Origin of the sequence: Comamonas sp. NLF-1-9 (genome assembly GCF_019195435.1) — a bacterium.
GTDB lineage: Bacteria > Pseudomonadota > Gammaproteobacteria > Burkholderiales > Burkholderiaceae_C > Comamonas_C.
In genome coordinates, this window is record NZ_CP078069.1 from 1,782,564 (window position 1) to 1,893,925 (window position 111,362).

Genomic DNA, 111,362 nt, shown 5'->3' on the forward strand with positions numbered 1-111,362 from the left:
CGCAGATGACGCCGCCGCCGAATGAAGCCGGCGGGCTGGCCAATGCCATCGCGGGCTCGGCGCTGATGGTAGGCCTGGCCACGGCCATCGGCGCGCCGGTGGGCGTGATGGCAGGGGTCTATCTGGCCGAATACGGCGGCAAGGGCTGGCTGGCGCGCACGGTGCGCTTCGTCAACGACATCCTGCTGTCTGCGCCCTCCATCGTGATCGGCCTGTTCGTCTATGCGGTGGTGGTCGCGCGCTTCAAGAGCTTCTCGGGCTGGGCCGGGGTGATGGCGCTGGCGCTGATCGTGATTCCCGTGGTCATCCGCACGACGGAAAACATGCTCGCCCTGGTGCCCGCCGCGCTGCGCGAAGCGGCCTACGCCCTGGGCGCGCCGAAGTGGCAGGTGATTGGCCGCATCACGCTGCGCGCGGCCGCCAGCGGCGTGGTCACCGGCGTGCTGCTGGCGCTGGCGCGCATCGCGGGCGAGACCGCGCCGCTGCTGTTCACCTCGCTGAACAACCAGTTCTGGAGCACCGACTTGTCGCGCCCCACGGCGAGCCTGACGGTGACGATCTTCAAGTTCGCGATGAGCCCTTACGAAAACTGGCAACAGCTCGCCTGGGCGGCGGTGCTCCTGATCACCCTGGCCGTGCTGGCGCTCAACATCCTCGCCCGCGTGCTGACACGCAAGAAATGATTTCCATGCCCGACCTCTCCGCCTCGCCCGCGAAGCCGCCCCACAACGTCAAGCTGGCGGTGCGCAAGCTGCGCTTTCACTACGGCCAATTCGAGGCCCTCAAGGGCATCCACCTGGACGTACCGGAAAAGCAGGTCACCGCCTTCATCGGTCCCTCGGGCTGCGGCAAATCCACGCTCTTGCGCACCTTCAACCGCATGTTCGAGCTCTACCCCGAGCAGCGCGCCAGCGGCCAGGTGCTGCTCGACGGCGAAGACCTGCTCACCAGCCGGCAAGACGTGGCGCTGCTGCGCGCCCGGATCGGCATGGTGTTCCAGAAGCCGACACCGTTTCCCATGTCGATCCACGACAACATCGCCTTCGGCGTGCGGCTGTTCGAGCGGCTGAACGCCGCCGACATGGACGAGCGCGTGGAGTGGGCGCTGCGCAAGGCGGCCCTGTGGGACGAGGTCAAGGACAAGCTCGGCCAGAGCGGCGCGGGTCTGTCGGGCGGGCAGCAGCAACGCCTGTGCATCGCGCGCGCCATCGCAGCGCAACCCGAGGTGCTGCTGCTCGACGAGCCCTGCTCGGCGCTCGACCCGATATCGACGGCCAAGATCGAGGAGCTGATCGCCGAGCTCAAGAACGACTACACCGTGGTCATCGTCACGCACAACATGCAGCAGGCCGCGCGCGTGAGCGACTACACCGCCTACATGTACCTGGGCGAGCTGGTGGAATTCGGCGCCACCGAGCAGATGTTCTTCAAGCCCGAACGCAAGGAAACCGAGGACTACATCACCGGGAGATTCGGATGACCGACAAACACCTTTCCACCCAATTCGACAGCGAACTCAACCAGGTCTCGGCCCGCGTGATGGAGCTCGGCGGCCTGGTGGAGGAGCAGATCCGCCAGGCCATCGTCGCGCTGTCGCAGTTCAGCCTGGAAGCGGCCGGGCAGGTGCAGGCGATCGAGCAACGCGTCAACGCGATGGAAGTGCAGATCGACCACGAGCTGATCACCATCATCGCGCGGCGCCAGCCCACGGCGCGCGACCTGCGCCTGTTGATGGCGTTTTCCAAGGCCATCGCCAACCTCGAGCGCATGGGCGACGAGGCCGAGCGCATGGCGCGCATGGTGCGCTCCATCATCGAAGCCGGTTCGGCGCGCGCGCTGCCCACCAGCGACCTGCGCGTGGCCGCCGATCTGGCCTCGGGGCTGCTGCGCAAGGCGCTGGACGCCTTCGCGCGGCTGGACACGCAGGCGGCGCTGGCGATCCTGAAGGAGGACGACCTGATCGACCGCGAGTTCGATGGTTTCGTGCGCAAGCTCATCACCTACATGATGGAAGACCCGCGCACGATCTCGGCCAGCCTGGACCTGCTCTTTCTCGCCAAGGCGATCGAGCGCATCGGCGACCACTCCAAGAACATTGCCGAGCTGATCATCTACCTGGTGCAGGGCAAGGACGTGCGCCACACCACCTTGCAAGACATCGAGTCGGTGCTGCAATGAAGCCCGCCACGCGCGTCCTGGTGGTCGAAGATGAGCCGGCCATCGCCGAGCTCATCGCCGTGCATCTGCGCCACCACGGCTTCGCGCCCGTGATCGCCGCCGACGGGCTGGCGGCGCGCCGCGCGGTGGACGCGGCCCTGCCCGACGTGATCGTGCTCGACTGGATGCTGCCGGCCGAAGACGGCGCGCAGCTCACGCGCCGCTGGCGCCAGGACGCGCGCACCCGGCTCGTGCCCATCCTGATGCTGACCGCGCGCGGCGACGAGGCCGACCGCATCGCCGGGCTGGAAGCAGGCGCCGACGACTACATCGTCAAGCCCTTCTCCCCCGGCGAGCTGCTGGCGCGCATCCGCGCGGTGCTGCGCCGGCGCGCGCCCGGGCACGCGGGCGAGCCCCTCGTCGTCGGCGCCTTGCATCTGGACGCCAGCACGCACCAGGCAAGCCTGTCGGGCGCGCCGCTCAAGCTTGGCCCGACCGAATTTCGGCTGCTGCAGTACCTGATGGGTCGTCCCGAGCGCGTGCACAGCCGCGCGCAGTTGCTCGACGGCGTATGGGGCGACCACGTGTTCATCGAAGAGCGCACGGTGGACGTGCACGTCAAGCGCCTGCGCGAGGCCCTGGGCGAGGCGGCCGGCATGCTGCAAACCGTGCGCGGCAGCGGCTACCGGCTGACGACAGCATGACCGGGCGCTTTCTGCCTTTCCCCGCACTGCTGGCGCTGGGCGCGCTGCTCGGCGCCTGGCTCGGCGGCCCGTGGGCAGCGCTCATCGCCGTCATGGCGCTGGCCTGTGCCTGGTTTGCGCGCGACGCCTGGCGCGCCGCCCGGGCGCTGGCGTGGCTGCGCCGGGGCGAAGGCGCGCCCGGCATGCAGCCCGGCGGCGCATGGGGCGAAGCGCTCGATCGCGTGCGCCGCCTGCTGCGCGAGAAAGCGCGCGAGCACGCCGCCAGCGAGCAGCGCCTCCAAACCTTCCTCGCCGCGCTGCAAGCCTCGCCCAACGGCGTGCTGCTGCTCGACGCCGGCGGGCACATAGAGTGGTGCAACCAGATGGCGGCGCAGCACTTCGGCCTCGACGCGCAGCGTGACCGGATGCAGTCGATCGCGAACCTGCTGCGCGAGCCGGCCTTCGGCGCCTACCTTGCCGCCGGCGATTTCACGCATGACGTGCTCCTGGACGGGCGCCAGAGCACGCCCGCGCACCCGGTGCGCCTGTCGGTGCGCCTGCACCCCTACGGCGACGGCCAGCGGCTGATGCTCTCGCGCGACATCACCGCACTGGAGCAGGCCGAGGCCATGCGCCGGGACTTCGTCGCCAACGTCTCGCACGAAATCCGCACCCCGCTCACGGTGCTCGCCGGCTTCGTCGAAACCCTGCAAACCCTGCCGCTGCAAGCGGCCGAACGCGATCGATACCTGACCTTGATGGGGCAACAGGCCAGCCGCATGCGCGACCTGGTGCAAGACCTGCTCACGCTCTCGCGCCTGGAGGCGGACACGCCGCCCCCGCCGGACCACTGGACACCCGTGGGGGAGCTGCTGGCGCGCTGCGAGCAGGAAGCGCGCGCCTTGTCGCGCCAACTGCTGCCCGCAGACCAGGCACCGCACCGCTGGCGCTTTCCCGCGCCGGAACAACTGGCCGGCGCCGGCGCCATCGCGGGTGCGCCCAGCGAGCTGCACAGCGCCCTGTCCAATCTCCTGGCCAATGCGGTGCGCCACACGCCGGCGGGCGGCTGTATCGCGATGCGCTGGGAAAGACAGGACGACGGCAGTGCACGCTTGACGGTAAGCGACGACGGCCCGGGCATCGCGCCCGAGCACCTGCAGCGCCTGACCGAGCGCTTCTACCGCGTCGATCGCGAACGCTCGCGCAGCCAAGGCGGCACGGGCCTGGGCCTGGCCATCGTCAAGCACGTGGCGCAGCGCCATGGCGCGCGCCTGGAAATCAGCAGCGTGCCCGGCCGCGGTTCGGAATTCGCGCTGGTGTTTCCCTCGGTTCGCCTGTCCCCCGGAGCGGGCGCGGGATCGTGACCGGCCCCGGGGCACGGGGCCACGTCTGAGACAATCGCGCCCCGTGAGCGCCGACACCATCCAGACCATCCTCATCTACGCCCTGCCCGTGCTGCTGTCCATCACGGTGCACGAGGCGGCCCACGGCTATGCCGCACGCCACTTTGGCGACCACACGGCCGAGAGGATGGGGCGCATCACGCTCAATCCGCTCAAGCACATCGACCCCATCGGCACCATCGTGATGCCGCTGCTCCTGTACTTCGCCACGGCGGGCAGCTTTCTCTTTGGCTACGCCAAGCCGGTGCCGGTCAACTTCGGCGCGCTCAGGAACCCCAAGCGCGACATGGTCTGGGTGGCGCTGGCCGGCCCGGCGTCCAACCTGGCGCAGGCCATTGGCTGGGCACTGCTGCTGGTGCTCTACGCGGCGCTGGGCGTGACCGAGATCTTCTTCGTCAAGATGGCCCAGGGCGGCATCCTGGCCAACCTGGTGATGTGGGCCTTCAACCTGTTTCCGCTGCCTCCGCTCGATGGCGGGCGCGTGCTCGTGGGGCTGCTGCCCTGGCGCCAGGCGCAGACGATGGCGCGCCTGGAGCCCTACGGTTTTTTCATCGTCATGGCGCTGGTCCTGGTCGGCGTGGTCGGCACCTGGTGGCTGACGCCGCTGATGAATTTCGGCTACGCGCTCATCCAGTGGATGATCACGCCGCTGCTTGCGCTCTTGCACTGATTTCCTCTCATGTCCATCACCCGTTTTCTCACCGGCATCACGCCCTCGGGCACGCCGCACCTGGGCAATTTCGTCGGCTCCATCCGGCCCTCGGTCGCGGCCAGCCGCAATCCCGAGGTGCAGAGCTTTTACTTCCTGGCCGACTACCACGCGCTGATCAAGTGCCAGGAGCCCGAGCGCGTGAACCGCTCGACGCTGGAGATCGCCGCGAGCTGGCTCGCCTGCGGGCTCGACCCCGACAAGGTCACCTTCTACCGCCAGAGCGACATCCCCGAAATCCCCGAGCTGCACTGGCTGCTCACCTGCGTGGCCGGCAAGGGTCTGCTCAACCGCGCGCACGCCTACAAGGCCGCGCAGGACAAGAACCGCGAGGCCGGGCGCGACCTCGACGACGGCGTCTCCGCCGGCCTGTTCATGTACCCGGTGCTGATGGCCGCAGACATCCTGATGTTCAACGCGCACAAGGTGCCCGTGGGGCGCGACCAGGTGCAGCACATCGAGATGGCGCGCGACATGGCGGCGAGCTTCAACCATCTCTACGGCGAGCACTTCACGCTTCCCGAGGCGGCGATCGAGGAGAGCGTCGCAACGCTCGCCGGCCTGGACGGGCGCAAGATGAGCAAGAGCTACGACAACACCATCCCGCTGTTTGCCAGGCGCGGCGAACTCAAGAAGCTGGTGATGTCCATCGTCACCGACTCGCGCGCGCCGGGCGAGCCCAAGCAGGTCGAGGGCTCGGCGCTGTTCCAGATCTACCAGGCCTTTGCCACGCCCGCAGAGGCCGCTGGCATGCGCCGCGCCTACGAAGACGGCATCGCCTGGGGCGAAGCCAAGCAACTGCTGTTTGAGCGCGTGGACCGGGAGCTCGCCCCTTTGCGCGCGCGCTACGAAGACCTCATGGCCCACCCCGATCAGGTAGAAGCGGTGCTGCGCGCCGGCGGCGAACGCGCGCGCGCGCTTTCGCACCCCTTTCTGCTGCGCCTGCGCAGCGCCGTCGGCCTGCGCCCGCTGCAAGCGGCCGCCCCGCATGCGGCAAAAGCAAAGCCCAAGGCGGCGGCCGAGTTGCCGCAGTTCAAGCAATACCGCGAGACGGATGGCAAGTTCTATTTCAAGCTGGTTGCGCCCGATGGCGCGCTGCTGCTGCAAAGCGAGGGTTTCGCCGCGCCGCGCGACGCTGCGCGCCTGATCACCCAGCTGCGCCAGACCGCGGGCGGGCTCACCGCCCTGCCCGCAGGGGCAGTGGCGCCCCCGGGCGTGGCGCTTGCTACCATCGCAGCTGCCCTTGAAGCGCTGGCGGCGGCTTGAACCCTCGGGGTCGCTCTGTATTTGGTAGCTGCTTGCGCAGACTGGACAAGCGTCAGGGGCATAAAATACTCTGATCAGGAGATGCCAACATGCGCATTGCTGCGGTGGACGACGACCCGCTACAGCTCGAGTTCTATGCCAAGGCGCTGGGCGCGCAAAACCACGGCTTTCACGGTTTTGCCAATGCCGAGGCGCTGCGCCGCCATCTGCGCCGCGAGACCTTTGACCTGCTCATCGTCGACTGGCAGCTGCCCGATGCCGACGGCCCCGATCTGGTGCGCGAAATCCGCACCCACTACGGCGCCGACATGCCCATCCTCTTCGTCACCCTGCGCGACAGTGAAGCCGACCTGGTGCGCGGCCTGGCCAGCGGCGGCGACGACTACATGAGCAAGCCGGTGCGCCTGGCCGAATTCAACGCCCGCCTGAACGCGCTGCTGCGCCGCGCCTGGCCCAGCAGCCAGGAATCGACGCTGGATTTTGGCCGCTACCGCTTTCACACCGACCGGCGCAGCCTGGAGATGGACGGCCAGCCCCTGGCCCTGAGCGAGCGCGAATACGACATCGCGCTGCTGCTGTTCAGCAACATGGGCCGCCTGCTCTCGCGCGACCATCTGCGCGAGGCCGTCTGGGGTTACAGCGCCGGGGTGATCTCGCGCTCGCTCGATACCCACATCTCGCGCCTGCGCGCGCTGCTGGACCTGCAGCCGGCCAGCGGGCTGGTGATCACCGCCGTCTATGGCATAGGCTATCGGCTCGAGCGCCTGCCGGAGCCCGAGCCCGCGCACGCCGCCCAAGCCTAGCCGGCCCCGGCGCCCCACCACGGAGAGAACATGAGCACCAGGACGCGAGCTGCACGCAAGACGCTGGCCGCCTGGCCCGCGCTGGCGGCGCTGGCCTGGGCCCTGCCCCAGACCAGCGCGGCGCAGACGCCGGCCAGCGCGCAGGACATCACCCACCATGTGGTGCGCGGCGACACCCTGCATGCGCTGGCCGCACGCTATCTGGACGACGCCGCCCAGTGGCCCGCGCTGGCTCAGGCCAATCACATTCGCAACCCGCGGCGCCTGCAGCCCGGCAGCGTGCTGCACATACCGCAGGCCCTGCAACCCTGGGCCAGCGCGACGGTGCAGTACGTGCGCGGCGGCGCCCAGGCCGCGCTCCCCGGCAAGGAGGCCGCCAGCCCCGTCGCGGCGGGCGCCGAACTGCCCGAAGGCACGCGCGTGCAACTGGAGCAGGACGCCTACCTGAGCATACGGCTGAGCGACGGCAGCGTCGTGCGCGTGCACGGCGGCTCCGACCTGCAGTTGCAGCGCCTGCGCAAGCGCGCCCGCCCGGGCAGCGCGCGTTCGGTGCTGGAGTTGCAACGCGGCACGCTCGAACCCAGCGCCACGCCCGATCCGGCCGGGCAAGCACCGCTGGACATCCACACGCCCCATGCCAGCGCCAGCGTGCGCGGCACGCGGTTTTCCGTCGAGGCCGATGCAAGCGGGCGCACACTCACCGCGGTCACCGAGGGCGTGGTCGCGCTGCAAGGCAGCGAGCGGGCGGGCGGCCAGGCGCTGCTGCAGCACGGCTGGGGCGCAGTGGTCGACGCGGACGGCCGGGCCGCGCCGCCCGTGGCCTTGCTTGCAGCGCCCGATGCGCGCGCCCTGCCCACGCTGGCCCAGGACGCCGACTTCCTGCGCCTGAAGCTGCCCCGGGTGCCAGGCGCGCAGGCCTACCAGGTGCAATTGGCGCGCGACGCCGAGCTCACCGAGGTGCTGCGCGCCGCCACCGCGCCCGATCCCGAATTCAGCCTGCCGGCGGTGCAGGACGGCCGCTACCAGCTTGCGGTACGCGCCATCGACGCCCACGGACTGCCCGGCCAGAGGGCGCAAACCCTGCTCACCGTCAAGGCGCACCCCATCGCGCCGCTCTACCAGAGCCCGCAGCAGGACGCGCAAGTCGCCGGCCCCGCCGTGCAGCTGCAATGCACGCGCGTGGCCGAGGCGGCGCGCTACCGCATCCAGTTGGCCCGCGACGCCAGTTTCGACCCAGCCCTGCTCGACGCCACCAGCGACGGCGACTGCCAGGCGCTCACGCCGGCGCTGGCGCCGGGGCGCTATCTGTGGCGCATCGCCAGCCTGCGCCGGCTGGACGACGGCCGCTGGGACCAGGGCCCCTACGCCCAGGCCCAAGGCTTCACGCTGCTGCCCGAGGCACCCTCTGCCGACGCGCTGCACAGCAGGCAGTCGGCCGACGCGGCCACCGTGCTCAGTTGGCCGGCCCAGACCGGTCAGCGCTACCGGCTGCAATTGGCGCGCGAGCCCGACTTCGCGCGGCTGCTGGCCGATGAGACGCTGGAACAGGCCACCTGGTCCGCCGCCGACCTTCCCGCCGGGCGTTATTTCGTGCGCCTGCGCAGCATCGACGCCTCGGGCCTGGAGAGCGCGTTCTCCGCGCCCCATGTGCTGAGCGTGGTCGCGCCGCTGCGCAGCTCCACCGGCCAGGCCATCACCAGCGGCGATGGCAGCCCGGTTCAGCGCCCCTGAGGCGCGCGCCAGCGCACGCGCATGAGCAGGGCGCTGCCACGCCGTCTGGCCTACCTGCGCGAATGGCTGCTGCTGGCCGCCCTGCTGCTCGGGCTGACCGCGCTCGTGAGCGGCCGCGCCAGCCTGCCGCGGCTGGACTATCTGGTGCAAGACCTCGGCACCCGGCTGCTGGCGCCGGCGGCGCGCACCGACATCGTGCTCGTGGCCATCGACGACCGCAGCATCGCCGCCATAGGCCGCTGGCCCTGGCGGCGCGCGCTGCATGCGGAGCTGATCGGCCGCATCTCGGCGCAGCAGCCGCGCGCCATCGGCCTGGACGTGTTACTCGGCGAGGAAGACCTCGAATACCCGCAGGACGACTTGCTGCTGGCGCGCGCGATCGCACGCAGCGCCCGCGTGGTGCTGCCGGTTGCGCGCCGTGCCCAGGCAGACCTGGCCGCGCCCGACCTGCCGCTGCCGGCGTTTGCCGCGGCGGCGGCCGAGCTCGGGCATGTGCAGGTGCAGGTCGGCAGCGACGGTGTCGCCCGCGGCATCTACCAGCTTGAAGGCCCGGCCGACGCCCCCTGGCCGCATCTGAGCAGGGCACTGCGCTGCGCCGCCGGCGAGCCAGACCCCGCCTGCCGCGGCCATGTAGAGGCCGGCGTCGGCCCCTGGGTGCGGCTGCAGCCGCGCCAGCTCGCCTTCGCCCGGGGCGAGCCGGCGTTTGCCAGCCATTCCTACATCGACGTGCTGACCGGCCGCGTTGCGCCCGATGCCTTTGCCGGCAAATACGTGCTCATTGGCGCAACCGCTACCGGCCTGGGCGACCACTACGCCATTCCGCCCGGCGCGGGGGCCAGCCGCATCGCCGGGGTGCAGCTGCTCGCCCATGCGCTCAATACCGAACTCTCCGGGCGGGGCAGCATCAGCGCCGGCACCGCGGCCACGCTGGCGCTCAACCTGGCCGCCGTCACCGCGGCGCTGGTCGGGCTCTGGCTGTTCGGCCCGCTGGGCAGCCTGCTTGCCTGCATTGCGCTGGCCGGGCTCACGCTGACGCTGGCCTTGCTCGCCCCCGCGCTCTGGGGGCTGCAGTGGAGCCCCTCGGGCGCGCTGGTCGGCATCGCAGCCGCCTACCCGCTGTGGAGCTGGCGGCGGCTGAGTTTTGCCGCGCGCTTCCTGCAGCGTGAACTGGCCGCCCTGCACCGCGAAGGCCTGGCGCTGCATGCCGAGGACACGGCGCACCGCCTGGGCGCCGACCGGCTGGGCCAGCGCATCCATGCCGTGGAAGCGGCAACACGCCAGCTGCGCAGCCTGCACCACTACATCGCCGACAGCCTGAAGCACCTGCCCTCCCCGACCTTCGTCTGCGACGCAGCCGGGCGCATCACCCTGGCCACGCAGGCCGCCGACGTCTTTGCCAGCGACGCCCGGCCGCTGCTGCGCGAGGCGCTCACGCAGGTGCTGGCAAACCTGGTGCACCCGCTCAGCGGCGCGCCGCTGCTGGCCAGCTGGCCGCCGCATGCAGAGCACTTGCACAAGCCCCAGGAAGGCCGCGACGCCCGTGGCCGGCGCTGGCTGATGCTGACCAGCACCTTTGCGCAGGCCGAGCAGCAGCATTGGCTGATCACGCTGGTAGACCTGACCGAGATGCGCCAGGCGCAGGAGCAGCGCGACCAGGCCCTGCGCTTCATATCGCACGACCTGCGCAGCCCCGCCAGTGCCATCCTGACGCTGCTGGAGATGCAGCGCAGCCTGCCCGAGCCACTGGCCGAAGCGCAGTTGCAGGCGCGCATTGCGCGCCACGCCCGCGCGCTGCTCACCATGGCCGAGGATTTCACCGAACTGGCCAGCGCGCAGACGCAGAAACTGCGCCGCGAGACGCTGGACCTGGTGGCGCTGCTGCACGACGCGGTGCAGCAAAGCTGGGCGCAGGCGCAGGCGCGCGGGGTGCAGGTGCGCATTGTCCGAGCCCCGGCGCAGGCTCCGTGCGAGGGCGACCGTCACATGCTGACGCGCGCCATCGCCAATTTGCTGAACAACGCCATCAAGTACACCGCTGCGCACACCGAGGTCGAATGCGCGATCACCGAGCTGCAGGGCTGCTGGCAGATTGGCGTGCGCGACCACGGCCCGGGCATCGCGCCCGAGCAGCATCAGCGCATCTTCAAGGCCTTCGAACGGCTGCACGCGCCCGGGGCCAGCCCGGGCGAGGGCTTCGGCCTGGGCCTGGCCTTCGTGCAGGAAGCCATGCGCCGGCACGCCGGCGCGGCCCGGGTGCGCAGCGACGGCCAAAATGGCAGCGAATTCCTGCTCCTGCTGCCCATGGCGCCCGCCGCGGGCGCGCCGGCGATCAGCGATTGAGCCCGTGGTACTCGAGGTTGGGCATCATGCTCACGCCGGTGGACATGCGGTTGGTCATGTTGTAGAAGCCCGTGGCCGTCACGATGTCCCAGATGTCGCGGTCGGAAAAACCCGCATCGCGCAGCGCCTGGCGGTCCTCCTCCTGCACCTTGGCCGGGGTCTCGGTGAGTCGGGTCGCAAAGCCCAGCATCGCGCGCTCGCGCGGCGAGAGTTTGGCGCTGCGCCAGTTCATCACCAGCAGCTCGCCGAGCACCGGGTCGCCCGAGAGCTTGCGCACCGCCTGGCCGTGGGAGACCAGGCAGTAATAGCAGTGGTTGATGGACGAGACCACGACCGCGATCATCTCGCGCTCCAGACGCGACAGGCCCGACTCGCCGAGCATCACCTCGTTGTAGAAATTGGCGAAGTTGCGCAGCTTGTCCTGATTGAAGGACAGCGCGCGCAGCACGTTGGGCACCATGCCGAGCTTTTCCTCGCACACTTCGAAGTAGCGGCGCATGTCCTCGTCGAGCTCGGAGGTCGCCGGCACGGGAAGGTCGAGCGCGGTGAGATAAGTGGGCTGGTGCATGGGGCTTCTCCTGACGATGGGGTGGGGCGAGGCTCAAGTATCGAACCTTATGGCAACGCTGAACAAGCCCCTCGCGCGTCGCGCATCCCAGCCTGGGGCCGTCTGCGGCGTTGCAAATCCTCGCAATAGCGTCGGCTATTGCTGCGGTTTGCGCCTTGCAGCCCATCCCCATGCCGGGCGCGCGCCATCGCGGGGACTTGCTCAGCGTTGCCTTAGCCAGGCAGCTTGCGCGAGACTGTCGCCCGCCAGACATTTCCCGGGGTTTACACCCACACACCCGCGCGGCAATTGACGCTAACGTAAGCGTTCACGGACATTGCTGCGCCCCATTTCCTGCGGTGCGCTCAGTCAACGGAGACAGATTTGGGCCATCCAGCACCTACGCCATCGCCGGGTCAGCCGGTTTTGCGCTGCGAGAACATCAGCCGCTGGTTCGGCGGCGTGCGCGCCCTCACCGACGTGTCGCTGGCGGTCGATCAGGGCGAAATTTTCGGCCTCGTAGGCCCCAACGGCTCGGGCAAGACCACGCTGGTCAATTCCATCACCGGCTTTTACCCGCCGCAGCAGGGCAGCATCCATTTTGAAGGCCGGCAGATCAACGGTGTGCGCCCGCACCGTATCGCGTCGCTCGGCATTGCGCGCACCTTCCAGAACGTGGCGCTGTTCAAGGGCATGAGCGTGCTGGACAACATCCTCATGGGGCGCCACGCCTTCATGCACCCGAGCGCCCTGGCTTCGCTGTTCTACTGGTGGTGGGCCGAAAAGGAAGAGATCCGCAACCGCGACAAGGTCGAGGAGATCATCGACCTGCTGCAGCTCGAAAGCGTGCGCGACGAGCCGGTGGAGGTGATACCGCTGGGCATGCAAAAGCGCGTGGAACTGGCGCGCGCGCTGGCGGCCGAGCCGCGCATGCTGATCCTGGACGAACCCATGGCCGGCATGAACCAGGAAGAGAAGGAATACATCGTGCGCTTCATCCTGGACGCCAAGGAGGCGCTGAACCTGACCATCCTCATCATCGAACACCACATGGACGTGATCACCGCCATCTGCAACCGCGCGCTGGTGCTCAACAACGGCAGCATGATCGCCCAGGGGCCGGTGCGCGAAGCGGTGAACCATCCGGCGGTGATTGCGGCCTACATCGGGGGGGTGAGCGATGCAGCATGAGCAGCCGTCAAACCCCGCGCAGGTGCCTCTGGGCGAGCAGGGCGACCATCTGATCGCCATCCTTGCGGCCAATGCCAAGGCGCACGGCAGCGAAGCGGCCATGCGCGAGCGCGACCGCGGCATCTGGCAAGAGACCACCTGGCAGGACTATCTGCAGCAGGTGCTCGAAGCCGCCGCCGGGCTGGAGCAACTGGGCGTGGCCGAGCACGAGAAGGTGCTGGTAGTGGGCGACAACCGCCCGGCGCTGTACTTCGGCATGCTCGGCGCCATCGCGCTGCGCGCGATTCCCTCGCCCGCCTACCCCGACTTCACGCCCGAGCAGCTGCTGGGGCAGCTCGCGCGCGAAGGCGTGCGCTTTGCCATTGCCGAAGACCAGGAGCAGGTGGACAAGCTCGTCGCGCTGCGCCAGCAGCATGCGCAGCTCGAATGGATCATCTACGACGACCCGCGCGGCCTGGTCGGCCACGAGCCCGAAGGCGTGATGGCCTTCACCGAGCTGCTGCGCCGCGGCCGAGAGCGCCTGGCGGCCGAGCCGACGCTGGCCAACGCGCTGCAAAACCGCCCGCGCGCCGACGACGTGGCCATCTTGCTGCATTCCTCGGGCACCACCGGCGCGCCCAAGGGCATACCGCTCAAGCACCGCCACGTGCTCTTTGCCGTGCGCAGCGCCGCCCAGGCCGGCTACTTCGACCGCGGCGAAACCCACATGGCCTACATGCCGATCGCCTGGGTCGGCGACTTCATCTTCACCGTCGCGGCGGCGCTGGCGCTGCAGTTCTCAGTCAACATCCCGGAAAAGCAGGAAACCGTGCAGCGCGACCTGCGCGAGATCGCGCCCACGGTCTACTTCACCTCGCCGCGCGCCTGGTCCACCATGCTCACGCGCGTGCAGGTGGGCATCGCCGAATCCACGCCCTTCAAGCGCTGGCTGTATGCGCGCTTCATGCCGCTGGCCATCGAGATCGAGCGCGCGCGCCTCAAGGGGCGCGAGCCCAGCACCGGCCAGCGCCTGATGCGCGCCCTGGGCGAGCTGCTGGTCTACGGGCCGATCAAGGACCAGCTCGGCCTTGCGCGCGCGCACCACGCCTACACCGCGGGCGAGGCGATCGGCGAGGAGATCTTCCTGTTCTTTCGGGCGCTCGGCCTGCCGCTGCGCCAGTTCTACGGCCAGACCGAGAACTCCGCGCTGTGCGCCGCGCAAGCCCTGGACACGGTCAAGCTGCACACCGTGGGCAAGCCCTTTCCGGGCATGGAACTCAAGATCAGCGACAGCGGCGAGATCCTGGTGCGCGGCGGCAACGTGTTCGACGGCTACTTCGACGACGCTGCCGCCACCGCCGAATCACTGAAGGACGGCTGGCTGCACACCGGCGACGCCGGCTACCTGGAAGACGACGGCCAACTCGTGGTGCTGGGGCGCGTGTCCGAGGTGGTCTACACCAAGGCGCGCGATCGCTTCATCCCTACCTTCATCGAGAACCAGCTCAAGTTCAGCCCCTACATCAAGGACGTGTGCGTGCTGGGCGACGGGCGCGACTACCTTGCGGCCCTGGTGGCCATCGACTGGGAGGCCGTGGGCCACTGGGCCCAGGAGCACGGCGTGGCCTATACCTCGTTTGCCGACCTGTCGCAGCAAAGCGGCGTCTACGACCTGCTGGCCCGGCTCATGGCTTCGGTCAATGCCAAGCTGCCCGAGGGCACGCGCATCCGCCGCTTCGTCAACCTGCACAAGGAGTTCGATCCGGACGACGGTGAGGTCACGCGCACGCGCAAGCTGCGCCGGGGCGTGATCGCCGAGCACTATGCCGACATCATCGAGGCCATTTACGCCGGCCACGTCAGCATCGAATCCATGGCAACCATCACATACGAGACGGGCGAATCCGGCGTCATCAAGCGCCAACTGGCGATCCGTGACGTGCCGGCCGCCAGCGAGGTGAACGCATGAGCTACTTTCTCGAACTGCTGGTCAACGGCGCGCTCACCGGGCTGATGTACAGCATGGTGGCGCTGGGCATCGTGCTGATCTACAAGTCCTCGGGCGTGCTCAATTTCTCCCAGGGCGCGCTCGTCATGATGGGCGGCTATGCGGTGTGGCAGCTCACCGAATGGGGGCTGCCGATCTGGCTTGCCGCCGCCGCCGCGCTGGTGGTGATGTTCCTCTTCGGCCTGGTGATAGAGCGGGTGCTGCTGCGCACCATGGTCGGGCAGCCGATCATCATGATCGTCATGCTGACCCTGGGGCTGGACGTGTTCCTGCGCGGCTTCGGCCCCGGCCTGCTCGGGACCGAACCCAAGCAGCTTGACATCGGCGTGGGCCTGGCACCGCTCATCATGGGCGACATTCTGGCCAACCGCACCTATGCGGTGGGCGCGCTGATCGCGCTGGCGCTGGTCGTGCTGGCGCTGCTGTTCTTTCGTACCCGCCTGGGCACCAAGCTGCGCGCCGTCTCGGACGACCACGTCTCGAGCTGGTCGGTAGGCATTTCGGTGGAGCGCGCGGTGGCCATCTCCTGGGGCCTGGCCGGCCTGTGCGCCGTGGCGGGCGGCACCCTGTGGGGCGCGGCCCAGGGCGTGGACTGGTCGCTCACCGCCCTGCTCTTTCCGGCGGTGGCGGTGGTCATTCTGGGCGGCATAGACAGCATCGTCGGCGCGCTGCTCGGCGGCCTGATCATCGGCATCCTGGGCAGCGTGATTCCGGGTTATGTGGACTCCATGGTGGGCGGCAGCACGCGCGACGTGGTGACCTCGCTGGTGATCCTGCTGACCATCCTGATCCGGCCCTACGGCATGTTCGGCCGCGAAGACATCGAACGCATCTGACCGAGACTCCGCCATGTTCTATCGCCTCTCCGGTGTCCACCACACGCGCTACAGCCAGACGCGCCAGCTCTGGCCGATTCCGGCCGACCGCTGGCAGATCGGCATCCTGCTGGTGCTGGCGCTGGCCGCGCCGCTGTACATGTCGCAGCTCTACCTGTCGAGCTACATGCTGCCCTGGCTGATCTTCAGCACCGCCACGCTCTCGCTCACGCTGCTCATGGGCATGGCAGGGCAGTTGCACTTCGGCTTTGCCGCGGTGATGGCCATCGGCGCCTACACCAGCATCCATCTCACGCGCTTTGGCGTGCCGCTGGAGCTGGCGCTGCTGTGCGCCGGCCTGATGTCCGCCGTCATCGGCTGCCTGTTCGGCGCGGCGGCGCTGCGCGTCAAGGGCTTGTATCTGGTGATGGCGACGCTGGCCATGCAATTCCTCGTGGACTGGGTCATCGTCAACGTCACCGCCATCTCGGGCGGCGCGGTGGCCACGCTGCAAACGCCCAAGGTGAGTTTTCTGTTCATCCCGCTCGAGAGCCTGGCCGCGCGCTACTACCTGGCGCTGGCCTGGACGGTGCTGGTCACGCTCCTGATCCTGAACATCAAGCGCACCAGCCTGGGCCGCGCCCTGGTGGCGGTGCGCGACAAGGACTTTGCCGCCGCGGTGATCGGCGTGAACATCTTCCGCTACAAGCTGCTCGCCTTCTTCGTCAGCAGCTTTCTTGGCGGCGTCACCGGCGCCATCCTGGCCTTTTGCTTCTACAAGGCGGTCACGCCCTCGCAGTTCAACTTCGACGTGACTATCCAGCTCGTGGCCATGGCGCTGGTCGGCGGGCTGGGCAGCGTCATCGGGGGCTTTCTCGGCGCGGGTTTCGTGCTGCTCGTGCCCATCGTGCTGCTCAACCTGATCGCCTGGCTCGCGGGCACCGGCTGGCTGAGCATTTCCACTTCGATGATGGCGCACATTCCGCTGATGCTCTACGGCGCCATGATCATCGGCTTTCTGCTGTTCGAGCCGCTGGGCCTTGCCAAGATTTACGACAACGCGCGCAAATACCTGCTGGTCTGGCCCTTCCGCCACACGCAAAGCTGAGGCGCGGCGCCTTGCCCCTTGTTTCGAGTTCATTCACGCCAACCACCCTAAGGAGACATACGCGATGAAACACACCGACCTGGCGCTTCGCCGCCGCACCGTGCTCGGGGCCGCTGCCGCAGCGGGCCTGGGCGCCGCCCTGCCCGTCTGGGCCCAGGGCAAGGACCCGATCCAGTTCGCCACGCTGCTGGACTTCACCCGCGTCTACACCTTCCTGACCGACGAATACAGCCAGGGCCAGCAGGACTACATCAAGCTGGTGAACCTGGAAGGCGGCGTGGACGGCCACCCGATCAAGCTCATCATCAAGGACCACGCCAGCTACCCCGAGCGCGGCATCGCCCAGTACAACGAGGCCAAGGCCGCGGGCGCGGTGTTCTTCGACTTCCTGAGCTCGCCCGTGGCCAACGCGCTGATGCCGCGTGCCGATGAAGACCACCTGCCGATGATCGCCTTCGCCCACGGCCGCGCCGACGCCGCCGACGGCCAGGCCTTCCCCTACGTATTCCCCTCTGCGGCCATCTACCGCTCGCAGGCGGCGCTGCTGCTCAAGTACATCGACGAGCAGGAAGGGGGCCTGAAGGGCAAGAAGATCGCCTTCGTGCACATCGACTCGGCCTTCGGCAAGGAGCCGATCGAGCTGCTCGAGCGCGTGGCCAAGACCAAGGGCTTCGAGCTCAAGCTCTACCCCTACCCCGTGCCCGGCACCGAGCAGGCCGCGACCTGGAGCGAGGTGCGCAAGAACCGTCCGGACAAGATCATCATCTGGGGCGCCGGCCCGGGCCAGGCGGTCTCCATCCGCGGCGCGGTGACCAACGGCATTTCGCCCAAGGACATCCACTCCGTGCTCTGGCTGTCCGAGAGCGACATGTCCGCCTTCAAGGGCAACGAAGTCGTCGGCGTCAAGCGCGTGACGCTGGTGAACACCGGCAGCGACAACCCCATCCTCAAGCGCATCGTCGAGAAGGTGATCAACCCCGGCAACGGCAGCGGCGACAAGAAGCGCGTGGGCTGGAGCGGCTACAACATCGGCGTGGCCAGCATGGCGATCGCGGTGGAGGCGGCCACGCTCGCGCTGAAGAACGGCGGCGGGCCGCTCACGGGCGAGAAGCTCAAGGCCGGCTTCGAGATGATCAAGGGCTATACCGCCGACGGCCTGATGCCGCCGCTGACCATCACCGCGCAAGACCATCAGGGCGGCGGCCAGGGGCTGATCTCCGAATGGGACGGCAAGCGCTGGGCACCCAAGTCCGACTGGGGCAGCGCCTACCAGGACGTGGTCTGGGATCTGATCAAGGAAGACCAGGCCAAGGCCAAGGAAAAGAAATGAGCCTGCTCTCCCTGAACAACGTCGAGGTCGCCTACGACCGGGTGTTTCTCGCCATCAAGGGCGTCTCGCTCGAAGTTCAGGAGGGCTCGATGGTGGCCTTGCTCGGCGCCAATGGTGCCGGCAAGTCCACCACGCTCAAGACCGTGAGCGGTCTGCTTGCGCCCGAGCGCGGCGAAGTGCGCCGCGGCGAGGTGCAGTTCATGGGCCAGGATATCCTGCACCTGTCACCGCCCGAGCGCGTGCGCATGGGCCTGGTGCACGTGATGGAAGGCCGGCGCATCTTCGAGCACCTCACGCCCGACGAGAACCTGCTGGCCGCTTACCGTGGCCACGGCGCGAAGAAGAGCTTCGACGAGCTGCGCGAGCAGGCTTACCGCTATTTCCCGCGGCTCAAGGAGCGCATCCGCAGCAAGGCCGGCTACCTCTCGGGCGGCGAGCAGCAGATGCTGGCGATCGCGCGCGCGCTGGTGACCGAGCCCAGGCTCATCATGCTCGACGAGCCCTCGCTGGGCCTGGCGCCCGTGCTGGTCAAGGAGATCTTCGCGATCATCCGCGAGATCAACCAGAACCAGGGCGTGAGCGTGCTGCTGGTCGAGCAGAACGCCACCGCCGCGCTGAACGTGGCCGACCACGCCTACCTGATAGAGAACGGCAACATCGTGATGAGCGGCGAGGCGGCCGTGCTCAAGCAGAATCCCGACATCCAGGAGTTCTACCTGGGCGGCGGCGAGCGCGTGGACTACCACAATGTCAAGCACTACCGCCGGCGCAAGCGCTGGCTGGCCTGAAGCGGCAAAGGGCCCCTGGGCCCTTTTTCGTGGCTGGGCGGGCCACTCAATTCATCACGATGCAGTCGCGCAGGCCCGCGCCGCTGGCCAGGTGGTCGAAGCCTTCGTTCACCTGGTCGAGCGTGAACGCTTCACCCAGCAGTTTGTCGACCGGCAGGCGCCCGGCGCGGTACAGGTCGATGTAGCGCGGGATGTCCACCGCCGGCACGCCCGAGCCCAGATAGCTGCCGCGGATTTCGCGCTCCTCGCCGACCAGTTGCGAGATCGGCAACGCGAAGGTGGTCTGCGGATGGGGCAGGCCCGAAGTGATGGTCATGCCGCCCCGGCGCGTGAGCGCATGCGCAGATTCAAAGGCGGCGAGTACGCCAGCGGTGTCGTAGCCGACGTCCACCGGACCCTCGGCAGCCTCCAGCAGCTGCGCCTTGTCCTTGACGGCGCGCGGATCGATTGCGCGGGTGGCGCCCAAAGACAGCGCCAGCGCACGCTTGCCCTCGTCCGGCTCGACGGCGACGACGCGCCGCGCTCCCGCCACCACCGCCGCCAGCAGCGCGCTCAGGCCCACGCCGCCCAGCCCGACGATGGCAATGCTCTGGCCGGCCTTCAGGCGCGCCCGGTTGATCACCGCGCCGGCGCCGGTCAGCACCGCGCAGCCGAACAGCGCCGCCTCACGGTGGCTCAGGCCCTCTGCCACCTTGACGCAGGAGCGGCTGGAAACCACGGCGTATTCGGCAAAGCAGGACACGCCCAGATGGTGGTGGAGCTGCCCGCCTTCGGCATGCAGGCGCCGCTCGCCGCCCAGCAACAGCCCCTGGGTGTTGGCCTGCGCGCCCGGCTCGCACAGGGCCGGGCGCCCGGACATGCAAGGCGCGCAGCCGCCGCAACTGGGCACGAAGACGGTGACCACGTGATCGCCCACGCGCAAGTCCTTCACGCCCGCTCCGACAGCGACCACCTCGCCGGAAGACTCGTGCCCCAGCGCCAGCGGCATGACGCGCGGCCGGTCGCCGTTGATGACCGAGAGGTCGGAGTGGCACAGCCCGGCCACCCGGATCTTGAGCAGCACCTCGCCGGCGCCAGGCGCGTCCAGCCGCACTTCTTCGATCTGCACCGGGCGGCTCTGTGCATAGGGTGCGGGCAGGCCCATTTGCCGCAATACCGCAGCACGCATCTTCATCTTCGGTCTCCTTTTCCTGGCAATGGCGTCGGGGCCAAGCGCGCGGGCTGCTGCGCGAACATCTTCAAGGCACTACAGTTGCCGACGAGTATGCGCGCTCGCGTGCGCATGCGGCAGACACCGACAGGACACTTCACGTACGTGCAGGAGACGCAAACATGGACACACGCAGCTCACCCCTGGCCGAACTGGCCGACCCCAGCCTCCTCCTGACCGACAGCCTGATCAATGGCCGCTGGGTCAAAGGCCGCCAGCGCTTTGAGGTGCTCGATCCGGCCACTGGCTACAAGCTCGCCGAGGTGGCAGACCTGGGCGCCAGGGAGACGCGTGCGGCCATCGATGCGGCCAATGCCGCCTGGCTCCCCTGGCGCAGCAAGAGCGCGCCCGAGCGCTGTGCCATCCTCATGCGCTGGCATGCGCTGTTGATTGAGCACCAGGAAGACCTGGCACGCCTGATGACGGCCGAGCAGGGCAAGCCCCTGGCAGAGGCGCGCGGCGAGGTCGCCTATGGCGCCAGCTTCGTGCAGTGGTTTGCCGAGGAGGCCAAGCGCGTGAGTGGCCAGACGCTGGCTACCTACGATGCCAACAAGCGCTATCTGGTGCTCAAGCAGCCCATAGGGGTGTGCGCGGCGATCACGCCGTGGAATTTCCCGCTGGCGATGATCACGCGCAAGGTGGCGCCGGCGCTGGCTGCCGGCTGCACCGTGGTGATCAAGCCGGCCGAGCTCACGCCGCTCACGGCGCTGGCGGCGGCCGAGCTGGCCCAGCGCGCGGGCTTTCCCCCGGGGGTGATCAATGTGGTGACGGGCACGGATGCGCCGGCCATTGGCCAAGCGCTGTGCGAGAGCACCGTGGTGCGCCATCTGTCGTTTACGGGGTCTACCGAGGTCGGGCGCATCTTGATGGCGCAGTGCGCGCCCACGGTCAAGAAGCTGTCGCTGGAGCTGGGGGGCAATGCGCCTTTCATCGTGTTCGATGATGCCGATCTGGATTCGGCGGTAGAGGGGGCGCTGGCAAGCAAGTACCGCAATGCGGGTCAGACTTGCGTGTGTGCCAATCGGCTGTATGTGCAAGACGGTGTCTATGAGGTGTTTGTCAGGAAGCTGGCGGCGCGCGTGAAGGCGATGAAGGTGGGCAATGGCTTTGAGGAGGGGGTGAGTGTGGGGCCCTTGATCGAGCCGGCGGCGCTGGCCAAGGTGGACAAGCATGTGAAGGACGCGCTCAAGAAGGGCGCGCGCATTGTCACGGGGGGCAAGCGCCTGAAGGGGCAGTTTTTTGAGCCGACGGTGCTTGCCGATGCGTCGGACAAGATGCTGGTGGCGCGCGAGGAGACGTTCGGGCCGCTGGCGCCGGTGTTTCGCTTTCACACGGAGCAGGAGGCGATTGCCGCGGCCAATGCCACGGAGTTTGGCCTGGCGAGTTATTTCTACGCGCGCGACGTGGGGCGCATCACGCGCGTGAGCGAGCAGCTGGAGTACGGCATGGTCGGCGTCAACACGGGACTGATCTCCACGGAGCATGTGCCCTTTGGCGGCATCAAGCAGTCGGGCCTGGGGCGCGAGGGTTCGGTGCACGGCATGGAGGAGTATCTGGAGATGAAATACCTGTGCATTGCCGACGTGAGCCGCTAGCGCCTGCGCGCAGGCAGCGCCAGCCGGCGGCGGGCCCCGAGGCTCAGGCGGGCGGATACAGGCCAAGCTGGCGCGCATGCAGCCGCGCCAGGCCCAGCAAGGCATCGGTGAACGGGGTTTGCAGGCCCAGCAGCTGGCCGATTTCGCGCACCGAGGCGAGCAGCGCGTCGATTTCCAGCGCCTTGCCCGCGCGCACGTCCTGCAGCATGGAGGGGCTGAAGTCGCCCAGCGCCTGGGTGACCTCGTGCCGGTCCTCGGGCGACTCGCTCAGGGGCACGCCGATGCGCTGACCGATCTCGCGCGCCTCCAGCATCACGCGGCTGGCAAAACCCCGCACCAGCGGGTCGGCGAGCACTGGCGCGCTGCTCGCGCCGGTGAGCGCGCAGATCGGGTTCATCGTCATGTTGCCCCAGAGCTTGTACCAGATGTCTTTCTGGATGCTCTGTGAGCGCGTGGCCCCCAGGCCGGCGCGCTGCAGCAGCGCCTGCAGCGCGCGCAGGCGCTCGCTGTCCGCGCCCGAGGGCTCGCCCAGGATGAGCTCGTTGCCAAAGCGATGGTGCACCACGCCGTCGGCCTGAAGCGAGCAGCTTGCATGCACCACGCAGCCCAGCACCCGATCGAGGGGAATGCCGCGCTCGATCGCGCCGTCCGGGTCGACGCTTTGCAGGCGCCGCCCTGCCACCGGGCCGCCAAAGCCTTGCAGAAACCACCAGGGCACGCCGTTCATTGCGGTGAGCACCACGGTGTGCGGCGCAAGCAGCGGGGCGATGCGTGCGGCAACCCCGGCCAGTGCCGGCGCCTTGACCGCAAGAATCACCAAGTCTTGCACGCCCAGCAGCGCGGGCTCGTCGCTCGCCTGCACCGCATGCCGGCTTTCCCGCAGCGCGCCGTCCGCAGCCGTCTCGCGCAGGCGCAGGCCGTCGGCGCGCAGCGCCTGCAGGCGCGCGCCGCGCGCCACCACGCTCACGTTCAGGCCCGGCTGGGCCGCCAGGCGCGCGCCCAGCCAGCCGCCGACCGCGCCCGCGCCGTAGATGCAGATCTTGCGCAGCATGGCTTCAGAAGGTGCGCGGCATGGTCCGCGGATCGAGCTTGAGGTCGATCAGCAGCGGCCGGTCGCGGCGGCGCTCGCGTATCGCCTGCCGGGCCGCAGCCAGGTCGGCGCGCGTGCGCAGCACCAGGCCCTGGCCGCCCATGGCCTGGGCGATCTCGGAAAACTCGGGCCAGTCGAACAGCGCCAGCGAGGGGTCCATGTCGCGGTCGGTGAAGTGCAGGTATTCGGCGCCGTAGCCGCCGTCGTTGCACAGCACGACGATGAAGTCGAGCTTCTCGCGCACCGCGGTGTGAAACTCGGTCAGCCCGCCCAGCATGAAGCCGCCGTCGCCCACTACCGCCACCGTCGGCATGCCGCGCTCGGCCACCGCCGCGCCAATCGCATAGCCTATGCCGGTGCCGATCGCGCCGAACAGGTTGCCGGCGATGAAATGGCGCGGCTGTTGCACGCGCATGAGCTGCCAGGGCTGGCGCATGAAGCGCCCGCCGTCGGTGACCAGCAGGCGCCCGGGCTCGACCGCATGCTCGATCGCGATCAAGGCCTCCTGGATGGTGAGAGGCGCGTCCAGCGGCTCGGCCAGCGGTGCCTCGTAGGCCTGCGCAATCGCGGCCACCGCGCTCGTGACCACTTCTTCCGAGGCGAACTGCGAGGGCGCGATCTCGGCCTCGTCGATCCAGTAGAGCATGCGCTCGGCGACCGCGCCCGGCTCGCCCAGCACCGTGGCGTCGGCCGCCATGGTGCGGCCCACTTCGCCGCGCTCGGACACCACCATCACCAGGCGCTTCTTGTTCAGCAGCGTGCCATTGGCGGTGGTGAACATGTGCAGGCTCGCGCCGAAGGAGACGATGCAGTCGCTCAAGCCCACCGCTTCGGTGACCTCCTCGCGCCCGGAAATGCCCAGCACCCCGAGGTTGGCCGGCTCGCCGCGAAACAAGTCCTTGGCGCGCAGCGTGGTCATGAGCGGCGCGTCCAGTCGCCGCGCCAGGCGCGCCACCGCCTCGGCCTGACCGCTGGTGACCACGCCGTAGCCGGCCAGCACGATGGGGCGGCGCGCCGTTGCAAGGATGCCCACGGCCAGCTCCAGCGCCTCGCTGTCGAGCTCGGCGCAGTGGCGCTCGGGATAGCTCACGCGCGGCGCCTGGTATTCGCCCACGTCTTCCCATTGCAGGTCGTAGGAGGGGAAGTTGAAGACCACGGGCCGGCGCTCGGCCCAGGCACGCTGGAAGGCGTAGGCCAGGTCGCGCGCGACGTCCTCGATGCGTGCCGGTGCTTCGTAGGCCGCGCCCGTGGCCAGCACGAACTCGCGGTGCGAGGCGCTTTGCGGGTGGTACTTGAACTTGGCCAGGCTGTCGCCGGTGATGATCACCATGGGCACATGGCCCTTGACCGCCTCGACGATGGGCGTGAGTGAATTGACCAGGCCGGGCCCGCAGGTCACGGTGGCTACGCCCGTGCGCCCCGTCACCTGGGCATAGCCCGAGGCCATCAGCACCGCCGCCGATTCGGTCGTGGCGCTGGTGTAGCGCCCGCCCTCCTTCATGAAACGGTCGACGACGAACAGGTTCACGTCGCCAATCACGCCAAACATCTGCTCCACGCCCAGGTCCTTGAGCACGCGGGCGATGGTGTCGTTCATCTTCATCCAGCAATCCTTGGAATGTTTTATGGCTCAAACGCTTGCCCAGCAAGCGCAGGCAGCTTCATTGTTTATAGCTTTCGTCGTCGCGATCGAGCAGGCGCACCAGCGCGTCGAACACGTCCTGGCCGGCGCTCATGGCGGGGTCAAACTGGAAGGAGTCGCGCGTGCACTGCGCGGCGATCGCTTCGGGCACGGGCAGCGGTGCGCCCATGCTCTGCGTGGCCAGTTGCACCTCGCAGGCGCGCTGCAGCGTCCAGAGCACGGCAAAGGCGAGCGGCAGTGTCTCGCCCCAGGCCAGCAGCCCGTGGTTGCGCAGAATCACCGCCTTGCGCCGGCCTATGCTCGCGACCACGCGCGGGCCTTCGTCGGCGCGGATGGTGATGCCTTCAAAGTCGTGGCAGGCCACCATGTCGTGCAACTGGGCGCTGTAGAAATTGCTCTGGCTCAGGCCAGTGGCGAGCGAAGCGACCGCCACGCCCGCCGTGGTGTGGGTGTGCATCACGCAGTGGGCGCCCTGCACGCCCTCATGGATGCAGCTGTGCAGCACATAGCCCGCGGGGTTGATCGGATGGGGCGAGCCGTCCAGGATCTCGCCGGCCAGATTGATCTTGACCAGCTTGCTCGCGCACACCTCGCTGTAGTGCAGGCCGAAGGGGTTGATCAGGAACTGCATCTCGGCGCCGCTGGCGCTGGCTGGCACGCGCAGCGTGATGTGGTTGTAGATCAGCTCGGTCCAGCCGAGCATCGCGAAGATGCGGTAGCACGCGGCCAGCTGCACGCGCGCGGCCCATTCGTCGGGGTGCACGCGCTCGCGCAGCGCCGCGCTGCCCGGGTACGCGGCGCTCATGGTGCCTCCTTGAAGGTCTTGGCCAGGCGCGCGGTCTCGCGCGCCAGGGTCACGGTATCGAGCCCGACGGCCACGAAGCTCGCGCCCCAGGACAGATAGCGGCGCGCCATGGCCTCGTCCACCGCCAGGCTGCCCGCGGCCTTGCCGGTCGCAACAATGCGCCGCGTGGCGTCCTCGAACAGCGCCTGCATCTCGGGGTGGCCCGGATTGCCGCGATGGCCCATGGAGGCCGACAAGTCGGCCGGGCCGATGAACACGCCGTCCACGCCATCCACCGCGGCGATGGCCTCCAGGTTGTCGATGGCGGTGCGCGTCTCGGCCTGCACCAGCACGCAGATGCGCTCATTGGCCTCGTGCACGTAGCGCGGGTAACGCCCCCAGCGCGCGGCGCGCCCGCCGGCCATGCCGCGCACGCCGCCCAGACCCTCGGCGCCGGGGTAGCGCGCGGCGCGCACGATCTCGGCCGCCTGCTCGGGCGTGTCCACCATGGGCACGAGCAGGTTGCTCACGCCCAGATCCAGGTACTGCTTGATCAGCATCTGCGCCAGCGGCCCCTGGCCCATGGGTATGCGCGCGACCGCCTGCACGCCGGGGTAGGCGGCAATGGTCTGCAGCTGGTGCAGGATGCTGTCCAGGTCGTGCGCGGTGTGCTCACCGTCGATCAACAGCCAGTCGAAACCGGCGCCCGCGGCGATCTCGCCGGCGACGGTGTCCCTGAGGTTGAGCCAGTAGCCGATCTGGGAGCGCTTTTCGGTGAGCGCCTGCTTGAACAGGTTGTGTGGTGTTTCCATGAAGATTCAGACGAACTTGAATTGCAGCCGGCCCAGCGGACCGTAGTCTGCGTCGAAGACATCGCCGGCGCGGGCCGCGACCGGGCGCGTGAACGAGCCGGCCAGCACGATGTGCCCGGCCTTCAGGTGCTCGCCCCAGGGCGCGAGCTTGTTGGCCAGCCAGGCGATGCCCACGGCCGGGTCGCCCTGCACGCCGGCGGCCAGGCCGGTTTCTTCCACCACGCCGTTCTGGCGCAGGATGGCGCCGACCCAGGGCCTGTCGATCGCACGCGCGCCGCTGCGGCCCGCGCCGACCACGATGGCGGCGTTGGCGGCGTTGTCGCTGATGGTGTCTTGCACCTTGCGCATGGCGCGGCTGTGGCGGTCGAACTGCTCGATGCGCGCGTCGATGATCTCGATCGCGGGCGTGAGGTAGTCGGTGGCGTCGAGCACCTGCTCGACATCGACCTGCGGGCCTCGCAGGTCGCGCTTGAGCACGAAGGCCAGCTCGACCTCGACGCGCGGCGCAATGAAGCGCTCGGCCGGCAGCTCCAGCACCTGGCCCGGCGTGGCCTGGTAGAGCATGGAGTCCAGCAGCGTGCCGTAGTCGGGCTCGCTGATCTGGCTGCTCAGCTGCATCGCGCGGCTGGTCAGTCCGATTTTGTGGCCTATGACGCTGCGGCCTTCGGCCAGTTGCAGCGCGACCCAGGCGCGGCTTACGCGGTAGCCGTCTTCGATGCTCATGCCGGGAAAGCGCTTGGAGAAATGCTCGACCTGCTGGCGCGAGCGCTCGCTGGCGTGCAGCTCGGCCGCCAGCTGGGCGATGTGGGCGTCACTCAGCATGGCTCAGTCCTTGCGAAACAGCGGGTGCAGGGTGCTGTGCTTGGCGTCGAACACCTCCTGGCCTTCGTCGACCTGCACGGTCAGGCCGATGTGGCGCGTGGCCATCACCGGGTCGAGGTGTGTGCGCAGCGCCGCCAGCACCGCCGCGCCGGCGCGCTGCTGCGTGGCGCTGCTGCGCCCGCGCGCCATGCGCAGATTGGCGTAGAGAAAGCCGTACTCGCCCGGGTCGGCGCTGAAAAGACCGGTCTTGCCGGCGCCGGCCGCGCGCCCGGCGGCGCCGCCGTCGGCCAGCGCGAAGTGCGGCGCCGGGTAGGCGAGCACGCGCGTGCCGCCCGTGGGAAAGACCTGGGCGCCGTGTTCGTCGCGCATGGCCAGCATGGCGTCGGCCGCGTCGCGGCACAGGCGCGGCATGTCGAGTACGGCATCGAGGTTGCCGGAATAAAGCATTACCAAATGCGGCATGTCGTCCTCACAGTCTGGGAAAAGCCTTGAAGCTGGTGGCGCGCGAAGCCTCGGGCGCGGGCACGGCATGGCCGTCCTGCGCGCTCACCGGGAAGACGGCGTTGATCTGGCCCGTGCCCGAGGCGCCAAAATAGGGAGTGAGCACTTCGGCCTTGCCATCGTAGGCAGACCAGCCGAGCGCGCCCAGCAGCATGGCGGTGTCGTGCATCATGCCCTCGCCGTGGCCCTTGACCGCGTACTCGGGCAGCATGGCGCAGAAGTCCTGCCACTGGCCGTCCTGCCACATCTGCACCACTTCATGGTCCAGGCGCTCCAGGAAGGGGCTCCAGATCTTGAAGGCCATGTCCGGCGCCATGCCGTTTTGCGCAAACCGGTGCGAGAGCGAGCCGCTCGCGAGGAAGGCGACCTTGCCGTCGTAGTGCTTTTCCACCGCTTCGCGCATTGCCCAGCCCAGGCGCGCGCTGTCGTTGAGGTAGTGGCTGGTGCACAGCGCCGAGACCGACACCACCTTGAAGTGCTCGTCCTCGTTCATGTAGCGCATCGGCACCAGCGTGCCGTACTCGGGCTGCAGCGTGGTCGAATCGTGCGCCAGCGTCTCCACGCCCTGGGCATTGCATTCCCGGGCCAGCAGGCGGCCAAGCTCGGGGTTGCCGCTGAAGCCGTAGGCCATGTTGCTGATGAAGTGCGGCAGCTCGTTGCTGGTGTAGTTGCCCTGCCAGTGCTCGGCACAGTTGAGGTGGTAGCCGGCGTTGACCAGCCAGTGCGTGTCAAACACCACCAGCGTATCCACGCCCAGCGCGCGGCAGCGCCGGCTGATTTCGCGGTGGCCCTCGATCGCCGCCTCGCGCGTGCCCTGGCGCGTGCCCGGCAGTTCCGAAAGATACATGCTCGGTACGTGGGTGATCTTGGCTGCCAGTGCCAGTTGTCCCATGGTGTTGTCTCCTGAAAATGCTGCAAAGGTGCCCGCGGCGTCGCTGGCCGCTGCACGACGCGCTGGCCGGCGCGCGCTGGCACCGGCCCGCGCCTTACGGCGCAATCCCCCAGCGCGGGATGGCGTGGCTGCCCATGGAGACCGCCACGTTCTTGGGCTCGAGGAACACCTCGTAGCTCCAGGTGCCGCCTTCGCGGCCGGTGCCGCTGGCCTTGGTGCCGCCGAAGGGCTGGCGCAGGTCGCGCACGTTCTGGCTGTTGACGAAGCACATGCCGGCCTCGATCGCCGCGGCCACGCGGTGGGCGCGGCCGATGTTCTCGCTCCAGACGTAGCTCGAGAGCCCGTAGTCGATGTCGTTGGCCTTGGCGATCGCGTCCTGCTCGTCCTTGAACGCAATCAGGCAGGCGACCGGGCCGAAGATCTCTTCCTGCGCGATCTTCATGCGGTTGTCCACGTCGGCGAACACCGTGGGCCAGACGAAGTTGCCGCTGGCCACGCGCGCGGACAGCTCGGGCGCGTAGGACGGGCGCTCGATGCCACCGCACAGCAGGCTCGCGCCCTCCTTCTGGCCAAGCTCGATGTAGCCGCGCACCTTGGCCAGGTGGGCCTTGGAGATCATCGGGCCGATGATGTTTTTCTCGTCCCGCGGGTCACCCACGGTGATGCGCCGCGCGCGCTCGGCAAAACGCGCCGCGAAGTCGGCATAGATGCTCTGCTGCACCAGGATGCGGCTGCCTGCGGTGCAGCGCTCGCCGTTGTTGGAAAAGATCATGAACACGGCGGCATCGAGCGCGCGTTCCAGGTCGGCGTCGTCAAAGACCACGAAGGGGCTCTTGCCGCCGAGCTCCATGCTGAACTTCTTCAGCCCGGCGCTGCGCACGATGCGGTTGCCGGTCACCGTGGAGCCGGTGAAGCTGATGGCGCGCACGTCCGGGTGCGCGACCAGCGGCTCGCCCGCTTCCTTGCCATAGCCGTGCACCAGGTTGAGCACGCCCGCGGGTATGCCCGCTTCGAGCGCGAGCTCGCCCAGGCGCGCGGCGGTGAGCGGGCTGAGCTCGCTCATTTTGAGCACCGCGGTGTTGCCAAAGGCCAGGCAGGGCGCGACCTTCCAGGTGGCCGTCATGAAGGGCACGTTCCAGGGGCTGATCAGCGCGCACACGCCCACCGGGTGGTAGAGCGTGTAGTTCAGGTGCGTGGGCGTGGGGTAGGTGTGGCCGTCCACGCGCGTGCACATTTCGGCGAAGTAGTAGAAGTTGTCCGCCGCGCGCGGCACCAGCGCCTTGCCGGTCTGCGCGATGGTCTGACCGGTATCGTCGGTTTCAGTGGCCGCAAGCTCGGGCACGTGCCGCGCAATCAGGTCACCGAGTGCACGCAGCTTGCGCGCGCGCTCGGGCGCGGGCAGGCCGGCCCACTTGGGGAAGGCCGCCTTGGCTGCGGTCACGGCCGCGTCCACCTCAGCGGCGCCGCCGCTGGCCACTTCGGCCAGCACCTCTTGTGTGGCGGGGTTGACGGTCTCGAAATAGTCGCGCGCCGCAACCGGCTTGCCGTCGATGAGATTCTCAATTTTCATAGCTGTTACCGCTTGACTGGTATGGGTTGGATCGGGTTTTTGCCGACAATCGTGTTTTCCAGGCTGCCCAGGCCTTCGATGCTGCACACCACCTGGCTGCCTACCGGGCAGTCGACCACGCCGTCGGGCGTGCCGGTGAGGATCAGGTCGCCCGGGTACAGGGTCATGAAGCTGGTGAAATGTTCCACCAGCGTGGGCACGTCGAACACCATGTCCGCGGTGCTGCCCTGCTGCGTGAGCTGTCCGTCCACGTGCGTGCTCAGGCGCAGCGCCATCGGGTCGGGCACGTCGCCCGCGTCCACCAGCCAGGGGCCTATGGGCGTGCAGGTGTCGCGGTTCTTCACGCGCAGATTGGGCCGGTACCAGTTTTCCAGGTAGTCGCGGATCGCGTAGTCGTTGGCCACGGTGTAGCCGGCGATGAAGTCGTAGGCGTCGTCCTTGCGCACCTTGCGCGCCTCGCGCCCGATCACCACCGCCAGCTCGCATTCGTAGTGCATGTGGCGCACGCCCTCGGGGCGCAGCGTGAAGCCGCGGTGGCCGGTGAGCGAGCCGCTGCCCTTGGCAAAAGCAAGCGGTTCTTCGGGCGGCTTGAACGCGAGTTCACGCGCATGGTCGGCGTAGTTGAGCCCCAGCGCGAGGATGGTGCGCGCGCGCGGCGTGGGCGCCAGCGGCGGCAGCCAGACCACCTCGTCAAAGGACAGGCGCCGCCCGCGCAGGGCCGGGGTGCGCAGCTCCAGCGCGCCGCCGGCTTCGATGGCCTCGTGGATGGCGCCGCCCCAGGCGATGCGTGCGTGTTTCATGCGTGCTCCTCCACCAGTGCGTGCGCCAGCGGCGCCAGGCCCGGCGCGCTGAGCTCGATGTGCTCGCCCGCCGCTGCCAGCAGCGGCTTGCCGTCGGGCAGGCAGTCGCTGCCCAGCATCAGCACGTCGCCGGGCTGCAGCGTCATGAAGGCCGACACCTCGGCCCAGAGGTCGAGCGCCGGGCGCACCAGCGTCGCCAGGTCCACGCTCTGCACCAGCGCGCCGTTGATGCGCACCGCGATCTGCAGCGTCTGCAGCGTCAGCTGCGCCAGCGGCGTGCTCTGCGGCGCGCAGACCAGAAAGCCGTCGCGGTTGCGGTAGCGGATCGGCGGGCGGAAGTAGCTCTCGTGCGGCAGACACAAGTCGTCCAGCAGCACGGCGTGCGTCGGCTCGCCCGCGGCCCCGGCAATCAGCCCCAGGGTTGCGCCCACACGCACCGGGCCGGGCACGGGGATGGCCGCGCCGTCCGCCGCGAAGGTGTTGGCGGTCTTCACGTAGAGCACCGGGGCTGAGGGCGGCGCCTTGTAGGGCGCCTCGTGCATCTGCGGCGCCCATTGCTCGAATTCACGGCGCAGGTTCAGCAAGGCGCCATAGACCGTGCCCCGTGGCTGCCAGGCCAGTTTGGCTTTCATCTGCATCACGACTCCGATGTGCCCGCAGGCGCTGCGGCGGCGGCGGCGCTCTGCGCGGCTTGCGGCGCGCGGCCCTTGCCCGCGCCAAGATAGGTTTCGATCACGCGCGGGTCGCTCATCAGGCTGCGCGCCGGGCCGCTGAGCGCGACCGCGCCCATTTCCAGCACGTAGCCGCGGTCGGCCACCTGCAGCGCGGCGCGCGCGTTCTGCTCGACCAGCAGCACCGACACCCCCATGCCGCGCAGCGAGGAGACGATCTTGAGCACCTCGCGCACGATGAGCGGTGCCAGGCCGAGCGACGGCTCGTCGAGCATCAGCAGGCGCGGTCGCGCCATCAGCGCGCGGCCGATGGCCAGCATCTGGCGCTCGCCGCCCGAGAGCGTGGCCGCGAGCTGGGCGCTGCGCTCGTGCAGGCGCGGAAACAGCGCAAACACCTCCTGCATGCGCTCGCTCTGGTCGCGCTGACCGCGGCGCCAGCGGGCAAAACCGCCCAGCAGCAGGTTGTCTTGCACCGACATCTCGCCGAACAGCTCGCGCTTTTCCGGCACCAGCCCGACGCCGTGCGCCACCATGGCCTCGACCGAGGGGCGCGGCACCAGCGCACCTTCAAAGCGCAGCTCGCCGCGCGAGGGCAGCAGCCCCATGGCCGCGTTCAGCAGCGTGGATTTGCCCGCGCCATTGGGGCCGATCACGGTGACGATCTCGCCCTCGTTGACCGTGAGCTCCACCTGGTGCACCGCCTCCACCGGTCCGTAGGAAACCGAAAAGTCCTTCAGTTGCAGCAAGGCCTTGGCTGTCATGCCGCATCTCCTTCGATGTCTTCCACGCCCAGATAGGCCTGCATCACGCGCGGGTTGGCCTGCACCTCGTCCGGGGTGCCCAGCGCGATCACGCGGCCGAACTCCAGCACCGTGATGCGGTCGGCCAGATTCATCACGAACTCCATGTCGTGCTCGACCACGAGCACCGCCAGGCCCTCGGCGCGCAGTTGCATGAGCAGCTGCACCAGCGCCTGCTTCTCCAGATGGCGCAAGCCCGCGGCCGGCTCGTCGAGCAGCAGGATCGAGGGCTGGCCCGCCAGTGCGCGCGCGATCTCCACGATGCGCTGCTGGCCCAGCGGCAGCGATGCCGCCGGCGTGTCGATGTAGCTCTGCAGCCCGCAGCGCTCGATCTGCTTGCGCGCCTCGGCCAGCAGCGCCGCCTCTTCGTGGCGGTCGGTCTGCAGCATGGCCGACAGCCAGCCGCGGCGCCCGCGCAGGTGCGCGCCCAGTGCCACGTTCTCCAGCACCGTGCGCTGTCCGAGCAGGCGCACGTGCTGGAAGGTGCGCCCCATGCCCAGCGCGGCAAACGCGCGCGCCGGCTTGCCCGTCATGGGCTGGCCGAGCAGCGCCACCTGGCCGGCGCTCGGGTCGTCCACGCCGGAAATCATGTTGAAGAAGGTGCTCTTGCCTGCGCCGTTGGGCCCGATCAGCGCATGCACTTCGCCGGCCTTGACTTCCAGGTCCACCGCGTCGTTGGCCACCAGGCCGGCAAAGCGCTTGGTCACCTGCTCGGCGCGCAGCACCACCTGGCCCAGGGGCGGCAGCTTGCGCCGGCCCAGCGCCGCCTGCGTCGTGCGCGCGGCGCGCACCGGCGCCGGCTTGACCCAGCGCCCCACGCGGGCGGTGATCAGGGGCCACAAGCCGTCGGCCGCGCGCTGCAGCAGCAGAATCATCAAGAGACCGAAGACGATCGCCTCGAAGTTGCCGCTGGTGCCCAGCAGCTTGGGCAGCCAGTCCTGCAGCTGCTCCTTGAGCAGGGTGATCAGGGTCGCGCCAAGCACCGCACCCCAGAGATGCCCCGAGCCGCCCACCACCGCCATGAACAGGTATTCGATGCCGATTTCCAGATTGAACGGCGTCGGGTTCACGAAGCGCTGCAAATGGGTGTAGAGCCAGCCCGAGATCGCCGCCAGCAGCGCCGCCAGCAGGAACAGCTTCATGCGCTGGCGCGAGGTATCGACACCCATGGATTCGGCCATCACACGCCCGCTCTTGAGCGCGCGTATCGCCCGTCCCTCGCGCGAATCGAGCAGGTTGTGCATCGCCCAGATCGCCAGCAGCAGCACCGCCCAGATGACGATGCCCATGAGGCGCGGCGAAGCCAGCTCCAGCCCCGCGATCGACAACGGCTGCACGCCGGCGATGCCGGTGAAACCGCCCAGGCCTTCGATGTTGCCGAACAGGTAGTACAGGCTCAGTCCCCAGGCCAGCGTGCCCAGCGCCAGAAAATGCCCCGACAGCGGCAAGGTGACCGCGCCGAGTACCCAGGCGATCACGCCGGTCACGAGCAGGCCCAGCAGCAGCCCGAGCCAGGGCAGCAGCCCCGGGGACAGGCCCGACAGCGCCTGCGCCGCCAGCGGCGAGGTGCAGACCCAGGCAGTGGCATAGGCGCCGAGCCCGACGAAAGCGGCCTGACCGAAGGAGGTGATGCCACCCACGCCGGTCAGCAGTACCAGGCCGACGGCGACCAGCGCGTACAGCCCGATGTAGTTGAGCAGCGTGATGGTGAACGGCGACAGCAGCGGCCAGGCGATCGCGAGCAGCGCGATGGCAAGCCAGGTCCAGTGACGCGAACTCATTCCTCGTCCTCCACATGGCGGGTGTTGAGCGAGCGCCACCACAACACTGGAATGATCAGCGTGAAGACGATCACCTCCTTGTAGGCGCTGGCCCAGAACGAGGAAAACGATTCGAGCTGCCCCACCAGCACCGCGCCGGCCACGGCCGCGGGGTAGGCTGTGAGCCCGCCGATGATGGCCGCGACGAAGCCCTTGAGCCCGATCAGGAAGCCGGTGTCGTAGTAAATCGTCGTGACCGGCGAGATCAGGATGCCCGAGACCACGCCGATCAAGGCCGCCAGGGCAAAGCAGACGTCGCCGGAAAGGTCGGTCGGCACGCCCATGAGGCGCGCGCCGACTCGGTTGATGGCGGTGGCGCGCAAGGCCTTGCCGATGATCGAGCGCTCGAAGAACAGATACATGGCCACCAGCAACACCGTGGCCGCGCACACCACCACGAGAGACTGGCCGCTGACCGGCACGCCGCCCAGATCCCAGGAAGCATCCCAGACGGCGTTGGTGCGCGAGCCCTCGGCGCCAAAGAAGTACAGCCCCAGGCCCGCCATCACCAGGTGCAGCGCCACGGAGACGATGAGCAGAAAGAGCACGCTGGCATGCGCCAGCGGCCGAAACACCAGGCGGTAGAGCAGCGGGCCCATGGGCACGATCAGCGCGATCACCACCGCGGCCTGCATCCAGGCCGTCTGCGGCTTGAAGCCGAAGACCAGTGCCAGCGCAATCGCCGGCAGCAGCACGGTCCAGACCAGGGTCGCCTTCCAGTCCACGCGCAGGCCCTGGCGGTGGCGCCAGGCCTCCATCACCAGGGTCAGCAGCGCCAGCGCCAGCAGCAGCCAGACGATGGCCGGCCGCCCGCCCGCCTGGACGACCGCCATCGACAGCGCCGCATAGGTGACGAACTCGCCCTGCGCAATCAGGATGACGCGTGTCACCGAAAACACCAGCACCAGGGCCAGTGCCATCAGGGCGTAGATGGCGCCGTTGACCATGCCATCCTGCCCCAACATCAAAGCTATCTGCAGATCCATGTGACTGACACCACCTGTGCGTTTGCGAGAGCGTGAGAGACACCGCCGTGGGCGGGCGAGGAGGCGCGCCAGGTGAGCCGGGCGCCCGGCATGAAGGCCTGCGCGGCCTTGCCGCCATGGCCATTCTTGCACCGAGCGCGCGCGCGCTCGTGCGCGCGGGCCAAGCGCCTTGTGCGCCGCTGCGGCCGACGGCAAGCGCAAGGGTCAGGGCTCATGGCAGCAGGCTGAAGCCCGATTCGAAGCGCGTCTTGCCCGACGAAGCCAGCACGATCTGCAGATAACCCATGGCCTCGAGCTGCACAGAGCGCGGCAGCGGTCCGACGTCCACGGCGCGCAAGCCTGCGGCCAGCAGCAGCTCGGTGAGCGCGAGCTTGCCGGCGGCATCGTCCCCGGCGAACAGCACCGTCGTCGCGGTCATGCCGTTGGTGCGGGTCTTGAGCGTGTCAGCCAGGTTCACGTTGAAGGCCTTGAGCACCGCCACGTCTTCGGGCAACTCTTTGGCCAGCTCCAGCGCGGTGGAGGTGTTGCGCAACTCCTCGGGCTGCTCGTAGGTGGAGAAATCCATCGGGTTGCTGATGTCGATGACGACCTTGCCACCGAGCCGATCGCGGTAGTGCTTGAGGATGCCTGGGTAGGCGCCGTGCGGCACCGCGAGTACGACGATGTCCCCGGTCAAGTCTTCGCCCAGCACCGCGTGGGTGGTGTTGGGGCGGTCGTCGGCCGGCGTGGCGCTGCGGTTGACGAGTTGTATCTGCGCTCCGGCGCGTTGTGCGAGCCCGGCGATGGCCGAACCCATCTTGCCTCTGCCAATGATGCTTATCGATGTCATGCGAGTAAATCCTGTTGGTGTGTTCGTTGCTGACTGCGCGCTGCCCAGTGCGCATCAAAGCTTCTTGAACCGCTTGAGCGCCTTCTCGGCAACCTTGAGTGCGTCGTAGTCGAACACCGCAGCGCGGCGGAAATCGCGCCCCGAGGTGATGTCGACATCGCGCTTTTCGGTATCGGTGAACTGGAACTGCGAGTCAAACATCCAGCCGGCCCGGCGCGAACCCACCTGCAGGATGGTTGCGCGCTGCATGCGCACGGCGGTGTAGCGCCTGAAAGCGAGCGCAATGTCGCTGACGCTGTCCGCTTCCTTGAGGAAGTAGGCCAGCGTGAGGCAGTCCTCGAAGGCCTGGTTCACGCCCTGGCCCTGGTGCGGAATCATGCCGTGGGCCGCGTCGCCGAGCAGCGCGATCGGCCCGCGCGACCAGTTGGTCAGGGGGTCGATGTCAAACAGCCCCCACCAGAAGGTTTCCTTGACGTGCGAGAGGAATTCATGCACCCGCGGATCCCATTTCTGGCGTTCGAACTCGGCGTGCAACTCCGACACCTGCGCGGGGCCGGACCAGGGGCCGTGCAGCGGCCGGTTGTCGGGCACGCAGGCGACGTAGTTGTAGAGCTTGTGCTGCTGCAGCGGGTAAGTCATCAGATGGCGGTCGTTGCCCATCCAGGTCTGGCTGATCCGGTTCCAGTCCTTGGGCAGATCTGCCGCGTCGATCACCCCGCGGTAGGCGATGAAGCCGGAATAGACGAAGCCGCGCTGCTGCCCCACCGCCGCGCGCACCACCGAACGGATGCCGTCGGCACCGATGACGGCGTCGAAGTCTTCCTGCTCCCCATTGGTGAAATGCACGCGCACGCCCTTGTCCAGCAGCTCGACCGAACTCGCCCGGTGGTGCAGCCGGATCATGTCGGGGTCCACCGCGCCGGCAAGGATGTCGATCAGGTCGGGTCTGTAGATGCCGACGTTCTGGTACTTCTTCGCGCTGTCTTCCCAGGCGGCGTCGGTCACCACGTTGCCCAGCGCATCGAGGTAGAGCCCGTGCCCGTCGGGCGTGGCACCGGCGTCGCGGATGGGTTCGAACAAGCCCAGCTTGTCGAGCATGCGCGCACCGTTGGGCGCCACCGTCACTCCGGCGCCGACCTCGTCGTGCTTGTTCGATTGCTCGAACACAGTGGCACGGACACCGGCGATCTTCTGCAAGGCGACCGCAGCCGTGAGCCCGGCGAGGCCGCCGCCCACGATTGCAATCCTGGTATCTTGACTAAGCATTCATTCTCCTTCGTTGGGTTTGATTGGTGCGCGCACGTCCATGCGCTGCTCGCCAGCTTGAAATTTGCTGCCATCGCCCAGCCGCAGCAAAGCGGCTGCGGCGGGAAATTCCACTCACGGACCGTGCGGGGCACGGGCCGACAGGGCAGGCGGCGGCGCATGGCGCTCTTGCTGCAGCCGGCCCGTCGCGCAGCGCGCCAAAGGGCTTGCGCCGCCGCCCGCCGGCCTGGCCGCACGCCTGCGGGCCGCCGCGCTCTGCCGGCTCCATGACTCAGTCCTGGCCACTTGCAATGTCTCCTTTGGTCCATGCGAGTCGCCCGCAGTCTAGGAGTTGGACAGCGGCAGATAAACCGACGCTGGCCGGACACACTGTTCAAATTTCTGGATAATCTTTCTCCATGAACTGGAACGATTGCGAAATGTTCTGCCATGTTGTAGAGCACGGCGGCTTCTCGGCGGCGGCGCACTATCTCGGGCACCCCAAATCGAGCATCAGCAGCGCGGTGCAACGCCTGGAGCAGGAGCTCGATACGCGGCTGCTCGAGCGCACCACGCGCAGCGTGCGCACCACCGAGGCCGGCGAGATCCTCTACAAGCGCTCCGCCCATCTGTTCACCAATCTGCACGAAGCCTGCAACGAGGCGCTGTCCAGCCGGCGCGAAGTGGCGGGCACGCTGCGCATCGCCGCGCCCTACGAGTTCGGCGCCCACCATCTCGGGCCGGTGGCCGGTCGGGTGATGGAAACCTTTCCGCACCTGCAGCTGCAGATCGACGTGGAACACCGCCAGATCAATCCGCACGTCGAGCCCTACGACATCGTTTTCGCCATGCTCGAGCACCAGCTGCCCTCGTCGAGCATCGTGATACGGCGCATGTTTTCCCTTGAGCGCGGCCTGTTCACCTCGCCGGTGCTGCTGCAGAAGATGGGACAGCCCCTGCACCCTGCGGACCTCAAGTCCTGGCCGCTGGTGGTGAGCAGCGCAGACACGGAATGGACCTTCACCGACCAGGACGGCGTGGACCATGGCGTGCCGATCCAGAACCCGCGCGTGATCAGCGCCAACGCCGACTTTCGCCTGCAGGCGGCGACCAACAGCTTCGGCATCACGCGTGTCACCGCGACCTTCTGCGCGCCGGCGGTCGCGCGCGGCGAACTGGTGCGCGTGCGCCTGCCCGGCTACACCTGCGAGCCGCTGCGCATCTATGCGCTGCTGCCCGGCAAGCGCATGGTGCCGGAGAAGGTGCGCTACTTTCTCGAAGCCCTGGCGGCGTATTCGCGCTCGCTGCGCTGAGCCCAAACGGGGCAAACCGGCTGAAAAGCCGGTTTCTGCCGCAAACGATTGTTCAGCTTCGTGAACATTATGTCCACACAAGCTTTATTGATCGATGGCCTTGGCGTCGCTACGGTACAGGGCTCCATCGACCCGCAGGCGGGCGCTGGAGCCTTTACATATCCGGAGACAACCAAGGAAACCACGATGAATTGCAGCAAACTGTATCGGGCCGTCTTCACGTTGGCCGCCCTCACGCTCGCGGCGGCGAGCGCGCACAGCCAGATCAAGATCGGCGTCGTGCTGTCCACCACCGGCCCGGCCGCTTCGCTTGGCATTCCCGAGCAGAAGACGGTGGAGCTGTTCCCCAAGCAGATCGGCGGTGAAGCCGTGCAGTACATCATCCTCGATGACGCTTCCGACCCCACGGGCGCCGTCAAGGCAACCAAGAAGCTGGTGACCGAGGATGGCGTGCATGCCGTCATCGGCTCTACCACCACCCCGAGTTCGCTGGCCATGCGCGACACCCTGGCCGACGCCGGCGTGCCGCAGATCTCGGTGGCGGCCGGGCGCTCCATCGTGTACCCCATGGACGACAAGCGCCGCTGGGTGTTCAACACCGCCCCCTCGACCGCGCTGATGGCCAACGCCATCGCGCGCCACATGAAGGAGCAGGGCGTAAAGAAGGCGGCCTACATCGGCTTTGACGATGCCTTCGGCGAAGACTGGTCGGTCAACTTCGCCGAATCGGCCAAGGCCAACGGCATTGAGCTCGTCGCCTCGGAGCGCTACAGCCGCGCCGCCACCTCGGTGACCGGACAGACCCTGCACATCAAGGCCGCCAAGCCCGACGCGGTGATGATCGGCGCCTCGGGCACGGCCGCGGCGCTGCCCGAGCGCTCCTTCAACCAGATCGGCTACAAGGGCAAGCTCTACCAGAGCGGCGGCGTGGCCAACCCCGACTTCCTGCGCATCTGCGGCGCCGACTGCAACGGCACCATCGTCGCGGCGGCGCCGGGCCTGGTCGCACCGCAGCTGCCGGAGAACGCCAGCTTCAAGGCCGCGGCCATGCGCTTTGCCGACACCTACCAGGCGGCGCACGGCCCCAAGACGCTGACGCAGTTCGGCGCCAACGCCTGGGATTCGGGCGTGCTGCTGGAGCAAGCCATCCCGGTCGCGCTCAAGAGCGCCAAGCCAAGCGACCGCAAGGCCTTCAGCGCCGCGCTGCGTGATGCGCTCGAAGGCCTGAAGAACGTGCCTGCCGCGGGCGGCGTCTACACCATGACCGCCACCGACCACAACGGTCTTGACGAGCAGGGCGTGGTGCTGGTCGAGATCGTCAACGGCGACTGGAAGCTGATGAAGTAAGGCGCCCACCCTGCATGCACTGCCGCTGGCCACGCGCCAGCGCGCCCTCTTGCTCCTGCCCCGCCACAGCGCGGGGTTTTTTCACCCTTCACGGCACAAGGCCATGCCATCTACCGTCTCTTCTTCTTCCGTCTCCCCGCTGGCGCAGCTCGCCGACCCCAGCCTCCTCCTCACCGACGGCCTGATCAATGGCCGCTGGGTCAAGGGCCGCCAGCGCTTTGAGGTACTCGATCCGGCCACCGGCCACAAGCTCGCCGAGGTGGCAGACCTGGGCGCCAGGGAGACGCGTGCGGCCATCGATGCGGCCAATGCCGCCTGGCTCCCCTGGCGCAGCAAGAGCGCGCCCGAGCGCTGTGCCATCCTCATGCGCTGGCATGCGCTGCTGATCGAGCACCAGGAAGACCTGGCACGCCTGATGACGGCCGAGCAGGGCAAGCCCCTGGCCGAGGCGCGCGGCGAGGTCGCCTATGGCGCCAGCTTCGTGCAGTGGTTTGCCGAGGAGGCCAAGCGCGTGAGTGGCCAGACGCTGGCTACCTACGATGCCAACAAGCGCTATCTGGTGCTCAAGCAGCCCATAGGGGTGTGCGCGGCGATCACGCCGTGGAATTTCCCGCTGGCGATGATCACGCGCAAGGTGGCGCCGGCGCTGGCTGCCGGCTGCACCGTGGTGATCAAGCCGGCCGAGCTCACGCCGCTCACGGCGCTGGCGGCGGCCGAGCTGGCCCAGCGCGCGGGCTTTCCCCCGGGGGTGATCAATGTGGTGACGGGCACGGATGCGCCGGCCATTGGCCAAGCGCTGTGCGAGAGCACCGTGGTGCGCCATCTGTCGTTTACGGGGTCTACCGAGGTCGGGCGCATCTTGATGGCGCAGTGCGCGCCCACGGTCAAGAAGCTGTCGCTGGAGCTGGGGGGCAATGCGCCTTTCATCGTGTTCGATGATGCCGATCTGGATTCGGCGGTAGAGGGGGCGCTGGCAAGCAAGTACCGCAATGCGGGTCAGACTTGCGTGTGTGCCAATCGGCTGTATGTGCAAGACGGTGTCTATGAGGTGTTTGTCAGGAAGCTGGCGGCGCGCGTGAAGGCGATGAAGGTGGGCAATGGCTTTGAGGAGGGGGTGAGTGTGGGGCCCTTGATCGAGCCGGCGGCGCTGGCCAAGGTGGACAAGCATGTGAAGGACGCGCTCAAGAAGGGCGCGCGCATTGTCACGGGGGGCAAGCGCCTGAAGGGGCAGTTTTTTGAGCCGACGGTGCTTGCCGATGCGTCGGACAAGATGCTGGTGGCGCGCGAGGAGACGTTCGGGCCGCTGGCGCCGGTGTTTCGCTTTCACACGGAGCAGGAGGCGATTGCCGCGGCCAATGCCACGGAGTTTGGCCTGGCGAGTTATTTCTACGCGCGCGATGTGGGGCGCATCACGCGCGTGAGCGAGCAGCTGGAGTACGGCATGGTGGGCATCAACACGGGACTGATCTCCACCGAGCATGTGCCCTTTGGCGGCATCAAGCAGTCGGGCCTGGGGCGCGAGGGTTCGGTGCACGGCATGGAGGAGTATCTGGAGATCAAGTACCTGTGCCTGGCGGATGTGCAGCGCTGAGGGCGCAGCGCAGGCGCCAGCTCAGGCGCCGCAGCACTTCTTGTACTTCTTGCCGCTGCCGCAGGGACAGGGGTCGTTGCGCCCCACCTTGTCGCTTTGTGCCGGCGGCTGGCGCGGTCCCAGGCTGCGCGCGATGTCGTAGAGGTCGTACACCGCCCAGACGGCAGCGCCAAAGGCTTCAAAGCGCGCCTGGCTCACGCTGGGCGCGCATGCCTCGTCGTAGAGATTGAACTCGGGCACGCCGCTGTCGTCGTGCAGCAGCGCGCCGATGGCGGCAATTGCCTCGCGCATCTCGGCAGCGATCTCCTTGTCGCGCGGCGGGGCCCAGTCGTCCATCCAGTGGTCCACCGCATCGAGAAAGCCCGCCGCCCAGGCCTGGGCGAAGGCGGGCGGTGCCTCGGCGTCCTGCAGCTTCGCGCGTTCGGGCTCGGGCAGGCTCAGCAGCAGGCCGCGCCAGTCCAGCACGCCGGGGTCCAGTGCGCGCTCATCATCGAGCGCCTGCACCGGCGCCTGCAGCGCGCTGCGCAGCTGCTGCTCGCGCTCGAGCCAGTGCATCATGAAACGGGTTTGCTCGGCGGGGCTGCCAAAGATCGCTTGCGCGCCTGGCTCGAACAGCATGGCCAGCCATTCATCGGCGGGCACCTCGCGGCGGGTGCACAGCAATGCAGTCATCACGCCCTCGCAGTACTCCCATTCGGGCACATCGCCGCCGTGTCTGTCCTGCAGCGCTTGCAACAGCTCTTCCAGTGCAGCGAGGGTGGCGCCATGGGCGTCAAGGGCCGCGTCCTGGCCGGCGGGTACGGGGGTGGAGGGCTGGGTCATGGCGCTGCCTTGCTGGGACAAGGCGCGATGGTAAGCCTCAGCGACGCCGCGAACCGAGCCAGAGCACGGCGGCGACGACGATGATGGCGCCAAGCATCTGCATCCCGGCTACCGACTGGCGCAGCACCAGCCAGCCCACGACCAGCGCAAACACCGGCTCCACATTGAGCACCGCGGAATTGCCCACCACCCCCAGGCGCGGCAAGACCGTGAACAAGATGGTGATGCCGGTGCCATAGAGCACGGTGAGCAAGACCAGGCCCCACCAGCCCGGCGCCGCATCGGGCAGCTGGAATCCGCCCTGCACCGCCGCCGCCGCGCAGGCCACGACCACGACCACCGCCATCGACACCAGGGTGCGCACGCGCCCGTCGACGGCGCCGGCCTCATGCTGGGTGAGCACCAGCGCCAGCGCGAACATCACCGCGCCGGAAAGCGCAAAGGCCACGCCCGCGCCAATCTCGCGCCACTGACCCGCTGCGCCCAGGCCCGAGGCCGCGCCCAGCACGTCGAGCGCCAGCACCAGGCCGAACAGGATCACCGGCATGGCCACGAGCACCGCGCGCTCGGGGCGGTGCCCATAGAGCACGCGCGCCCAGAAGGCGGTGAGCAGCGGAAAAGTGTTGAACACCAGCAGCGCCAGCGCCACCGGCAGGCGCGCCACCGCCGAATACAGCAGCAGGCTCTGCACCCCGATCAGCGCGCCGATGAACAAGAGGCTGCGCCCCTCGCGCGCGCGCAGGGAGCGCCAGGCGCCCCCGCGCCACACCAGCAGCGTCACCACCAGCGCCGTGCCCAGGCTGCGAAAGCCGACCGCCGTGGCCACGCTCGCGCCGTGGTCGAAGGCCAGGCGCGCAGCCACATGGTTGCAGGCCATGAGCAGCGCAATCAGCAGCAGCAGGGCAAAGCCCGCACCGGCGCCGCGGCGCATGGCGCTCATGCCGGCCACCGCCAGCAAGCAGGCGGCTTGCGCAACACTTCAGTCTTCAAAGGCAATACCGGCGCGGTAGATGAGATCTGCATTGCGCTTGACTTCGCTGCGCAGGAACTGCGCGAACCGCTCGGTGCTGCCGGCGATCGCAACCAGGCCCTGCGCCTGCAGCACATCCTGCACGGACGGCATCTGGAATACCGCATTGATCGCCTGGTTCATCTGCTGCACCACCGCCTCATCGACCCCTGCCGGCGCCATCACGCCGTTCCAGGAAGCCGACTCGACGCTCGCGCCCTGCTCGCCCAGCGTAGGCAGCTGCGGCGCGAAGACCGAGCGCTTTTCGCTGGCCACGCCCAGGGCGTTGAGCCTGCCTTCGGCGATGGCGCTGCGCAGCTGCGGCCAGGTGCCGAACATCAGCGCGACCTTGCCCTGCAGCAGTTGGGCAAGCGCCGGTGCTTCGCCGCTGTAGGGCTGGTGCACGATGCCCGGCGTACCCAGAATGGTCTTGAGCAGCTCAGCCGCCAGATGGGCCGAGCTGCCCGCGCCAAACGAGGCGTAGCTCAGCGCCCTGCCGCTCTCGTACTGGGCGACGATGTCGGCCACGTTCTTCAAGCCGCTGCCGGGGTAGGCCACGAGCACGTGCTCCGAGCGCGCCATGGCCGATACCGGTTGCAGGTCGTGCAGGCGGTAAGGCAGGCGGCGCATCAGGGTTTCATTGGCGCACAAGCTGTTGGTGACCGAAAGCCAGGCATAGCTGTCGGCCGGCGCGTCGGCCACCTGCTTGACGCCGCGCACCGTGCTGCGGCCGGGCACGTTGTCCACCACCACGCTCTGGCCGAGCAGCGGCGCCAGCGCCTGCGCAAGCATGCGGGTGACGAAGTCCGTGGTGCCGCCGGGCGCAAACGGCACGACCCAGCGCAGCGGCTGCTCGGGCCAGCGCGCGCTCAGCGCCGCAAGCGGCAAGAAGGCGGCCAGAGCGCTGGCATGGATCAGTGGGCGTCGTCGCATGGTGTCTCTGGTGCTTGCCGCCGCGCGTGGCAGATCGCCCTGCACGAAGATACCGGCGAACGGTCGGTGCGCGCAGGCGGCGGGCGATCTTCGCACACCTGCCCGCGCCCTGCCAGACGAGTCGGCTGGGGCATGGAGCCTCGCGCTGCCTGAAACGCCGCACTGGGCAGCTGCATCCAATGGGCAGCAGCAAGCCTCGCCGCCTTGCGGATTGCAGCGCTGGCGCGGCCGTCCGGCGGGCAGGGGCCGCACAAGCGCTTGATTTTTCCTGCCCGCAGGGCAGACTGATTTGAAACCACACGAAAGGCAGTCGCAAATGCTCATGCACGTACAAGCCAGCCCCGACCACGAGAAGCAAGCCGGCGCAGGCATGGCGGCCTCCGAACGCATACGCTACCGGCTGGTGTGCGCTGGCCAGCGCTTCAACGCCAACGACAACATCGCCGACTTCATCGAGGACGGAGAGCTCGACGAGTTGCGCGAGGAGGTGCAGGCCAAGATGCAGGCGGTGCTGCGCGCGCTGGTGATCGACACCGACCACGACCACAACACGGCGGACACCGCGCGGCGCATGGCCAAGCTCTATGTCGACGAGGTGTTTGGCGGACGCTACGAGGCTGCGCCGCAGGTGACGGCCTTCCCCAATGTGGCGCAGCTCAACCAGCTCATGGTGATCGGGCCGATCACGGTGCGCAGCGCCTGCTCGCACCACTTGTGCCCTATCGAGGGCAAGGTCTGGGTCGGCGTGCTGCCCAACGCCCGGTCCGACCTGATAGGCCTGTCGAAATACGCGCGCATTTGCGACTGGATCATGCGCCGGCCGCAGATTCAGGAAGAGGCCGTCACCATGCTGGCCGACGAGCTGCAGCGGCGCATCCAGCCCGACGGCCTGGCAGTGGTGATGCAGGCCAGCCACGCCTGCATGCACTGGCGCGGCGTGAAGGACGAGGGCGCGCGCATGAGCAACTCCATCATGCGCGGCGAATTTCTCACGAACGCGGCGCTGCGCCGCGAGTTCCTCGGCTTCGTCAAGTAGGGCGCGCAAAGGGCCGGGGCGATACTGCCCTCAGGTGTCCTTGCTGATGATGATGTCGGGAAAGGCCGGCAGTTCGTTGCCGGCCTGGCGCGCGACATTGCTCGCGAGCTGGCGCGCCATCGCCTTGTACAGGCGCGCAACTTCGCCATTCGGTTCGGCAAAGACCGTCGGGCGGCCCGAGTCGGCCTGCAGGCGGATGGCGAGCGCCAGCGGCAGCGCGCCCAGGTAGGGCATCTCGTAGTCCTGCGCCAGGCGCTTGCCGCCGTCTTCGCCAAAGATGTGCTCGGCGTGGCCGCAGTTGCTGCAGATGTGCACCGCCATGTTCTCCACGATGCCCAGGATGGGCACGCCCACCTTCTGGAACATGGTGATGCCCTTCTTCGCATCCAGCAGCGCAATGTCCTGCGGCGTGGTGACGATGACCGCGCCGGTCAGCGGCACCTTCTGCGCCAGCGTCAACTGGATGTCGCCCGTGCCTGGCGGCATGTCCACGACGAGGTAGTCCAGGTCCTGCCAGCGCGTCTGGTTGATGAGCTGCTCCAGCGCATTGCTCGCCATCGGGCCGCGCCAGGCCATGGCCTGCTCCTCGCGCACCAGAAAGCCTATGGAATTGATCTGCAATCCCATGGCGCGCTTGGGCTCCATGAGCTTGCCGTCGCGCGTCTCGGGCTTGCCCGAGGTGCCGGTCATCATGGGCTGGCTCGGGCCGTAGATGTCGGCGTCCAGAATGCCGACCTGCGCACCTTCGGCCGACAGCGCCAGCGCCAGGTTCACCGCCGTGGTGCTCTTGCCCACGCCGCCCTTGCCCGAAGCCACGGCGATGATGTTCTTCACGCCCGGGATCAGGCGCGCGCCGCGCCCGGCCACCTGCGCGGTGATTCTGCTGCTGATGTGCACCGCTGCGCTGCGCACCCCGGCCAGGCTGCGCGCCGCGGCCGACAGCTGCGCCTGCAGGTCGGGCACCAGAGTCTTGGCCGGGTAGTCCATCTGCACTTCGAAGGAAATGCTGTCGCCCGCCACCTGCAGATTGCGCACGCTGCGGGCCGTCGCCAGCGGCTTGCCCGACACCGGGTCCTTCACGCCGGCGAGCGCCGCCAGCAAATCCTGTTCAGTAATGGCCATGTCCTGTGGTTTCCGTGCCTCTGGTCTGTGAACCCGACTAGTCTAGTCAGGGCGGCTAGCCATTTGAGCAAGTGCGGTGATTTCAAGCAAAATACGCCCCAAACGCTTTACCGACAAGCGCTAGCAGCTACTATTTTTATAGTCCACTGCGCCACGGCGGCGCGTGGGCGAAAATACCGGCCCGCTGCACGCCTGCAGCCGAGCGGCCCGCCGCCTTCGATTGCCGTGTCCCACCCCTGCCCCATACGCCCCGCCGACATCGGCCGCTTTGATGCGCTGATCGATGCGCGCTCGCCCGCAGAGTTCGCCGAAGACCACATCCCCGGTGCGATCAACTGCCCGGTGCTGGACGACGCCGAACGCGCCATCGTCGGAACCCTGTACGTGCAGCAAGGCGCGTTCGAGGCGCGGCGCGTGGGCGGCGCCATGGTCGCGGCGCATCTGGCCGAGCACCTGCGCGACGCCTTTGCCGAGCAGCCCGCCGGCTGGCGCCCGCTGGTGTATTGCTGGCGCGGCGGCATGCGCAGCGGCGCCATGGTGCAGTGGATGCGCCTGGTGGGCTGGAAGGCAGAGCAGCTCGCCGGCGGCTACAAGGCCTTTCGCCGCCACGTGATCGACGGCCTGCAGGCGGGCGCGGCGCAGCTGCAGATTCGCGCGCTGGTGGGCGCCACCGGCAGCGCCAAGACCCGCATCCTGCACGCCATGGCCGCACGCGGCGCGCAGGTGCTCGATCTGGAAGGCCTGGCGCGGCACAAGGGCTCGCTGCTGGGCGGGCTGCCGGGGGTGGAGCAGCCTTCGCAAAAGCATTTCGAGACGCAGATCTGGCAGGCGCTGCAGGCCATGGACCTGGCGCAGCCCGTCTATGTGGAAGGCGAGAGCGCGCGCATCGGCCGCCTGTCGGTGCCGCCGGCGCTGGTGCAGCGGCTGCGCCAGGCGCCTTGCATCGAGATCGATGCGCCGGCCAGCGAGCGCCTGCGCTACCTGCTGCGCGACTACGCCTACCTCGGCGACGATCCCGCAGAGCTGGCCGGGCGCCTGGCGCTGCTGACCGAAATGCACGGGCACGAAACCGTGCAGCGCTGGCAGGCTTGGGCGCAGGGGCGCGAGCTCGCTCCCTTGTTCGGTGAGCTGATTGCGCAGCACTACGACCCGCACTACGGGCGCTCGCAGCAGCGCAACTTCGCGCTCTGGGACGCGCGCCAGCGCATTGCCGCGAACGATCTGTCCGATGCGGGCATCGCGGCGCTGGCCCAGGCGCTGCTCGGCCAGGCGCAGGCCGCCGCCTGAGACGACGCTGAACGAGTTCCCGCGATGGCGCGCGCCCAGCCTGGGGATGGGCTGCAAGGCGCAAACCGCAGCGATAGCCGCAGCTATCGCGAGGATTTGCAACGCCGCAGACCGCCGCACGCCGGGACGCGCGGCGCGCGAGGGACTTGTTCAGCGTCGCCCTAAAATGCCTGGCTTCAGCCCCTGGATGAACACCATGAACCGCTGCCGCCGCCTCCTCGCCCCCGCCGCGCTCGCGCTGTGGCTCGCCGGCCCGGGCCTGCCCGCACAGGCTCAGCAGCAGCCGCTGGCGCCTTCGGGCGGCGCGGCACGCAATTTCCCCGATACGGCGCTGCGCGGCAGCGTCACCTTCGAGTCGGCGCAGCGCGTGCTGCTCAACGGCCAGCCGCTGCGCAGCGCGCCCGGCCTGCGGGTGTTTGATGCGCGCAACCACCTGGTCATGCCGCACACCCTGCGCGGCAAGACCTTTACCGTGCACTACGTGATCGAACGCTCCACCGGCATGCTGCACACCGTCTGGCTGCTGAGCGAGGCCGAAGCCGCGCGCCCGCGCGCCGCGCCCGGCATGCAACAGCGCAACTTCCGCTTCGAGTCCGAACTGCCGGACGCCGGCGCACAGCGCCACTGAAGGCCGCGCCCCGGCAGCGTGCCGGCGCGCCGCTGGCTCCCGCCGCCCCGGCCCTTTTCCCGAGAGAACCCCATGAGCAAGAAAGTCTTCATCAAAACCTTCGGCTGCCAGATGAACGAGTACGACTCGGGCAAGATGCTCGACGTGCTGGCCGACGCCCGGGGCTATGAAGCCACCGACAATCCCGACGAGGCCGACCTCGTGCTGTTCAACACCTGTTCGGTGCGCGAGAAGGCGCAGGAGAAGGTGTTTTCCGACCTCGGGCGCGTCAAGCACCTCAAGGACAAGGGCACGCTGATCGGCGTGGCCGGCTGCGTGGCCAGCCAGGAGGGCGAGGAGATCATCAAGCGCGCGCCCTTCGTCGACCTGGTCTTTGGCCCGCAGACGCTGCACCGCCTGCCGCAGATGCTCGACGCCCGCGTCAGGCAAGGCCGCCCGCAGGTGGACGTGAGCTTTCCCGAGATCGAGAAGTTCGACCATCTGCCGCCGGCACGCACCGAGGGCTGCATGGCCTATGTCTCGGTCATGGAAGGCTGCTCCAAATACTGCAGCTACTGCGTCGTGCCCTACACCCGCGGCGAGGAGATGAGCCGCCCCTTCGAGAGCGTGCTGCTCGAGATTGCGCAGCTCGCCGAGCAGGGCGTGAAAGAGGTCACGCTGCTGGGCCAGAACGTCAACGCCTACCGCGGGCCCATGGGCAAGAGCAAGGAGATTGCCGACTTTGCGCTGCTGCTCGAATACGTGGCGGACATTCCCGGCATAGAGCGCATCCGCTACACGACGAGCCATCCCAATGATTTTTCGCCACGCCTGATCGAAGCCTACGCGCGCATCCCCAAGCTGGTCGGCCACGTACACCTGCCGGTGCAGCACGGCAGCGACAAGATCCTGAGCTACATGAAGCGCGGCTACACCGCCGCGCAGTACAAGAAGACCATCGCCCAGCTGCGCGCGGTGCGCCCGGGCATGGCCATAGGCAGCGACTTCATCATCGGCTTTCCGCGCGAGACCGAGGACGACCACGCCAAACTGCTGGCTCTGATCGAGGAAGTCGGTTTTGACAACTCCTTCAGCTTCATCTTCAGCCCGCGCCCCGGCACGCCCGCGGCCAGCCTGCGCGACGAAACGCCGCAAGAGGTCAAGCAGCGCCGGCTGCTGCAAGTGCAGCAACTCATAGACCGGCAGATGCATGCGATCAGCGCCCAGCGCGTGGGCACGGTGCAGCGCATCCTGGTGGAAGGCCCGAGCAAGCGCGACCCCAAGGAGCTCATGGGCCGCACCGAATGCAACCGCGTGGTCAACTTCGCCGCCGACGCCGCACTGGTCGGACAGATGGTGGACGTGCGCATCACCGAGGCGCGCCACTACACGCTGCGCGGCGAACTCTGCCGCGAGACGGCCGACGCCTAGAAACAGGTATGGATGGCGCCGCTCACCGCGCCATCGTCTTCCACCAGCGCCATCCAGCGCCACTTGTCGAAGGTGGTGCAAGGATGGGAAATGCCCAGCTCCACACGGTCGCCCACGGCCGGCGCCGCAGCTTCGGCCGGAAAGCGCAGGTAGGCATGCTGGTCGTTCAGCGCGCTGATCTTCCAGCCCTCGGGCGCCAGGCGCGCGACGCGCGTTGCGGATGCGGCCCAGCGCACGGGCCGAGGCAGCCCCATGTCGAAAGACAGGTCGCGCCGGCCCGCGTTGAGCAGCGCCAGACCGGGTTCCGGCACGGACTGCACCAATGCCCAGACGGTGAGCGCGGGCTGCAGGCTGTCCCGCAAGCCTTCACGCTCGGCCAGCAGATGCACGAAGCGCTGGTAGTTGCCATGGTCGTGCGTGAGGTAGCAGCCTGAGCGCAGCACGCCGGTGACGGGGCGCGACAGCCCCTGTGCCCGCAGCAGCGGCAGCACCAGGTCGAACACCGCCGAGCCGCCCGCGGAAAGCAGGATTTGCGCCTCGCCCGCAGCCCACAGGTCTTCGGCGTCCACGGCGCGCGTCAGCGCCAGGGCGCGCCGCACCAGCTCGGTCACCGCCTGCGCGTCGTGCGCGCTGTCGCCGCTGGCAAGCAGCCCCTCGTAGCACTCGATGCCGCACAGGCGCACTGCCGCGCTGGCCGCCACCGCGCGGGCCAGCGCCAGCGCCTGCTCGTGCGTGCGGCAGCCGGTGCGCTGGCCCGGGATGCCCAGCTCCAGCAACACGTCGAATACCCGCGCGCAAGCGCGCCGGCGCGCCCAGTCTTCGATGCAGGCCAGCTGGGGCAGTGAGTCGACGAGGAAGTACACCCGCAGCTCGGCATGGTCGGCGAGCAGCGCATCCAGCGCGTCGAGATCTGCCTGCTGCAAAACCTGGTTGGCGATCAGGATGCGCGCCGCGCCCGCCGCCACGCCCAACTGCGCCTGCCAGACGTTGGCAAAGCTCAGGCCCCAGGCGCCGGCGGCCAGCTGCATGGCGCACAGCTCGGGCGACATCGTGGTCTTGCCGTGGGGCGCCAGCACCACGCCGCGCGCGCTCGCGTAGCGCTGCATCCATGCAAGGTTGTGCACCAGCGCGCTGCGGCGCAGCACCGCCAGCGGCAGCGGCAGGTCGCCGGCGAGCACGTTCCAGCCCTGCCCGCCGATCTCGCTGGCAAGACAGGGCGCGGCAGCGGGCGGATAAGCCTTGAGCGATGCGTCCAGCCGGAAATCCACCACCATGAAATACTCCGAATTCAATAGCTGCCGGCGCCTTGCCAGAAAGCGCCACAGGCCAAAAATGCCCTTGTTTTCATGGGTTTCAGAACGGCAGGCCAGGCATTCCCTTCATCCCGCCCATCTTCTTCATCATCTTCATCAGGCCGCCGCCCTTCATCTTCTTCATCATGGTGCGCATCTGATCGAATTCGTTGAGCAGGCGGTTGACCTCCTGTACCTGCACGCCGGCGCCGGCCGCAATGCGCTTCTTGCGCGTGGCCTTGATGATGTCGGGGCGGCGGCGCTCGTGCGGCGTCATGCTGCAAATGATGCCTTCCTTGCGCCGGATGTCGCGCTCGGCCTTGCCCATGTCCACCTGGCCCGCCTTGGCGGCAAGCTGCGCGGGCAGCTTGTCCATGAGGCTGGAGAGCCCGCCCATCTGCTTCATCTGCTGCAACTGGCCGAGGAAGTCGTTGAGGTCAAAGCCGTCGCCGCTCTTGACCTTGGCGGCAAGCTTTTGCGCCGCCTCCATGTCCACGCCCTGGGCTACCTGCTCGACCAGCGCGACGATGTCGCCCATGCCCAGAATGCGCCCGGCGTGGCGCTCGGCATCGAACACCTCCAGGCCGTCGATCTTTTCCGACACGCCGGCGAACTTGATCGGCGCGCCGGTGATCTGGCGCACCGACAGCGCCGCGCCGCCGCGCGAGTCGCCGTCGAGCTTGGTGAGCACGATGCCGGTGAGCGGCAGCGCCTCCTTGAACGCGCGGGCGGTGTTGACCGCGTCCTGGCCCTGCATCGCATCGACGACGAACAAGGTCTCCACCGGCTTCAGGACGGCATGCAGCTCCTTGATTTCCTGCATCAGCACTTCGTCGATGGCCAGGCGTCCGGCGGTATCGACCAGCAGCACGTCGAAGAAATGCTTCTTCGCGTAGTCCAGCGCAGCGAGCGCGATCTCGCGCGGTTTTTGCTCGGTGCTGGAGGCAAACCACTCGGCTCCGGCCTGCGCGGTCACGGTCTTGAGCTGCTCGATCGCGGCCGGGCGGTAGACGTCGCCCGAGACCGTGAGCACCTTCTTCTTGCGTTTTTCAATCAGGTGCTTGGCGAGTTTTGCCGTGGTCGTAGTCTTGCCCGCGCCCTGCAGGCCGGCCATCAGGATCACCGCGGGCGGCTGCGCGGCCAGGTTGATGTCGGCCACACCCTCGCCCATGGTGGCGGCAAGCTCCTTGTTGACGATGCCGACCAGCGCCTGCCCGGGCTTGAGGCTGCCCAGCACCTCCTGGCCCAGGGCCTTGTCCTTGACGCGCGCGATGAAATCGCGCACCACCGGCAGCGCCACGTCGGCCTCCAGCAGCGCCATGCGCACCTCGCGCAGCATGTCCTGCACGTTGGCTTCGGTGATGCGCGCCTGGCCGCGCATCTGTTTGACAAGGCGCGAGAGCTTGTCGGTGAGGGCGGACGCCATGTGGTGGTGCTCCTGCGGGGCGGCTCGGCCCCAATGGGTGGCGCTCCGGCCGCGATGGCCAGAGGCTAAACTGACGGGACCATGATTTTACCGACCGCATCATCGCCGGGATGGCCGCTGGCAGTGGCGGCGGCGCTCGCCTATCTGGTGCCGGTCTTCATGGGACGCCAGGTGTCGGGCCGCGCACAGCGCCTGGCCATGACGCCAGGCTGGTTGCTGCACGCGCTGGCGCTGGCCGCGGGCGTACTGGGCAGCACCCCGCACTTCGGTTTTGCGCCGGCGCTGTCGATGACGCTGTGGCTGGTGCTCGCCACTTACGCGGTAGAGCACCAGGTACTGCCGCAGATGCAGTCGCGCGGTGCGGTCGTCGGCATGGCCATCCTCGCGGCTCTGGTGGTACTCGCCGCCGCCGTCTTTCCGGGGCTCGCGCTGCAAGAGCGCTCTTCGCCCTGGCTGGCGCTGCACCTGACCCTGGGCATCGCCAGCTACGGCTTGATTGCGGCAGCCGTGGTGCACGCCTGGCTCATGGGCCGCGCCGAGCAGCGCATACGCCAGGCCGAGCAGGTGCCGGGCAGGCTGCCACTGCTGGCGCTGGAGCGCCTGACCTTTCGCTTCATCACCGCCGGCTTCATCTTGCTCAGCGCGACGCTGGCCGAAGGCTGGCTGTTCGGCGAGCAGCTCTACGGCCATGCGCCGCGCTGGGACCACAAGAACGTGTTTTCGCTGCTCGCCTGGCTGACCATCGCCGTCTTGCTGGTCGGGCGCGCGCGCTTTGGCTGGCGCGGGCGCAAGGCCAGGCGCGTGCTATATGCAGGGGCGGCGCTGCTGCTGCTGGCCTACGTCGGTTCGCGCTTCGTGCTGGAGGTCGTGCTGGGGCGTTCGGCATGAGCAAATACCTGCTGATCCTCGTCATCGTGGTGCTGCTCTACGCGCTCGCGCGCAGCGGCCGCAAGCCGCCCTCGCAGGGGGCGGCGGCGCCGCGCCGGCTCAGCAAGCCGCAGGCCATGGTGGCCTGTGCCCACTGCGGCCTGCACCTGCCCCAGACCGATGCGCTGGCGCAGGACGGGCAGTTTTACTGCTGCAGCGCCCACCGCGACCAGGGCCCCGCTTGAAGCGCACCACCTTGAGCCCCGGCAGCGCCCAGAGCAGTGCACGCCTGTGGAGCGGTTTTCTCTCCGCCCGCGTGCTGGTGGCGCTGGCCCTGCTGGGCCTGCACTTGGCCGCACTGGCGCTGGGCCAGCCGGTGACCGCGCGCCTGCTGCTGGCCAGCGGCGCCTATCTTGCGGCCACGCTCGCGCTGCGCTCATGGCCGCGCTCGGACGACTGGCCGGGTACCGCCGCCTGGCCCTGGCTCGCCTCCATCGGCGTGGACTTGCTGGCCTATACCGGGCTGCAGCTGCTGCAGATGCAGACGCAAGAGCCCATGAGCTACACCCCGCTGTTCGGCTTTGCCGTGTTGATGGCGGGCGTGCTGGGCAATCGCAGCGTGGCCCTGGGCGGCGCGGCCGCGGCCACGCTGCTGCTGCTGGCCCTGGCCTGGTGGACCGGCTGGCGCGGCGGCACCGAGACCACCGGCGCCTACCTGGGCGCCGCACTCACCGGCACCGCCTATTTCATCGTCGCCTGGCTCGCGCACCAACTGGCCACGCGCTTGCTGCACGAGCAACACCATGCGCGCCAGAGCCGCATCGCCGCGCACACCCAGGCGGCCATCAGCCACATGGTGATGCAGCATGTGAGCGACGGCGTGCTGGTGCTGGACCCGCAAGGGCGCGTGCGCCTGGCCAACCCGGTGGCGCTGGTGCTGATGGACCGCAAGGGCGACGAGCCCCTGCCCTTCCCGCTGGCCCCCGACTTGCGCTGGCGCCCGCTGCTGCAACTGGCGCACCAGACCTGCTCGGAGTTGCAATCGCAGGCGGCGGACGTCACCATCATGCACGAGGGCCAGAGCCCGCTGGTGCTGCGCGTGCGCACCTGGCTGACCAGCAGCAGCAGCGCGCAAGCCGGCGCGCGCGAAGAGCAGGAGCAGCTGTGCGTCATGTTCCTGCAGGACTTGCGCGAGATGGAAGCGCGCCTGCGCACCGAGAAGATGGCCGCAATGGGCCGCATGTCGGCCGCGGTGGCGCACGAGATTCGCAATCCGCTGGCGGCCATCACCCAGGCCAATGAACTGCTGGCCGAAGACCTGAGCGACCCGGCGCAGCAGCGCCTGTCGGCCATGGTGGCGCAGAACGCCGAGCGCCTGGCGCGCATCACCGAAGACGTGCTCGACATCGCCCGGGTGCACCACCAGATGGGCAACGCCAGTTCGCGCGCGCTGGTGCTGGACGAGGCGGTGCAGCGCATCGCGGACGACTGGCAGGCAGCCCACCCCGACACCGCAGTCACGCTGAATCTGCTGGCGCGCCAGGCGCAGGTGGTCTTCGACCCCGAGCACCTGCGCCGCGTGCTGGTGAACCTGCTGGACAACGCCGCGCGCTACGCAAGCACGCAGGCCGAGGCGCTGCAACTCATCACCCAGGGCAGCATGGGCCGCCCGGCAACGGTTCAGGTGTGGAGCGACGGCGCGCCGCTGGAGAGCTCGGTGCAGCAGCACCTGTTCGAGCCCTTCTTCTCGTCGGAGAGCCGCTCCAGCGGCCTGGGCCTGTACATCTGCCGCGAGCTGTGCCAGCGCCACGGCGCCACGCTGCACTACGCGCGCCGCGCGCTCGACCTCTCACGCGGCACGGTGCAGGGCAACGCCTTCACCCTCACCTTCCGCGCCTCGAGCCGCCCGCCCGACGCTTCTTCGACGCTGGACGCAATCGTGGTTTGAACCCACGGCGCGCGCCCTGTCTGCAACAATCAGCGCGACCATGACCAGCAAGGCCCCCTCCCAGGTGCTCGTGATCGACGACGAGCCCGATCTGCGCACGCTGTGCGAACTCACGCTGCTGCGTGAAGGCTACCGGGTGCAGACGGCGGCCAGCCTGCAGCAGGCGCGGGCCGAGCTGGCGCGCCAGAGCTTTGACGTGGTGATCACCGACATGCGCCTGCCCGACGGCCTGGGCATGGAGCTGCTGCACGAGATGCACGCCCAGCGGCGCGGCGAACGCTGCATCGTCATGACCGCCTACGGCTCGGCGGAGAACGCGGTCGAGGCGCTGCGCGCCGGCGCCTTCGACTATCTGACCAAGCCGGTCGACCTCAAGCAGGTGCGCAGCGTCGTCGCTTCCGCCGCGCAGCAGGCGCCGGGCACGGCCATGCTCGCTGCGGCCAGGCAAAAGCCCGCAGGCGCCGCCCAGGTCGAAGCGCAGCCCGAGGCGCTGGCACGGCTGGTGGGCGTGTCTGCGGCCATGCGCAAGCTGCGCGCCGACATCGCCAAGGTGGCGCGCAGCATGGCGCCGGTGCTGGTGCGCGGCGAATCGGGCACCGGCAAGGAGCTGGTGGCGCGCGCGCTGCACGCATGCAGCCCGCGCGCGGCCGGCCCGCTGGTGGCGGTCAACTGCGGCGCCATCCCCGAAGCGCTGCTCGAGGCCGAATTCTTTGGCGCACGCAAAGGCTCCTACACCGGCGCGACGCAGGACCGCGCGGGCTATTTCCAGGCGGCCAGCGGCGGCACGCTGTTTCTTGACGAGATCGGCGAACTGCCGCTGTCCATGCAGCCCAAGCTGCTGCGTGCGGTGCAGGAACGCACCATCCGCCCGCTTGGCGCCACCCAGGAAGAAACCGTGGACGTGCGCATCGTCAGCGCCACCCACCGCGACCTGGCGGCCGATGTGCAGAGCGGACGTTTTCGCCAGGACTTGTACTACCGGCTCAACGTCATCGAACTGGGCACCGCGCCCCTGCGCGAGCGCCTGGAGGACTTGCCGCTGCTGTGTGCGACGCTGCTCGAGCGTCTTGCACAGGAGTCGGGCATGCCGGTACCGACGCTGGACGAGGCGATGCTCGCGCGCCTGGCGCAGTACCCGCTCAGCGGCAACGTGCGCGAGCTCGAGAACATGCTGCACCGCGCGCTCGCGCTGAGCGAGGGCGCCGCCCTGCAGATACCGCCCTACCTGCCGCCCGGCGACGCACCCGCGCCGGCGCCGCGCACCACTGCCGGGGCGACGCCGGCGCAGCAGGACGAGATTGGCGCAGCGGAGCGCAGCGGCAGCACGCTGCTGGCCTGGCTCGATGCGCGCGAAGCCGCGCTGCTTGCGCACACCCTGGACGAATGTGCGGGCGACCACGCCGCAGCCGCGGCCAGGCTCGAGCTCAGCGCACGGCAATGGGCGCTGCGGCTGCAGCGCCTGGGCGTTGCGCAGGCGCCCCAGGCCAACGCAGACCATGGCACGCAGGCTTGACCCCGGCGCCTGGCGCGGCGGCTGGCTGGACTGGGCGCGCGCGCAGGTCTCGCCGAACTTCGATGCACGCCCGCAGGGCGCCTGCATCGATCTGATCGTGCTGCACTCGATCAGCCTGCCGCCGGGCGCCTACGGCAGCGGCGCGGTGTCGGCGCTGTTCATGAACCAGCTGGACTGGGATGCCCACCCCTGGTATGCACAGATCCGCGGCCTGCGCGTGTCCAGCCACTTCTTCATCACGCGCAAGGGCGTGCTCTGGCAGTTCGTCGATGCGGACCAGCGCGCCTGGCACGCCGGCGCATCGCACTGGCGCTTGCGCGCGCGCTGCAACGACGACGCCATCGGCATAGAGCTCGAAGGACTGGAAGGCGAGCGCTTCGAGCCGGCGCAGTACGCGACGCTGCTGCGCCTGTGCGATGCGCTGCGCGCGCGCTATCCGGTGCGCCACATCGCGGGGCACGAGCACATCGCGCCCGGGCGCAAAAACGACCCCGGGCCAGGCCTGGACTGGGAGCTGATCTCGCGCCACTGCGCGGGCAGCGGCATCCTGCTGGCGCCCGTGGTTCGCCGCTGAAGCATCCGCTCGCGCTGCCGGGCGGCGCGCTGCGCTTGATGCACACGGCAGGACGGCCCGCGCAAGCGCTGCATGCAAGCAACAGAACACCGCCTGGCAAGGCTGGTGTGCTTTTCATTCTGAAGCACAGCTTTCATAATCCGTGCGTGATGGACAGCAGCACCACGATAGACATGCCACTGCAAGCCCGTGCTGATCGCATGGCTCTCCAAGCCAAGGCCGAGCGCCGCGCCTCAGGGCGTTGAATCACCCCGCCATGGTTTTGCGCCACCCATCCACCACGCATTTCACGGCGCCCCCGTCCCCTGCCATGCAAAGCCATGCAACAGGTGCGGGGCGTTTCCATATTCGTGACCCCAGGCAGCCCGCCCGGTGGCCATGGATCGCTGCATGCGCCATGCAAGCAGGCAGTGCTCTTTGCTAATCGACTCAAGGAGAACATGATGGCAACTGCGAAGAAGCCCGCCGCGAAAAAGGCGGCACCAGCGAAGAAGGCTGCACCTGCAAAGAAGGCAGCAGCGCCGGCGAAGAACGCCGCCGTGAAGAAGGCCGCCGCGCCCGCGAAGAAGGCCGCGCCGGCCAAGAAGGCGGCAGCACCGGCGAAGAAGGCCGCGGTGAAGAAGGCAGCGCCGGCCAAGAAGGCAGCGCCCGCAAAGAAGGCTGCGGCACCGGCAAAGAAGGCCGCGCCCGCCAAGAAGGCGGCGACGCCGGCCAAGAAGGCAGCGGTGAAGAAGGCCGCTCCCGCCAAGAAGGCCGCGCCCGCAAAAAAGGCGGCGGTGAAGAAGGCGGCGCCGGCCAAGAAGGCCGCAGCACCGGCCAAGAAGGCGGCGCCGGCAAAAAAGGCCGCAGCGCCGGCCAAGAAGGCCAGCGCAAAAAAGGCCGCTCCCGCCAAGAAGGCGGCGCCGGCCAAGACGACGCTGAACCCGCAAGCCGCCTGGCCCTTCCCGACCCAGAGCAAGCCCTGAGCGTTGGAGCACCGACCTGACCCTCCGCGGCCACCATGGCCCGGAGGGTTTTGTCTTTGCGCCTTGCCTGCCGTAGCAGAGCTCAGGCGACGGAAAAATCAAGCGTGTAGTTCTGCGGCCCGTCGTGCGCCACCTTCAGCGCGCCCATGCGGTTGCCGAGCTGCGCGCAGCGCTCAAGCGACCAGCCGCGCTCCAGGCCATAGAGCAGCGCGCCGCGCCAGGCGTCGCCGCAACCCGTAGGGTCGCGCACCTCGCGCGGCTTTGCGGCGGCAAGGGTCTGGCTCTGCCCCTGCTCCCAGACTTCGCAGCCCTGCGCGCCCAGCGTGACGAAGAGACCGCGCACCTGGCGCGAAATCTGCGCCTTGCTCCAGCCGGTGCGCTCGCACAGCATCTGGCCCTCGTAGTCGTTGACCGCGACCCAGCTCGCCAAGCCCACGAAGCGGCGCAAGGTCTCGCCATCAAACATGGGCAGGCCCTGGCCCGGGTCGAACACGAAGGGGATGCCGGCCGCAGCCATTTGCTCGGCGTGCTCGAGCATAGCCTCGCGCCCATCGGGCGCGATGATGCCCACGCGCACCGCCTCGTCGGCCAGCACGCGGTTGCGGTGCGCCAGCGCCATCGCACCGGGGTGGAAAGCAGTGATCTGGTTGTTGTCGCGGTCGGTCATGATCATGGCTTGCGCGGTATAGACCTCGCTGAGCACTTGCACCGCGTCGGTGCGTATGCCCAGCGTGCGCAGCCGCTCGAGATAGGCCTCGCCGTCGCTGCCCAGCGTGGCCATGGGGCGCGGGTCGCCGCCGAGCAGCTTGAGCGCGTAGGCGATGTTGCCGGCGCAACCGCCAAAGTCGCGGCGCAAGCCCGGCACCAGAAAGGACACGTTCAGGATGTGCAACTGCTGCGGCAGGATCTGGTCGGCAAAGCGCCCCTCGAATCCCATGATGGTGTCAAATGCCAGCGATCCGCAAATCAGTGCAGCCATGTCAATTCGTAGTCCTTGCAAGTCAGGGATAAAAAGCGAGCAGGCGATAGCCGCTCACGCGTGCGGCGTCGGCATGCAGGCGCAGCTGCAGACTACCGCTCCATTCGCCGTGTGGCGCAAGCTCTACAGGCGCATCCAGCTCCTGAACAGATAGCACGCGACGCAGCACGGGCTGCTCTTGCGCATCGAGCAGCGTGAGCTCGAAGGCCGGCATCGCCAGCGCCACCGGGGCATTGTTGCGCACCAGCAGTTGCAGCGCGTAGCTTGCATCGCCCGCGTTCTGGCGCACGAAGGACGAGCCTTCGATGACGACGTCGGCAATGCGCCGCAGCGGCGCCACGCGGCAGGCGAGCGGCGCGCACAGGCGCTCCAGCCAGGGCCGAGCCTCGGGGTAGCTGGCGGCGATCCGGTCGCGTTCGTGCAGCGCCAGCTGCAGCGACAGCAGGCCCACGAGCGCGAGCAAGACCAGAAACAGAAAGCCACGCACCAGCGGCCGGCGCCAGAAGGCCTTGCGCCGCGCCGAGCGCACGAAGTCAAAATCATCGGCGTCGGGCCTGGCGGACGGCGGGGGCTGCGTCTGCGCCGCCGGAGCACGCGCCGATGCGGCTTGGCCGGCGGGTGCGAATGCTTCGGACTGACGCGCAGTGTGTGGCTGGGGTTCGAGCGTCCAGGGCGGTTGCGCCTGCATGCCGGCGGAGACCAAGGATTCGGCGGTGTCTTCCGATTCCGGCTCGGGTTTTGAGTCCAGTTCCGACTCCGGCTCCGCTTCTGCTTCGGGTTCTGGCCCGGACTCCAGCTCCGAATCAGACCCGGCTTGCATCTCGGCTTCGTGTTCCGGTCTCCGCTCTGGCTCTGGCTCCGGCTCGAGCTCGATATCCGGTTCAGGGTCAGGCCCGGGCGCTGCAGGATTCTGTTCCGGCATCTGCGGCCCGGGCGTCAGCGTCTCGTCCCAGGTCGGCTCCATCCGAGCTTGCAGGGCTTCGGCCTGCGCCGCCAGTACGCTCGCTTGCCGATCGGCATCAGGCGGCGACCGCGGCTCGGGTTCGGGCGGCGCGGGAGCACGCGCTGCAGCGTCCTCCTGGGACTGCGGCTGCGCCAGCGGCGCGAGTGCAGGGGCCTGCGGCACATCGGCCGCTGCCTCGTGCGCGGGTTCTGCGGCGCGCGCTGCTCCCCGGTTTGCAAAGAGCCCGGCGGTGCTATCGGGCGCAGCAAATGCCCGTGGCGCCGCCGCTTCAGCTTGCGTCGGCCCGGCAGCACCCGTGCCAGGCACGAAGTCGTGCAGGCGGGCGCGCCAGCCCGTTGCGCCGGCCGTGTGTGCAAGCGCATCGGCCGCTGGCCGCAGCCCCGGCGCTGCAACGGTCGCCCGGGCTGCGGCTGCGGCCGGGGGCGGTGTGTCGCGCGTGAACTCGGGCGGCAGCGACAGCAGCGGTTCGGCCGCCGACGCGGGCGCAAAGTCTTCGACCAGGCCTTCGAAGGCGTCAAAGATTTCCTTGCAACGCCCGCAGCGCACCCAGCCCTCGGCCAGACGCAACTGATCCGAGACGACCTTGAACGAGGTCTTGCAATGGGGGCAGCGCGTGATCTGGCTCATCGGGCAGCGATTGTAGAAAACGCCTCTGCAGCCGCCCGGCCCGCGCCTCAGCGGCGTGCGCTCATGAGTATCCAGCCGTCCTCCTGGTCTGCTACCTCCAGCGCCAGCCAGGGAGCGTAGGCCTGGCGCATCTCGTCGGCCTGGCGCTCGAGAATGCCGGCAAGCACCAGCCAGCCGCCATCGGCCACGTGCGCGCACAGCAGGGGCGCGAGCACCTTGAGCGGCGTAGCGAGGATGTTGGCGAGCACGGTTCCGTAGGCACCCTGGGCGAGTTCGGGCGTACCGGCATTGAGCTGCAGGTCATTGGCCCGGGCGTTGGCGCGCGTGGCCTCTACTGCGGCCTCGTCGATGTCTACCGCATCGATCTCGCGCGCGCCAAAGCGGGCCGCGCCCATGGCGAGGATGCCCGAGCCGCAGCCGTAATCGAGCACCCGGTGCGCGCCCACATGCGCGGCGTGCGCGGCAATCCAGCGCAGGCACATGCGCGTGGTCGGGTGCGTGCCGGTGCCAAAAGCCATGCCCGGATCCAGCCGCAGGGCAAGCCGCGCCTGCGCGGGCGCCTCGTGCCAGGTAGGGACAATCCAGAATTCCGGCGTGATCTGCACCGGCGCGAACTGCGCCTGCGTGAGGCGCACCCAGTCCTGCTCGGCGACAGGCGCCACACCGATCAGCGTGCAGTCCGCAAAGAATTCCTGCAGGGGCAGCAGCGCTGCGGCTTCGTCCGCAGCTTCGCGGCTGGCGAACAGCGCGCTCACGCGGCTGCGCTGCCAGCCCTGCTGGGGCGCGGGCATGCCGGGCTCGCCGAACAGCGGGCGTTCGTGCTCCGTCAGGGCGTCGGCGTCTTCGACCGAGACACTGAGCGCGTCCAGCGCATCCAGCGCCTCGCTCAGCGGCTCCACGCGCGCTTCGGGGCAGAGCAGGCGCAGCTCGAACAAACCCATCGCGCGTGGTCGGCCGTGCTCAGCGCTTGCGCGCGGCCAGCCACTCTTCAAGATAGTGGATGCTGGTGCCGCCGGCGACAAAGCGCGCGTCCACCATGAGCTCGCTGTGCAGCGGGATGTTGGAGGAAATGCCCTCGACCACGGTCTCGTTGAGCGCGGTGCGCATGCGCGCCAGCGCCTGCTCGCGCGTGTCGCCGTGCACGATGATCTTGCCGATCATCGAGTCGTAATTGGGCGGCACGTAGTAGTTGGTATAGATGTGCGAGTCGACGCGCACCCCCGGCCCGCCCGGCGCATGCCATTTGGTGATGCGCCCCGGCGAGGGCGTGAACTTGTAGGGGTCTTCGGCGTTGATGCGGCACTCGATGGCGTGACCGCGCACCTGCACGTGCTTTTGCGCAAAATCGAGCTTCTCGCCGGCCGCCACCATGATCTGCCAACGCACGATATCGACGCCGGTGATCCATTCGGTCACCGGGTGCTCGACCTGCACGCGGGTGTTCATCTCGATGAAATAGAACTCGCCGTTTTCGTACAGGAATTCGAAAGTCCCCGCGCCGCGGTAGCCGATCTTCTTGCAGGCGCTCACGCAGCGCTCGCCGATCTTCTCGATCTGCTTGCGCGGTATGCCCAGCGCCGGTGCCTCTTCGACCACCTTCTGATGGCGCCGCTGCATGGAGCAGTCGCGCTCGGCCAGATACACCGCGTTCTTGTGCTTGTCCGCGAGGATCTGGATTTCGATGTGGCGCGGGTTCTGCAGGAATTTTTCCATGTAGACCGCGGGATTGCCGAAAGCCGCCTCGGCCTCGGCCTTGGTCAGCTGCACGGCGTTGATCAGCGCCGCCTCGGTGTGCACCTCGCGCATGCCGCGCCCGCCGCCGCCGCCCGCGGCCTTGATGATGACTGGGTAGCCTATGCTCTTGGCGATCTTGCGCCACTGCGCGGGGTCGTCGGGCAGCTCGCCGTCGGAGCCGGGCACGCAGGGCACGCCGGCCTTGATCATCGCCCGCTTGGCCGAGACCTTGTCGCCCATCATGCGGATGTTCTCGGGCGTCGGGCCGATGAACTGAAAGCCGCTTTGCTCCACGCGCTCAGCAAAATCGGCGTTCTCCGACAGAAAGCCGTAGCCAGGGTGAATGGCTTCTGCGTCCGTGACCTCTGCGGCCGAGATGATGGCCGGCATGTTGAGGTAAGACTGCGCCGAGGGCGCGGGGCCTATGCACACCGCCTCATCGGCAAGCTTGACGTACTTGGCGTCGCGGTCGGCCTCGGAATAGACCATCACCGCCTTGACGCCAAGCTCGGCGCAGGCGCGCTGTATGCGAAGGGCTATCTCTCCCCGATTGGCGACCAGAATTTTCTTGAACATGGCGTCCTTGTGCTTGGCTGGTCGGGCGGCGGGGGCAAGCCCTGGCGCCCGGACACATCACTCGATGACGAACAGGGGCTGGCCGTATTCGACCGCCTGGCCGTTTTCCGCGAGCACGCGGGTGATGACGCCGCTCTGGTCTGCCTCGATCTCGTTGAGGATCTTCATGGCTTCGATGATGCACAGCACGTCGCCCTCCTTGACGTGGCTGCCCACATCCACGAAGGCCGCGCCGCCCGGGCTCGACGAGCGGTAGAAAGTGCCCACCATGGGCGACTTGACCACGTTGCCCGGCATGCTCTCCGGCGCCGGGGCACTTTCCGGCGCCGCCGCCGGGGCCACCTGCGCCGGCGCCTGCACGACCGGCGCGGCCACCGTCTGCACCGGCATGGGCAGCATCTGCGCGGCGGGCACGGCGCCGCTCTTGACGATGCGTACCTTGCCCTCGGCCTCGGTGATTTCCAGTTCGGAGACGTTCGACTCGGAAACGAGGTCGATCAGCGTCTTGAGTTTTCGCAAATCCATGAATAATCCAAAATGATGCGAACAGGCGTCAATTTACCGCAATCTGCGCTGAACAGACAAATATTTGCGGAATTTTCCGGCGTGCTCGGAGAGTGCGAGCGGTGCTGCGAATCACAGGGCAGTGCGCCACTGCTGCAGGTCGTCGTCTGAAAGTTCGCCGATTTTACGCTCGGCGATCCGGCCGTTCGGGGCAAATAAAACGGAGAAGGGCAAACCGCCGCCCGGATTGCCCAGACCGCGCACCAGCGCCAGGCCCGCAGCCCCCGGCAAGGCCTGCGGAAAACCCAGCGGTGTGCGCTGCAGAAAGCCGCGCACGCTGTCGAGCTGATCGATGGCCAGGCCCAGCACCTGCCAGCCCTGGGCCTGGTGCGCCGCGTGAAAAGCATTCAGGCGCGGCAACTCCTGCACGCAGGGCGGGCACCAGGTAGCCCAGAAGTTGAGCAGCAAGGGCCGGCCGCGAAACGCCGCCATCTCCAGCAGCGTGCCATCGGGGCTCTCGAAGCGCGACGCCCAGAACTGCGCCAGCGCCTGTTCGTCCTCGCTGCGGGGGCTGAAGCGCCACCACGCCAGGCCCGCGCCCGTGGCGGCCGCCGCCAGACCCACGCCCAGCAGCATCCAATGCCGGCGCGAAGGGCTCGCGGGGCCGACGCCGCCCGGGGCCGGGGCGCCCGGGGCTTCGCTGTGCTCTTGCGCATTCATGGTGCGAGCGTAGCAGACCCGCCGCCCTGCAAGAGGCGCTGCACCGCCACAATGTCGCCGCGCGGCAGGCGCCCGCGCGGGTCGGTGCGCAGCGCGCCGCGCAGGTCATCGAGGTCGTAGATCAGCAGGTGCACCCAGACGTCTTCATTGAACTCGGCCAGCCTGGCCGGTACTGCAAGGGCATCGACCCGCTCGCCGCGCAAGCCGGTAGTAGTGTGCGGCTCATAGCTTTGCTGCAGGTTGATCAGGGCGATTTCGGCCGATTTCGGGTCGTCGCAGAACAGCGAGATCACCACATCGCTGCGCCGCGTGGCCGTACCCCACCAGACCGCGCCGCCAAGATAGGGGCGAAAGGCCTGCATGCGCTGCATCCACACCAGCGCCAGCTCGCGCAGCGCACGCAGCTCGTCCGGCTGGGTGTCGGCGTGAAACAGCGCGATGTGTTCACGCACCGCGTCTTCCAGCTGCAGGTTGTCGGGCAGCGGGGTACGCGCCGGCAGACCCAGCTCGCGCAGCGCCCGACGCTTGGCGCTGCCCCAGTCCATGCCTTCGTCCACCGCCAGGCGGGCGGCCGTCTGCAGGATCTCGGTGTGGTGATCGGCGCGCATGCGCCACAGGATGCCACAGCCACGGCGCAGCGGCGCCCAACCCGGCGAACCCCAAGGCAGCGCAATATCACTTTGATAGCTGTTTGCGCTTGACCCGCAAGCGTTTTCGCCCGATTTTGCTTGAAATTGCAGACAGATGGGCCGCTTAGAATCGACGCATGCACATCCACATTCTTGGCATTTGCGGCACCTTCATGGGCGGCGTGGCGGCGCTGGCGCGCGAGGCGGGACACCGGGTGACCGGCTGCGACGCCGGCGTCTATCCGCCGATGAGCGAGCAGCTGCAAGCGCTCGGCATCGAGCTGATCGAAGGCTATGGCGCCGACCAGTTGCGGCTCAAGCCCGACGTATTCGTGGTCGGCAACGTCGTGAGCCGCGCTCACCTGGCCGACGGATCGCCCAGATTCCCGCTGATGGAGGCGATCCTGGACGCCGGCCTGCCCTACACCAGCGGGCCGCAGTGGCTGGCCGAGCACGTGCTGGCCGGCCGCCACGTGCTGGCCGTGGCCGGCACCCACGGCAAGACCACGACCAGTGCCATGCTCGCCTGGCTGCTCGACGCCTGCGGCCTGGCGCCCGGCTTCCTGGTGGGCGGCGTGCCGCTGAACTTTGGCGTTTCGGCGCGCCTGGGCAGACAGGCGGCGGGCCAGGCGCGGCCGCTGTTCGTGATCGAGGCCGACGAATACGACACCGCCTTCTTCGACAAGCGCAGCAAGTTCGTGCACTACCGCCCGCGCACCGCGGTGCTGAACAACCTTGAGTTTGACCACGCCGACATCTTCCCGGACCTGGCGGCGATCGAGCGCCAGTTCCACCACCTCGTGCGCACCGTGCCGCAGAGCGGGCGCGTCGTCGTCAACCGCGACGCCGAAAGCCTGGAGCGCGTGCTCGCGCAAGGCGTGTGGAGCGAGGTGACCGGCTTTGGCAGTGCCGCCGGCGACTTTCGCGCCCGGGGCGAACCGCACGACTTCGAGCTGCTGCGCAGCGGCCAGAGCCTGGCCCGCGTGCGCTGGAAGCTGACGGGCATGCACAATCAGATGAACGCCCTGGCCGCGATCGCCGCCGCCGAACATGTGGGCTTGGCCCCCGCGCAGGCGGCGCAGGCGCTAGCGGGCTTTGAAAACGTGCGCCGGCGCATGGAGCTGCGCGGCACGGCGGGCGGCATCACGGTCTACGACGACTTTGCCCACCACCCCACGGCGATGCGCACCACGCTCGACGGCCTGCGCCGGCGCCTGCCGCCGCAGGCACGCATCCTGGCGGTGTTCGAGCCGCGCAGCAACACCATGAAGCTGGGCACGATGAAGGCGCAACTGCCCTGGGCCCTGGAGGCCGCAGACCTTGCTTTTTGCCACACCCAGGGCCTGGACTGGGACGCCGCCGCCGCGCTCGCGCCCCTGGGCCCGCGCGCGCGCACCAGCGCGGACTTGAACGCGCTGGCGGCGCTGGTGGCACAGGCGGCGCGGCCGGGCGACCATATCGTGTGCATGAGCAACGGCAGCTTTGGCGGCATTCATGCGATGCTGCTTCAGGCGCTCGCGCCATCGACCACCTGAATTCTTCTTCGCAAGCCTTCGAACATGCCCATCTACCGTTGCAACCACTGCGGCTTCATTTCCGAGGAAGCCAATGCCGCGATCGGCGCTTCCATGTCCTGCGCCCGCTGCGGCACGGCGGCCACCGTGTTCGGCACGGTGTTCTACGTCGAAAAGCTGGTCGAGCGCTACTTCGCCGCGATGCGCGAACTCAAGGCGCTGCGAGAGGTCGAGGTCGAGATCGACACAACTTCGCAAGCGCCAGCCGAAGTGGTGCCAGGTGAAACCGACGCGCTGCGGGACGTGGACTTGAACAACACGTCGCTGCTGGCCACGGCCGAGCAACACGCACCCTTGCAGCAGTGGTTCGCCAGTCATCAGATCGAAGCGCGGTTCAATTACGCATTGGCCGATACCAGCGGTTTTTTCGACGACGCTGCGCAATTGATCGGTGAGCGTCACGAACTCTTTGGCGAACTGATCGAGCGCGTGCGCTGGGCCTACCGCAAAAGCCACACCTGGGTGAACCTGGAGTTGGGCGGTCTCGCACAAAAAGACGCGCAAGCCATCAACGCGCTGTGCCGCCAGCTTTACGGCCACACGCTCTTCGCGCGCTACTACTACCAGAAGCCCGAGAAAATCGTTCGATTGACGCTGCAAGGCGCGACCGCAGTGCGCCAGTTTTTCGACGGCGGCTGGCTCGAGTGGTACGCCTTCATGGTGTTGATCCGGCAGTTTCAGGAGAGCAACAAGACCTTTTCCTGCGCACGCGGCGTCAAGGTCGTCTTTCCCAATGAAGATTTGCACGAGCTGGACGTCGTCGGCCTGCCTGCCGGGCAAGCACCGGTCTGCATCGAGTGCAAATCCGGCGAATTCCGCCGCGACATCGAAAAATACGTGCGCCTGCGCAAGCGCCTGGGGCTGGACAAGAGTCGCTTCATCCTGTGCGTCGCCGACCTGAGCGAGGAGCAGGCGGCGGGTTTGTCAGGGATGTACGACCTGAGCTTCGTCAACCTCCGGGGGCTGGCGGCGCATTTGCAGCACGTGCTCGCCTGAACTCAGGCACGCGGCATGCTCATCACTGCCTGAACGCCTCTATCGTCGCGGTGATGCGAACGCTCTTGGGCATGCCCACGGCCACCAGGTAGTCCATGCCCCACTCGGTGCGGTCGATCACCGCCTCGAAGTCGCCGCCGCAGGCCTCGGTCTTGGCGCGCTTGTTCGGGTAGCACTTGAACTGCAGCGCCTTGAGCGTCAGCGGCCGGGTCTGGCCAAGCAGTGTGAGCTGGCCCGCTACCTGCACGAGCCGCTCGCCCTCGAAGTCCATCCGGTCGGCGACGAAGCGCATGGTCGGGTACCTCGCCACGTCGAACAGATCTGGGCTCTTCAGGTGCTCGTCAAAACCCCTGGAGCCGCTGTAGATGCTGTTCGTGTCCACCGTGATGTCGAACTGCCCGGCCTTGGCGGCGGGGTCGAACCGGATGGAGCCACTCACCGCGTCGAAGCGTCCGCGGTTGACCGAGGCGCCGTAGTGGTCGATGGCAAAGGTGACGTAGGTGTGGTCGGCGTCGACCTGGTAGCTGGCGGGTTCGGCCTGGGCGGCGCCCATGCCCAGCGCGAGCGCGGCAACAAGCAGGCAAGCGGTCTTCTTCATGGCGAACAGTCCTCGTGGCAGGCGCACTGGGCGCGGTCGTCGGTGCGGGTCTGAGTGCAATGGATGGGGGCGGGGAAGCGATGTTCAATGCCGCCCGCACATTTGTTTGATCTGCATCAGCAAAGGCATGCGCGATGGGCGCTTGCACCGCCTGCTCAGCGCTTTTGCCGCAGGCCCATGCCGCTCACGATGATGAGGCCGCCAAGAATGAGCGCGATGCCCAGGCTCTCGGCCGCGTCGGGGCGCTCGCCCAGGAAGGCCCAGGCCATCAGGATGGCAGTGACCGGCACGCACAGGCTGGACAGGCTGGCCACCGTGGCGGGCAACCGGTCGATGATGAGAAACCACAGCACCCAGGCCAGGCTGGACGCGAGCACCGCCGCATACAGCAAGCCCAGCACCATGCCGGCAGTCCACTCGATAGCACGCTGGGGCACGAGCCAGGCCACCAGCGCCAGCATCAGGCTGCCCAGCAGCATCTGCCAGGCCGTGAAAGACAGCGCCGGCGGATGGTGCAACTCGAACATGCGCTTGGTCAGCACCGTGCCCAGGCCCCAGAGGCCGCCGCCGGCCAGCGCCAGCAGCGTGCTCTGGCTGCTGCCCAGCGCATGCCAGGGCTCGATGATGAACACCAGGCCGACGACGGCCAGCGCGATGCCCAGCCACTGGCGCCGGCCGGGGCGCTCGCGCAGCAGCCACCAGGCGAACAGCACCGACCAGAACGGCATGGTGTAGGCCAGCATGGACACGCGCCCGGCGCCGCCGCTGACCAGCGCCCACTGCGACAGCCCCTGGAAGGCCGCCGTCTGGCACAGCGCCACCGCCAGCGTCAGGCCCAGCGGCGGCGGCCTGAGCGAGTGCCCGCGCAGCACCAGCACGGCAAACAACACCAGCGCGCCCAGGCCAAAGCGCAGCGCCGCAAAGTCGAACGGCCCGGCCCAACGCATCACCTGCTTCATCACGATCCAGCTGTAGGCCCAGATCGCGACCATGAGCGCCAGCGCCAGCAGCGCGCCGCGGCGGCTGCCACACAACGAGCGGCTGCCACCGAGCGCTTGCACCGCTTGGGTTTCGATGTCTGATGGGCCTGGCATGGTCGATGGAGCACAAGCATGTCGGTCAGAGGCTGGCGTCCCGGCTCCATCCGGCGTGCGAAAAGATCACCATTGTCCGCGCGACGGCGGCCGGCTGGATCGGTGATGCGCTCCGCCGCCGGCAAAGCATCGTCAACGCGCGTAAACTCGGCCGACCTCACGGGAGAAGGCCACGTCGTGACGTTGACCCGCAAGGCTGCAGCGTAAACACGATGTCTCGCCGATGTGCGCGGCGTCGTCATCGCTGATCCTCAAAAAACAAAAAACAAAAAACAAAAAGCAAAGAGACCCATGCCTTCGCCGTGTCGCAAAATTCTGGCCGTGGCCATTCTCTCCCTGGGCTTGGTCGCCCCTGTATGGGCGCAGTTCGTGGTGCCCGCCGGATCGGCATTTGACGTGCCCGCCGGAGGGGCCTTCGATACGGCGTGCACCTCTGTGGATGTAGCTGGCTCGCTGAATGTGCACTCCGGCACCTTTTCCACCAGCAGCAACTTCACCATTGCAACGACGGGAACGGTCGATGACACGGCAGGCACCCTCAAAGTTGGGGGCGACTTTTCCGTCAACGGCACTTTCAGTGCGGGCACGGGCACGGTGATCCTCACCGATGGCTGCACGGGCAATACCACGACGCTTCATGGCCCCGTGGTCTTCCACAATCTCACGCTGAGCAGCAGCACGGGGCGCACCTTCGTGATTCCGGCAGGCACCCAGGTGACCGTGCTGAACACATTGACGCTACAAGGTCAGCCCGGGCAGGATATCCAGGTGGTGTCCTCGGGCGGCGGCACGGCCGTCATCAGTCTGGCGCCTGGCGCCACCGTTCAGCGCAACCATGCCGCAGTCGCGGGCAATGTCCAGGTCGGGGCTGCGGTGCCAGCGGCGCACGGTATCCCGACCTTGAGCGGGTTCGGCCTGATCCTGCTTTCCCTGTTGCTGGGGCTCGTTGCTCTGGCGTATTCGCGCCGCAGCACTCCGCTGCCCGCAAAAAACAAGTTCAACGTCGACCTGCCGAAATCCCAGCCATGAAATACCTGTCCCAACCGCTGCGCCTGGTTGCAGCACTGAGCGCCGCCTATGCGCTTCAAGTCCCGATGGCCTTTTCAGCCGACATCTCCGCCACGGTCCCCAGTGGCGGCGGCTTTGTCGTGAAGGATGCCTCCGGCGCACACGAACGCTTCAAGGTTCAGGACAACGGTGAGGTGCTGGTTCCCGGCATCAGCAGCGCGCCTGCGAACGGCCAACTCACCTGCTTTGACGGGCCCAGCGGCCGCCTGGGTCCATGCGCCGCAGGGGCGGGCAGCGGGCCTACCGGCGCAACCGGACCGATCGGCGCCACGGGAGCCACTGGAGCTACCGGTGCCCAAGGAGCCACCGGTGCCGCGGGTGTGACCGGAGCCACCGGAGCAGCGGGTCCGACAGGGCCCACCGGCGCGACAGGCGCTGGCGCAACAGGCGCCACCGGAGCGACTGGCCCAGCGGGCGCGACAGGCGCCATCGGAGCCACAGGCCCCACCGGAGCCACCGGCGCTACAGGTCTTACCGGAGCGCCGGGCCCTGCGGGCGTCAATGGCGCACAAGGCCCGACCGGTGCAACAGGAGCTGTGGGCGCAACCGGAGCGACAGGGGCGATTGGTCCCACGGGCGCAACAGGCCCAGCTGGTTCGGCGACGATCAGCTTGACGGAAACCAATGCAACCGACACGTGTTCCGGTGGGACCAAGGCAGTTACTGCCACATGCTCTGCAGGAAGTGTCGTCAGCGGTGGCTGCGAAGTCAGTAACGTGGCCGACTCCTTGATCGCGGTCAGCAAACGCGCATCCGCCAATTCTTGGACATGCACGTTTTCCTGCGGCGCCGCCAATACGGTTCATACCTATGCCTATTGCCAGTGACCAGACTGTCGCGCATGCGCCTTCAGCGGGCGTGTGAACGGATGGCAACACCACGCCATCAGCTTCCATGGTCATGCAATGGCCCGAGGGACTGACCGAGCACACGCCCCTGCCGCCAATGCATGGCATTTGCCTCAACATGATCGTCAAGGACGAGGCGCCGGTCATCGCTCGCTGCCTCGCCTCGGTCAAGCCCTGGGTAGACCACTGGGTCATCGTGGACACCGGCTCCAGCGATGGCACCCAAACCCTCATCCGCAGCTTCATGAGCGACGTGCCCGGCACACTGCACGAGCGACCCTGGAAGAACTTCGCGCACAACCGCAACGAAGCCCTGAGACTGGCCCGGTCGTATGGCGACTACCTGCTCTTCATCGACGCGGACGAGCAGCTGCGGGTGCCGCAGGACTTCTCATGGCCCCCATTGAACGCCGACGGCTATACCCTGAGCTGCCTCATGGACGGCTGGGAATACCAGCGCAACAGCCTGATCGCCACGCGCGTGGATTGGTATTGGGAGGGCGTGCTGCATGAATACCTGACCGCCGCAGAACATGGCCCCTGGCAGCGCTTGCAGGGGCCGGTGATTCATGTGTCGCACGACGGGGCACGCGCACGCGACCCAGGCACCTACGCGCGCGACGTGGCCCTGCTGGAGCAGGCGGTGCGCGATGACCCGCAGAACGCGCGCAACGTGTTCTATCTTGCGCAGAGCTGCCGAGATGCCGGCCAGCTGGAGGCCAGTCTGCACTGGTACCAACGCCGCGTGGACATGGGCGGTTGGGACGAAGAACGCTGGTATGCGCTGTTCCAGATCGCCCTGCTGCACGAGCGCCAGCAAGCAGCGAGCAGCATCGTTCGCGAGGCTTATCTCGCCGCCTACGCAGCACGGCCCCAACGGGCCGAACCGCTTTGCGAGCTGGCACGCCATTGCCGCGAGCACGGCGAATACGCGCTGGCCGCCCTGTTTGCCTTGCAAGCCTCGCAAATACCGCAGCCGCCCGACATTCTGTTCGTCGACACGCAGGTCTACGCCTGGCGCGCGCTGGATGAATTGGCCGTCAGCGCCTTCTACACGCCCCACCGGGGCGCGGGGCGCGCAGCCCTGCAGCAACTGCTGCTGCAGCGCCGCTATCCGGCTGATCACGCCGCGCGCATCGAGGGCAACCGCAGGTTTTACGAGCTGTGAGAGGCGCCGCTCCGCCGCCTCCGTCTTGACGCGGAAACAAGAGAACTTGTGTCGCGGCATCGACTTCGCTGCGCGAAGCGCGCCGCGACCCCACCGCGCAACCGGTGCGCTGCACGCCGCGACTGCGCCACCCCAAGAGTGCGCCGCTCATTCCACCGTCACGCTCTTGGCCAGATTGCGTGGCTTGTCCACGTCGGTGCCGCGCGCGCAGGCGGTGTGGTAGGCGAGCAGTTGCAGCGGCACCACGTGCAGCAGCGGACTGAGCTGGCCGTAGTGTTCGGGCATGCGGATCACGTGCATGCCCTCACTGCTTTCGATCTGGGTGTCGGCGTCGGCCAGCACGTAGAGCACGCCGCCGCGCGCGCGCACCTCTTGCAGATTGCTCTTGAGTTTTTCCAGCAGCGCGTCGTGCGGCGCTACCGCCACCACCGGCATGCTGCTGGTGACCAGCGCCAGCGGCCCGTGCTTGAGTTCGCCGGCGGGGTAGGCCTCGGCGTGGATGTAGCTGATCTCCTTGAGTTTGAGCGCGCCTTCCAGCGCGATCGGGTAGTGCAGGCCGCGGCCCAGAAAGAGCGCGTTCTCCTTCTTGGCGAATTCGTCGGCCCAGCCCATGATCTGCGGCTCCAGCGCCAGCACCGCCTGCAGCGCCAGCGGCAGATGGCGCATGGTCTTGAGCTGCGCCGCCTCCTGCTCGGGCGTGAGCCGGCCCTTGGCCTGGGCCAGCGCCAGGGTCAGCAGGAACAGGCCGGCCAGCTGCGTGGTGAAGGCCTTGGTGCTGGCCACGCCGATCTCTACCCCGGCGCGCGTCACGTAGGCGAGCTTGCATTCGCGCACCATGGCGCTGGTCGCAACATTGCAGATGGTCAGCGTGTGCTCCATGCCCAGGCTTTGCGCATGGCGCAGCGCGGCCAGGGTGTCCGCGGTTTCGCCGCTCTGGCTGATGGTGACCACCAGCGTGCGCGGGTCGGGCACGCTGGCGCGGTAGCGGTATTCGCTGGCCACCTCTACCTGCGTCGGGATGGCGGCGATGTCCTCGAGCCAGTATTTGGCGGTGCAGCCGCTGTAATAGCTGGTGCCGCAGGCCAGGATCAGCACGCGGTCTATCTGCTTGAACACCCGCCAGGCAGCGGCGTCGGCGCCGTCGAAGAGCTCGGGCACGATGGCTTCGATGCCGTCGAGCGTGTCGGCAATGGCGCGCGGCTGCTCGAAGATTTCTTTCTGCATGTAGTGGCGGTACGGCCCCAGCTCGGCCGCGCCGCTGTGCGCCGCCACGGTGCGCACCGGGCGCTGGTCGGCCGCAAGCGGCCGGCCGGCGCGCGTGGTGATCCAGTAGCGGCCGCTCTGCAAGTCCACCAGATCGCCCTCTTCCAGATAGACGATCTGGTCCGTCACGCCGGCCAGCGCCATGGCGTCGCTGGCCAGGTAGTGCTCGCCCGCCTGCGTGCCCGTGCCCACGCCCAGCACCAGCGGCGAGCCGGCGCGCGCGCCTACCACGCGCTGCGGCTCGTCCTTGTGGATGACGGCGATGGCGTAGGCGCCGCGCAACTGCCCCACGGCCGCCTGCACCGCGGCAAACAGGTCGCCGTCGTAGAGGCTGTCGATGAGATGGGCGATGACCTCGGTGTCGGTCTGGCTGGCGAATTCGTAGCCGTGCGCGCGCAGCTGGGCGCGCAGCGCCTCGTAGTTTTCGATGATGCCGTTGTGCACCAGCGCCACGCGGCCGCCGCGCGTGGTGTCGGCCGGCGCCACGTTCGGCCCGTAGCTGGCGTGCGGATGGGCGTTGAACACCGCCGGCGCGCCGTGCGTGGCCCAGCGGGTATGGGCAATGCCGGTGGCGCCTTGCAGTGACTCCTGCTGCACCTGAACCATGAGCTCGGCCACCCGGGCGGTGCTGCGCGCGCGGCGCAGGCCGCCCGCGCCCGTCTGGCCCAGGCTGGCTTCATGCACCGCCACGCCGCAGGAGTCGTAGCCGCGGTATTCCAGCCGCTGCAGCCCCTGCACCAGAATGGGAACGATGTTGCGCGACGCAACGGCCGCCACGATGCCGCACATGCCTGAACCCTCACGATGAATCGCAATAGGCCGATGCTAGGGCGAGGGCGTGTTTATTGCAGGTCTTTTTTCGGCGTGTTTTGACTGAAAATTGCACCAATTCCGGATAATGCAATTAACGTGCATTTTTCTTTTCAGAACGAAATTTCATGTACACGCCCGATGCCACCGATCTTGCCCTGCTCGCGCTCTTGCAGCACGACGCCACGCCCAGCAACCAGGCGCTGGCGCAGGCGGTGGGCATCTCACCCGCCACCTGCCTGCGCCGGCTGCGCACGCTGCGGCGCGAGGGTTTGATCGAGCGCCAGGTGGCGCTGCTCTCGCACGACAGGCTGGCCGCCGCCCTCGGCCATGGCCTGGCCGCGATCGTCGAGCTCACGCTCGACCGCCAGGGCGCCGAGTGGCTTGATGCCTTTGAAGCGCGCGCCGTGGCCGAGGCGGCGGTGCAGCAGTGCTGGCGCGTCTCGCCCGGGCCGGACTTCGTGCTGGTGCTGCAGCTGCGCGACATGCCGGCCTACCAGGCGCTGGCCCAGCGCCTGTTCACCCAGGACGCCAATGTGCGCAACGTGCGCACCTTCTTTGCCACGCGGCGTGCAAAATTCGAGACAAATCTGCCTTTAGCGTAGGACCATCAAGCGCTGGCAGCTATTTTTTTCATAGTATCAGCGGACGACTTTGCCGCCTTGCCCTTGACCTTGGGGTGCTTCGCCGTAATCTGTGACGGATGCATCGCCGCTCAGGCGCAGCGGCAGGGAGCGAGCATGGAGTTCAAGGACTACTACAAGATTCTGGGCGTGGCACGCGACGCCGGCAGCGACGAGATCAAGAAGGCCTACCGTCGCCTGGCGCGCAAATACCACCCGGACGTGAGCAAGGAAGCGGACGCAGCGGCGCGCATGGCCGAGGTCAACGAAGCCAACGCCGTGCTCTCCGACCCTGAAAAGCGCGCCGCCTACGACGCGCTGGGCAGCGCCGGCGCGCACGCCGGTGCCCAGGGCTTTCGCCCGCCGCCCCATTGGGACGCAGGCTACGAGTTTTCCGACGCGCCCGGCGGCGCCGGCGGCATGGACGAGGCGCAGTTCAGCGACTTCTTCGAGCAGCTCTTCGGCCGCGCCGCGCAGGCGCGCCGGGGCCAGGGGCGCGCCTCGGGCAGCAGCGCCCAGCGCGGAGCCGACCACCATGCGCGCATCGAGCTGGACCTGCGCGACGCCTACCAGGGCGGCGAGCGCCTGCTCACCCTGCAGGGCGCGCGGCTCGACGCGCAAGGCCATCTGGTGCACGAAGAGCGCCAGGTGCAGGTCAGCATCCCCAAGGGCGTGCGCGAGGGCCAGCTCATCCGCCTGAGCGGCCAGGGCGGACCGGGCCTGAACGGCGCGCCCGCGGGCGATCTGTTCCTGGAGGTGTTGTTCAAGCCCGACGCGCGCTGGCGCACCCAGGACCGCGACGTCTACCTGAGCGTGCCCGTCGCGCCCTGGGAGGCGGAGCTGGGCGGCCCGATCGAGGTGCGCACCCCCGGCGGCGCCACCGTGCAGGTGACGGTGCCCGCGCGCTTCAAGAGCGGGCGCAAGCTGCGCCTGAAAGAGCGCGGCATTCCGGCGGCCACGCCGGGCGACCTCTATCTGGAGCTGCAAGTGGCATTGCCGCCCGCCGAAACCCCGGCCCAGCAGCAGGCCTACCGCGCCCTGGCCGAGGCCTTTCCCCAGTTTGCGCCGCGCACCGCGGCAGGAGTCTGAGATGTCGCAAGCCACCGAACTGCACCGCGCGATGATGCAAATCCTGGACGACAGCGCCTGCCTGAGCGTGCAAGAGTTGGCCCACGCCACGCAGATGCAGCCCGAATGGGTGCTCGAGCGCCTGAGCGCCGGCCTGCTGCAGGGCGAGCTGCACGGCGGCCAGTGGCGCTGCGTGGGAACTACCGTGGTGCGCGCGCGCCGCCTGGCGCAACTGGAAACCACCTTCGACGCCGACCCGCAACTGGCGGCCCTGACCGCCGACCTGATGGAAGAAGTGGCGCAGCTGCGCCGCCAGCTTGAGCAACTGCAGCGGCACCTGGGCGAGGCGCTCTGACCGCGGCGCCTCAGGCCTGCGCGGCCGGCCAGTGCAGGGTGACGGTGCAGCCCTGACCCGGGCCGGGGCTGCTCACCGCAATCTGCGCGCCATGGCGCTCGGCAATGCGCCGGCACAGCGCCAGACCCGCACCCACGCCCGGAAATTCGCCCTCGCGGTGCAGGCTCTGAAAGAGCTGAAACAGCGAAGCCGCCCGCGCCGGGTCAAAGCCCGCGCCCTGGTCGGCAATCTGCACCTGCACCTGTTCGCCCACGCGGCGCGCGCTGACCTGCACCAGCACCTGCGCGCTGCCTTGGGAGAACTTCACCGCATTGCCCAGCAGTTGCAGCAGCAGCGTCTGCAGCAGTGGCGCGTCGGCCTGCACCGCCGGCATGGGGGTCTGGATAGCCCAGCGCACGGCAGCTGCGCCCGGCAGCTGCGCCTGCGCCGCCTGCAGCGCAGCCTGCAGATCGACCGCCGCCAGGTGCAGCGGCGCACGGCCGGCGCGGCTGATGGCCAGCAGACCGTCGAGCATTTGCCCCATGTGCCGGGCCGAGCGCTGCAGCGTGGCGGCAAAGCCCTGGGCTTCGCTCACCGATGCGCAGGGCGCCTGCACCTCGGCCAGCACCTCGGCCAGCAGGCCGGCGTAGGACACGACATGGCGCAGCGGCGCCCGCAGGTCGTGCGAGACGGCGTGCAGCAGCTCATCATTGGCCGCGGCAAGGCTGCGCAACTGTTCGCGCAGCGCATCGCGCTCGGCAGCCAGGCGCGGCAAATCGGCGCTCATCTCAGCGCTTGTCTTGCTTGACCGGGCGGTGCCATTCGGACTTGCTCACCTGGCGCCCGCGCCCCAGGGTCAGCACGCCGGGCGGCGCGTCCTGCGTGACCACCGAGCCCGCGCCCACCACGCCGCCCGCGCCGATGCGCACGGGGGCCACCAGCACGCAGTTGCTGCCCACGTGCACGTCCTCGCCGATCACCGTGCGGTGCTTGTTCACGCCGTCGTAGTTGGCGGTGATCGAGCCGGCGCCGTAGTTCACCCGCGCGCCCACCGTGGCGTCGCCCAGGTAGGCCAGGTGATTGGCCTTGGCGCCGTCGGCCAGTTGCGAATTCTTGATCTCGACGAAGTTGCCCACGTGCACCTCGCGCCCCAGTTGCGCACCCGGGCGCAGGCGCGAGAACGGCCCCAGGCGCGCGCCCTCGCCCACCTCAACGCCGGCCTTCTCGCCGTCGATGTGGGTATAGGGCTGGATCACCGTGCCCGCGCCGATGACGGCGTTGGCGATCGAGCAGTAGGCGCCTACCTGCACGCCATCTCCCAGCTGCACACGGCCAGCAAAGATGCAGCCCACGTCGATCTCCACGTCCTGCCCGCAGGTCAGCTGCGCCGCGACGCCCAGGCGCGGGTCGTCGCGCAGGTCCAGGCGCGCTGGGTCGGCCAGGCGCACGCCCTGCGCCATCAGCGCCTGCGCCTGGCGCTGCTGGTGCGCGCGCTCCAGCTCGGCCAGTTGCGCCGGGCTGTTCACCCCGGCGACCTGCAGCGCGTCGGCGATGCAGTGCGCCACCACCGGCAGGCCCTCGGCCACCGCCATGGCCACCACGTCGGTCAGGTAGTACTCCTGCTGCGCGTTGTCGTTCTTCAGCCGCGCCAGCCAGGCGCGCAGGCGCGCGGCGGGCACGGCCATGATGCCGCTGTAGATCTCGTTGATGGCGCGCTCGGCCTCGCTCGCGTCCTTGTGCTCGACGATGCGCTCGACCCGCCCGTCGGCCGCGCGCACGATGCGCCCGTAACCCGCAGGCTCGTCCAGGCGCACGGTGAGCAGCGCCAGGCGCTCGCCGCCACTGGCTGCCACCAGCGCGCGCAGCGTGTCGGCCTGCGTCAGCGGCACGTCGCCCGAGAGCACCAGCACCGTGGCGTCGTCCGGCAGCAGCGGCAGCGCCTGCTGCACCGCATGGCCGGTGCCGAGCTGAGGCTGCTGCAGTGCAAATTTCAAGTCAAATTGGCCTGAAACGCCCGTCCAGCCTGCGCAAGCCGCTTGCACTTCAGTAGCACCATGGCCGGTAATCACCACCACCCGGCGCGCTCCCAGGCTCGCCGCCTGGCCCAGCACGTGCAAGAGCAGCGGGCGCCCGGCCAGGCGCTGCAGCACCTTGGGAAGCCGGCTCTTCATCCGCGTGCCTTTGCCCGCGGCCATCACCACCACGTCCAGCGGCGCCCTCATGACAGTTGCACCCGCGCAAACTTGCGCTTGCCCACCTGCACCACGTAGCTGCCCGCCGCCAGCTTCAGACCCCGGTCGCTGAGCACGGCGCCGTCGATGCGCACGCCGCCGCCGTCAATCAGCCGCCCCGCCTCGCTGCTCGACGGCGCCAGCCCCGCCTGCTTGAGCAAGGCCGTCACCCCCAGCGGCGCGCCGCCGAGCTGCACCTCGGGAATATCGTCGGGTACGCCGCCCTTGCTGCGCAGCACGAAGTCCTGCTCGGCCGCGTCGGCCGCGCTGGCGCTGTGAAAGCGCGTGGTGATCTCCCTGGCCAGCAACACCTTGGCGTCCTTGGGATTGCGCCCGTCTTGCACCTCTTGCTTCAAGGCGGCGATCTCGGCCAGGCTCTTGAACGAGAGCAGCGTGTACCAGTCCCACATCAACTCGTCGGAGATGGACAGCACCTTGGCAAACATGGTGTTGGCCTCTTCGGTGATGCCGATGTAGTTGTTCTTGCTCTTGGACATCTTCTCGACGCCATCGAGCCCGACCAGCAGCGGCATGGTCAGGATGCACTGCGGCTCCTGGCCGTATTCCTGCTGCAGATGGCGGCCTACCAGCAGGTTGAACTTCTGGTCGGTGCCGCCCAGTTCCAGATCGCTCTTGAGCGCCACCGAGTCGTAGCCCTGCATCAGCGGATAGAGAAACTCGTGCACGCTGATCGACTGCCCGGCCTTGAAGCGCTTGTCAAAATCGTCGCGCTCCATCATGCGCGCCACGGTGTACTTGGCCGCCAGCTCGATCATGCCGCGCGCGCCCAGCGGGTCGCTCCATTCGCTGTTGTAGCGGATCTCGGTTTTGGCCTCGTCCAGCACCAGCTTGGCCTGCGCGAAATAGGTTTCGGCATTGGCGCGGATCTGCTCGGCCGTGAGCGGCGGGCGCGTGGCATTGCGCCCGGAAGGGTCGCCAATGAGACTCGTGAAGTCGCCGATCAGGAAGATCACCTGATGGCCCAGGTCCTGCAACTGGCGCATCTTGTTGAGCACCACGGTGTGGCCGATGTGGATGTCCGGCGCCGTGGGGTCCAGCCCCAGCTTGATGCGCAGCGGCCGGCCCGTAGCCTCGGCGCGCGCGAGCTTTTGCGTCCAGTCCGGCACCGGCAGCAGCTCGTCGGCGCCACGCAGCGAGACCTGCAATGCGTGCCGCACACCATCGGTGACCGGAAAATTTGTAACAGCGGCTTGATTCATAAGGGTTTTCAACCATGCGCGGTGGGCACGCGGGGCTATACTCGCTCGGTTTTCGCAGTGGCGGATTCTAGTGGCCACCCGAGGCAGCGGGATTTCGGCCCTTTCGCCACGGATTGTTACAGACGTGACGCAGCGCACTTTTGCCAAGGCATGCGGCGTCCACATGCACTTGCCTGGGGCTCAGCTTGACCAACGGATTGAACAACGCCGGTGCGGCGTTCTTGACTTCCCTGAAACAATCCCTGCACAAGCATCCCAAACGCGTCAGCGCCGCCGTTGCCGCGGTGCTGCTCACCGGCGGCGGCGGCGCGTTTGCCGTGGCCTCCCTCGGGCCGGACGCGTCCGATCTGCCTATGGTGACGCTCACCGAAAGCGTTCCCTCGCTCGCCACCGACCTTGAGCTGGCCGACCTCTCCGAGCTCAACGCTCTGGCGTTGTACCGCTCGGACGTCACGCGCAGCAACGACAACCCCGAAGCCATGCTGCAGCGCCTGGGCATCGCCGACCCAGCGGCCTCGGCCTTTCTGCGCGCCGATGCGTTGTCGCAGCAGAACCTGCTCGGGCGCACCGGCCGCGTGCTCTCGGCCGAAGCTGACAGTGAGCACCGCCTGAGCCGGCTGACCGCACGCTGGGCGCCGGACGACAGCGGCAACTTCAAGCGCCTGGTGATCGAGCGCCAGGCCGACGGCAGCTTCAGCTCGCAGCTGCAGACGGCCGAACTTGCCATAGGCAACCGCCTGGGCAGCGGCGTCATTACCAGTTCGCTGTTTGCGGCGACCGACGCGGCCAACATCCCCGACGCCGTCGCGGTGCAGGTGGCCGAAATCTTCTCGGGCAACATCGACTTTCGCCGGGCGCTGCGCAAGGGCGACCACTTCAGCGTGGTCTACGAAACCCTGGAGGCCGACGGCGAGCCGATGCGCACCGGGCGCGTGCTCAGCGCCGAATTCCACAACAACGGCAAGACCTTCAACGCCGTCTGGTTCCAGGACAAACCCGAGGCCAAGGGCGCCTATTACACGCTCGACGGCAACAGCATGAACCGCGCCTACCTGACCTCGCCGGTGGCCTACACCCGGGTCTCGAGCGGCTTCAAGATGCGCTTTCACCCCATCCAGAAGACCTGGCGCGCCCATCTGGGCACCGATCTGGCCGCGCCCAGCGGCACGCCGGTGCGCACCATCGGTGACGGCACGGTCAGCTTCGCCGGGGTGCAGAACGGCTACGGCAACGTGGTCTATGTCAAGCACGCCAACCAGCATGAAACCGTCTATGCGCACCTGAGCCGCATCGACGTGCGCCAGGGCCAGGCGATCTCGCAGGGCCAAACCATAGGCGCGGTCGGCCAGACCGGCTGGGCCACGGGCCCGCACCTGCACTTTGAATTCAGGGTCAAGGGCCAGCAGCAAGACCCCATGGCCATGGCCTTGCGCAGCGAAGCGGCCGCGCCCATCGCCGCTGCGCAGCGCAAGGACTTCGAGCGCGTGGCCGGGCAGATGCGCATGCAGCTCGACTACGCCCAGCAGACGCTGCAGACCGCACAAGTGGATTGAGCGTCGAGCGAGCGCGCCGCTTGCCAGCGCCCATGCGCGCCGCTGCCGCGAGCCGCTACATCGGACTGATGTCCGGCACCTCGCTGGACGGCATCGACGTCGTGCTCGCCGATTTTTCACAGGGAAAATGCCTTGTAACGCAGCATGCGTCTGCGCCGCTAGCTCCTGAACTGAGAGCAGAACTGCTCGCACTCAACACCCCGGGCGACAACGAGCTGCACCGCGCACAGCTTGCGGCCAATGCGCTGGCGCGCGCCTGCGCCGCGCTGGTGCAGCAGCTGCTGCGCCAAGCGGCGCTGAACGCGGCCGACATCGCCGCCATGGGCGCCCACGGCCAGACCGTGCGCCACCGCCCCGGCGCCTTTGACGGCACCGGCTACACCGTGCAGCTGAACAACCCGGCGCTGCTGGCCGAACTCACCGGCATCACCGTGGTGGCCGACCTGCGCAGCCGTGACCTGGCCGCGGGCGGCCAGGGCGCGCCGCTGGTGCCGGCCTTTCACCAGAGCTGCTTTGCCCAGCCCGGGCAGGACGTGGCGGTGCTGAATCTGGGCGGCATGTCCAACCTCACGCTGCTGCCGGCCCAGGGCCAGGTGCGCGGCTGGGACTGCGGTCCGGGCAATGTGCTGCTCGACCTCTGGTGCCAGCGGCACACCGGCCAGGCCTGCGACCGGGACGGCGCGCTGGCCGCCAGCGGCCGGGTGCAGGATGCGCTGCTGCAGTCGCTGGTCGCCGAGCCGTATTTCTCCCAGCCCGCGCCCAAGAGCACCGGGCGCGACTTGTTCAATGCAAACTGGCTGCAGCCGCATCTGGCCACGGCGCCCGGCGCGCGCGTGCAGGACGTGCAGGCCACGCTGACCGAGCTGAGCGCGCGCTGCTGCGCCCGGGACTTGCGCCGCAACGCGCCGGCCACGCGGCAGCTCGTGGTCTGCGGCGGCGGCGTGCGCAACCGCGAGCTGATGCGCCGGCTGCAGGCGCAGCTGCCCGATGTGCGCGTGATGTCCTCGCAGGCGCTGGGCATCGCGCCCGAGCAGGTGGAGGCCGCCGCCTTCGCCTGGCTGGCCCGCCAATGCCTGCATGGCGAGGCGGGCAACCTGCCTGGGGTCACCGGCGCCCGCGGAGCGCGGATACTGGGCGCGATCTACCCCGCCTGAATCGGCTCTGCGGCTGCCCGTTTCGGCGGCCCCAAACGACAAAGGCCGCCCGAGGGCGGCCTTTGTCGTGTCAGACCCGCAAGCGGCTGCTCAGCATTCGCAGCCGACTTCCTCGTTCGGGTTGAGGACGATGAAATGCGCGCCGCCCGAGCCTTCGAGGCAATCGATCTGCGAGCCCACGAGGTGCGGATAACTCAGCGCATCGACCACCAGCGTCGCGCCGGCGTCGCCCACGGTGATGTCGCCCTCGCGCACCGCGTCGTCGAGCGAAAACAGGTATTGAAAACCCGCGCAGCCGCAGCCGTCCACGCGTGCACGCAACTTGAGCGCTGCATTGCCCTTTTCGGCGATCAGGCCGGCCAGGCGCGCCGCCGCGCTCTCGGTCAGTTGAATCGAAGCATTTGCCATCGTTGCCGCCACAAGACTCCAGGTAAGAAGGAAACGGAATGCCTGATGCTAAGTCATCGCGCGAATTTCTGCTGGCTCAGCCGCCGGAAGAAGCCAGCTTGAGCTGGGGCGCCTCTGGCAGCACCACCTCGCTCGGGCGCATCTGGCCGGAAATCAGCGCACCCTGGTGCATCTCCAGCGCCTTGTAGTGCACGTCGCCGGTTACGCGCGCACGCGGCTGCAGCTCCAGCAGCTCGCCCGCATGCACCGGCCCGAGCACCGTGCCGTTGACGATGACGTGCGCGGCCTGCACGCGCCCCTGCACCTGGGCCGACTCGGAAATCACCACGATGCTGGGCTCCACGTCCGCGCGCACATCGCCGTGCACCTCGCCGTCGATGCGCAGGCCGTCGGTGAACAGAATGTCGCCCTGTACGCAGGTGCCTTTGGCAATCAGGCTCTTGATCAGGGGTTGCTTCTTGCGCGAAAACATGGGCTGGCCTCCCGTGGGCGGCGGCGCGCGCGGGGCGGGCGCCGCGACCGTATCAGTCTTGCAAAGTGAGGGATTGCTGGGCGCGCACCGAGCTGCCCTGCAGCAGCCGCACCGTCACGGTTTTTACCATAACGCGCTCGGGCAGATCGACCAGGCCCTCGACGCGGCGGTACTGCTGCATCTGCAGCGGCCGCACCACGGCCGGCGGGCGCGAGGTCCAGGGCTTGCCGTCGCGCAGGCCGGCCAGCACCAGTTCGAGCTGGCCCTTGAACTCGGGGGCGTTGCGCACCGGCTGAATCACCAGCACCTGCCAGCGCAGCTGCACGCCGGCCAGCACGTCGGCCTGCAGGCCGCGAATGTCGAGCGTGCTGTTGCTCGCCGGCGATGCGGCCGGGATCAGCTTCTCGAAAAACGCCAGATCGTCGCGCAGGCTGCGGTTGTCCGCTTCGAGCGCGCGCACGCGCTCACCCAGCGCATCGGCCGCAGCACGTTCGGTCGCGCGCAGGCTCTCGGCTGCGGCGCTCTCCTGCTGCAGTTCGTTGATGCGTGCATGCAGCAGCCGCGCCTGGCTGCGCAGCTCGCCAAGCTCCTGCTTGGCGCTGGCGTCAAGCCCCGCGATCGCCTTGCCAAACTCGAAGGCCCAGAGCGCCACCGCCGCGCTGAGCCCGAGCAGCACCGCCAGCGCCAGCCAGCGCAGCGGCCAGGGCAGGCTGCGGCGCACCACCAGGCGCGGGCCGCTGAGCGAAAAACGTCGGCGCAGACGACGCAGGCGCATCAGTGGCTCCCGCGCTGGCCCCGTTGCCCGGGCGCCGAACCACCGCGCCCGCGCGCCAGAGACACAAAAACCGCCACGAGGGCGGTTTGGGTGTGGCTGCTGCAGCCCGCGCGCGCCGCAGAGGCTGCGCGCATGCCGCCTTGCCGCCCGCACTGCGGGGCGGCAGGCAGACACGGATGCGGCGGCGGCATGGCGGCAGCGCTTGCGCCGCGGATCAGCGCTTGGAGAACTGCTTGGCGCGGCGTGCGGAGTGCAGACCGACCTTCTTGCGCTCCACTTCGCGCGCGTCGCGGGTGACGAAGCCGGCGGCGCTGAGCTGGGGCTTGAGCGTCTCGTCGTAGTCGATCAGGGCGCGCGTGATGCCGTGGCGGGTGGCGCCGGCCTGGCCGGATTCACCGCCGCCGTGCACGTTCACCTGGATGTCGAACGTGGCGACATGGTCGGTGAGCACCAGCGGCTGCTTGGCGATCATGATGGAAGTTTCGCGGCCGAAATACTGCTGAATGTCCTTGCCATTCACCGTGATCTTGCCGCTGCCCTTCTTGAGAAACACGCGGGCGACGCTGGATTTGCGACGGCCGGTGCCATTGTTCCATTCACCTATCATGGTCCGGCTCCTCAGATTTCCAGTGCCTTGGGCTGCTGCGCGGTGTGCGGATGCTCCGCGCCGCCGTAGACCTTGAGCTTCTTGATCATGGCGTAACCGAGCGGCCCCTTGGGCAGCATGCCCTTGACGGCCTTCTCGAGCGCGCGGCCGGGGTGTTTGGCCTGCATGTCGCGGAAGTTGGTCGCGCGGATGCCGCCCGGATAGCCCGAGTGGCGGTAGTACATCTTGTCGATGCTCTTGGTGCCGGTGACCTTGAGTTTGGAGGCGTTGACCACGACGATGTAGTCGCCGGTGTCGACGTGAGGCGTGTAGATGGCTTTGTGCTTGCCGCGCAGACGGTGGGCCACTTCGCTGGCGACCCTGCCGAGCACCTTGTCGGTGGCGTCAATCACAAACCACTCGTGCACGACCTCAGCGGGCTTTGCGCTGAAAGTAGTCATGAGTTTTCTTCAGGAAGAAGGTTTGTCGGCCCTTTTCCACGGTCGGTGCTCTTCTTGAAAGCGGAGCCTCTTAGGTGGGGTTCACGGCGTGCGCCGTGCTTCGCCGCGGGACCAGGAAATCGCTGCGAAGCCGGGTATTGTAGCTGCAAGCGCTTGAACGCACAAAAACGGCTGTGGTATTACCAATGGAGCCAAAAACGCTGGTCGCGCGCCAGGAGGCATGGGAAACTTGCCAGGGGCATGACTGCAAGGGCTCGCGCGCCCCCCCGTAATTGGTATCTGTGCAACTCCGCTCGGGCGGGCTTGTTCAAACCTTCCTCCTGGCGCCATGCTGCGCGCTCGAAAACGAATTGTTCAGGGAAACCTCGATGAGACCGCTCGTGCGATTTTTCGATCTTTTCCTCCAGCCAGGCACCTGGATATTGCGTTCGCTGGGTCTGCGCGCCCGGTTGCTGCTGCTGGGCGGTTTGCTGGCGGGGCTGCTTCCGTGCGGACTGGCGTGGGCGTGGGACAGCGGCGCGTTGCTGTCGCTGCCGCTGGTGTCGGCATTTGTGTTGTGGGGTGCCCTCTCGTATCTGGGTGCATCCTGCGCACGTGAACTGCTTTCGGGTGTGCAGGCGCTGAGCCAGATCGCCCGCAACAACGCACGGGGCGACCTGTCACAAACCGTGGCGGTGCCTGGCCATGGCGAGCTGGCGCAAGTGGGGCAGCATTTGGAGTTCATGAACGAGAACTTCTCAGGACTGGTCGGCACCGTGCGCAACCAGGCCGTGCATGTAGCCCAGGACGGCAATGCCCTCACGCAGAGCATGCGGGATCTGGCCCAGCGCACCGAGGTGCAGGCTGCCAACCTGGAGCAGACCAGTGCCAGCATCGGAGCGCTCAGCGAATCCGTGCTCGAGACCGCACAGCGCGCCAAGGACGTGGACAGCTTGACTCGTCGCGTGCGTGCCGAAGCCGATGCCGGTGCGGATGCCATGGAGGTTGCGGCATCCGCAATCAGCGATATCGCGGAGGGTTCGCGACGTATGGGAGAAATCGTCGGCGTGATCGACGGTATCGCTTTCCAGACCAACATCCTGGCGCTCAATGCCGCCGTCGAAGCCGCACGCGCAGGCGAAAAAGGCCGTGGGTTCGCCGTGGTAGCCAGCGAGGTGCGCACCCTGGCGCAGCGCTGCGCCACGTCGGCCGGAGAGATTCGCGCCCTGATAGGACAAGCGGGTGAACAGGTGAAAACCGGTGTCGCGCGCACCGGAGACGTGAAGGAACGCCTGCAAACAGTGGTGCACGGCGTGCGCGAGGTCGCCGATGGTCTGAACGCGATCGCCGTGGCCAGCGAAACACAGAGCCTGACCTTGGGAGAGGTGGCGCATGCCGTCAGGGAACTGGACCAGATCACCCAGCGCAACGGCAGCATGGTAGATCAAGTCGTGCAATCCGCACTGGGGCTGCGCGACCGGTCTTCCAGCCTCAGTGCGTCAGTAGCGGCGATCCGGCTGAGACGGGGGACCGCTGACGAAGCCCAGGCGCTGGTGTACCGCGCGCTGGAACTGGTAAATCAAGTGGGGCTGGCTGCGGCGGCAGACCGCTTTCACGACACCACCAGCGATTTCCTCGATCGCGACCAGTACATCTTTGTCTTCGACCGCCAGGGCGTGTACCAGGTGTTTGGCGCCACCCCCGCCATGGTGGGCAAGACCGTGAACGACGTACGCGGACTCGATGGCCCCTATGTGCTGCGCGAATTTTTTGCGGCGGCGCAGCGCGGCGGCGGTTGGGTGGACTACGAAATCGTCAACCCGGTCACCAGAGTAGTGGATGAAAAAACCTCTTTCATTCAGCCACTGGGACCGGAGCACATCATCGGTTGTGGCGTGTTCAAGCCCAAGGGCGGGTTCGGCCTGCAGAAATAACCACCACCCGACAAAACCCGGGGCTTCATGCAGGCCGCTGCGCCGGGGTTCCACACGGCTTGCGCAGCGGCGGGGCGAGCATGGCTTCCTGGCACTCAGCCCGGAGTCGAGCGTCGCACGGGGCGGATTACGCGGTGCACTCGGCCAGCTCCTCCGTGGCGACATGCACACGCAGTTCCTGCGCGGCCGCCACCATGTGCGCAAGCGACGGAGCAACCTCCTTCCATTGGCGCGTTTTCAGCCCGCAATCGGGGTTGACCCAGAGCTGGCTGGCCGCAATGCGCCTGGCCGCCGCGCGCATGCGCTCGACGATCTGCGCCTGCGTGGGCACGTTGGGTGAGTGGATGTCGTACACGCCCGGGCCGATGCCATTGGGATAGGCAAAGTCCTCGAAGGCGGCGAGCAGTTCCAGGCCCGAGCGCGAGTTTTCGATGGTGATCACGTCGGCATCCATCGCGGCGATGGAGGCGATGATGTCGTTGAATTCGGAATAGCACATGTGGCTGTGGATCTGCGTCTCGTCGCGCACGCCGTTGGCCATGAGGCGAAAGGACGCGATCGCCCAATCGAGGTATTCCTGCCAGTCGGCGCGGCGCAGCGGCAGGCCTTCGCGAAAGGCCGCCTCGTCGATCTGGATGATGGGCACGCCCGCCGCTTCCAGATCGAGCACCTCGCCGCGCAGCGCCAGCGCCAGTTGGCGGCAAGTGAGCGAGCGCGGCTGGTCGTCGCGCACGAAGGACCAGTTGAGCATGGTGACCGGGCCGGTGAGCATGCCCTTCATCGGCCGCCGGGTGAGCGACTGCGCGTACTTGATCCAGTCCACGGTAATGGGGTGGGTGCGTTGGACGTCGCCATAGAGAATCGGCGGCTTGACGCAGCGCGAGCCATAGGACTGCACCCAGCCGTGGCTGCTGAAGGCATAGCCCGCCAGCTGCTCGCCAAAGTATTCGACCATGTCGTTGCGCTCGGCCTCGCCGTGCACCAGCACGTCCAGGCCCAGCGCCTCCTGCTCGCGCACGCAGTGGGCGATTTCGGCGCGCATGGCCTTTTCATAGTCCAGATCGGACAGGCGCCCGGCCTTGTGCTCCTTGCGCGCACGGCGGATTTCGGCGGTTTGCGGAAACGACCCTATGGTCGTCGTCGGCCACGCGGGCAGGCCGAGCTTCTTGGCCTGCAGCGGCGCGCGCACCGCATAGGCGCTGTGGCGCTGCTCCAGCGCGGGCATGGCCTGCTGCAGCGCTTGCGCCACTTGTGCATCGTGCACCCGGGGGGAGGCGCGGCGGCTGGCGAGCGCGGCGGCGTTGTGCGCCAGTTCGCTGGCCACGGCTGCGCGCCCTTCGTTGAGCGCGCGGCCGAGCACGCGCAACTCATCGAGCTTTTGCAGTCCGAAGGCGAGCCAGGATTTGATTTCCGGATCCAGCGTGGTTTCGCTCTCCAGATCGACCGGCACATGCAGCAGCGAGCAACTGGGCGCCAGCCACAGGCGCTCGCCCAGCTGCGCGGCGATCGGCTCCAGCCAGGCCAGCAGTTCGTTCAGGTCGCTCTTCCAGACGTTGCGCCCGTCGATCACGCCCAGCGACAGCACTTTGTGTGGCGGCAGCAGGCCGATGAGTTGCTGCACGTCGGCGCGATCGGCCAATGCATCCACGTGCAGGCCGGCCACGGGCAGGTTGGCGGCCAGGTATTTGTTGTCCAGCAGCGGGCCGAAATAGCTGGCCAGCAGAATCTTCACGCGGCAGCTCTTGAGCTGGTGGTAGGCAGTGTTGAAGGCATGCTGCCAGTCGGCATCAAGCTGAGTCACCAGAATCGGCTCGTCGATCTGCACCCACTCAACGCCTTGCGCGGCCAGCTGCTCCAGCAGCTCGGCATACACCGGCAGCAGGCGCGCCAAGAGGTCCAGCTTGTTCGAGCCGTCATGCGCCTTGCCCAGCGCCAGATAGCTCACCGGGCCGATCAAGACCGGCTTGGCCTTCACGCCCTGTGCCCGCGCTTCGGCCAGTTGCGCGAGCAGGCGCGTGGCGTCGAGCTTGAAGGCCGTGTCGGCGCTCAGCTCGGGCACGATGTAGTGGTAGTTGGTATTGAACCACTTGGTCATCTCGCCTGCGGCCACGCCGCCGCAGCAGGCGTGGTGCTCGTCGTGCTCGTGGGCCGCACTGTCGGCGCTCCTGCCGCGCGCCACGCGAAAGTAGTTGTCCAGCTCGTCGCCGTGGTAGCCGCGCACGCGCTCGGGCAGGTTGCCCAGGGTGAAGCTCATGTCCAGCACCTGGTCGTAGAGCGAAAAATCGCCGACCGGCACCGCATCCAGCCCCTGCTGGGCCGCCCAGTGGCGCGCGCGCAGTTCGGCGGCGGTGGTGAGCAGCGCCGCGCGCCCGTCCTCGCCCTTCCAGTAGCGCTCCAGCGCCCATTTGAGTTCACGCTGCGCGCCTATGCGCGAAAAGCCCAGGTTGTGCAGTCTGGCCACGGTTTCCTCCTTCCGATTCGGGTTGACTGCGGGCATCCTAGGCAAGCTGAACCATGAAGTAAAATGGTATTAATTCACCGATTGATGAATTGAATTCATCCATATGCTGGAACGCATCCACCTGTCCATCGTGGCTGAGGTCGAACGCCAGGGCTCGCTCACCGCCGCTGCCGAGCGCCTGTGCCTGACCCAGTCGGCGCTCAGCCACAGCATGCGCAAGCTGGAAGAGCAACTGGGCACCGCCGTCTGGCTGCGCGAGGGGCGCGGCCTGCGCCTGACCCAGGCCGGGCGCTATCTGCTGGCCCAAGCCCAGCGCCTGCTGCCCCAGCTGGAGCTGACCGAAGCGCGCCTGCGCCAGTTTGCGCAAGGCCAGCGCGGCACGCTGCGCATAGGCATGGAGTGCCACCCCTGCTACCAGTGGTTGCTCAAGATCGTCTCGCCCTACCTCGCGGCCTGGCCGGACGTGGACGTGGACGTGCGCCAGAAATTCCAGTTCGGCGGCATTGAGGCGCTGCAAAACCACGAGATCGACCTGCTGGTCACACCCGACCCGGTGCAGCACGAGGGCCTGGTGTTCGAGCCGGTGTTCGATTACGAGCAGGTGCTGCTGGTCGCGGCCACGCACCGCCTCATCGGGCGCGAGTACCTGCGCCCCGCTGATCTGGCCAGCGAAACCCTGATCACCTACCCCGTCCCCAAAGACCGACTGGACGTGTACACCCAATTCCTGCTGCCCGCCGGCCAAGCGCCGCGCGAGCACAAGACGATAGAGACCACCGACATCATGGTGCAGATGGTGGCAAGCGGCCGCGGCGTGGCGGCGCTGCCGCGCTGGCTGGCGCTGGAATACGCCGAACGCATGGCGGTGGCGGCGCTGCGCCTGGGCAGGAAGGGCATTGCCAAGCAGATACACCTGGGCGCACGCGAAGGCGATTTGCCGACGGACTACCTTGCCGCTTTCATCGAGCTGGCCCGGGGATATCAGCCCGCCCCCTCTCGCCTCCCGGGCAAACCCGGTTCACCATGAGCGAAGGCACGCATATACTGCGCGGCTCAAAACGCCCGTACGGGCACGAGCCACAAGCTCGCAACCATTTTCAGGAGACCCCATGAAATTCACCCACGCCCTCAAGGCCGCCGCGCTCGCCTTGACCATGACGCTGGCCATGCCGGCCGCGCACGCCGCCGACAAGACCTTGGTCGTCGCCACCGACACCGCCTTCGTGCCCTTCGAGTTCAAGCAGGACGGCAAGTACACGGGTTTTGACATCCAGCTCTGGGAAGCGATCGCCAAGCAGGCGAACCTGGAGTACAAGCTGCAACCGATGGACTTCAACGGCATCATCCCGGGCCTGCAAACCAAGAGCATCGACGCGGCGCTGGCCGGCATCACGATCCGCGAGGACCGCGCCAAGGTGGTGGATTTCTCCGACCCCTACTATGAGTCGGGCCTGGCCATCCTGGCGCCGGAAAACAGCACCATCAAGACCGCCAAGGACCTTGATGGCAAGACCGTGGCGGTGAAGACCGGCACCGTGGGCGTGGACTACATGAAGGCCAATGTGCCGGGCGCCAAGCTCAAGCTCTTCCCCAACATCGACAACGCCTTCCTCGAACTGGCCACGGGCCGCATCGACGCCGTGGTGCACGACACGCCCAACGTGCAGTACTACGCCAAGACCGCCGGCGCGGGCAAGGTGAAGGTGACCGGCTCGCTCAAGAGCGGCGACTTCTACGGCATCGCCTTCCCCAAAGGCAGCGACCTCGTGCCGGTGGTGAACAAGGCGCTCAAGGAGCTCAAGGCCAACGGCACCTACGACAAGCTCTACGAGACCTGGTTCGGCAAAAAGCCCGACTGATCAGCCGCGTTTGCGCCTGAAAACGCCGCCCTCTCCCGCAGGAGGGGCGGCTTTGTTTTTACCAGCGGAGCAAAGCGATGGTCTTTGATTGGTCTTCCATCTGGGCCGCCTGGCCCGATCTGATGGCGGGCGCCTGGATGACGCTGAAAATCACCGCGCTGGGCCTGCTCGGCGGCTGCGTGATTGGTGCGCTGTCGGGCATCGTCGTCACCTACATCCAGGTGCCCATCAACCGGCGCAATGCGCTGTACGGTGCCGCCGTGCTGGTGCTGATCGGCCTGGTGGCGCACTTTGCCGGCGGCCCGCTGGCCCGGGTGCCGGGCGGCGTGCTGGCGGCCCTGGTGCTGGCGGCGCTGGCGCTGCTGCTGTGGCGCCGCCCCGAATGGCTGGGGCGCGGCGCATCCGTGCTGGCGCAGCTCTTCATCCTGGTGATACGCGGCACGCCCATCGTGGTGCAGGTGATGTTCATCTACTTCGCGCTGCCACTCCTGGTGAACCTGCGCATCGACGGCTATACCGCGGCCATCTTCACGCTGATGATCAACTCCGGCGCCTACATCGCCGAGATCGTGCGCGCGGGCCTGCTGTCGGTGCCCAAGGGGCTGCACGAGGCGGGCCTGGCCATGGGCCTGCCCTTTTACAAGATCATGGCCTACATCGTCGGCCCGGTGGCGCTGCGGCGCATGATCCCGACCATGGGCAACCAGTGCATCATCAGCCTGAAGGATTCGTCGCTGTTCATCGTCATCGGCGTGGCCGAGCTCACGCGCCAGGGCCAGGAGATCATCGCGACCAACTTCCGCGCGGTAGAGATCTGGGGCACCGTGGCCATCATCTATCTGTTCATGACGGGCTGCATCGCGCTGGTGCTCAAGGTCGTCGAACACCGCACGCGCATCCTATGAGCATCGTCGAATTCAAGAACGTCACCAAGCGCTTTGGCAGCAACACGGTGCTCGACGGCATCAGCCTGGCGATCGAGCCAGGCGAAGTGGTGGTGATCGTCGGCCCTTCGGGCTCGGGCAAGTCCACGCTGCTGCGCTGCATCAACGCGCTGGAAACCATCGAGGGCGGCGACATCGTCGTCGACGGCCTGAGCGTGCGCGGCAAGCCCGCGCAGGTGCGCCTGCTGCGCCGCGAAGCGGGCATGGTGTTCCAGCAGTTCAACCTGTTTCCCCAGCTCACCGCGCTGGAGAACGTGATGTTCGGCCCGCTGCATACGCGTGGCGCTTCAAAAACCGAGGCACGCGAACAGGCCCGAGCGCTGCTCGCGCGCGTGGGCCTGGACGAGCGCGAGAACCACTACCCCGGCCAGCTCTCGGGCGGGCAGCAGCAGCGCGTGGCGATTGCGCGCGCGCTCGCCATCAAGCCCAAGCTGATGCTGTTTGACGAACCCACGTCGGCACTCGACCCCGAGCTGCGCCACGAGGTGCTGAAGGTGATGCAGGACGTGGCCGAAACCGGCATGACCATGGTCGTCGTCACGCACGAGATGGAGTTCGCGCGCAAGGTCGGCAGCCGCCTGCTGTTCATGGACGGCGGGCGCATCGCCGAAGACGGCAATCCCGAAGAGCTGCTCACGCGGCCCAGCTCGCAACGCCTGCAGGAATTCTTGCAGCACGTGGCCTAAGGCGGTGCTGCGGGCGCAAACGCGAGTTCCACGCACAGCCCGCCCAGGCGCTCGGAACGCTGCAGCGTGAGCCGCGCGCCGTGGCGCTCGGCCACCGCCTGCACGATGGCCAGGCCCAGGCCGCTGCCCGGCGCCTGCGGCGCGCTCTGGGGTGAGCGGTAGAAACGCCCGAGCACGCGCTCGCGTTCGGCCTCGGGAATGCCCGGGCCGCTGTCTTCCACGCGCAGCCGCACTGCCGCGCCGTCGCAGGCGAGCACCACGTCCACGCGCCCGCCCTCGGGCGTGTACTTGATGGCGTTGTCCAGCAGATTGCGCAGGAGCAGGCGCAGCTCTTCGGCCACGCCTTGCACCGGGCAGGCAGCTGGCGCGGGCTCGGCCAGGCCGACGTCGATGCCGCGCGCCTGGGCGCTGGCGGCCACGTCGGCCAGGGCCAGGCGGGCCACTTGCACCAGATCGAGCGGCGCCATGGCCGCGCCCTCGGCCTCCTGGCGCGCCAGCACCAGCAGCTGCTCCACCAGCCGCGCCGCGCGGTCGATGCCGGCTTCAAGCCTGGCGACGGCGCGCTCGCGCGCGGGCTCGTCGGCGGCGCGGCGCAGGCCCTGTGCTTGCAGCTTGAGCGCGGCCAGCGGCGAGCGCAGCTCGTGCGCGGCGTCGGCGACAAAGTCCTGCTGCGCCGCGAAGGCCTGGCGCACACGCGCAAACAGCGCGTTCAGTTCGTCGACCAGCGGCTGCACCTCGGCGGGCAGATCGGCCGCATGCAGCGCCGACAAGTCCTGCGGCTGGCGGCGCGCGACCTGCGAGCGCACGCGCTCGACCGGCACGAACAGGCGCCCGAGCAGCCACCACACGGCCAGCGCCAGCAGCGGCGCCATCACCGCCAGCGGCAGCAGCGAGCGCCAGGCCAGGCCGCGCGCCATCTTGCGCCGCACCGCCAGGTCTTGCGCCACCTGGATGACCTGCGAGCGCGTCTGCAGCGAAAAGACCCGGTAGCTTCTGCCGTGGGCGCGCACGTCCTGAAAACCAAGCACCGCGCGCTGGGGCAGCAGGTCGCCCAGGGCCGACTCGAAGATGCGCAGCCCCTCGTTGGTCCAGACCTGCACGATGAATTCGTTGTTCTCGTACTCCGGGCGCAGGCTGCCCATGCCCTTGGCGTCGGCGGGCAGGCCGGCGCGCAGCGCAAAGGCGGTTTGCCGCATGTGGTAGTCGAACAAGGCATCGGCCTCGCCCAGCGCGGTCTTGTAGGCAAACAGGCCTTGAACGCACGCGGTTACTGCGATGGCAGCTATCAAAACGATGAGCAACCGCAAGCGCAGCGACTGCGGCAGGCGCGCACCCAGGCTCATTTGGGCACCATGTAGCCCACGCCGCGCACGTTCAGTACCAGGGCCGCGCCCAGCTTCTTGCGCAGGCCGTGGATGAAGACTTCCACCGCGTTGCTGCCGATCTCCTCGCCCCAGCCGTAGAGCTTGTCTTCGAGCTGCTGGCGCGAGAGCACCATGCCGGGGCGCGCGATCAAGGGCTCGAGCACCGCCCATTCGCGCGCCGAAAGCAGCACTGGCCGGCCCTGCACGGTCACCTCGCGCGTGGCGGGGTTGATGGCCACGCCCTTGTGCTCGTAGACCGGCTCGGCGCGACCGGCGGCGCGGCGCAGCAGGGCGCGGATGCGCGCGAGCAGCTCGTCCAGGTCGTAGGGCTTGAGCACGTAGTCGTCGGCGCCCGCGTCCAGCCCCTCGATGCGCTGGGCCACGCCGTCGCGCGCCGTGGCGATCAGCACCGGCGTGCGGTCGCGCCGCGCGCGCAGCGTGCGCAGCACCGCCAGGCCATCGCGCCCGGGCAGGCCCAGGTCCAGCAGCACCAGGTCGTAGTTCTGGGCCGCAAGCGCCGCGTCGGCCGCGCGCCCGTCGCGCACCCAGTCCAGCGCATAGTCCTGTGCGCGCAGCTGCTCGGCCACGGCGTCGCCGATCATCTCGTCGTCTTCCACCAGCAAGAGGCGCATGGGCGTCAGGATACGGCAAAGCCCGCGGCCCGTGCATCGGACCGCGGGCCTGGGCGCGCGCAGCTTCAGCCGATGTTGACCGGCACGAAGATCTTGTTGCCGTCGCGCTCGATCAGCAGGGCCACGGACTTGCCCGCCTTCTGCATGGCGGCGCGCACCTCAGACATGCTCTTGACCGGCGTGCCGTTGATGGCCAGCAGCACGTCGCCGCCCTGCACCCCGGCCAATGCCGCCGGGCCGCGTGCCTGGGCGATGACCATGCCCTGGTCCACGCCCGCGGCCTGCGCCTCTTCGGGCTGCAGCGGGCGCAGCATCAGGCCAAGCTGGCCCTTGCCCAGCGCCTCGTCGGCGCGCGCGCTGGCCGCGTCCTTGTCGCCGGCATTGCCCAGCGTGGCCACCAGGGTGCGCGCCTGGCCGTCGCGCCAGACTTCGAGCTGCACCTTCTGCCCCGGCAGCGACTGGCCGATGTAGGCGGGCAAGTCGCCCGAGGTGACGATGGGCTCGTCGTTGATCTTCAGGATCACGTCACCGGTCTTGAGGCCGGCTTTGGCCGCCGGGCCGCCCTCGTCCACATTGGCCACCAGCGCGCCTTCGGGCTTGGCGAGCTTGAAGGAATTGGCAAAGGTCTGGTTCACGCCCTGCACCGTCACGCCCAGGCGCGCGTGCTCCACCTTGCCGGTCTTGACGATCTGCTGCTCCACGTGCTGCGCCACCTCGATCGGGATGGCAAACGACACGCCCTGGTAGCCGCCGGTGCGGCTGTAGATCTGCGAGTTGATGCCCACGACCTCGCCGCGCGTGTTGAACAGCGGCCCGCCGGAGTTGCCGGGGTTCACCGCCGCATCGGTCTGGATGAAGGGCACGTAGCTGTCGTCGGGCAGGCTGCGGCCCTTGGCGCTGACCACGCCCGCGGTCACCGTGTTCTCGAAGCCGAAGGGCGAGCCAATCGCCAGCACCCACTCACCCACCTTCAGGTCGGCCGAGTTGCCCAGCTTGACCGTGGGCAAGTCCTTGGCGTCGATCTTGAGCACCGCGATGTCGGTCTTGGGGTCGCTGCCCAGCACCTTGGCCTGGAACTCGCGCCGGTCGGTGAGCTTGACCGTCACGCGGTCCGCGCCCTTGACCACGTGGGCATTGGTCAGCACCAGGCCGTCGGCGTCGACGATGAAACCCGAACCCTCGCCGCGCATGGGCTGGGGTTGCATCTGCGGGCCGCGCAGGGCGCCGCCGGGAATGCCGAAGTGGCGAAAGAACGGCGCAAACGGGTCGTCGGGATCGATCTGCGGGCCACGGCGCGCAGGCGCACCGCCGTCCTCATCGTCGGAAACCTTGCGCATGCCGCTCACGCTGATGTTGACCACCGCCGCGCCATAACGCTGGGTGATCTGGGAAAAATCCGGCAGCGTGACCAGCGCCGGCGCGGCCTGCGGCGCGTTGGCCGTTGCGGCCGCCACCGGCACATTGCCGAAGGAGAACGCATGCGCGTCGCGCGCCGTCACCAGCCCGGCGCCCGTGGCGCCGAGCACGCCGGCCGCAAGCAGCGCCACCACCAGGCGGCGCGGAGTGGAAATCAAGCGGTTCATGGTTTGCCCTTCCTTGGGAGATTGCTTCAATGCAAGGGCAGTGTGGGCAAGTGCGCTTAGGGGAAACTTAAGGCAACGGCAGACCGATGAACTACGATTTGCATAGCGCCTTGCGCTGGTAGTGCTTCGGTTTTAAACACAAAATACCCTCAATTCTTTTCACAGTCAGCGCACACAGCTACGTTTTTTGAAAGCCGCCCATGACAAAAACGCACACCCGGCCCCGCCCGCTCGACGGCATCACCGTCGTCTCGCTGGAACACGCGGTCGCCGCGCCGTTTGCCACGCGCCAGCTGGCCGACCTGGGCGCGCGCGTGATCAAAGTGGAGCGCCCCGGCGGCGGCGACTTTGCGCGCGGCTACGACCAGCGCGTGCGCGGCCTGTCGTCGCATTTCACCTGGATCAACCGCAGCAAGGAAAGCCTGGCGCTGAACCTCAAGCAAGCCCAGGCCAAGTCCGCGCTGATGCAGCTCTTGCAAACCGCCGACGTGCTGGTGCAAAACCTTGCGCCCGGCGCAGCGGCGCGCATGGGCTTGTCCTACGACGCGCTGAAGGCGCACAACCCCAGGCTCATCGTCTGCGACATCTCGGGCTACGGGCAGGACGGCCCCTGGCGCGACAAAAAGGCCTACGACCTGCTGATCCAGAGCGAAGCCGCCTTCCTGTCCGTCACCGGCACGCCCGACTCGCCGGTCAAGGCCGGTATCTCGGTAGCCGACATCGCCGCCGGCATGTACGCCTACACCAGCGTGCTCTCGGCCCTGCTGCTGCGCGGCAAGACCGGCGAAGGCAGCCACATCGACGTCTCCATGCTTGAAGCCATGGCCGAATGGATGGGCTACCCGCTGTACTACGCCTTTGACGGCGCGCCGCCCCCGCCGCGCACCGGCGCATCGCACGCCAGCATCTACCCCTACGGCCCTTTCACCGCGGGCGACGGCGCCAGCCTCATCCTGGGCGTGCAAAACGAGCGCGAATGGCAGGCCTTTTGTGAAGGCGTGCTGCAGCGCCCGGAACTCGCCCGCGACCCGCGCTTTGCGGACAGCACCCAGCGCAACACCCACCGCGCCGAGCTGCAGACGCTGATCACGCAAAGCTTCAGCCGGCTTGGTGCCGCCGAACTCACCCAGCGCCTGAGCGCCGCGGGCATCGCCCACGCCCGCGTCAACGACCTGGCCGGCTTGTGGGCCCACCCACAGCTTGCCGCCCGCCAGCGCTGGCGCGAGGTCGACTCCCCCGTCGGCCCCCTGCCTGCGCTGCTGCCGCCCGGCACCAGCAAGGCCTTCAGCTACCGCATGGACCCCATCCCCGCCGTCGGCCAGCACACCCGCGCCATCCTGGGCGAACTGGGCTGGAGCGAGGAGCAAATCACCCGGCTGCAGGCGCAAAGCTGAATGCGGCAGCGCCGCCCGCACGGGCAAAACAAAAGCCTTGCAGGCTGGGCACCTGCAAGGCTTTGGCGATTCTGGCGGAGAGGGTGGGATTCGAACCCACGGTACGCTTGCACGTACGCCTGATTTCGAGTCAGGTACATTCGACCACTCTGCCACCTCTCCGCGACTCGAACCGGCGATTGTAGCGGGGAATTTGGCCGCTCAGGCGACAAACCTTTCGCCCCATACCGCATTTACGCGGAGCGCATCTCTTCGCGAATCACGCGCCGCAGCGTGGTTTCCAGCCGTTCGCTTGCCATCGCTTCGCGCAGCGCCTGGTTGATCAGCGTCTGGTACCCGCGCTCGCCAGCCTTGGCGCGAAAGAAGGCCAACACCTCGCCATCGAGCATGATGCTCACGCGCTGCTTGCCCAGACGCTCGCGTACCGCTGTCGCAAATTCAGCGCGATCCACGTCTTTCAGCCCCACGCGCAGGCGCGGAGCCTTGGCTTCAGAGGTAGCGGCTGAGGGTGTCGATTTCATGGGGTTCGGCCTTTCGCATGGAAATGACGCGGATTTCGTCGGCGGTTTCAGCATGGGTGATCGTCACGATGGACAGCCCCAGGAAACCCGTGGTGTTGAAACGCTGCTCGCCGTAATCACGCGCGTCCTCCAGCGTGATCGTGGGCCCGGCAAACACCTGCGGCGCATCGGCAAAGTCGTAACCATGCTTTGCCAAATTGTCTTGGCGCTTGGGTTCATGCCAAACAAATTGCACGGTTCACATTATGCATATAAATATGCACATTTCAAAGAAGGCAAACCCCCGTCTGCAATGCTCCTGTGCTCCTGATCCCAATCAGGCATGCTCAGGGCGCCAACCGCTCCAGGCCACCCATGTAGGGGCGCAGTACCTCGGGGATGGTGATGCTGCCGTCCGCCTGCTGGCAGTTCTCCATTACCGCTACCAGCGCGCGGCCGACGGCCACGCCGGAGCCGTTCAGGGTGTGCACCAGCTCATTCTTGCCCTGGGCGTTCTTGAAGCGCGCCTGCATGCGCCGCGCCTGGAAGGCTTCGCAATTGCTCACCGAGCTGATCTCGCGGTAGGTGTTCTGCGCCGGCAGCCACACCTCCAGGTCGTAGGTCTTGGCGGCGCCAAAGCCCATGTCGCCGGTGCTCAGGCTCACTACGCGATACGGCAGGCCCAGGCGCTGCAGGATGGTTTCGGCGTGCGCCGTCATCTGCTCGAGCACCTCGTAGCTTTGCTCGGGGTGCACGATCTGCACCATCTCGACCTTGTCGAACTGGTGCTGGCGGATCATGCCGCGGGTGTCGCGCCCGTAGCTGCCCGCTTCGGAGCGAAAGCAGGGCGTGTGCGCGGTCAGGCGGATGGGCAGCTCGGACTCGGGCAGCACGACGTCGCGCACAAGATTGGTCAGCGGCACCTCGGCGGTGGGGATGAGGTAGAGCTGGGCATGGTCGGGCACGGGCTCGGCGTCCTGACCGCCCTTGTGCGCAGCAAACAGATCGCCCTCGAACTTGGGCAGCTGGCCGGTGCCGCGCAGGGTGTCGGCGTTGACGATGTAGGGCACGTAGCATTCGGTGTAGCCGTGCTCGGCGGTGTGCACGTCCAGCATGAACTGCGCCAGTGCGCGGTGCAGGCGCGCGATGGCGCCCTGCATCACCGCGAAGCGCGGGCCGGCGAGCTTGGTGGCCAGGTTGAAGTCCAGGCCCAGAGGCGCGCCCAGGTCGACATGGTCCTTGACCGCAAAGTCAAAGCTGCGCGGCGTGCCCCAGCGGCGCACTTCGACATTGGCCGATTCGTCCGCGCCCACGGGCACGCTGTCGTGCGGCAGGTTGGGCACGGCGGCCAGCATGGCCTGCAGCGCGTGCTGGATCTGTTCCAGGCGCGCGGCGGACGCGTCCAGCTCGCCCTTGAGCGCGCCGACTTCGGCCTTGGCCGCCTCGGCCGCGTCCTTGTCGCCCTGGCCCATGAGCAGGCCTATCTGTTTGGACAGGCGGTTGCGCGTGGATTGCAGCTCTTCGGTGCGCGTCTGGATGGCCTTGCGCTCGGCCTCCAGCGCCTGGAAGGCCGGCACGTCAAGCCAGGGCTGCGGATTCTTGCGGGTCTGCAGGCGCGCGACAGCCGTGGCGAGGTCTTTGCGCAAAAGGAGAATGTCAAGCATAGTCTGGCGATTTTAGGGTGGCGCCGCGCCCGTCCATGCAAGGCGGCGCGCCCTGGACCGGAATGGGATGCAAGCCGGCCCGGGGGCGCACACAACGGGCGGACGCGGCCTTGTTTCGGCGGGCAAACGCCGGCCCGCGCGGGCCGGGAGGGTGGCGCGATGTTCTTCGTTTTCGGGCCGACGGGGCGCGTGCTGCGCGGCGATGCGGACGCGGTCTCGCGCCTCGGGCTGGTCAAGCGCGTGGGCCGCCCGCAGGCACTGCGCACTCGCCTGCCCCAAGAGCAGGCAGCAGCCTTTGCCACTGCCGAAGCCGCCGCGCGCGAAGGTCCGGCGAGCCGCCCCGCGCCCATCCTGGCCTACGAGGAAACCGCCGCCGGCGCCAGCGCGCAGCGCCGCGTGCTGCGCTACGTGAGCGACGTGATGACGCGCGGCGCCATCACCGTCAGCCCCGTCGCGCGGGTCAACGATGCCTGGCAGACCATGGCCCAGCACGGCGTGGCCCAGGCGCCGGTAGTGGACGAGCAGGGTCAGCTGCTGGGTCTGCTGCTGCGCGCGGACATGGCGCCGCTGGATTTGCTGCCCGAACCCGGCGCGATCGAGCAGGCGATCGCGCTGGCGCGCCGGCCGGTAGCCCAGGTGATGCTCAGCCCCGTGCCCGCGGTCTCGCCCGATACCGACCTGCGCCGCGTGGCGCGGGTCTTTCTGGATACCGGCCTGCCCGGCCTTGCGGTGACCGACGAGGCCGGGCACTGCACCGGCTTCATCTCGCGCACCGATATCCTGCAGGCCCTGGTGGCCGACCCGCCGCTGGATTTGTGGGGCTGACAGCGCCCAACCCGGCCGCCGGCGCGCTCAGGTGGCCGGCGAATCGACCGGCAGGCGCGAGGCCAGCACCTTGTCTATGGTCTTGCCGTCCATGTCGACGATCTCCAGGCGCCAGCCTTCCCACTGCACCACGTCGGTTTCGCTGGGCAGCTTGCCGGTCAGCAGCATCAGCATGCCGCTGAGCGTCTGGTAGTGGCCCCGGTCCTCTTCGGGCACGCTCGCCAGGCCCAGGCAGTCCTTGAGCTCGGGCACGGGGATGTGGCCATCGAGCAGCCAGGAGCCATCGGCGCGCTGCACCGCCCAGGCGTCGCCCGGATCGGGCGTCTGGAATTCGCCGGTGATCGCCTCCACCACGTCCGTCACGGTGACGATGCCCTGCACCTCGCCGTACTCGTCGACGACGAAGGCCATGTGCACCGCGGAGTTGCGAAAGTCGTGCAGCAGCTCCATGCCGTCTATGGTTTCGGGCACGTACAGCGGCGGCTGCAGTTGCTCGCCGTCGAGCGCCTGCGCGGCCGGGTCGCGCAGCACGCGGGTGAGCCACTGGCGCGCGCGCACCACGCCCAGGATGTGCTCCATGCCGCCGCGCACCACCGGAAAGTGCGCATGGCTGGAGCGCTCGATCACCGAGAGGTTGTGCTCAAACGGCGCGAGCACGTCCAGAAACACCACGTCCGAGCGCGGCACCATGAGCGAGCCGATCTGGCGCTCGTCCAGGCGAAAGACGTTGCGCACCATCTGGTGCTCATGGCTCTCGATCACGCCGGCGGTAGTGCCTTCGGCCAGCATCGCGTGGATCTCGTCCTCGGTCACCGCCTCACGCCCGGTGTGCACGCGCAGCAGGCGCAGGAGCGCCTCGGTAGAGACGGTCAGCAGCTTGACGAAGGGCTGCGTGGCGCGCGCCAGGCCATTGATCGGCCGCGCCACCCAGCGCGCCACCAGCTCGGGCTGGCTCTGCCCCAGGCGCTTGGGCACGAGCTCACCCACGACGATGGAAAAATAGGTGATGACCACCACCGCCACACCCAGCGCCAGATAGCCGGCCGTCGCCGGCTGCATGCCCAGCCGGATGAGCCAGGCCGCGAGCGGCTGCGCCAGCGCCGATTCACCCACGATGCCGTTGAGCACACCGATCGAGGTGATGCCGATCTGGATGGTGGACAAAAAGCGCGTCGGGTCTTCGCCCAGGCGGACGGCGGCGATTGCGCCCGCGTCGCCCTCATCGATCAGCCGCTGCAGCCTGGCGCGGCGCGCCGACACCAGCGCCAGCTCGGACATGGCAAACAGCCCGTTGAGGAAGATGAGCGCAAGAAGAACGAGGATTTCAACCATGGAATCAGGGCCGGCGCGATGTCCTGATTGTGGGGCCAATTCTGTGGCGCCCTTTGTTCTTCAAGCCAAATCGGGCGCTACCGCTTGTGGGTATTGCGTAGACAGCTATCAAAACCGTATCGCCCTGCGCACGCCCTGTCTTTCCCCCTCCCCCTCTGGGGGAGGGCTGGGGTGGGGGCCCGCATTCAGCCACGGCTTGCAATGCCGGCGGCCCCCATCCCGGCCTTCCCCCAAAAGGGGGAAGGAGCGGCGCCCAAGGGGCATCGGGTCATGCGCTCCGGGTATTTCTCCCTCCCCCTCTGGGGGAGGGCTGGGGTGGGGGCCAGCAGCCAGCCACGGCTCGCAATGCCTGCGCCCCCCCATCCTGGCCTTTCCGCGAAGGAGGAAGGAGCGGAAATACGGCGGACGCGCAAGCCCTCAGGGCTGGGCGTCCTGCGCGCGCACATGCAGCGCCGAGCGCTCGGGCTCGGCGTCGCCTTCGAGCTTGAGGCCCTTGGGCAGCGGAAAGCGCATGTCTTCGGTCACGCCGTCCATGGTGCGCACGGTGACGCCGCTGATCTGCTTGATGCGCTCTATCACCTGTTGCACCAGGATCTCCGGGGCCGACGCGCCTGCGGTGAGGCCGATGCGCGTCATGCCCTCAAACCATGCGTCCTGCAGCTCGGAGGCAGAGTCCACCATGTGCGCGGGCGTACCCATGCGCCGGGCCAGTTCCAGCAGGCGGTTGCTGTTGGAGCTGGTCTGACTGCCGACGACGATGACCATCTGCACCTGGCGGGTGAGCAGCTTGACCGCATCCTGGCGGTTTTGCGTGGCGTAGCAGATGTCCTGCTGCTTGGGCTCGCGCACGGCGGGAAAGCGCGCGCGGATTGCGGCGGTGATCTCGCGCGCGTCGTCTACCGACAGCGTGGTCTGCGTCACCAGCGCGAGCTTTTCCGTCTGGCGCGGCTGGATCTTGTTCACGTCGGAGAGGTCTTGCACCAGGTAGATGCCGCCCTCGAGCTGGCCCATGGTGCCCTCGACCTCGGGGTGGCCGGCGTGGCCGATCATGATGAATTCGTAGCCCTCTTTGGCCAGCTTGGCGACCTCGACGTGTACCTTGGTCACCAGCGGGCAGGTCGCGTCATAGACCTTGAGGCCGCGCTCGACCGCCTCCTGCTGCAGCGCGCGGCTCACGCCGTGGGCCGAGAAGATCACGATCGAGCCTTCGGGTATGCCCTCCAGCGTGTCGACGAAGATCGCGCCCTTGGCCTTGAGGTCGTTGACCACGTAGGTGTTGTGCACGATCTCGTGGCGCACGTAGATGGGCGCGCCGAACTTGATCAAGGCGCGCTCGACGATTTCGATGGCGCGGTCCACGCCGGCGCAAAAGCCGCGCGGCTGCGCCAGCACGACTTCCTGGGGTAGGTTCACGCTCATAACACTCCGATGATCTGAACTTCAAAGGTGACGGGGCGACCCGCCAGCGGATGGTTGAAATCCACGCGCAGCGCGCCGTCACCGCGCACTTCCAGCACCGCCCCGGCGTAGGTGCCGCTGCCGTCGGGCGTGGCGAACTCCACCACCTCGCCCACGTGGTATTCGTCCTCGGGGTCGCCCATGGCGTCGAGCAGCTTCTTTGCCACCCACTGCTGCATCTCGGGGTTGCGCTCGCCAAAGGCTTCGCCCGCGGGCACCTCGAAGCTGGCGCGCGCGCCCTCGGGCAGGCCGATCAGGCGCGCTTCCAGCGCGGGCGAGAGCTCGCCCGTGCCCACCGACAAGGTCGCCGGGCGGCTGCCGAAGGTATTGATCACGTCACCGGCCGGGCCGGCCAGGCGGTAGTGCAAGGTCAGGAAGGACCCGGGCTCGACCTTGGCAGGCTCGGCAGCGGCAGGGGAGTCGGTCATGGTGCAGGCTCTGGATAAACTGACCGATTCTAAGAAGCACGCGCAAACCCCTACCGCCATGCCGCTCAAAGACCTGCCTGCCGACAGCCAGCCGCGCGAAAAGCTGCTGGCGCGCGGCGCCGCCGCGCTCAGCGACGCCGAGCTGCTGGCGCTGCTGCTGCGCACCGGCATCCAGGGCAAGGGCGTGTTGCAGCTGGCGCAAGAGCTCTTGCAACCCGCCGTGGCCGCCGGCGCGCAAGGCCCGCGCGGCGGCGGCTTTGGCGGCCTGAGTGGACTCCTGGCCGCTTCGGGCGACGACCTCAAGCGCATCAAGGGCCTGGGCCCAGCCAAGCGCGCCGAGCTGCTGGCGGTGATGGAGCTTGCGCGCCGCGCGCTGGCCGAACAGTTGCAGACGCGCGCCGTGCTGGACACGCCGCAGGCGGTGCGCGAGTACCTGCAGCTGCACCTGGCGCGCCAGCCGCACGAGGTCTTCGCCCTGCTGCTGCTGGACAGCCAGCATCGCCTGCTGGCCTACGAGGAGCTGTTTCGCGGCACGCTCACCCAGACTGCCGTCTATCCGCGCGAGGTGGTGCTGCGCGCGCTGCACCATGGCGCGGCCGCCGTGGTGCTGGCGCACAACCATCCCAGCGGCAGCCTCGCGCCCAGCCGCGCCGACGAGCAGCTCACGCAAACCCTCAAGAGCGCGCTGGCGCTGGTGGACGTGCGCGTGCTCGACCACATCATCGTGGCCGCGGGCGGCGCGCTGTCCATGGCCGAGCGGGGCCTGGTGTGATGCAGATGCGCCTGGCGCTGCTGGCGCTGGTGCTGGCGGGCTGCGCCTTTGCACCCGCGCCGCCGCCCCTGCCTGCGCCGCCCGCACGCCTGCAATTGATCGGCGTGGTGGAGCTGCCCACTGGCACTGAATTCGGCGGCACCACGGTAGGCGGGCTCTCGGGCATTGCCTACAGCGCCGCGCGCGACGAATACCTGCTGATCAGCGACGACCGCGGCAACGACGGGCCGGCGCGCGTCTACCGCGCCCGGATGGACATTGGCAAGGCGCCGCTCGCGCCGCCGCGTCTCACCGGCGTGCTGCACCCGCGCCATGCGGGCGACGCGCCGTTTGCGCCCTGGTGGCGCCCCGAAAACGGCGTGGACCGGCCCGACGCCGAAGCCCTGCGCTGGCTGCCCGGCAGCGAGGCCTACGTCTGGAGCAGCGAGGGCGATTTTGCCCGGGGCTTTGGCCCGCGCGTGCGCATCAACCGGCTCGACGGCAGCTACCTGCGCGAGCTCGCGCTGCCCGCGGCGCTGCAACCGGTCAAGGGCGAACAGGGCGCACGCGGCAACGGCGCGCTCGAAGGCCTGGCGCTCACACCCGACGGGCGCACGCTGTGGCTGGCAATGGAGTTGCCGCTCCAGCAGGACGGGCCCGCGCCCACGCCCCGGGACGCGGGCGCGCCGGTGCGCATCACCGCGCTGGAGCTGGCCAGCGGCCGGCCGCTGCGCCAGATCGCCTATCCGCTGGAGCGCGTGCCGTTGCCGCGCCGCCTGCCCGGCCCGCAGCTCAACGGCGTGAGCGAAATCCTGATGGAGGACGCGCACCACATGCTGGTGCTCGAGCGCTCCTACAGCGCGGGCGCGGGCTTTGGCGCGCGCCTGTACCGCATCGACACGCGAGACGGCAGCGACACCCTGGCCCTGGACGCACTCACGCCCGGCGGCGCCTGGCGCCCCGTGGCCAAGCAGTTGATCGCGGACCTGGGCACGCTGGTGCCAGAGCTGGACAACATCGAAGGCATGGACTGGGGGGCGCGCCTGGCCGATGGCGGCTGCACGCTCGTCTTCGTCTCGGACAACAACTTCAACCCGGCGCAGACCACGCAGTTCATCGCCACGCGCTACCTTGGCCCGCCCGGCGGCAGCGGCCATTGCCCGGAGCCGGCGCGGTGAAGGGGCTGCGCGCGCACTCGCTGGGCGAGCTCGGCCTGCTGCGCCGCGCGCTGCAGCACGCGCGCGAGCAGGAGGCGGCGCGCCAGCGCGCCCAGGAGCAGGCGCGCCAGCAGGCCTGGGCCGCGCAGCATTTGTTTGAAGCCGCGGTCGGCAAGGTCAAGCCGCTCAAGAGCGGCGCAGAGCGCCACTGGAGCGCGCCGCCCGCGCCCGAGCCCAGGCCCCTGCAGCGCGAGAAGGACGAGCGCCAGGTGCTGCAGGAGTCGCTGAGCGACGAGTTCGACGTCTCCACGCTGCTGGACGTGGACGACCAGATGAGTTTTCGCCGCCCCGGCATAGGCCTGGACGTGACGCGCAAGCTGCGCGCCGGCCACTGGAGCCTGCAAGGCCAGCTCGATCTGCACGGTCTGCGCCAGGGCGAAGCGCGCGAGGCGCTGGGCATGTTCATCCGCCTGTCGCACCGCGCGGGGCTGCGCTGCGTGCGCGTAATCCACGGCAAGGGCCTGGGCTCGCCCGGCAAGACCCCGGTGCTCAAGGGCCGGGTGCAGGCCTGGCTCGCGCAAAAGCGCGAAGTGCTGGCCTTCGTGCAGGCGCGGCCGGCCGAAGGCGGCGCCGGAGCGCTGGTGGTGCTGCTGCAGCCCAATCGAAAAAAATATGGATGAAATCCGGCTCCAGCCCTTGCTGCACCTGCGCGAGCAGCTATCTTTTCAGTGAGAGCACCAGCACCCCGGACGCAACCAGGGCAATGCCGGCCCAGTCGCGCAGCGCCGGTCGCTCCCCGAGGAAGAGCAGCGCAAACAGCGCCACCAGCACCACGCTGAACTTGTCCACCGGCGCGACCTTCGAGGCGTCGCCCAGTTGCAGCGCCCGGAAGTAGCAGACCCAGGAAGCGCCCGTGGCCAGCGCCGAGAGCACCAGGAAGAGCCAGCTCTTGCCCGGCAGCGCCAGCGGGTTGCTCCACTGGCCGGTAGCCAGCACGAAGGCGCTGAGCACCAGCAGCACCACCACGGTGCGCACCCAGGTGGCCAGGTCTGCGTTGATGCCGCTCACCCCGAGCTTGGCGAAGATGGCGGTGAGCGCGGCAAAGCCGGCCGAGGCCAGCGCCCAGTAAAACCACTGGCCCGAGCTGCTCATCCGGCCTGCCTGCTGCGTGCAAACGGGTCGAACTGCGCGGCCAGCGGCAGCGCGCCGGCGGGCGCGGCCTGGCGCTGGGCGGGCGGCTCGGGCGCGGCCGGCAGCGGGCGCACCGGCAGCGGCGGCATGGGATGGCCGTAGATGGCGCGCACCCGGTCCTTGAGCGGCGGGTGGCTGTCCAGGCGCTGCATCCAGCGGCGCTCGTCGGGCGCCTGCACCAGCAGCAGATGCTGCAGCGCGGGGTGCGCCAGGCCGCCGTAGTCCTGCATCAGCGAGCGCCGGCCGCGCTCGGCCTGCGCGCGCTGCGTCATCACCTTGCGCAGCACCTGGCCCAGGCCGTCGCGCGAGCGCGTCCACTGCACCGCGCGCGCGTCCGCCAGGTGCTCGCGCTGGCGCGACACCGCCGCCTTCAGCAGGCGCCCGGCCAGCCAGCCGGCGCTGCCCGCGAGCATGATGGCGCTGCCAAACCACCAGGCCAGGCCGCCGCGGTCGCGCACCGTGTCGCCAAAGTGGTAGATCAGCTCCAGCCCGTAGACCATGCCGATGAGCTGCATGTTCAGCCGCGTGTCGCCCTCGTGCAGATGGCTGAGTTCGTGCGCCACCATGCCTTGCAGTTCTTCACGGTCGAGATAGTCCAGTGCGCCCTGGCTGACGGCGACGACCGCGTCGCTCGCGTCCCAGCCGGCGGCAAAAGCGTTGATGGCGTCGGCGCGCGGCATCACCATGACCTGCGGGCGCGGCATCTGGGCGGCGACGCACAGCTCGTCGACCACGTTGCACAGGCGCTGCTCGGCATGCGAGACACCTGGGCGCGCCTCGCGCGCGCCGATGCGCCGGGCGAGCTTGAGGCCGCCGCCGCGCAGGTTGGAGGTTTCAATCCACCAGCCGCCCAGCACCAGCATCAGCGACACGCCCACGTTGGTGACCAGAAAACCTGCGGGAAACGGCAGGTGCACGGGCAGCATCCAGGCCATGAGCACCCAGGCCAGCGCCAGCGCCAGGTGCACGCCCAGCAACAGCAACCCCAGCGCCAGCGCAAACGCCAGCAGCAGGCGGCGCGTCTGCGCGCGCGCGGCGTCTTGCCGGTCCCAGAACTTCATGGCGCGTGGCGGTGCTCGGCGCGCCTAGAACTGCACCCGCGGCACCTCGCGCTCGGCCGGCCCCTGGGTCGAGCGCAGCATGGGCGCGGTGCCAAATCCGAACAGGCGCGCGACGATGAGCGCGGGAAATTGCCGGGCCGCGTCGTTGAATTCCAGCGCCTGGTCGTTGTAGGCCTGGCGCGCAAAGCCGATGCGGTTTTCGGTGCTGGTCAGCTCTTCGGAGAGCTCGCGCATCGTGGCGTCCGCCTTGAGCTCGGGGTAGTTTTCCGTCAGCACCATCAGCCGCCCCAGGCTGCCGCCAAGCAGCCCTTCGGCCTGGGCCAGCGCCCCGATGCGCGCCGCGTCGCCGGGTGCGGCACGCGCCGCGTCGGCCGCGCCCATGGCCTGCGCGCGCGCCTGGATCACCGCTTGCAGCGTCGAAGCCTCGTGCTTGAGGTAGCCGCGCGCTACCTCCACCAGATTGGGCACGAGGTCGTGGCGGCGCTTGAGCTGCACGTCGATCTGCCCGAAGGCGTTGGCTATGCGGTTTCGCAGCACCACCAGCCGGTTGTAGGCGGCCACCGCCCAGACCAAGACCACCGCCAGCAGCGCCAGCATTGCCCATCCCGTCTGCGTCATCGCGTCCTCCTGGCCGTGTGTTGTTGTCGCGGTGCGCCGCGCGGGGGCCTGTCAAGTGCCGGCCCCGGCGCGCGCGCCGCGCCATTGTCACTCAGGCGCAGCGTCCGTGGGCAGAAAACCGGGGCGGGTTTGCATGCTCGCGTCCCAGCGCGCATTGGGCGCGCCGCTGCCGGCAAAGCGCTGCTTGCGCGAGTTCGATCGCCACACGCCGCCGGGCCAGTTCAGGCGTGGCTCGGTGCAATACCAGAACCAGCGCCCGTCGGCGTCCTGCGCCAGCCAGTTCCAGCCTTCGCCCTCGGGCGCGTCGGCCCAGTCGGGCGCTGCATGCGCATCTGCCATCGTCTGTTTCACCCTTCATCCCGCCTACAGCGCGGCCGCGCGCAGGGTTTGCACCACCGGGCGGCGCAACACCTCGCGCAGCCCCCACCAGCCCGCCAGCCAGGCCAGCAGCGCACCGGCCACGGCGCCGGCCAGCGGTATCCAGGGCGGCGCGGTCCAGGCAAAGTCGAACACCTTGAACGCCAGCAGCGCGCCCAGCAGCATGGCCACCGCGCTGGCCAGCAGCCCGGCGAGCAGGCCCACGCCGAGCAATTCGGCGCGCTGCACCTGGCGCAGCAGGCGCGCGCGCGCACCCAGCGCCCGCATGATGGCAAATTCCCTTGTCCTTGCTTCGCGTGTGGCCGTCACCGCGGCAAACAGCACCAGCAGTCCAGCCGCGAGCGTGAAGGCAAACAGGAACTCCACCGCGCGCACCACCTGCGCCAGCACCGCCTGCACCTGCGCCAGCGCCGCGCTCATGTCCACGTTGGTGACGTTGGGAAAGCGGCGCACCAGCGCGTTGTCAAAGCCCGCCACGTCCGGCGCGCGGTAGGCGGCCAGGTAGGTGATGGGCAGCTCGGGCATGGCCGCCAGCGGGTAGAGCACGAAGAAGTTGGCGCGCATCGTCGCCCAGTCCACCTTGCGCACGCTGGTGATGCGCACCTCGCTGTCCATGCCGGCTATGTCAAAGCGCAGCAGGTCGCCCAGCTTCAGGCCCAGGGTCTTGGCAATGCCCTCTTCCACGCTGACCGCGCCCGCCTCGCCCGGCGTCCAGCGCCCCGCGACGATGGGGTTGTGCGCCGGCGGCTCGCTCGTGTGCGAGAGGTTGAATTCGCGCTCCACCAGCCCGCGGGCGCGCTCGTCGGCATAGTCGGCGGCGCTCACCGGCCGGCTGTTGATGGCCGCCAGCCGACCGCGAAACATCGGGTACCAGTCGTAGCGCTGCACGCCGGCCTCGGCCAGCACGGCGCGAAAGTCTGCCGCCTGGTCGGGCTGGATGTTGATGACGAAGCGGTCGGGCGCATCGGCGGGCGTGGCCTGCTGCCAACTGGCGATCAGGTCGGTGCGCAGCAGCACCAGCAGCACCAGCGCCAGCAGCCCCACGGCCAGGCTGCTGACCTGCACCACCGCATAGGCCGGGCGCGCGGCGATCTGGCGCGTGGCCAGCACCAGCCAGCGCGGCGCGCGGCCCTCGTGCACCGCAAGGCGCAAGGCCCCCACCGCCAGCCAGGCGAGCAGCGCAAACAGCAGCACCGCGCCGGCAAAACCGCCGACCGCGATCAGCCCCAGGCGCCAGTCGCGGCTGACGATGAGCAAGAGCGCGGCAAACCCCGCCACGCCCAGCAGCAGCACCGCGGCCGAAGCCGGCTTGATCGCGCCCACGTCGCGGCGTATCACGCGCAGCGGCGGCACGCGCGCCAGTTGCAGCACCGGCGGCAGGCCAAAGGCGGCCAGCAGTGTCAGCCCCACGCCCAGACCCAGCAGCGCCGGCCAGGCGCTGGCCGGCGGCAGGCCCGCGGGCACCAGTGCGCCGAGCAGCCAGACGAAGACCCAGTGCACGCCCCAGCCCAGCGCCACGCCGGCAGCACTTGCCAGCACGCCGGCGAGCGCGAACTCCAGCACGTATGCGCCGGCGATGCGCCGCTGCGCCAGACCGAGTACGCGCAGCAGCGCCGCGCCGTCCAGGTGCTGGGCGGCAAAGGCGCGCGCGGCCAGCGCCACCGCCACGGCCGCCAGCAGCGCCGCCAGCAAGGCCACCAGGTTCAGAAACTGCTGCGCGCGCTCCAGCGTCTGGCGCATCTCGGGGCGCCCGCTGGCAAGCGTCTCCACGCGCACCCCGCGCACGCCGGCGGCCTTTGCCTGCTGCTCGGCCCAGGCGGCGTAGCGCACGGCGGCGCGCGGCGCGCCGGCCACCGCATAGCGCCAGGTGATGCGGCTCGCGGGCTGGACCAGGGCCGTGGCCGGCAGGTCTGCGGCGTTCATCAGCACGCGCGGCGCAAAACTCATGAAGCCGCTGCCGCGGTCGGGCTCCAGCGTGATGACGCGCGCAATCATGAGGCGCGCCTCGCCCAGCCACAGCCCATCGCCCACGGCCAGTTCCAGCGCGCCCAGCAGCGGCGCGTCGACCCAGACCTCGCCGGGTGCGGGAATGTCGGCGGTCGGCTGGCCGGGCTGC

Annotated in this window: 105 protein-coding genes and 1 tRNA gene (2 of these 106 cut by a window edge); 49 read left to right on the forward strand and 57 right to left on the reverse strand. The window is 68.4% G+C overall.

Annotated elements, in window-relative coordinates; all coding sequences use genetic code 11:
- The 10 genes from pstA to KUD94_RS08620 all read left to right on the forward strand — a co-directional run.
- Positions 1-683: the 3' portion of a phosphate ABC transporter permease PstA gene (gene pstA, locus KUD94_RS08575; RefSeq protein ID WP_218236653.1), read on the forward strand. 190 nt of this gene lie to the left of the window's left edge; the window shows 683 of its 873 coding nt (coding positions 191-873); its start codon lies beyond the left edge, outside the window; the stop codon is at positions 681-683.
- A gap of 5 nt (positions 684-688) precedes the next feature.
- The gene (gene pstB, locus KUD94_RS08580) at positions 689-1,480 is read left to right on the forward strand and encodes a phosphate ABC transporter ATP-binding protein PstB (RefSeq protein ID WP_370625858.1); all 792 of its coding nucleotides are present in this window, start codon (positions 689-691) and stop codon (positions 1,478-1,480) included.
- Positions 1,477-2,178 carry a phosphate signaling complex protein PhoU gene (phoU, locus tag KUD94_RS08585; RefSeq protein WP_218236657.1) on the forward strand — a complete coding sequence of 234 codons (702 nt, stop codon included), beginning with the start codon at positions 1,477-1,479 and terminating at the stop codon, positions 2,176-2,178. The genes pstB and phoU overlap by 4 nt, the downstream gene beginning before the upstream one ends.
- Positions 2,175-2,861 carry a phosphate regulon transcriptional regulator PhoB gene (phoB, locus tag KUD94_RS08590; RefSeq protein WP_218236659.1) on the forward strand — a complete coding sequence of 229 codons (687 nt, stop codon included), beginning with the start codon at positions 2,175-2,177 and terminating at the stop codon, positions 2,859-2,861. The genes phoU and phoB overlap by 4 nt, the downstream gene beginning before the upstream one ends.
- On the forward strand, positions 2,858-4,204 hold the full coding sequence (gene phoR / locus KUD94_RS08595; protein ID WP_218236661.1) for a phosphate regulon sensor histidine kinase PhoR: 1,347 nt from the start codon (positions 2,858-2,860) through the stop codon (positions 4,202-4,204). The genes phoB and phoR overlap by 4 nt, the downstream gene beginning before the upstream one ends.
- 43 nt (positions 4,205-4,247) lie before the next feature.
- On the forward strand, positions 4,248-4,913 hold the full coding sequence (locus tag KUD94_RS08600; RefSeq protein WP_255568674.1) for a site-2 protease family protein: 666 nt from the start codon (positions 4,248-4,250) through the stop codon (positions 4,911-4,913).
- Between the two features lie 9 nt (positions 4,914-4,922).
- The gene (locus tag KUD94_RS08605) at positions 4,923-6,218 is read left to right on the forward strand and encodes a tryptophan--tRNA ligase (RefSeq protein ID WP_218236662.1); all 1,296 of its coding nucleotides are present in this window, start codon (positions 4,923-4,925) and stop codon (positions 6,216-6,218) included.
- An 89-nt stretch (positions 6,219-6,307) separates the two neighbouring features.
- Positions 6,308-7,021 (forward strand): response regulator transcription factor, encoded by a 714-nt coding sequence (locus KUD94_RS08610; RefSeq protein WP_218236664.1) that lies wholly within the window; start codon positions 6,308-6,310, stop codon positions 7,019-7,021.
- 30 nt (positions 7,022-7,051) lie between these two features.
- A complete protein-coding gene (locus KUD94_RS08615; RefSeq protein ID WP_218236666.1) occupies positions 7,052-8,752 on the forward strand; it encodes a FecR domain-containing protein in 1,701 nt (566 codons plus the stop codon).
- Positions 8,753-8,773: 21 nt separating this feature from the next.
- Positions 8,774-11,092 carry a CHASE2 domain-containing protein gene (locus KUD94_RS08620; RefSeq protein WP_218236668.1) on the forward strand — a complete coding sequence of 773 codons (2,319 nt, stop codon included), beginning with the start codon at positions 8,774-8,776 and terminating at the stop codon, positions 11,090-11,092.
- Here KUD94_RS08620 and KUD94_RS08625 read toward each other — a convergent pair.
- On the reverse strand, positions 11,082-11,660 hold the full coding sequence (locus KUD94_RS08625; protein WP_218236670.1) for a peroxidase-related enzyme: 579 nt from the start codon (positions 11,658-11,660) through the stop codon (positions 11,082-11,084). The two genes, KUD94_RS08620 and KUD94_RS08625, sit on opposite strands and share 11 nt — an antisense overlap.
- Before the next feature lie 363 nt (positions 11,661-12,023).
- On the opposite strand from KUD94_RS08625, the gene KUD94_RS08630 reads away from it, so the two are divergent.
- From KUD94_RS08630 to KUD94_RS08655, 6 genes are all read left to right on the forward strand, one after another.
- Positions 12,024-12,830 (forward strand): ABC transporter ATP-binding protein, encoded by an 807-nt coding sequence (locus KUD94_RS08630; protein ID WP_218236671.1) that lies wholly within the window; start codon positions 12,024-12,026, stop codon positions 12,828-12,830.
- Positions 12,820-14,778: a long-chain fatty acid--CoA ligase gene (locus tag KUD94_RS08635; protein ID WP_218236673.1), complete on the forward strand. Its 1,959-nt coding sequence runs from the start codon at positions 12,820-12,822 to the stop codon at positions 14,776-14,778. Before KUD94_RS08630 ends, KUD94_RS08635 begins: the two co-directional genes overlap by 11 nt.
- Positions 14,775-15,653: a branched-chain amino acid ABC transporter permease gene (locus KUD94_RS08640; RefSeq protein WP_218236675.1), complete on the forward strand. Its 879-nt coding sequence runs from the start codon at positions 14,775-14,777 to the stop codon at positions 15,651-15,653. The genes KUD94_RS08635 and KUD94_RS08640 overlap by 4 nt, the downstream gene beginning before the upstream one ends.
- A gap of 13 nt (positions 15,654-15,666) precedes the next feature.
- Entirely contained in the window at positions 15,667-16,740 is a 1,074-nt protein-coding gene (locus tag KUD94_RS08645; protein WP_218236676.1) for a branched-chain amino acid ABC transporter permease, read from the forward strand.
- Between the two features lie 64 nt (positions 16,741-16,804).
- Entirely contained in the window at positions 16,805-18,070 is a 1,266-nt protein-coding gene (locus tag KUD94_RS08650) for an ABC transporter substrate-binding protein (RefSeq protein WP_218236678.1), read from the forward strand.
- Complete coding sequence (locus KUD94_RS08655; protein WP_218236680.1) at positions 18,067-18,858, forward strand: ABC transporter ATP-binding protein; 792 nt, start codon at positions 18,067-18,069, stop codon at positions 18,856-18,858. Before KUD94_RS08650 ends, KUD94_RS08655 begins: the two co-directional genes overlap by 4 nt.
- Before the next feature lie 46 nt (positions 18,859-18,904).
- Here KUD94_RS08655 and KUD94_RS08660 read toward each other — a convergent pair whose 3' ends face one another.
- A complete protein-coding gene (locus KUD94_RS08660; protein WP_218236682.1) occupies positions 18,905-20,032 on the reverse strand; it encodes a zinc-dependent alcohol dehydrogenase family protein in 1,128 nt (375 codons plus the stop codon).
- Positions 20,033-20,190: 158 nt separating this feature from the next.
- Between KUD94_RS08660 and KUD94_RS08665 the strand changes: the two genes are divergently transcribed.
- On the forward strand, positions 20,191-21,663 hold the full coding sequence (locus KUD94_RS08665; protein ID WP_218236684.1) for an NAD-dependent succinate-semialdehyde dehydrogenase: 1,473 nt from the start codon (positions 20,191-20,193) through the stop codon (positions 21,661-21,663).
- A gap of 43 nt (positions 21,664-21,706) precedes the next feature.
- On the opposite strand, the gene KUD94_RS08670 is transcribed toward KUD94_RS08665, so the two are convergent.
- From KUD94_RS08670 to KUD94_RS08740, 15 genes are all read right to left on the reverse strand, one after another.
- Positions 21,707-22,714, reverse strand: a complete 1,008-nt coding sequence (locus KUD94_RS08670; protein ID WP_218236685.1) for a 2-dehydropantoate 2-reductase — start codon at positions 22,712-22,714, stop codon at positions 21,707-21,709.
- Positions 22,715-22,718: 4 nt separating this feature from the next.
- Positions 22,719-24,356 (reverse strand): thiamine pyrophosphate-binding protein, encoded by a 1,638-nt coding sequence (locus KUD94_RS08675; RefSeq protein ID WP_218236687.1) that lies wholly within the window; start codon positions 24,354-24,356, stop codon positions 22,719-22,721.
- Positions 24,357-24,414: 58 nt separating this feature from the next.
- A complete protein-coding gene (locus KUD94_RS08680) occupies positions 24,415-25,200 on the reverse strand; it encodes a class II aldolase/adducin family protein (RefSeq protein WP_218236689.1) in 786 nt (261 codons plus the stop codon).
- Positions 25,197-25,991 carry an aldolase/citrate lyase family protein gene (locus tag KUD94_RS08685; protein ID WP_218236691.1) on the reverse strand — a complete coding sequence of 265 codons (795 nt, stop codon included), beginning with the start codon at positions 25,989-25,991 and terminating at the stop codon, positions 25,197-25,199. Before KUD94_RS08685 ends, KUD94_RS08680 begins: the two co-directional genes overlap by 4 nt.
- A 6-nt stretch (positions 25,992-25,997) precedes the next feature.
- Complete coding sequence (hpaH, locus tag KUD94_RS08690) at positions 25,998-26,813, reverse strand: 2-oxo-hept-4-ene-1,7-dioate hydratase (RefSeq protein WP_218236693.1); 816 nt, start codon at positions 26,811-26,813, stop codon at positions 25,998-26,000.
- 3 nt (positions 26,814-26,816) lie between these two features.
- Entirely contained in the window at positions 26,817-27,275 is a 459-nt protein-coding gene (locus tag KUD94_RS08695) for a 5-carboxymethyl-2-hydroxymuconate Delta-isomerase (RefSeq protein WP_218236694.1), read from the reverse strand.
- A gap of 7 nt (positions 27,276-27,282) precedes the next feature.
- Positions 27,283-28,206 (reverse strand): 3,4-dihydroxyphenylacetate 2,3-dioxygenase, encoded by a 924-nt coding sequence (hpaD, locus tag KUD94_RS08700; RefSeq protein WP_218236696.1) that lies wholly within the window; start codon positions 28,204-28,206, stop codon positions 27,283-27,285.
- 94 nt (positions 28,207-28,300) lie between these two features.
- Entirely contained in the window at positions 28,301-29,776 is a 1,476-nt protein-coding gene (gene hpaE / locus KUD94_RS08705; RefSeq protein WP_218236698.1) for a 5-carboxymethyl-2-hydroxymuconate semialdehyde dehydrogenase, read from the reverse strand.
- Between the two features lie 5 nt (positions 29,777-29,781).
- Positions 29,782-30,576: a fumarylacetoacetate hydrolase family protein gene (locus tag KUD94_RS08710; RefSeq protein ID WP_218236699.1), complete on the reverse strand. Its 795-nt coding sequence runs from the start codon at positions 30,574-30,576 to the stop codon at positions 29,782-29,784.
- The gene (locus tag KUD94_RS08715; protein ID WP_218236701.1) at positions 30,573-31,208 is read right to left on the reverse strand and encodes a fumarylacetoacetate hydrolase family protein; all 636 of its coding nucleotides are present in this window, start codon (positions 31,206-31,208) and stop codon (positions 30,573-30,575) included. Before KUD94_RS08715 ends, KUD94_RS08710 begins: the two co-directional genes overlap by 4 nt.
- A gap of 5 nt (positions 31,209-31,213) precedes the next feature.
- Positions 31,214-32,008: an ABC transporter ATP-binding protein gene (locus tag KUD94_RS08720; RefSeq protein WP_218236703.1), complete on the reverse strand. Its 795-nt coding sequence runs from the start codon at positions 32,006-32,008 to the stop codon at positions 31,214-31,216.
- Entirely contained in the window at positions 32,005-33,828 is a 1,824-nt protein-coding gene (locus tag KUD94_RS08725) for an ATP-binding cassette domain-containing protein (RefSeq protein ID WP_218236705.1), read from the reverse strand. Before KUD94_RS08725 ends, KUD94_RS08720 begins: the two co-directional genes overlap by 4 nt.
- Positions 33,825-34,853, reverse strand: coding sequence for a branched-chain amino acid ABC transporter permease (locus KUD94_RS08730; RefSeq protein ID WP_218236707.1), 1,029 nt, complete (start codon positions 34,851-34,853; stop codon positions 33,825-33,827). The genes KUD94_RS08725 and KUD94_RS08730 overlap by 4 nt, the downstream gene beginning before the upstream one ends.
- 211 nt (positions 34,854-35,064) lie before the next feature.
- Positions 35,065-35,682: an NADPH-dependent F420 reductase gene (locus KUD94_RS08735; RefSeq protein WP_218236709.1), complete on the reverse strand. Its 618-nt coding sequence runs from the start codon at positions 35,680-35,682 to the stop codon at positions 35,065-35,067.
- A gap of 54 nt (positions 35,683-35,736) precedes the next feature.
- Positions 35,737-36,948, reverse strand: coding sequence for an FAD-dependent monooxygenase (locus tag KUD94_RS08740; protein ID WP_218236710.1), 1,212 nt, complete (start codon positions 36,946-36,948; stop codon positions 35,737-35,739).
- A gap of 398 nt (positions 36,949-37,346) precedes the next feature.
- Between KUD94_RS08740 and KUD94_RS08745 the strand changes: the two genes are divergently transcribed.
- The 3 genes from KUD94_RS08745 (at position 37,347) to KUD94_RS08755 (ending at position 41,178) form a co-directional block, all read left to right on the forward strand.
- On the forward strand, positions 37,347-38,240 hold the full coding sequence (locus KUD94_RS08745; RefSeq protein WP_218236712.1) for a LysR family transcriptional regulator: 894 nt from the start codon (positions 37,347-37,349) through the stop codon (positions 38,238-38,240).
- Positions 38,241-38,426: 186 nt separating this feature from the next.
- Positions 38,427-39,587 (forward strand): ABC transporter substrate-binding protein, encoded by a 1,161-nt coding sequence (locus tag KUD94_RS08750; RefSeq protein WP_218236714.1) that lies wholly within the window; start codon positions 38,427-38,429, stop codon positions 39,585-39,587.
- Between the two features lie 103 nt (positions 39,588-39,690).
- Positions 39,691-41,178: an NAD-dependent succinate-semialdehyde dehydrogenase gene (locus KUD94_RS08755; RefSeq protein ID WP_218236716.1), complete on the forward strand. Its 1,488-nt coding sequence runs from the start codon at positions 39,691-39,693 to the stop codon at positions 41,176-41,178.
- Between the two features lie 21 nt (positions 41,179-41,199).
- Here the strand turns inward: KUD94_RS08755 and KUD94_RS08760 are convergent, their stop codons facing one another.
- Genes KUD94_RS08760 through KUD94_RS08770 form a run of 3 tightly spaced genes read right to left on the reverse strand, consistent with a single transcriptional unit; the run spans position 41,200 to position 43,942 of the window.
- On the reverse strand, positions 41,200-42,000 hold the full coding sequence (locus tag KUD94_RS08760) for a UPF0149 family protein (protein WP_218236718.1): 801 nt from the start codon (positions 41,998-42,000) through the stop codon (positions 41,200-41,202).
- Positions 42,001-42,037: 37 nt separating this feature from the next.
- Complete coding sequence (locus KUD94_RS08765) at positions 42,038-42,940, reverse strand: EamA family transporter (protein WP_218236719.1); 903 nt, start codon at positions 42,938-42,940, stop codon at positions 42,038-42,040.
- Positions 42,941-42,979: 39 nt separating this feature from the next.
- Entirely contained in the window at positions 42,980-43,942 is a 963-nt protein-coding gene (locus KUD94_RS08770; RefSeq protein WP_218236721.1) for a tripartite tricarboxylate transporter substrate-binding protein, read from the reverse strand.
- A gap of 322 nt (positions 43,943-44,264) precedes the next feature.
- On the opposite strand from KUD94_RS08770, the gene folE reads away from it, so the two are divergent.
- Positions 44,265-44,978, forward strand: coding sequence for a GTP cyclohydrolase I (gene folE / locus KUD94_RS08775; protein ID WP_255569187.1), 714 nt, complete (start codon positions 44,265-44,267; stop codon positions 44,976-44,978).
- 30 nt (positions 44,979-45,008) lie between these two features.
- Here folE and apbC read toward each other — a convergent pair whose 3' ends face one another.
- Positions 45,009-46,100, reverse strand: a complete 1,092-nt coding sequence (gene apbC / locus KUD94_RS08780) for an iron-sulfur cluster carrier protein ApbC (RefSeq protein ID WP_218236724.1) — start codon at positions 46,098-46,100, stop codon at positions 45,009-45,011.
- Positions 46,101-46,325: 225 nt separating this feature from the next.
- Between apbC and mnmH the strand changes: the two genes are divergently transcribed.
- The 3 genes from mnmH (at position 46,326) to miaB (ending at position 49,425) form a co-directional block, all read left to right on the forward strand.
- Complete coding sequence (gene mnmH, locus KUD94_RS08785; protein WP_218236726.1) at positions 46,326-47,387, forward strand: tRNA 2-selenouridine(34) synthase MnmH; 1,062 nt, start codon at positions 46,326-46,328, stop codon at positions 47,385-47,387.
- Positions 47,388-47,583: 196 nt separating this feature from the next.
- Positions 47,584-48,015, forward strand: coding sequence for a hypothetical protein (locus KUD94_RS08790; protein WP_218236728.1), 432 nt, complete (start codon positions 47,584-47,586; stop codon positions 48,013-48,015).
- 72 nt (positions 48,016-48,087) lie between these two features.
- Positions 48,088-49,425, forward strand: a complete 1,338-nt coding sequence (gene miaB, locus KUD94_RS08795; RefSeq protein ID WP_218236729.1) for a tRNA (N6-isopentenyl adenosine(37)-C2)-methylthiotransferase MiaB — start codon at positions 48,088-48,090, stop codon at positions 49,423-49,425.
- Here miaB and KUD94_RS08800 read toward each other — a convergent pair.
- On the reverse strand, positions 49,422-50,699 hold the full coding sequence (locus KUD94_RS08800; protein WP_218236731.1) for an alanine racemase: 1,278 nt from the start codon (positions 50,697-50,699) through the stop codon (positions 49,422-49,424). The genes miaB and KUD94_RS08800 overlap by 4 nt on opposite strands.
- 79 nt (positions 50,700-50,778) lie before the next feature.
- Positions 50,779-52,143, reverse strand: coding sequence for a signal recognition particle protein (ffh, locus tag KUD94_RS08805; RefSeq protein ID WP_218236733.1), 1,365 nt, complete (start codon positions 52,141-52,143; stop codon positions 50,779-50,781).
- Positions 52,144-52,224: 81 nt separating this feature from the next.
- Here ffh and KUD94_RS08810 point away from each other — a divergent pair, with 81 nt between their 5' ends.
- The 6 genes from KUD94_RS08810 (at position 52,225) to KUD94_RS14735 (ending at position 58,010) form a co-directional block, all read left to right on the forward strand.
- Positions 52,225-53,031: an inner membrane protein YpjD gene (locus KUD94_RS08810; protein WP_218236735.1), complete on the forward strand. Its 807-nt coding sequence runs from the start codon at positions 52,225-52,227 to the stop codon at positions 53,029-53,031.
- A complete protein-coding gene (locus KUD94_RS08815; RefSeq protein ID WP_218236737.1) occupies positions 53,028-53,255 on the forward strand; it encodes a PP0621 family protein in 228 nt (75 codons plus the stop codon). Before KUD94_RS08810 ends, KUD94_RS08815 begins: the two co-directional genes overlap by 4 nt.
- A complete protein-coding gene (locus KUD94_RS08820) occupies positions 53,252-54,958 on the forward strand; it encodes a PAS domain-containing sensor histidine kinase (RefSeq protein ID WP_218236738.1) in 1,707 nt (568 codons plus the stop codon). The genes KUD94_RS08815 and KUD94_RS08820 overlap by 4 nt, the downstream gene beginning before the upstream one ends.
- A 40-nt stretch (positions 54,959-54,998) precedes the next feature.
- On the forward strand, positions 54,999-56,471 hold the full coding sequence (locus KUD94_RS08825) for a sigma-54 dependent transcriptional regulator (protein ID WP_218236740.1): 1,473 nt from the start codon (positions 54,999-55,001) through the stop codon (positions 56,469-56,471).
- Positions 56,455-57,045: a 1,6-anhydro-N-acetylmuramyl-L-alanine amidase AmpD gene (gene ampD, locus KUD94_RS08830; RefSeq protein WP_218236742.1), complete on the forward strand. Its 591-nt coding sequence runs from the start codon at positions 56,455-56,457 to the stop codon at positions 57,043-57,045. Before KUD94_RS08825 ends, ampD begins: the two co-directional genes overlap by 17 nt.
- A gap of 440 nt (positions 57,046-57,485) precedes the next feature.
- The gene (locus KUD94_RS14735) at positions 57,486-58,010 is read left to right on the forward strand and encodes a histone (RefSeq protein ID WP_370625859.1); all 525 of its coding nucleotides are present in this window, start codon (positions 57,486-57,488) and stop codon (positions 58,008-58,010) included.
- Positions 58,011-58,092: 82 nt separating this feature from the next.
- On the opposite strand, the gene KUD94_RS08840 is transcribed toward KUD94_RS14735, so the two are convergent.
- The 7 genes from KUD94_RS08840 to KUD94_RS08870 form a co-directional block, all read right to left on the reverse strand.
- Positions 58,093-58,989 carry a carbohydrate kinase family protein gene (locus KUD94_RS08840; protein ID WP_218236745.1) on the reverse strand — a complete coding sequence of 299 codons (897 nt, stop codon included), beginning with the start codon at positions 58,987-58,989 and terminating at the stop codon, positions 58,093-58,095.
- Between the two features lie 22 nt (positions 58,990-59,011).
- Entirely contained in the window at positions 59,012-60,580 is a 1,569-nt protein-coding gene (locus KUD94_RS08845; protein WP_218239245.1) for a zinc-ribbon and DUF3426 domain-containing protein, read from the reverse strand.
- A 47-nt stretch (positions 60,581-60,627) separates the two neighbouring features.
- Positions 60,628-61,515 (reverse strand): 50S ribosomal protein L11 methyltransferase, encoded by an 888-nt coding sequence (gene prmA / locus KUD94_RS08850; RefSeq protein ID WP_218239246.1) that lies wholly within the window; start codon positions 61,513-61,515, stop codon positions 60,628-60,630.
- Positions 61,516-61,540: 25 nt separating this feature from the next.
- Positions 61,541-62,890 (reverse strand): acetyl-CoA carboxylase biotin carboxylase subunit, encoded by a 1,350-nt coding sequence (accC, locus tag KUD94_RS08855; protein ID WP_218236747.1) that lies wholly within the window; start codon positions 62,888-62,890, stop codon positions 61,541-61,543.
- Positions 62,891-62,947: 57 nt separating this feature from the next.
- Entirely contained in the window at positions 62,948-63,415 is a 468-nt protein-coding gene (gene accB, locus KUD94_RS08860; protein ID WP_218236749.1) for an acetyl-CoA carboxylase biotin carboxyl carrier protein, read from the reverse strand.
- A gap of 111 nt (positions 63,416-63,526) precedes the next feature.
- Complete coding sequence (locus KUD94_RS08865; RefSeq protein WP_218236751.1) at positions 63,527-64,114, reverse strand: TlpA disulfide reductase family protein; 588 nt, start codon at positions 64,112-64,114, stop codon at positions 63,527-63,529.
- Positions 64,111-64,722, reverse strand: a complete 612-nt coding sequence (locus KUD94_RS08870) for a hypothetical protein (protein WP_218236753.1) — start codon at positions 64,720-64,722, stop codon at positions 64,111-64,113. Before KUD94_RS08870 ends, KUD94_RS08865 begins: the two co-directional genes overlap by 4 nt.
- A gap of 158 nt (positions 64,723-64,880) precedes the next feature.
- Between KUD94_RS08870 and mpl the strand changes: the two genes are divergently transcribed.
- Positions 64,881-66,278, forward strand: a complete 1,398-nt coding sequence (gene mpl / locus KUD94_RS08875) for a UDP-N-acetylmuramate:L-alanyl-gamma-D-glutamyl-meso-diaminopimelate ligase (protein ID WP_218236755.1) — start codon at positions 64,881-64,883, stop codon at positions 66,276-66,278.
- 24 nt (positions 66,279-66,302) lie between these two features.
- Complete coding sequence (locus tag KUD94_RS08880) at positions 66,303-67,313, forward strand: hypothetical protein (RefSeq protein WP_218236757.1); 1,011 nt, start codon at positions 66,303-66,305, stop codon at positions 67,311-67,313.
- A gap of 22 nt (positions 67,314-67,335) precedes the next feature.
- Here KUD94_RS08880 and KUD94_RS08885 read toward each other — a convergent pair whose 3' ends face one another.
- Positions 67,336-67,911 carry a YceI family protein gene (locus tag KUD94_RS08885; RefSeq protein WP_218236759.1) on the reverse strand — a complete coding sequence of 192 codons (576 nt, stop codon included), beginning with the start codon at positions 67,909-67,911 and terminating at the stop codon, positions 67,336-67,338.
- Positions 67,912-68,066: 155 nt separating this feature from the next.
- Positions 68,067-68,903, reverse strand: coding sequence for a DMT family transporter (locus tag KUD94_RS08890; RefSeq protein ID WP_255569189.1), 837 nt, complete (start codon positions 68,901-68,903; stop codon positions 68,067-68,069).
- Positions 68,904-69,230: 327 nt separating this feature from the next.
- Here KUD94_RS08890 and KUD94_RS08895 point away from each other — a divergent pair, with 327 nt between their 5' ends.
- Both KUD94_RS08895 and KUD94_RS08905 read left to right on the forward strand, forming a co-directional pair.
- The gene (locus KUD94_RS08895; protein ID WP_255568676.1) at positions 69,231-70,034 is read left to right on the forward strand and encodes an IPTL-CTERM sorting domain-containing protein; all 804 of its coding nucleotides are present in this window, start codon (positions 69,231-69,233) and stop codon (positions 70,032-70,034) included.
- A 933-nt stretch (positions 70,035-70,967) separates the two neighbouring features.
- Positions 70,968-72,089, forward strand: coding sequence for a glycosyltransferase (locus KUD94_RS08905; protein WP_255568677.1), 1,122 nt, complete (start codon positions 70,968-70,970; stop codon positions 72,087-72,089).
- Between the two features lie 147 nt (positions 72,090-72,236).
- Here KUD94_RS08905 and glmS read toward each other — a convergent pair whose 3' ends face one another.
- Positions 72,237-74,141: a glutamine--fructose-6-phosphate transaminase (isomerizing) gene (gene glmS, locus KUD94_RS08910; protein ID WP_218236761.1), complete on the reverse strand. Its 1,905-nt coding sequence runs from the start codon at positions 74,139-74,141 to the stop codon at positions 72,237-72,239.
- A gap of 149 nt (positions 74,142-74,290) precedes the next feature.
- Between glmS and KUD94_RS08915 the strand changes: the two genes are divergently transcribed.
- The 3 genes from KUD94_RS08915 to KUD94_RS08925 all read left to right on the forward strand — a co-directional run bounded on the left by KUD94_RS08915 (position 74,291) and on the right by KUD94_RS08925 (position 76,208).
- Positions 74,291-74,767: an Lrp/AsnC family transcriptional regulator gene (locus KUD94_RS08915; RefSeq protein ID WP_218236762.1), complete on the forward strand. Its 477-nt coding sequence runs from the start codon at positions 74,291-74,293 to the stop codon at positions 74,765-74,767.
- A gap of 135 nt (positions 74,768-74,902) precedes the next feature.
- Positions 74,903-75,874 carry a DnaJ C-terminal domain-containing protein gene (locus tag KUD94_RS08920; RefSeq protein WP_218236764.1) on the forward strand — a complete coding sequence of 324 codons (972 nt, stop codon included), beginning with the start codon at positions 74,903-74,905 and terminating at the stop codon, positions 75,872-75,874.
- A 1-nt stretch (position 75,875) separates the two neighbouring features.
- Positions 75,876-76,208 carry a chaperone modulator CbpM gene (locus KUD94_RS08925; protein WP_218236766.1) on the forward strand — a complete coding sequence of 111 codons (333 nt, stop codon included), beginning with the start codon at positions 75,876-75,878 and terminating at the stop codon, positions 76,206-76,208.
- A 10-nt stretch (positions 76,209-76,218) separates the two neighbouring features.
- Here KUD94_RS08925 and KUD94_RS08930 read toward each other — a convergent pair whose 3' ends face one another.
- Genes KUD94_RS08930 through tyrS form a run of 3 tightly spaced genes read right to left on the reverse strand, consistent with a single transcriptional unit; the run spans position 76,219 to position 79,638 of the window.
- Positions 76,219-76,974 (reverse strand): ATP-binding protein, encoded by a 756-nt coding sequence (locus tag KUD94_RS08930; protein ID WP_218236768.1) that lies wholly within the window; start codon positions 76,972-76,974, stop codon positions 76,219-76,221.
- Between the two features lies 1 nt (position 76,975).
- Positions 76,976-78,409 carry a bifunctional UDP-N-acetylglucosamine diphosphorylase/glucosamine-1-phosphate N-acetyltransferase GlmU gene (gene glmU / locus KUD94_RS08935; RefSeq protein ID WP_218236770.1) on the reverse strand — a complete coding sequence of 478 codons (1,434 nt, stop codon included), beginning with the start codon at positions 78,407-78,409 and terminating at the stop codon, positions 76,976-76,978.
- Positions 78,406-79,638 carry a tyrosine--tRNA ligase gene (gene tyrS / locus KUD94_RS08940; protein WP_218236772.1) on the reverse strand — a complete coding sequence of 411 codons (1,233 nt, stop codon included), beginning with the start codon at positions 79,636-79,638 and terminating at the stop codon, positions 78,406-78,408. The genes glmU and tyrS overlap by 4 nt, the downstream gene beginning before the upstream one ends.
- Before the next feature lie 185 nt (positions 79,639-79,823).
- On the opposite strand from tyrS, the gene KUD94_RS08945 reads away from it, so the two are divergent.
- Both KUD94_RS08945 and KUD94_RS08950 read left to right on the forward strand, forming a co-directional pair.
- On the forward strand, positions 79,824-81,191 hold the full coding sequence (locus KUD94_RS08945; RefSeq protein WP_218236774.1) for a M23 family metallopeptidase: 1,368 nt from the start codon (positions 79,824-79,826) through the stop codon (positions 81,189-81,191).
- A gap of 32 nt (positions 81,192-81,223) precedes the next feature.
- Entirely contained in the window at positions 81,224-82,345 is a 1,122-nt protein-coding gene (locus KUD94_RS08950) for an anhydro-N-acetylmuramic acid kinase (protein ID WP_218236776.1), read from the forward strand.
- Between the two features lie 90 nt (positions 82,346-82,435).
- On the opposite strand, the gene KUD94_RS08955 is transcribed toward KUD94_RS08950, so the two are convergent.
- From KUD94_RS08955 to rplM, 5 genes are all read right to left on the reverse strand, one after another.
- Positions 82,436-82,753, reverse strand: a complete 318-nt coding sequence (locus tag KUD94_RS08955) for an iron-sulfur cluster assembly accessory protein (protein WP_218236778.1) — start codon at positions 82,751-82,753, stop codon at positions 82,436-82,438.
- 76 nt (positions 82,754-82,829) lie between these two features.
- Complete coding sequence (locus KUD94_RS08960) at positions 82,830-83,225, reverse strand: polymer-forming cytoskeletal protein (protein WP_218236779.1); 396 nt, start codon at positions 83,223-83,225, stop codon at positions 82,830-82,832.
- A gap of 52 nt (positions 83,226-83,277) precedes the next feature.
- Entirely contained in the window at positions 83,278-84,000 is a 723-nt protein-coding gene (locus KUD94_RS08965; RefSeq protein WP_218236781.1) for a DUF6776 family protein, read from the reverse strand.
- A gap of 214 nt (positions 84,001-84,214) precedes the next feature.
- On the reverse strand, positions 84,215-84,607 hold the full coding sequence (rpsI, locus tag KUD94_RS08970) for a 30S ribosomal protein S9 (protein WP_218236783.1): 393 nt from the start codon (positions 84,605-84,607) through the stop codon (positions 84,215-84,217).
- 11 nt (positions 84,608-84,618) lie between these two features.
- Positions 84,619-85,047, reverse strand: a complete 429-nt coding sequence (gene rplM, locus KUD94_RS08975) for a 50S ribosomal protein L13 (RefSeq protein WP_218236785.1) — start codon at positions 85,045-85,047, stop codon at positions 84,619-84,621.
- Positions 85,048-85,415: 368 nt separating this feature from the next.
- Between rplM and KUD94_RS08980 the strand changes: the two genes are divergently transcribed.
- Entirely contained in the window at positions 85,416-86,960 is a 1,545-nt protein-coding gene (locus tag KUD94_RS08980) for a methyl-accepting chemotaxis protein (RefSeq protein WP_218236786.1), read from the forward strand.
- Between the two features lie 127 nt (positions 86,961-87,087).
- Here the strand turns inward: KUD94_RS08980 and metE are convergent, their stop codons facing one another.
- Entirely contained in the window at positions 87,088-89,421 is a 2,334-nt protein-coding gene (gene metE, locus KUD94_RS08985; RefSeq protein WP_218236788.1) for a 5-methyltetrahydropteroyltriglutamate--homocysteine S-methyltransferase, read from the reverse strand.
- Positions 89,422-89,524: 103 nt separating this feature from the next.
- Between metE and KUD94_RS08990 the strand changes: the two genes are divergently transcribed.
- From KUD94_RS08990 to glnQ, 4 genes are all read left to right on the forward strand, one after another.
- Positions 89,525-90,448 (forward strand): LysR family transcriptional regulator, encoded by a 924-nt coding sequence (locus KUD94_RS08990; protein WP_218236790.1) that lies wholly within the window; start codon positions 89,525-89,527, stop codon positions 90,446-90,448.
- Between the two features lie 127 nt (positions 90,449-90,575).
- On the forward strand, positions 90,576-91,280 hold the full coding sequence (glnH, locus tag KUD94_RS08995; RefSeq protein WP_255569224.1) for a glutamine ABC transporter substrate-binding protein GlnH: 705 nt from the start codon (positions 90,576-90,578) through the stop codon (positions 91,278-91,280).
- Between the two features lie 77 nt (positions 91,281-91,357).
- Complete coding sequence (locus tag KUD94_RS09000; protein ID WP_255568684.1) at positions 91,358-92,185, forward strand: ABC transporter permease subunit; 828 nt, start codon at positions 91,358-91,360, stop codon at positions 92,183-92,185.
- Positions 92,182-92,910 (forward strand): glutamine ABC transporter ATP-binding protein GlnQ, encoded by a 729-nt coding sequence (gene glnQ, locus KUD94_RS09005; protein WP_218236794.1) that lies wholly within the window; start codon positions 92,182-92,184, stop codon positions 92,908-92,910. The genes KUD94_RS09000 and glnQ overlap by 4 nt, the downstream gene beginning before the upstream one ends.
- On the opposite strand, the gene KUD94_RS09010 is transcribed toward glnQ, so the two are convergent.
- The 3 genes from KUD94_RS09010 to KUD94_RS09020 form a co-directional block, all read right to left on the reverse strand.
- Entirely contained in the window at positions 92,907-94,253 is a 1,347-nt protein-coding gene (locus KUD94_RS09010) for an ATP-binding protein (RefSeq protein ID WP_218236795.1), read from the reverse strand. The genes glnQ and KUD94_RS09010 overlap by 4 nt on opposite strands.
- On the reverse strand, positions 94,250-94,906 hold the full coding sequence (locus tag KUD94_RS09015; protein WP_218236797.1) for a response regulator transcription factor: 657 nt from the start codon (positions 94,904-94,906) through the stop codon (positions 94,250-94,252). The genes KUD94_RS09010 and KUD94_RS09015 overlap by 4 nt, the downstream gene beginning before the upstream one ends.
- 65 nt (positions 94,907-94,971) lie before the next feature.
- Entirely contained in the window at positions 94,972-96,489 is a 1,518-nt protein-coding gene (locus tag KUD94_RS09020) for a DegQ family serine endoprotease (protein ID WP_218236799.1), read from the reverse strand.
- 200 nt (positions 96,490-96,689) lie between these two features.
- On the opposite strand from KUD94_RS09020, the gene KUD94_RS09025 reads away from it, so the two are divergent.
- Positions 96,690-97,883: a CaiB/BaiF CoA-transferase family protein gene (locus KUD94_RS09025; protein WP_218236801.1), complete on the forward strand. Its 1,194-nt coding sequence runs from the start codon at positions 96,690-96,692 to the stop codon at positions 97,881-97,883.
- A 72-nt stretch (positions 97,884-97,955) separates the two neighbouring features.
- Here KUD94_RS09025 and KUD94_RS09030 read toward each other — a convergent pair.
- From KUD94_RS09030 to serS, 4 genes are all read right to left on the reverse strand, one after another.
- A tRNA-Ser gene (locus KUD94_RS09030) sits at positions 97,956-98,045 on the reverse strand.
- Between the two features lie 71 nt (positions 98,046-98,116).
- Positions 98,117-98,404, reverse strand: coding sequence for a BrnA antitoxin family protein (locus tag KUD94_RS09035; protein WP_218236803.1), 288 nt, complete (start codon positions 98,402-98,404; stop codon positions 98,117-98,119).
- Entirely contained in the window at positions 98,373-98,639 is a 267-nt protein-coding gene (locus tag KUD94_RS09040; protein WP_218236805.1) for a BrnT family toxin, read from the reverse strand. Before KUD94_RS09040 ends, KUD94_RS09035 begins: the two co-directional genes overlap by 32 nt.
- Positions 98,640-98,730: 91 nt before the next feature.
- Positions 98,731-100,047, reverse strand: a complete 1,317-nt coding sequence (gene serS / locus KUD94_RS09045; protein WP_218236806.1) for a serine--tRNA ligase — start codon at positions 100,045-100,047, stop codon at positions 98,731-98,733.
- A gap of 159 nt (positions 100,048-100,206) precedes the next feature.
- Between serS and KUD94_RS09050 the strand changes: the two genes are divergently transcribed.
- Positions 100,207-100,872 (forward strand): HPP family protein, encoded by a 666-nt coding sequence (locus KUD94_RS09050; protein ID WP_218236808.1) that lies wholly within the window; start codon positions 100,207-100,209, stop codon positions 100,870-100,872.
- 27 nt (positions 100,873-100,899) lie between these two features.
- Here the strand turns inward: KUD94_RS09050 and KUD94_RS09055 are convergent, their stop codons facing one another.
- The 3 genes from KUD94_RS09055 to KUD94_RS09065 all read right to left on the reverse strand — a co-directional run bounded on the left by KUD94_RS09055 (position 100,900) and on the right by KUD94_RS09065 (position 104,090).
- Positions 100,900-102,204, reverse strand: a complete 1,305-nt coding sequence (locus KUD94_RS09055; RefSeq protein WP_218236810.1) for a hemolysin family protein — start codon at positions 102,202-102,204, stop codon at positions 100,900-100,902.
- A 417-nt stretch (positions 102,205-102,621) separates the two neighbouring features.
- Positions 102,622-103,617 carry a 4-hydroxy-3-methylbut-2-enyl diphosphate reductase gene (gene ispH / locus KUD94_RS09060; RefSeq protein WP_218236812.1) on the reverse strand — a complete coding sequence of 332 codons (996 nt, stop codon included), beginning with the start codon at positions 103,615-103,617 and terminating at the stop codon, positions 102,622-102,624.
- Between the two features lie 2 nt (positions 103,618-103,619).
- Positions 103,620-104,090, reverse strand: coding sequence for a peptidylprolyl isomerase (locus KUD94_RS09065; RefSeq protein ID WP_218236814.1), 471 nt, complete (start codon positions 104,088-104,090; stop codon positions 103,620-103,622).
- Between the two features lie 58 nt (positions 104,091-104,148).
- Between KUD94_RS09065 and radC the strand changes: the two genes are divergently transcribed.
- From radC to KUD94_RS09080, 3 genes are read left to right on the forward strand one after another with little or no spacing between them, the layout of a single operon-like run.
- A complete protein-coding gene (gene radC / locus KUD94_RS09070; protein WP_218236816.1) occupies positions 104,149-104,862 on the forward strand; it encodes a DNA repair protein RadC in 714 nt (237 codons plus the stop codon).
- Positions 104,862-106,019, forward strand: coding sequence for an esterase-like activity of phytase family protein (locus tag KUD94_RS09075; RefSeq protein WP_218239250.1), 1,158 nt, complete (start codon positions 104,862-104,864; stop codon positions 106,017-106,019). The genes radC and KUD94_RS09075 overlap by 1 nt, the downstream gene beginning before the upstream one ends.
- Before the next feature lie 5 nt (positions 106,020-106,024).
- Entirely contained in the window at positions 106,025-106,678 is a 654-nt protein-coding gene (locus KUD94_RS09080) for a Smr/MutS family protein (protein ID WP_218239251.1), read from the forward strand.
- Positions 106,679-106,715: 37 nt separating this feature from the next.
- On the opposite strand, the gene KUD94_RS09085 is transcribed toward KUD94_RS09080, so the two are convergent.
- From KUD94_RS09085 to KUD94_RS09105, 5 genes are all read right to left on the reverse strand, one after another.
- Positions 106,716-107,150 (reverse strand): EamA family transporter, encoded by a 435-nt coding sequence (locus KUD94_RS09085; RefSeq protein ID WP_218236818.1) that lies wholly within the window; start codon positions 107,148-107,150, stop codon positions 106,716-106,718.
- The gene (locus KUD94_RS09090; protein WP_218236820.1) at positions 107,147-108,250 is read right to left on the reverse strand and encodes a M48 family metalloprotease; all 1,104 of its coding nucleotides are present in this window, start codon (positions 108,248-108,250) and stop codon (positions 107,147-107,149) included. Before KUD94_RS09090 ends, KUD94_RS09085 begins: the two co-directional genes overlap by 4 nt.
- Positions 108,251-108,274: 24 nt before the next feature.
- Complete coding sequence (locus KUD94_RS09095; protein WP_218236821.1) at positions 108,275-108,868, reverse strand: LemA family protein; 594 nt, start codon at positions 108,866-108,868, stop codon at positions 108,275-108,277.
- An 87-nt stretch (positions 108,869-108,955) separates the two neighbouring features.
- Complete coding sequence (locus tag KUD94_RS09100; protein WP_218236823.1) at positions 108,956-109,207, reverse strand: hypothetical protein; 252 nt, start codon at positions 109,205-109,207, stop codon at positions 108,956-108,958.
- Between the two features lie 24 nt (positions 109,208-109,231).
- Positions 109,232-111,362, reverse strand: partial view of an ABC transporter permease gene (locus KUD94_RS09105; protein WP_218236825.1) — the 3' portion only. It continues 422 nt past the right edge of the window; only the last 2,131 of its 2,553 coding nucleotides appear in the window; its start codon lies off the right edge, out of view — the gene reads right to left on this strand; it ends in the stop codon at positions 109,232-109,234.

Excerpts from the sequence above, each read along its gene's own strand:
- pstB (WP_370625858.1), top strand. The coding sequence starts at position 689 with ATGCCCGACCTCTCCGCCTCGCCCGCGAAGCCGCCCCACAACGTCAAG.
- phoU (WP_218236657.1), top strand. The coding sequence starts at position 1,477 with ATGACCGACAAACACCTTTCCACCCAATTCGACAGCGAACTCAACCAG.
- phoB (WP_218236659.1), top strand. The coding sequence starts at position 2,175 with ATGAAGCCCGCCACGCGCGTCCTGGTGGTCGAAGATGAGCCGGCCATC.
- phoR (WP_218236661.1), top strand. The coding sequence starts at position 2,858 with ATGACCGGGCGCTTTCTGCCTTTCCCCGCACTGCTGGCGCTGGGCGCG.
- KUD94_RS08605 (WP_218236662.1), top strand. The coding sequence starts at position 4,923 with ATGTCCATCACCCGTTTTCTCACCGGCATCACGCCCTCGGGCACGCCG.
- KUD94_RS08610 (WP_218236664.1), top strand. The coding sequence starts at position 6,308 with ATGCGCATTGCTGCGGTGGACGACGACCCGCTACAGCTCGAGTTCTAT.
- KUD94_RS08615 (WP_218236666.1), top strand. The coding sequence starts at position 7,052 with ATGAGCACCAGGACGCGAGCTGCACGCAAGACGCTGGCCGCCTGGCCC.
- KUD94_RS08620 (WP_218236668.1), top strand. The coding sequence starts at position 8,774 with ATGAGCAGGGCGCTGCCACGCCGTCTGGCCTACCTGCGCGAATGGCTG.
- KUD94_RS08625 (WP_218236670.1), bottom strand. The coding sequence starts at position 11,660 with ATGCACCAGCCCACTTATCTCACCGCGCTCGACCTTCCCGTGCCGGCG.
- KUD94_RS08635 (WP_218236673.1), top strand. The coding sequence starts at position 12,820 with ATGCAGCATGAGCAGCCGTCAAACCCCGCGCAGGTGCCTCTGGGCGAG.
- KUD94_RS08640 (WP_218236675.1), top strand. The coding sequence starts at position 14,775 with ATGAGCTACTTTCTCGAACTGCTGGTCAACGGCGCGCTCACCGGGCTG.
- KUD94_RS08645 (WP_218236676.1), top strand. The coding sequence starts at position 15,667 with ATGTTCTATCGCCTCTCCGGTGTCCACCACACGCGCTACAGCCAGACG.
- KUD94_RS08650 (WP_218236678.1), top strand. The coding sequence starts at position 16,805 with ATGAAACACACCGACCTGGCGCTTCGCCGCCGCACCGTGCTCGGGGCC.
- KUD94_RS08655 (WP_218236680.1), top strand. The coding sequence starts at position 18,067 with ATGAGCCTGCTCTCCCTGAACAACGTCGAGGTCGCCTACGACCGGGTG.
- KUD94_RS08660 (WP_218236682.1), bottom strand. The coding sequence starts at position 20,032 with ATGAAGATGCGTGCTGCGGTATTGCGGCAAATGGGCCTGCCCGCACCC.
- KUD94_RS08665 (WP_218236684.1), top strand. The coding sequence starts at position 20,191 with ATGGACACACGCAGCTCACCCCTGGCCGAACTGGCCGACCCCAGCCTC.
- KUD94_RS08670 (WP_218236685.1), bottom strand. The coding sequence starts at position 22,714 with ATGCTGCGCAAGATCTGCATCTACGGCGCGGGCGCGGTCGGCGGCTGG.
- KUD94_RS08675 (WP_218236687.1), bottom strand. The coding sequence starts at position 24,356 with ATGAAGATGAACGACACCATCGCCCGCGTGCTCAAGGACCTGGGCGTG.
- KUD94_RS08680 (WP_218236689.1), bottom strand. The coding sequence starts at position 25,200 with ATGAGCGCCGCGTACCCGGGCAGCGCGGCGCTGCGCGAGCGCGTGCAC.
- KUD94_RS08685 (WP_218236691.1), bottom strand. The coding sequence starts at position 25,991 with ATGGAAACACCACACAACCTGTTCAAGCAGGCGCTCACCGAAAAGCGC.
- hpaH (WP_218236693.1), bottom strand. The coding sequence starts at position 26,813 with ATGCTGAGTGACGCCCACATCGCCCAGCTGGCGGCCGAGCTGCACGCC.
- KUD94_RS08695 (WP_218236694.1), bottom strand. The coding sequence starts at position 27,275 with ATGCCGCATTTGGTAATGCTTTATTCCGGCAACCTCGATGCCGTACTC.
- hpaD (WP_218236696.1), bottom strand. The coding sequence starts at position 28,206 with ATGGGACAACTGGCACTGGCAGCCAAGATCACCCACGTACCGAGCATG.
- hpaE (WP_218236698.1), bottom strand. The coding sequence starts at position 29,776 with ATGAAAATTGAGAATCTCATCGACGGCAAGCCGGTTGCGGCGCGCGAC.
- KUD94_RS08710 (WP_218236699.1), bottom strand. The coding sequence starts at position 30,576 with ATGAAACACGCACGCATCGCCTGGGGCGGCGCCATCCACGAGGCCATC.
- KUD94_RS08715 (WP_218236701.1), bottom strand. The coding sequence starts at position 31,208 with ATGAAAGCCAAACTGGCCTGGCAGCCACGGGGCACGGTCTATGGCGCC.
- KUD94_RS08720 (WP_218236703.1), bottom strand. The coding sequence starts at position 32,008 with ATGACAGCCAAGGCCTTGCTGCAACTGAAGGACTTTTCGGTTTCCTAC.
- KUD94_RS08725 (WP_218236705.1), bottom strand. The coding sequence starts at position 33,828 with ATGAGTTCGCGTCACTGGACCTGGCTTGCCATCGCGCTGCTCGCGATC.
- KUD94_RS08730 (WP_218236707.1), bottom strand. The coding sequence starts at position 34,853 with ATGGATCTGCAGATAGCTTTGATGTTGGGGCAGGATGGCATGGTCAAC.
- KUD94_RS08735 (WP_218236709.1), bottom strand. The coding sequence starts at position 35,682 with ATGACATCGATAAGCATCATTGGCAGAGGCAAGATGGGTTCGGCCATC.
- KUD94_RS08740 (WP_218236710.1), bottom strand. The coding sequence starts at position 36,948 with ATGCTTAGTCAAGATACCAGGATTGCAATCGTGGGCGGCGGCCTCGCC.
- KUD94_RS08745 (WP_218236712.1), top strand. The coding sequence starts at position 37,347 with ATGAACTGGAACGATTGCGAAATGTTCTGCCATGTTGTAGAGCACGGC.
- KUD94_RS08750 (WP_218236714.1), top strand. The coding sequence starts at position 38,427 with ATGAATTGCAGCAAACTGTATCGGGCCGTCTTCACGTTGGCCGCCCTC.
- KUD94_RS08755 (WP_218236716.1), top strand. The coding sequence starts at position 39,691 with ATGCCATCTACCGTCTCTTCTTCTTCCGTCTCCCCGCTGGCGCAGCTC.
- KUD94_RS08760 (WP_218236718.1), bottom strand. The coding sequence starts at position 42,000 with ATGACCCAGCCCTCCACCCCCGTACCCGCCGGCCAGGACGCGGCCCTT.
- KUD94_RS08765 (WP_218236719.1), bottom strand. The coding sequence starts at position 42,940 with ATGAGCGCCATGCGCCGCGGCGCCGGTGCGGGCTTTGCCCTGCTGCTG.
- KUD94_RS08770 (WP_218236721.1), bottom strand. The coding sequence starts at position 43,942 with ATGCGACGACGCCCACTGATCCATGCCAGCGCTCTGGCCGCCTTCTTG.
- folE (WP_255569187.1), top strand. The coding sequence starts at position 44,265 with ATGCACGTACAAGCCAGCCCCGACCACGAGAAGCAAGCCGGCGCAGGC.
- apbC (WP_218236724.1), bottom strand. The coding sequence starts at position 46,100 with ATGGCCATTACTGAACAGGATTTGCTGGCGGCGCTCGCCGGCGTGAAG.
- KUD94_RS08790 (WP_218236728.1), top strand. The coding sequence starts at position 47,584 with ATGAACCGCTGCCGCCGCCTCCTCGCCCCCGCCGCGCTCGCGCTGTGG.
- miaB (WP_218236729.1), top strand. The coding sequence starts at position 48,088 with ATGAGCAAGAAAGTCTTCATCAAAACCTTCGGCTGCCAGATGAACGAG.
- KUD94_RS08800 (WP_218236731.1), bottom strand. The coding sequence starts at position 50,699 with ATGGTGGTGGATTTCCGGCTGGACGCATCGCTCAAGGCTTATCCGCCC.
- ffh (WP_218236733.1), bottom strand. The coding sequence starts at position 52,143 with ATGGCGTCCGCCCTCACCGACAAGCTCTCGCGCCTTGTCAAACAGATG.
- KUD94_RS08810 (WP_218236735.1), top strand. The coding sequence starts at position 52,225 with ATGATTTTACCGACCGCATCATCGCCGGGATGGCCGCTGGCAGTGGCG.
- KUD94_RS08815 (WP_218236737.1), top strand. The coding sequence starts at position 53,028 with ATGAGCAAATACCTGCTGATCCTCGTCATCGTGGTGCTGCTCTACGCG.
- KUD94_RS08825 (WP_218236740.1), top strand. The coding sequence starts at position 54,999 with ATGACCAGCAAGGCCCCCTCCCAGGTGCTCGTGATCGACGACGAGCCC.
- ampD (WP_218236742.1), top strand. The coding sequence starts at position 56,455 with ATGGCACGCAGGCTTGACCCCGGCGCCTGGCGCGGCGGCTGGCTGGAC.
- KUD94_RS14735 (WP_370625859.1), top strand. The coding sequence starts at position 57,486 with ATGATGGCAACTGCGAAGAAGCCCGCCGCGAAAAAGGCGGCACCAGCG.
- KUD94_RS08840 (WP_218236745.1), bottom strand. The coding sequence starts at position 58,989 with ATGGCTGCACTGATTTGCGGATCGCTGGCATTTGACACCATCATGGGA.
- KUD94_RS08845 (WP_218239245.1), bottom strand. The coding sequence starts at position 60,580 with ATGAGCCAGATCACGCGCTGCCCCCATTGCAAGACCTCGTTCAAGGTC.
- accC (WP_218236747.1), bottom strand. The coding sequence starts at position 62,890 with ATGTTCAAGAAAATTCTGGTCGCCAATCGGGGAGAGATAGCCCTTCGC.
- accB (WP_218236749.1), bottom strand. The coding sequence starts at position 63,415 with ATGGATTTGCGAAAACTCAAGACGCTGATCGACCTCGTTTCCGAGTCG.
- KUD94_RS08865 (WP_218236751.1), bottom strand. The coding sequence starts at position 64,114 with ATGAATGCGCAAGAGCACAGCGAAGCCCCGGGCGCCCCGGCCCCGGGC.
- KUD94_RS08870 (WP_218236753.1), bottom strand. The coding sequence starts at position 64,722 with ATGCGCGCCGATCACCACACCGAGATCCTGCAGACGGCCGCCCGCCTG.
- mpl (WP_218236755.1), top strand. The coding sequence starts at position 64,881 with ATGCACATCCACATTCTTGGCATTTGCGGCACCTTCATGGGCGGCGTG.
- KUD94_RS08880 (WP_218236757.1), top strand. The coding sequence starts at position 66,303 with ATGCCCATCTACCGTTGCAACCACTGCGGCTTCATTTCCGAGGAAGCC.
- KUD94_RS08885 (WP_218236759.1), bottom strand. The coding sequence starts at position 67,911 with ATGAAGAAGACCGCTTGCCTGCTTGTTGCCGCGCTCGCGCTGGGCATG.
- KUD94_RS08890 (WP_255569189.1), bottom strand. The coding sequence starts at position 68,903 with ATGGTCGCGATCTGGGCCTACAGCTGGATCGTGATGAAGCAGGTGATG.
- KUD94_RS08905 (WP_255568677.1), top strand. The coding sequence starts at position 70,968 with ATGGTCATGCAATGGCCCGAGGGACTGACCGAGCACACGCCCCTGCCG.
- glmS (WP_218236761.1), bottom strand. The coding sequence starts at position 74,141 with ATGTGCGGCATCGTGGCGGCCGTTGCGTCGCGCAACATCGTTCCCATT.
- KUD94_RS08915 (WP_218236762.1), top strand. The coding sequence starts at position 74,291 with ATGTACACGCCCGATGCCACCGATCTTGCCCTGCTCGCGCTCTTGCAG.
- KUD94_RS08920 (WP_218236764.1), top strand. The coding sequence starts at position 74,903 with ATGGAGTTCAAGGACTACTACAAGATTCTGGGCGTGGCACGCGACGCC.
- KUD94_RS08925 (WP_218236766.1), top strand. The coding sequence starts at position 75,876 with ATGTCGCAAGCCACCGAACTGCACCGCGCGATGATGCAAATCCTGGAC.
- KUD94_RS08930 (WP_218236768.1), bottom strand. The coding sequence starts at position 76,974 with ATGAGCGCCGATTTGCCGCGCCTGGCTGCCGAGCGCGATGCGCTGCGC.
- glmU (WP_218236770.1), bottom strand. The coding sequence starts at position 78,409 with ATGAGGGCGCCGCTGGACGTGGTGGTGATGGCCGCGGGCAAAGGCACG.
- tyrS (WP_218236772.1), bottom strand. The coding sequence starts at position 79,638 with ATGAATCAAGCCGCTGTTACAAATTTTCCGGTCACCGATGGTGTGCGG.
- KUD94_RS08950 (WP_218236776.1), top strand. The coding sequence starts at position 81,224 with ATGCGCGCCGCTGCCGCGAGCCGCTACATCGGACTGATGTCCGGCACC.
- KUD94_RS08955 (WP_218236778.1), bottom strand. The coding sequence starts at position 82,753 with ATGGCAAATGCTTCGATTCAACTGACCGAGAGCGCGGCGGCGCGCCTG.
- KUD94_RS08960 (WP_218236779.1), bottom strand. The coding sequence starts at position 83,225 with ATGTTTTCGCGCAAGAAGCAACCCCTGATCAAGAGCCTGATTGCCAAA.
- KUD94_RS08965 (WP_218236781.1), bottom strand. The coding sequence starts at position 84,000 with ATGCGCCTGCGTCGTCTGCGCCGACGTTTTTCGCTCAGCGGCCCGCGC.
- rpsI (WP_218236783.1), bottom strand. The coding sequence starts at position 84,607 with ATGATAGGTGAATGGAACAATGGCACCGGCCGTCGCAAATCCAGCGTC.
- rplM (WP_218236785.1), bottom strand. The coding sequence starts at position 85,047 with ATGACTACTTTCAGCGCAAAGCCCGCTGAGGTCGTGCACGAGTGGTTT.
- KUD94_RS08980 (WP_218236786.1), top strand. The coding sequence starts at position 85,416 with ATGAGACCGCTCGTGCGATTTTTCGATCTTTTCCTCCAGCCAGGCACC.
- KUD94_RS08990 (WP_218236790.1), top strand. The coding sequence starts at position 89,525 with ATGCTGGAACGCATCCACCTGTCCATCGTGGCTGAGGTCGAACGCCAG.
- glnH (WP_255569224.1), top strand. The coding sequence starts at position 90,576 with ATGACGCTGGCCATGCCGGCCGCGCACGCCGCCGACAAGACCTTGGTC.
- KUD94_RS09000 (WP_255568684.1), top strand. The coding sequence starts at position 91,358 with ATGGTCTTTGATTGGTCTTCCATCTGGGCCGCCTGGCCCGATCTGATG.
- glnQ (WP_218236794.1), top strand. The coding sequence starts at position 92,182 with ATGAGCATCGTCGAATTCAAGAACGTCACCAAGCGCTTTGGCAGCAAC.
- KUD94_RS09010 (WP_218236795.1), bottom strand. The coding sequence starts at position 94,253 with ATGAGCCTGGGTGCGCGCCTGCCGCAGTCGCTGCGCTTGCGGTTGCTC.
- KUD94_RS09015 (WP_218236797.1), bottom strand. The coding sequence starts at position 94,906 with ATGCGCCTCTTGCTGGTGGAAGACGACGAGATGATCGGCGACGCCGTG.
- KUD94_RS09020 (WP_218236799.1), bottom strand. The coding sequence starts at position 96,489 with ATGAACCGCTTGATTTCCACTCCGCGCCGCCTGGTGGTGGCGCTGCTT.
- KUD94_RS09025 (WP_218236801.1), top strand. The coding sequence starts at position 96,690 with ATGACAAAAACGCACACCCGGCCCCGCCCGCTCGACGGCATCACCGTC.
- KUD94_RS09035 (WP_218236803.1), bottom strand. The coding sequence starts at position 98,404 with ATGAAATCGACACCCTCAGCCGCTACCTCTGAAGCCAAGGCTCCGCGC.
- serS (WP_218236806.1), bottom strand. The coding sequence starts at position 100,047 with ATGCTTGACATTCTCCTTTTGCGCAAAGACCTCGCCACGGCTGTCGCG.
- KUD94_RS09050 (WP_218236808.1), top strand. The coding sequence starts at position 100,207 with ATGTTCTTCGTTTTCGGGCCGACGGGGCGCGTGCTGCGCGGCGATGCG.
- KUD94_RS09055 (WP_218236810.1), bottom strand. The coding sequence starts at position 102,204 with ATGGTTGAAATCCTCGTTCTTCTTGCGCTCATCTTCCTCAACGGGCTG.
- KUD94_RS09065 (WP_218236814.1), bottom strand. The coding sequence starts at position 104,090 with ATGACCGACTCCCCTGCCGCTGCCGAGCCTGCCAAGGTCGAGCCCGGG.
- radC (WP_218236816.1), top strand. The coding sequence starts at position 104,149 with ATGCCGCTCAAAGACCTGCCTGCCGACAGCCAGCCGCGCGAAAAGCTG.
- KUD94_RS09075 (WP_218239250.1), top strand. The coding sequence starts at position 104,862 with ATGCAGATGCGCCTGGCGCTGCTGGCGCTGGTGCTGGCGGGCTGCGCC.
- KUD94_RS09085 (WP_218236818.1), bottom strand. The coding sequence starts at position 107,150 with ATGAGCAGCTCGGGCCAGTGGTTTTACTGGGCGCTGGCCTCGGCCGGC.
- KUD94_RS09090 (WP_218236820.1), bottom strand. The coding sequence starts at position 108,250 with ATGAAGTTCTGGGACCGGCAAGACGCCGCGCGCGCGCAGACGCGCCGC.
- KUD94_RS09095 (WP_218236821.1), bottom strand. The coding sequence starts at position 108,868 with ATGACGCAGACGGGATGGGCAATGCTGGCGCTGCTGGCGGTGGTCTTG.
- KUD94_RS09100 (WP_218236823.1), bottom strand. The coding sequence starts at position 109,207 with ATGGCAGATGCGCATGCAGCGCCCGACTGGGCCGACGCGCCCGAGGGC.